The organism is Neobacillus sp. 114 (assembly GCF_030127045.1).
GTDB lineage: Bacteria > Bacillota > Bacilli > Bacillales > Cytobacillaceae > Neobacillus > Neobacillus rhizophilus.
Genome location: NZ_CP126144.1, coordinates 1,141,543 through 1,255,364 on the forward strand (window position 1 = coordinate 1,141,543; position 113,822 = coordinate 1,255,364).

Annotated in this window: 123 protein-coding genes, 1 pseudogene and 1 other annotated feature (2 of these 125 only partly in view); of the genes and pseudogenes, 79 read left to right on the forward strand and 45 right to left on the reverse strand. The window is 42.1% G+C overall.

Annotation, left to right across the window (positions count from 1 at the left end; all coding sequences use genetic code 11):
* The 3 genes from QNN06_RS05590 to QNN06_RS05600 form a co-directional block, all read left to right on the forward strand.
* On the forward strand, positions 1–538 hold the 3' portion of the coding sequence (locus QNN06_RS05590) for an alpha/beta fold hydrolase (RefSeq protein WP_213118412.1). 353 nt of this gene lie to the left of the window's left edge; the window shows 538 of its 891 coding nt (coding positions 354–891); its start codon lies beyond the left edge, outside the window; the stop codon is at positions 536–538.
* Between the two features lie 99 nt (positions 539–637).
* On the forward strand, positions 638–1,429 hold the full coding sequence (locus tag QNN06_RS05595; protein WP_213118411.1) for a 2-keto-4-pentenoate hydratase: 792 nt from the start codon (positions 638–640) through the stop codon (positions 1,427–1,429).
* A gap of 86 nt (positions 1,430–1,515) precedes the next feature.
* Positions 1,516–2,817, forward strand: a complete 1,302-nt coding sequence (locus tag QNN06_RS05600) for an MFS transporter (protein WP_284037200.1) — start codon at positions 1,516–1,518, stop codon at positions 2,815–2,817.
* Between the two features lie 73 nt (positions 2,818–2,890).
* Here QNN06_RS05600 and QNN06_RS05605 read toward each other — a convergent pair whose 3' ends face one another.
* Positions 2,891–3,421 (reverse strand): DinB family protein, encoded by a 531-nt coding sequence (locus tag QNN06_RS05605; RefSeq protein ID WP_284037201.1) that lies wholly within the window; start codon positions 3,419–3,421, stop codon positions 2,891–2,893.
* 63 nt (positions 3,422–3,484) lie between these two features.
* On the opposite strand from QNN06_RS05605, the gene QNN06_RS05610 reads away from it, so the two are divergent.
* Entirely contained in the window at positions 3,485–3,889 is a 405-nt protein-coding gene (locus QNN06_RS05610) for a ribosomal maturation YjgA family protein (protein WP_284037202.1), read from the forward strand.
* Positions 3,890–4,343: 454 nt separating this feature from the next.
* On the opposite strand, the gene QNN06_RS05615 is transcribed toward QNN06_RS05610, so the two are convergent.
* Positions 4,344–5,831 (reverse strand): carboxylesterase/lipase family protein, encoded by a 1,488-nt coding sequence (locus QNN06_RS05615; protein WP_284037203.1) that lies wholly within the window; start codon positions 5,829–5,831, stop codon positions 4,344–4,346.
* Positions 5,832–6,059: 228 nt separating this feature from the next.
* On the opposite strand from QNN06_RS05615, the gene QNN06_RS05620 reads away from it, so the two are divergent.
* A complete protein-coding gene (locus tag QNN06_RS05620; protein ID WP_213118404.1) occupies positions 6,060–6,560 on the forward strand; it encodes an RNA polymerase sigma factor in 501 nt (166 codons plus the stop codon).
* A complete protein-coding gene (locus QNN06_RS05625) occupies positions 6,557–7,327 on the forward strand; it encodes a hypothetical protein (RefSeq protein ID WP_213118403.1) in 771 nt (256 codons plus the stop codon). The genes QNN06_RS05620 and QNN06_RS05625 overlap by 4 nt, the downstream gene beginning before the upstream one ends.
* A gap of 69 nt (positions 7,328–7,396) precedes the next feature.
* Here QNN06_RS05625 and QNN06_RS05630 read toward each other — a convergent pair whose 3' ends face one another.
* The 5 genes from QNN06_RS05630 to QNN06_RS05650 form a co-directional block, all read right to left on the reverse strand.
* Complete coding sequence (locus tag QNN06_RS05630; RefSeq protein ID WP_249366694.1) at positions 7,397–7,996, reverse strand: M15 family metallopeptidase; 600 nt, start codon at positions 7,994–7,996, stop codon at positions 7,397–7,399.
* Positions 7,997–8,368: 372 nt separating this feature from the next.
* A complete protein-coding gene (gene lsrF, locus QNN06_RS05635; RefSeq protein ID WP_284037204.1) occupies positions 8,369–9,160 on the reverse strand; it encodes a 3-hydroxy-5-phosphonooxypentane-2,4-dione thiolase in 792 nt (263 codons plus the stop codon).
* Between the two features lie 8 nt (positions 9,161–9,168).
* A complete protein-coding gene (locus QNN06_RS05640) occupies positions 9,169–9,528 on the reverse strand; it encodes a cupin domain-containing protein (RefSeq protein ID WP_284037205.1) in 360 nt (119 codons plus the stop codon).
* Positions 9,529–9,552: 24 nt separating this feature from the next.
* Entirely contained in the window at positions 9,553–11,118 is a 1,566-nt protein-coding gene (gene lsrK, locus QNN06_RS05645; RefSeq protein WP_284037206.1) for an autoinducer-2 kinase, read from the reverse strand.
* A complete protein-coding gene (locus QNN06_RS05650; RefSeq protein WP_284037207.1) occupies positions 11,119–12,066 on the reverse strand; it encodes a sugar-binding transcriptional regulator in 948 nt (315 codons plus the stop codon). It abuts the gene before it with no gap.
* Positions 12,067–12,316: 250 nt separating this feature from the next.
* Between QNN06_RS05650 and QNN06_RS05655 the strand changes: the two genes are divergently transcribed.
* From QNN06_RS05655 to lsrB, 4 genes are read left to right on the forward strand one after another with little or no spacing between them, the layout of a single operon-like run.
* Positions 12,317–13,822, forward strand: coding sequence for a sugar ABC transporter ATP-binding protein (locus QNN06_RS05655; RefSeq protein ID WP_284037208.1), 1,506 nt, complete (start codon positions 12,317–12,319; stop codon positions 13,820–13,822).
* Positions 13,819–14,832 carry an ABC transporter permease subunit gene (locus tag QNN06_RS05660; RefSeq protein ID WP_284037209.1) on the forward strand — a complete coding sequence of 338 codons (1,014 nt, stop codon included), beginning with the start codon at positions 13,819–13,821 and terminating at the stop codon, positions 14,830–14,832. The genes QNN06_RS05655 and QNN06_RS05660 overlap by 4 nt, the downstream gene beginning before the upstream one ends.
* The gene (locus tag QNN06_RS05665) at positions 14,816–15,802 is read left to right on the forward strand and encodes an ABC transporter permease (protein WP_284037210.1); all 987 of its coding nucleotides are present in this window, start codon (positions 14,816–14,818) and stop codon (positions 15,800–15,802) included. The genes QNN06_RS05660 and QNN06_RS05665 overlap by 17 nt, the downstream gene beginning before the upstream one ends.
* A 15-nt stretch (positions 15,803–15,817) precedes the next feature.
* The gene (gene lsrB, locus QNN06_RS05670) at positions 15,818–16,891 is read left to right on the forward strand and encodes an autoinducer 2 ABC transporter substrate-binding protein LsrB (protein ID WP_217035031.1); all 1,074 of its coding nucleotides are present in this window, start codon (positions 15,818–15,820) and stop codon (positions 16,889–16,891) included.
* A 659-nt stretch (positions 16,892–17,550) separates the two neighbouring features.
* On the opposite strand, the gene QNN06_RS05675 is transcribed toward lsrB, so the two are convergent.
* From QNN06_RS05675 to QNN06_RS05685, 3 genes are all read right to left on the reverse strand, one after another.
* Positions 17,551–18,651, reverse strand: a complete 1,101-nt coding sequence (locus QNN06_RS05675; RefSeq protein WP_284037211.1) for a GerAB/ArcD/ProY family transporter — start codon at positions 18,649–18,651, stop codon at positions 17,551–17,553.
* 270 nt (positions 18,652–18,921) lie between these two features.
* On the reverse strand, positions 18,922–20,100 hold the full coding sequence (locus QNN06_RS05680) for a Ger(x)C family spore germination protein (RefSeq protein WP_284037212.1): 1,179 nt from the start codon (positions 20,098–20,100) through the stop codon (positions 18,922–18,924).
* Entirely contained in the window at positions 20,097–21,674 is a 1,578-nt protein-coding gene (locus QNN06_RS05685) for a spore germination protein (RefSeq protein WP_284037213.1), read from the reverse strand. The genes QNN06_RS05680 and QNN06_RS05685 overlap by 4 nt, the downstream gene beginning before the upstream one ends.
* Before the next feature lie 110 nt (positions 21,675–21,784).
* Here QNN06_RS05685 and guaD point away from each other — a divergent pair, with 110 nt between their 5' ends.
* Both guaD and QNN06_RS05695 read left to right on the forward strand, forming a co-directional pair.
* Positions 21,785–23,149 carry a guanine deaminase gene (guaD, locus tag QNN06_RS05690; protein WP_284037214.1) on the forward strand — a complete coding sequence of 455 codons (1,365 nt, stop codon included), beginning with the start codon at positions 21,785–21,787 and terminating at the stop codon, positions 23,147–23,149.
* Between the two features lie 133 nt (positions 23,150–23,282).
* The gene (locus QNN06_RS05695) at positions 23,283–24,119 is read left to right on the forward strand and encodes a pentapeptide repeat-containing protein (protein ID WP_284037215.1); all 837 of its coding nucleotides are present in this window, start codon (positions 23,283–23,285) and stop codon (positions 24,117–24,119) included.
* A 171-nt stretch (positions 24,120–24,290) separates the two neighbouring features.
* Here QNN06_RS05695 and QNN06_RS05700 read toward each other — a convergent pair whose 3' ends face one another.
* The gene (locus tag QNN06_RS05700) at positions 24,291–24,944 is read right to left on the reverse strand and encodes a carboxymuconolactone decarboxylase family protein (protein ID WP_284037216.1); all 654 of its coding nucleotides are present in this window, start codon (positions 24,942–24,944) and stop codon (positions 24,291–24,293) included.
* 182 nt (positions 24,945–25,126) lie between these two features.
* Between QNN06_RS05700 and QNN06_RS05705 the strand changes: the two genes are divergently transcribed.
* The 6 genes from QNN06_RS05705 (at position 25,127) to QNN06_RS05730 (ending at position 33,586) form a co-directional block, all read left to right on the forward strand.
* Entirely contained in the window at positions 25,127–25,774 is a 648-nt protein-coding gene (locus QNN06_RS05705; RefSeq protein ID WP_284037217.1) for a hypothetical protein, read from the forward strand.
* A gap of 22 nt (positions 25,775–25,796) precedes the next feature.
* The gene (locus QNN06_RS05710) at positions 25,797–26,108 is read left to right on the forward strand and encodes an ABC transporter permease (protein ID WP_284037218.1); all 312 of its coding nucleotides are present in this window, start codon (positions 25,797–25,799) and stop codon (positions 26,106–26,108) included.
* A gap of 176 nt (positions 26,109–26,284) precedes the next feature.
* Entirely contained in the window at positions 26,285–28,207 is a 1,923-nt protein-coding gene (locus tag QNN06_RS05715) for an FUSC family protein (RefSeq protein ID WP_284037219.1), read from the forward strand.
* 131 nt (positions 28,208–28,338) lie between these two features.
* Positions 28,339–29,238 (forward strand): DUF2971 domain-containing protein, encoded by a 900-nt coding sequence (locus QNN06_RS05720; protein ID WP_284037220.1) that lies wholly within the window; start codon positions 28,339–28,341, stop codon positions 29,236–29,238.
* A gap of 493 nt (positions 29,239–29,731) precedes the next feature.
* The gene (locus QNN06_RS05725; RefSeq protein ID WP_284037221.1) at positions 29,732–30,325 is read left to right on the forward strand and encodes a hypothetical protein; all 594 of its coding nucleotides are present in this window, start codon (positions 29,732–29,734) and stop codon (positions 30,323–30,325) included.
* Positions 30,326–30,436: 111 nt separating this feature from the next.
* Complete coding sequence (locus tag QNN06_RS05730; protein ID WP_284037222.1) at positions 30,437–33,586, forward strand: DEAD/DEAH box helicase; 3,150 nt, start codon at positions 30,437–30,439, stop codon at positions 33,584–33,586.
* 461 nt (positions 33,587–34,047) lie between these two features.
* Here the strand turns inward: QNN06_RS05730 and QNN06_RS05735 are convergent, their stop codons facing one another.
* The 8 genes from QNN06_RS05735 to QNN06_RS05770 all read right to left on the reverse strand — a co-directional run bounded on the left by QNN06_RS05735 (position 34,048) and on the right by QNN06_RS05770 (position 40,875).
* A complete protein-coding gene (locus QNN06_RS05735; RefSeq protein WP_213118380.1) occupies positions 34,048–35,142 on the reverse strand; it encodes a sulfate/molybdate ABC transporter ATP-binding protein in 1,095 nt (364 codons plus the stop codon).
* A 20-nt stretch (positions 35,143–35,162) separates the two neighbouring features.
* Positions 35,163–36,014, reverse strand: coding sequence for a sulfate ABC transporter permease subunit CysW (cysW, locus tag QNN06_RS05740; protein WP_284037223.1), 852 nt, complete (start codon positions 36,012–36,014; stop codon positions 35,163–35,165).
* A 15-nt stretch (positions 36,015–36,029) separates the two neighbouring features.
* A complete protein-coding gene (gene cysT / locus QNN06_RS05745) occupies positions 36,030–36,866 on the reverse strand; it encodes a sulfate ABC transporter permease subunit CysT (RefSeq protein WP_372447606.1) in 837 nt (278 codons plus the stop codon).
* Between the two features lie 17 nt (positions 36,867–36,883).
* Positions 36,884–37,939, reverse strand: a complete 1,056-nt coding sequence (locus QNN06_RS05750) for a sulfate ABC transporter substrate-binding protein (RefSeq protein ID WP_213118377.1) — start codon at positions 37,937–37,939, stop codon at positions 36,884–36,886.
* A gap of 125 nt (positions 37,940–38,064) precedes the next feature.
* On the reverse strand, positions 38,065–38,259 hold the full coding sequence (locus QNN06_RS05755; protein ID WP_213118376.1) for a YezD family protein: 195 nt from the start codon (positions 38,257–38,259) through the stop codon (positions 38,065–38,067).
* On the reverse strand, positions 38,237–38,692 hold the full coding sequence (locus QNN06_RS05760) for an RrF2 family transcriptional regulator (protein WP_213118375.1): 456 nt from the start codon (positions 38,690–38,692) through the stop codon (positions 38,237–38,239). The genes QNN06_RS05755 and QNN06_RS05760 overlap by 23 nt, the downstream gene beginning before the upstream one ends.
* 323 nt (positions 38,693–39,015) lie before the next feature.
* Positions 39,016–39,930 (reverse strand): phosphotransferase, encoded by a 915-nt coding sequence (locus QNN06_RS05765; RefSeq protein WP_213118374.1) that lies wholly within the window; start codon positions 39,928–39,930, stop codon positions 39,016–39,018.
* A gap of 42 nt (positions 39,931–39,972) precedes the next feature.
* Positions 39,973–40,875 (reverse strand): DMT family transporter, encoded by a 903-nt coding sequence (locus QNN06_RS05770; protein WP_217035073.1) that lies wholly within the window; start codon positions 40,873–40,875, stop codon positions 39,973–39,975.
* A gap of 253 nt (positions 40,876–41,128) precedes the next feature.
* On the opposite strand from QNN06_RS05770, the gene QNN06_RS05775 reads away from it, so the two are divergent.
* The 11 genes from QNN06_RS05775 to QNN06_RS05825 all read left to right on the forward strand — a co-directional run bounded on the left by QNN06_RS05775 (position 41,129) and on the right by QNN06_RS05825 (position 53,753).
* Positions 41,129–42,112, forward strand: a complete 984-nt coding sequence (locus QNN06_RS05775; RefSeq protein ID WP_213118372.1) for an ABC transporter ATP-binding protein — start codon at positions 41,129–41,131, stop codon at positions 42,110–42,112.
* A complete protein-coding gene (locus tag QNN06_RS05780; RefSeq protein WP_217035075.1) occupies positions 42,109–43,119 on the forward strand; it encodes an ABC transporter ATP-binding protein in 1,011 nt (336 codons plus the stop codon). Before QNN06_RS05775 ends, QNN06_RS05780 begins: the two co-directional genes overlap by 4 nt.
* Positions 43,116–43,928 (forward strand): IclR family transcriptional regulator, encoded by an 813-nt coding sequence (locus QNN06_RS05785; RefSeq protein WP_217035077.1) that lies wholly within the window; start codon positions 43,116–43,118, stop codon positions 43,926–43,928. Before QNN06_RS05780 ends, QNN06_RS05785 begins: the two co-directional genes overlap by 4 nt.
* A 12-nt stretch (positions 43,929–43,940) precedes the next feature.
* Positions 43,941–45,524, forward strand: coding sequence for an ABC transporter substrate-binding protein (locus tag QNN06_RS05790; RefSeq protein WP_213118369.1), 1,584 nt, complete (start codon positions 43,941–43,943; stop codon positions 45,522–45,524).
* A 151-nt stretch (positions 45,525–45,675) separates the two neighbouring features.
* Positions 45,676–46,611: a nickel ABC transporter permease gene (gene nikB, locus QNN06_RS05795; RefSeq protein WP_213118368.1), complete on the forward strand. Its 936-nt coding sequence runs from the start codon at positions 45,676–45,678 to the stop codon at positions 46,609–46,611.
* Positions 46,608–47,522, forward strand: a complete 915-nt coding sequence (locus QNN06_RS05800) for an ABC transporter permease (protein ID WP_213118367.1) — start codon at positions 46,608–46,610, stop codon at positions 47,520–47,522. The genes nikB and QNN06_RS05800 overlap by 4 nt, the downstream gene beginning before the upstream one ends.
* Before the next feature lie 9 nt (positions 47,523–47,531).
* Positions 47,532–50,516 (forward strand): M14 family metallopeptidase, encoded by a 2,985-nt coding sequence (locus tag QNN06_RS05805; protein WP_213118366.1) that lies wholly within the window; start codon positions 47,532–47,534, stop codon positions 50,514–50,516.
* Between the two features lie 218 nt (positions 50,517–50,734).
* On the forward strand, positions 50,735–51,346 hold the full coding sequence (gene pcp / locus QNN06_RS05810) for a pyroglutamyl-peptidase I (RefSeq protein ID WP_213118365.1): 612 nt from the start codon (positions 50,735–50,737) through the stop codon (positions 51,344–51,346).
* Positions 51,339–52,082 carry a 5-oxoprolinase subunit PxpB gene (gene pxpB / locus QNN06_RS05815; protein WP_213118364.1) on the forward strand — a complete coding sequence of 248 codons (744 nt, stop codon included), beginning with the start codon at positions 51,339–51,341 and terminating at the stop codon, positions 52,080–52,082. Before pcp ends, pxpB begins: the two co-directional genes overlap by 8 nt.
* A gap of 31 nt (positions 52,083–52,113) precedes the next feature.
* The gene (locus QNN06_RS05820) at positions 52,114–52,881 is read left to right on the forward strand and encodes a LamB/YcsF family protein (RefSeq protein ID WP_213118363.1); all 768 of its coding nucleotides are present in this window, start codon (positions 52,114–52,116) and stop codon (positions 52,879–52,881) included.
* The gene (locus QNN06_RS05825) at positions 52,878–53,753 is read left to right on the forward strand and encodes a 5-oxoprolinase subunit C family protein (RefSeq protein WP_284037224.1); all 876 of its coding nucleotides are present in this window, start codon (positions 52,878–52,880) and stop codon (positions 53,751–53,753) included. Before QNN06_RS05820 ends, QNN06_RS05825 begins: the two co-directional genes overlap by 4 nt.
* A gap of 77 nt (positions 53,754–53,830) precedes the next feature.
* On the opposite strand, the gene QNN06_RS05830 is transcribed toward QNN06_RS05825, so the two are convergent.
* Positions 53,831–54,844 carry a S66 family peptidase gene (locus QNN06_RS05830; RefSeq protein WP_213118361.1) on the reverse strand — a complete coding sequence of 338 codons (1,014 nt, stop codon included), beginning with the start codon at positions 54,842–54,844 and terminating at the stop codon, positions 53,831–53,833.
* Positions 54,845–55,085: 241 nt separating this feature from the next.
* Between QNN06_RS05830 and yiaA the strand changes: the two genes are divergently transcribed.
* A complete protein-coding gene (yiaA, locus tag QNN06_RS05835; RefSeq protein WP_213118360.1) occupies positions 55,086–55,556 on the forward strand; it encodes an inner membrane protein YiaA in 471 nt (156 codons plus the stop codon).
* 96 nt (positions 55,557–55,652) lie between these two features.
* Here yiaA and QNN06_RS05840 read toward each other — a convergent pair whose 3' ends face one another.
* Positions 55,653–56,288, reverse strand: a complete 636-nt coding sequence (locus QNN06_RS05840) for a pentapeptide repeat-containing protein (RefSeq protein ID WP_217035086.1) — start codon at positions 56,286–56,288, stop codon at positions 55,653–55,655.
* A 7-nt stretch (positions 56,289–56,295) separates the two neighbouring features.
* Positions 56,296–56,577: a YggT family protein gene (locus QNN06_RS05845; protein WP_249366693.1), complete on the reverse strand. Its 282-nt coding sequence runs from the start codon at positions 56,575–56,577 to the stop codon at positions 56,296–56,298.
* 224 nt (positions 56,578–56,801) lie between these two features.
* On the opposite strand from QNN06_RS05845, the gene QNN06_RS05850 reads away from it, so the two are divergent.
* The 6 genes from QNN06_RS05850 (at position 56,802) to QNN06_RS05875 (ending at position 61,939) form a co-directional block, all read left to right on the forward strand.
* The gene (locus QNN06_RS05850) at positions 56,802–58,049 is read left to right on the forward strand and encodes an esterase/lipase family protein (RefSeq protein ID WP_213118358.1); all 1,248 of its coding nucleotides are present in this window, start codon (positions 56,802–56,804) and stop codon (positions 58,047–58,049) included.
* Positions 58,050–58,077: 28 nt separating this feature from the next.
* Complete coding sequence (locus QNN06_RS05855; protein ID WP_217035088.1) at positions 58,078–58,689, forward strand: FMN-binding negative transcriptional regulator; 612 nt, start codon at positions 58,078–58,080, stop codon at positions 58,687–58,689.
* Positions 58,690–58,862: 173 nt separating this feature from the next.
* Positions 58,863–59,882, forward strand: coding sequence for a glutathione S-transferase family protein (locus tag QNN06_RS05860; protein ID WP_213118356.1), 1,020 nt, complete (start codon positions 58,863–58,865; stop codon positions 59,880–59,882).
* 14 nt (positions 59,883–59,896) lie between these two features.
* A complete protein-coding gene (locus QNN06_RS05865) occupies positions 59,897–60,397 on the forward strand; it encodes a GNAT family N-acetyltransferase (RefSeq protein ID WP_284037225.1) in 501 nt (166 codons plus the stop codon).
* Between the two features lie 38 nt (positions 60,398–60,435).
* Positions 60,436–61,041 (forward strand): class I SAM-dependent methyltransferase, encoded by a 606-nt coding sequence (locus QNN06_RS05870; RefSeq protein ID WP_213118354.1) that lies wholly within the window; start codon positions 60,436–60,438, stop codon positions 61,039–61,041.
* A 226-nt stretch (positions 61,042–61,267) separates the two neighbouring features.
* A complete protein-coding gene (locus QNN06_RS05875; RefSeq protein ID WP_284037226.1) occupies positions 61,268–61,939 on the forward strand; it encodes a hypothetical protein in 672 nt (223 codons plus the stop codon).
* A 104-nt stretch (positions 61,940–62,043) separates the two neighbouring features.
* Here QNN06_RS05875 and QNN06_RS05880 read toward each other — a convergent pair whose 3' ends face one another.
* Positions 62,044–62,184, reverse strand: coding sequence for a hypothetical protein (locus tag QNN06_RS05880; RefSeq protein WP_284037227.1), 141 nt, complete (start codon positions 62,182–62,184; stop codon positions 62,044–62,046).
* A 217-nt stretch (positions 62,185–62,401) separates the two neighbouring features.
* Here QNN06_RS05880 and QNN06_RS05885 point away from each other — a divergent pair, with 217 nt between their 5' ends.
* From QNN06_RS05885 to QNN06_RS05905, 5 genes are all read left to right on the forward strand, one after another.
* Positions 62,402–63,109, forward strand: coding sequence for an MOSC domain-containing protein (locus tag QNN06_RS05885; RefSeq protein WP_284037228.1), 708 nt, complete (start codon positions 62,402–62,404; stop codon positions 63,107–63,109).
* Between the two features lie 530 nt (positions 63,110–63,639).
* The gene (locus QNN06_RS05890; RefSeq protein ID WP_213118350.1) at positions 63,640–64,452 is read left to right on the forward strand and encodes a GNAT family N-acetyltransferase; all 813 of its coding nucleotides are present in this window, start codon (positions 63,640–63,642) and stop codon (positions 64,450–64,452) included.
* 31 nt (positions 64,453–64,483) lie between these two features.
* A complete protein-coding gene (locus QNN06_RS05895) occupies positions 64,484–65,152 on the forward strand; it encodes an alpha/beta family hydrolase (RefSeq protein WP_284037229.1) in 669 nt (222 codons plus the stop codon).
* Positions 65,153–65,184: 32 nt separating this feature from the next.
* The gene (locus tag QNN06_RS05900; RefSeq protein WP_217035117.1) at positions 65,185–65,562 is read left to right on the forward strand and encodes a YkvA family protein; all 378 of its coding nucleotides are present in this window, start codon (positions 65,185–65,187) and stop codon (positions 65,560–65,562) included.
* Positions 65,563–65,587: 25 nt separating this feature from the next.
* The gene (locus QNN06_RS05905) at positions 65,588–66,415 is read left to right on the forward strand and encodes a DUF4362 domain-containing protein (protein WP_284037230.1); all 828 of its coding nucleotides are present in this window, start codon (positions 65,588–65,590) and stop codon (positions 66,413–66,415) included.
* Positions 66,416–66,455: 40 nt separating this feature from the next.
* On the opposite strand, the gene QNN06_RS05910 is transcribed toward QNN06_RS05905, so the two are convergent.
* A complete protein-coding gene (locus tag QNN06_RS05910; RefSeq protein WP_284037231.1) occupies positions 66,456–67,205 on the reverse strand; it encodes a glucose 1-dehydrogenase in 750 nt (249 codons plus the stop codon).
* A gap of 256 nt (positions 67,206–67,461) precedes the next feature.
* Here QNN06_RS05910 and QNN06_RS05915 point away from each other — a divergent pair, with 256 nt between their 5' ends.
* From QNN06_RS05915 to solA, 6 genes are all read left to right on the forward strand, one after another.
* Positions 67,462–68,664, forward strand: a complete 1,203-nt coding sequence (locus QNN06_RS05915; protein ID WP_284037232.1) for an MFS transporter — start codon at positions 67,462–67,464, stop codon at positions 68,662–68,664.
* Between the two features lie 105 nt (positions 68,665–68,769).
* Entirely contained in the window at positions 68,770–69,399 is a 630-nt protein-coding gene (locus QNN06_RS05920; RefSeq protein ID WP_284037233.1) for an NUDIX hydrolase, read from the forward strand.
* A 16-nt stretch (positions 69,400–69,415) separates the two neighbouring features.
* Positions 69,416–69,769 (forward strand): VOC family protein, encoded by a 354-nt coding sequence (locus tag QNN06_RS05925; RefSeq protein ID WP_284037234.1) that lies wholly within the window; start codon positions 69,416–69,418, stop codon positions 69,767–69,769.
* Positions 69,770–69,838: 69 nt separating this feature from the next.
* Entirely contained in the window at positions 69,839–70,249 is a 411-nt protein-coding gene (locus QNN06_RS05930; protein WP_213118342.1) for a VOC family protein, read from the forward strand.
* A gap of 124 nt (positions 70,250–70,373) precedes the next feature.
* The gene (locus QNN06_RS05935; RefSeq protein ID WP_213118341.1) at positions 70,374–70,991 is read left to right on the forward strand and encodes a LysE/ArgO family amino acid transporter; all 618 of its coding nucleotides are present in this window, start codon (positions 70,374–70,376) and stop codon (positions 70,989–70,991) included.
* Between the two features lie 18 nt (positions 70,992–71,009).
* The gene (gene solA, locus QNN06_RS05940) at positions 71,010–72,146 is read left to right on the forward strand and encodes an N-methyl-L-tryptophan oxidase (protein WP_284037235.1); all 1,137 of its coding nucleotides are present in this window, start codon (positions 71,010–71,012) and stop codon (positions 72,144–72,146) included.
* Between the two features lie 45 nt (positions 72,147–72,191).
* Here solA and QNN06_RS05945 read toward each other — a convergent pair whose 3' ends face one another.
* Positions 72,192–72,824, reverse strand: a complete 633-nt coding sequence (locus QNN06_RS05945; RefSeq protein ID WP_213118339.1) for a LysE family translocator — start codon at positions 72,822–72,824, stop codon at positions 72,192–72,194.
* Positions 72,825–72,938: 114 nt separating this feature from the next.
* Between QNN06_RS05945 and QNN06_RS05950 the strand changes: the two genes are divergently transcribed.
* Positions 72,939–73,121: a hypothetical protein gene (locus QNN06_RS05950; RefSeq protein ID WP_213118338.1), complete on the forward strand. Its 183-nt coding sequence runs from the start codon at positions 72,939–72,941 to the stop codon at positions 73,119–73,121.
* Positions 73,122–73,128: 7 nt separating this feature from the next.
* On the opposite strand, the pseudogene QNN06_RS05955 reads toward QNN06_RS05950, so the two are convergent.
* Positions 73,129–73,525: pseudogene (locus QNN06_RS05955) on the reverse strand (secondary thiamine-phosphate synthase enzyme YjbQ).
* A gap of 304 nt (positions 73,526–73,829) precedes the next feature.
* Here QNN06_RS05955 and QNN06_RS05960 point away from each other — a divergent pair.
* The 3 genes from QNN06_RS05960 (at position 73,830) to QNN06_RS05970 (ending at position 75,142) form a co-directional block, all read left to right on the forward strand.
* Positions 73,830–74,123, forward strand: coding sequence for an antibiotic biosynthesis monooxygenase family protein (locus QNN06_RS05960; protein WP_284037236.1), 294 nt, complete (start codon positions 73,830–73,832; stop codon positions 74,121–74,123).
* Positions 74,124–74,202: 79 nt separating this feature from the next.
* Entirely contained in the window at positions 74,203–74,910 is a 708-nt protein-coding gene (locus tag QNN06_RS05965; protein ID WP_284037237.1) for a YjjG family noncanonical pyrimidine nucleotidase, read from the forward strand.
* A gap of 19 nt (positions 74,911–74,929) precedes the next feature.
* The gene (locus QNN06_RS05970) at positions 74,930–75,142 is read left to right on the forward strand and encodes a DNA-directed RNA polymerase subunit alpha C-terminal domain-containing protein (protein ID WP_284037238.1); all 213 of its coding nucleotides are present in this window, start codon (positions 74,930–74,932) and stop codon (positions 75,140–75,142) included.
* 8 nt (positions 75,143–75,150) lie between these two features.
* Here the strand turns inward: QNN06_RS05970 and QNN06_RS05975 are convergent, their stop codons facing one another.
* Positions 75,151–75,492 (reverse strand): YqzG/YhdC family protein, encoded by a 342-nt coding sequence (locus tag QNN06_RS05975; protein WP_254124658.1) that lies wholly within the window; start codon positions 75,490–75,492, stop codon positions 75,151–75,153.
* 106 nt (positions 75,493–75,598) lie between these two features.
* On the opposite strand from QNN06_RS05975, the gene QNN06_RS05980 reads away from it, so the two are divergent.
* Positions 75,599–76,084 (forward strand): GNAT family N-acetyltransferase, encoded by a 486-nt coding sequence (locus tag QNN06_RS05980; RefSeq protein ID WP_284037900.1) that lies wholly within the window; start codon positions 75,599–75,601, stop codon positions 76,082–76,084.
* Positions 76,085–76,108: 24 nt separating this feature from the next.
* Here QNN06_RS05980 and QNN06_RS05985 read toward each other — a convergent pair whose 3' ends face one another.
* On the reverse strand, positions 76,109–76,234 hold the full coding sequence (locus QNN06_RS05985) for a hypothetical protein (protein WP_261363804.1): 126 nt from the start codon (positions 76,232–76,234) through the stop codon (positions 76,109–76,111).
* 23 nt (positions 76,235–76,257) lie between these two features.
* Positions 76,258–76,491 (reverse strand): hypothetical protein, encoded by a 234-nt coding sequence (locus QNN06_RS05990; RefSeq protein WP_213146397.1) that lies wholly within the window; start codon positions 76,489–76,491, stop codon positions 76,258–76,260.
* Between the two features lie 127 nt (positions 76,492–76,618).
* Here QNN06_RS05990 and QNN06_RS05995 point away from each other — a divergent pair, with 127 nt between their 5' ends.
* Positions 76,619–77,104 (forward strand): hypothetical protein, encoded by a 486-nt coding sequence (locus tag QNN06_RS05995; RefSeq protein WP_284037239.1) that lies wholly within the window; start codon positions 76,619–76,621, stop codon positions 77,102–77,104.
* A 482-nt stretch (positions 77,105–77,586) separates the two neighbouring features.
* Here the strand turns inward: QNN06_RS05995 and QNN06_RS06000 are convergent, their stop codons facing one another.
* Genes QNN06_RS06000 through QNN06_RS06010 form a run of 3 tightly spaced genes read right to left on the reverse strand, consistent with a single transcriptional unit; the run spans position 77,587 to position 78,861 of the window.
* Complete coding sequence (locus QNN06_RS06000) at positions 77,587–78,285, reverse strand: Type 1 glutamine amidotransferase-like domain-containing protein (protein ID WP_284037240.1); 699 nt, start codon at positions 78,283–78,285, stop codon at positions 77,587–77,589.
* Positions 78,286–78,338: 53 nt separating this feature from the next.
* Positions 78,339–78,515 (reverse strand): amino acid transporter, encoded by a 177-nt coding sequence (locus tag QNN06_RS06005; protein ID WP_213146399.1) that lies wholly within the window; start codon positions 78,513–78,515, stop codon positions 78,339–78,341.
* Complete coding sequence (locus QNN06_RS06010) at positions 78,502–78,861, reverse strand: hypothetical protein (RefSeq protein WP_213118328.1); 360 nt, start codon at positions 78,859–78,861, stop codon at positions 78,502–78,504. The genes QNN06_RS06005 and QNN06_RS06010 overlap by 14 nt, the downstream gene beginning before the upstream one ends.
* Positions 78,862–78,964: 103 nt before the next feature.
* Here QNN06_RS06010 and QNN06_RS06015 point away from each other — a divergent pair, with 103 nt between their 5' ends.
* Complete coding sequence (locus tag QNN06_RS06015) at positions 78,965–79,429, forward strand: GNAT family N-acetyltransferase (protein ID WP_213118327.1); 465 nt, start codon at positions 78,965–78,967, stop codon at positions 79,427–79,429.
* A 249-nt stretch (positions 79,430–79,678) separates the two neighbouring features.
* A complete protein-coding gene (locus QNN06_RS06020; RefSeq protein WP_217035163.1) occupies positions 79,679–80,920 on the forward strand; it encodes an MFS transporter in 1,242 nt (413 codons plus the stop codon).
* Between the two features lie 82 nt (positions 80,921–81,002).
* Here QNN06_RS06020 and QNN06_RS06025 read toward each other — a convergent pair whose 3' ends face one another.
* Complete coding sequence (locus QNN06_RS06025; protein ID WP_217035165.1) at positions 81,003–81,467, reverse strand: cupin domain-containing protein; 465 nt, start codon at positions 81,465–81,467, stop codon at positions 81,003–81,005.
* 158 nt (positions 81,468–81,625) lie between these two features.
* Between QNN06_RS06025 and QNN06_RS06030 the strand changes: the two genes are divergently transcribed.
* The 4 genes from QNN06_RS06030 to QNN06_RS06045 all read left to right on the forward strand — a co-directional run bounded on the left by QNN06_RS06030 (position 81,626) and on the right by QNN06_RS06045 (position 84,087).
* Entirely contained in the window at positions 81,626–82,051 is a 426-nt protein-coding gene (locus QNN06_RS06030; RefSeq protein ID WP_349654933.1) for an HD domain-containing protein, read from the forward strand.
* Between the two features lie 502 nt (positions 82,052–82,553).
* Entirely contained in the window at positions 82,554–83,063 is a 510-nt protein-coding gene (locus QNN06_RS06035; protein ID WP_213118323.1) for a GNAT family N-acetyltransferase, read from the forward strand.
* A gap of 34 nt (positions 83,064–83,097) precedes the next feature.
* A complete protein-coding gene (locus QNN06_RS06040) occupies positions 83,098–83,508 on the forward strand; it encodes a GNAT family N-acetyltransferase (RefSeq protein WP_284037241.1) in 411 nt (136 codons plus the stop codon).
* A 39-nt stretch (positions 83,509–83,547) separates the two neighbouring features.
* Complete coding sequence (locus QNN06_RS06045; protein ID WP_284037242.1) at positions 83,548–84,087, forward strand: GNAT family N-acetyltransferase; 540 nt, start codon at positions 83,548–83,550, stop codon at positions 84,085–84,087.
* Between the two features lie 59 nt (positions 84,088–84,146).
* Here the strand turns inward: QNN06_RS06045 and QNN06_RS06050 are convergent, their stop codons facing one another.
* The gene (locus QNN06_RS06050) at positions 84,147–84,350 is read right to left on the reverse strand and encodes a hypothetical protein (RefSeq protein WP_284037243.1); all 204 of its coding nucleotides are present in this window, start codon (positions 84,348–84,350) and stop codon (positions 84,147–84,149) included.
* 183 nt (positions 84,351–84,533) lie between these two features.
* On the opposite strand from QNN06_RS06050, the gene QNN06_RS06055 reads away from it, so the two are divergent.
* The 3 genes from QNN06_RS06055 to QNN06_RS06065 are packed head-to-tail and all read left to right on the forward strand — an operon-like array spanning position 84,534 to position 86,138.
* Positions 84,534–84,986 (forward strand): DUF2269 family protein, encoded by a 453-nt coding sequence (locus tag QNN06_RS06055; RefSeq protein ID WP_213118319.1) that lies wholly within the window; start codon positions 84,534–84,536, stop codon positions 84,984–84,986.
* Between the two features lie 56 nt (positions 84,987–85,042).
* On the forward strand, positions 85,043–85,750 hold the full coding sequence (locus tag QNN06_RS06060; protein WP_213118318.1) for a polysaccharide deacetylase family protein: 708 nt from the start codon (positions 85,043–85,045) through the stop codon (positions 85,748–85,750).
* A 22-nt stretch (positions 85,751–85,772) separates the two neighbouring features.
* The gene (locus QNN06_RS06065) at positions 85,773–86,138 is read left to right on the forward strand and encodes a VOC family protein (protein WP_213118317.1); all 366 of its coding nucleotides are present in this window, start codon (positions 85,773–85,775) and stop codon (positions 86,136–86,138) included.
* A 44-nt stretch (positions 86,139–86,182) separates the two neighbouring features.
* Here QNN06_RS06065 and QNN06_RS06070 read toward each other — a convergent pair whose 3' ends face one another.
* On the reverse strand, positions 86,183–86,428 hold the full coding sequence (locus QNN06_RS06070; protein ID WP_213118316.1) for a hypothetical protein: 246 nt from the start codon (positions 86,426–86,428) through the stop codon (positions 86,183–86,185).
* Positions 86,429–86,641: 213 nt separating this feature from the next.
* On the opposite strand from QNN06_RS06070, the gene QNN06_RS06075 reads away from it, so the two are divergent.
* Entirely contained in the window at positions 86,642–87,436 is a 795-nt protein-coding gene (locus tag QNN06_RS06075) for an MBL fold metallo-hydrolase (RefSeq protein WP_284037244.1), read from the forward strand.
* 21 nt (positions 87,437–87,457) lie between these two features.
* Positions 87,458–88,210 carry an MBL fold metallo-hydrolase gene (locus tag QNN06_RS06080; protein ID WP_284037245.1) on the forward strand — a complete coding sequence of 251 codons (753 nt, stop codon included), beginning with the start codon at positions 87,458–87,460 and terminating at the stop codon, positions 88,208–88,210.
* A gap of 35 nt (positions 88,211–88,245) precedes the next feature.
* Here QNN06_RS06080 and QNN06_RS06085 read toward each other — a convergent pair whose 3' ends face one another.
* Entirely contained in the window at positions 88,246–88,584 is a 339-nt protein-coding gene (locus QNN06_RS06085; RefSeq protein WP_284037246.1) for a cupin domain-containing protein, read from the reverse strand.
* 133 nt (positions 88,585–88,717) lie between these two features.
* Here QNN06_RS06085 and QNN06_RS06090 point away from each other — a divergent pair, with 133 nt between their 5' ends.
* The 4 genes from QNN06_RS06090 (at position 88,718) to QNN06_RS06105 (ending at position 91,316) form a co-directional block, all read left to right on the forward strand.
* Complete coding sequence (locus QNN06_RS06090) at positions 88,718–89,572, forward strand: LysR family transcriptional regulator (RefSeq protein ID WP_284037247.1); 855 nt, start codon at positions 88,718–88,720, stop codon at positions 89,570–89,572.
* A 9-nt stretch (positions 89,573–89,581) separates the two neighbouring features.
* A complete protein-coding gene (locus QNN06_RS06095) occupies positions 89,582–90,208 on the forward strand; it encodes a pyridoxamine 5'-phosphate oxidase family protein (protein ID WP_284037901.1) in 627 nt (208 codons plus the stop codon).
* Between the two features lie 247 nt (positions 90,209–90,455).
* Positions 90,456–90,896 (forward strand): NUDIX domain-containing protein, encoded by a 441-nt coding sequence (locus tag QNN06_RS06100; RefSeq protein WP_284037248.1) that lies wholly within the window; start codon positions 90,456–90,458, stop codon positions 90,894–90,896.
* Between the two features lie 36 nt (positions 90,897–90,932).
* Positions 90,933–91,316: a MazG nucleotide pyrophosphohydrolase domain-containing protein gene (locus tag QNN06_RS06105; protein WP_217035202.1), complete on the forward strand. Its 384-nt coding sequence runs from the start codon at positions 90,933–90,935 to the stop codon at positions 91,314–91,316.
* Between the two features lie 39 nt (positions 91,317–91,355).
* Here QNN06_RS06105 and QNN06_RS06110 read toward each other — a convergent pair whose 3' ends face one another.
* Positions 91,356–91,757: a YbaN family protein gene (locus tag QNN06_RS06110; RefSeq protein ID WP_284037249.1), complete on the reverse strand. Its 402-nt coding sequence runs from the start codon at positions 91,755–91,757 to the stop codon at positions 91,356–91,358.
* 17 nt (positions 91,758–91,774) lie between these two features.
* On the reverse strand, positions 91,775–92,506 hold the full coding sequence (locus QNN06_RS06115; protein ID WP_254124662.1) for an alpha/beta hydrolase-fold protein: 732 nt from the start codon (positions 92,504–92,506) through the stop codon (positions 91,775–91,777).
* A 197-nt stretch (positions 92,507–92,703) separates the two neighbouring features.
* On the opposite strand from QNN06_RS06115, the gene QNN06_RS06120 reads away from it, so the two are divergent.
* From QNN06_RS06120 to QNN06_RS06135, 3 genes are all read left to right on the forward strand, one after another.
* Positions 92,704–93,678 (forward strand): alpha/beta hydrolase, encoded by a 975-nt coding sequence (locus QNN06_RS06120; protein ID WP_284037250.1) that lies wholly within the window; start codon positions 92,704–92,706, stop codon positions 93,676–93,678.
* Positions 93,679–94,058: 380 nt separating this feature from the next.
* Positions 94,059–95,306, forward strand: a complete 1,248-nt coding sequence (locus QNN06_RS06125) for a cation:dicarboxylate symporter family transporter (RefSeq protein ID WP_213118307.1) — start codon at positions 94,059–94,061, stop codon at positions 95,304–95,306.
* A gap of 810 nt (positions 95,307–96,116) precedes the next feature.
* Positions 96,117–96,527 carry a hypothetical protein gene (locus tag QNN06_RS06135; RefSeq protein WP_284037251.1) on the forward strand — a complete coding sequence of 137 codons (411 nt, stop codon included), beginning with the start codon at positions 96,117–96,119 and terminating at the stop codon, positions 96,525–96,527.
* 125 nt (positions 96,528–96,652) lie between these two features.
* On the opposite strand, the gene QNN06_RS06140 is transcribed toward QNN06_RS06135, so the two are convergent.
* A complete protein-coding gene (locus QNN06_RS06140) occupies positions 96,653–96,730 on the reverse strand; it encodes a YjcZ family sporulation protein (RefSeq protein ID WP_261363809.1) in 78 nt (25 codons plus the stop codon).
* 188 nt (positions 96,731–96,918) lie between these two features.
* Between QNN06_RS06140 and QNN06_RS06145 the strand changes: the two genes are divergently transcribed.
* Complete coding sequence (locus QNN06_RS06145; protein WP_284037252.1) at positions 96,919–97,983, forward strand: undecaprenyldiphospho-muramoylpentapeptide beta-N-acetylglucosaminyltransferase; 1,065 nt, start codon at positions 96,919–96,921, stop codon at positions 97,981–97,983.
* Positions 97,984–98,008: 25 nt separating this feature from the next.
* Here QNN06_RS06145 and metG read toward each other — a convergent pair whose 3' ends face one another.
* The 4 genes from metG to kynU form a co-directional block, all read right to left on the reverse strand.
* Positions 98,009–99,643 (reverse strand): methionine--tRNA ligase, encoded by a 1,635-nt coding sequence (metG, locus tag QNN06_RS06150; RefSeq protein ID WP_217035226.1) that lies wholly within the window; start codon positions 99,641–99,643, stop codon positions 98,009–98,011.
* 56 nt (positions 99,644–99,699) lie between these two features.
* Positions 99,700–99,972: a binding site (T-box leader), on the reverse strand.
* Between the two features lie 925 nt (positions 99,973–100,897).
* Entirely contained in the window at positions 100,898–101,524 is a 627-nt protein-coding gene (kynB, locus tag QNN06_RS06155; RefSeq protein WP_217035229.1) for an arylformamidase, read from the reverse strand.
* A gap of 38 nt (positions 101,525–101,562) precedes the next feature.
* Entirely contained in the window at positions 101,563–102,411 is an 849-nt protein-coding gene (kynA, locus tag QNN06_RS06160; protein WP_284037253.1) for a tryptophan 2,3-dioxygenase, read from the reverse strand.
* 45 nt (positions 102,412–102,456) lie between these two features.
* Complete coding sequence (gene kynU, locus QNN06_RS06165; protein ID WP_284037254.1) at positions 102,457–103,743, reverse strand: kynureninase; 1,287 nt, start codon at positions 103,741–103,743, stop codon at positions 102,457–102,459.
* A 400-nt stretch (positions 103,744–104,143) separates the two neighbouring features.
* Here kynU and bioB point away from each other — a divergent pair, with 400 nt between their 5' ends.
* Positions 104,144–105,157: a biotin synthase BioB gene (gene bioB / locus QNN06_RS06170; RefSeq protein ID WP_284037255.1), complete on the forward strand. Its 1,014-nt coding sequence runs from the start codon at positions 104,144–104,146 to the stop codon at positions 105,155–105,157.
* Between the two features lie 216 nt (positions 105,158–105,373).
* Here the strand turns inward: bioB and QNN06_RS06175 are convergent, their stop codons facing one another.
* Positions 105,374–105,886, reverse strand: coding sequence for a nucleotidyltransferase family protein (locus QNN06_RS06175; RefSeq protein ID WP_284037256.1), 513 nt, complete (start codon positions 105,884–105,886; stop codon positions 105,374–105,376).
* 284 nt (positions 105,887–106,170) lie between these two features.
* Here QNN06_RS06175 and QNN06_RS06180 point away from each other — a divergent pair, with 284 nt between their 5' ends.
* Together QNN06_RS06180 and QNN06_RS06185 are read left to right on the forward strand one after the other, a co-directional pair.
* Positions 106,171–106,833, forward strand: a complete 663-nt coding sequence (locus QNN06_RS06180; RefSeq protein WP_213118297.1) for an HAD family hydrolase — start codon at positions 106,171–106,173, stop codon at positions 106,831–106,833.
* A complete protein-coding gene (locus tag QNN06_RS06185) occupies positions 106,830–107,318 on the forward strand; it encodes a GNAT family N-acetyltransferase (protein ID WP_213118296.1) in 489 nt (162 codons plus the stop codon). Before QNN06_RS06180 ends, QNN06_RS06185 begins: the two co-directional genes overlap by 4 nt.
* Positions 107,319–107,397: 79 nt before the next feature.
* Here QNN06_RS06185 and QNN06_RS06190 read toward each other — a convergent pair whose 3' ends face one another.
* Positions 107,398–110,517 (reverse strand): efflux RND transporter permease subunit, encoded by a 3,120-nt coding sequence (locus QNN06_RS06190; protein WP_284037257.1) that lies wholly within the window; start codon positions 110,515–110,517, stop codon positions 107,398–107,400.
* Between the two features lie 238 nt (positions 110,518–110,755).
* Here QNN06_RS06190 and pssA point away from each other — a divergent pair, with 238 nt between their 5' ends.
* From pssA to QNN06_RS06210, 4 genes are all read left to right on the forward strand, one after another.
* Positions 110,756–111,247, forward strand: a complete 492-nt coding sequence (pssA, locus tag QNN06_RS06195) for a CDP-diacylglycerol--serine O-phosphatidyltransferase (RefSeq protein WP_213118294.1) — start codon at positions 110,756–110,758, stop codon at positions 111,245–111,247.
* Between the two features lie 198 nt (positions 111,248–111,445).
* Positions 111,446–112,723, forward strand: coding sequence for a DedA family protein (locus QNN06_RS06200; RefSeq protein ID WP_284037258.1), 1,278 nt, complete (start codon positions 111,446–111,448; stop codon positions 112,721–112,723).
* A 33-nt stretch (positions 112,724–112,756) separates the two neighbouring features.
* A complete protein-coding gene (locus tag QNN06_RS06205) occupies positions 112,757–113,458 on the forward strand; it encodes a response regulator transcription factor (RefSeq protein WP_213118292.1) in 702 nt (233 codons plus the stop codon).
* Positions 113,436–113,822: the 5' end (the start) of a sensor histidine kinase gene (locus QNN06_RS06210; RefSeq protein ID WP_284037259.1), read on the forward strand. Its footprint extends 972 nt past the window's final position; only the first 387 of its 1,359 coding nucleotides appear in the window; its start codon is at positions 113,436–113,438; its stop codon lies off the right edge, out of view. Before QNN06_RS06205 ends, QNN06_RS06210 begins: the two co-directional genes overlap by 23 nt.

Here is a 113,822-nt window from a genome sequence, read left to right on the forward strand (position 1 = left end):
GCATCCGGAATATGTGAAGGCGATGGTACTGAACACGCCAGGCAACGTCAACAACAAGCCTGAAGTCATGCAGCGGTTGAAGGATTCTACGTTAAAAGCAGTTCTAGAAGCAAACTATGAAAATGTGAAAACGAGACTTGAGTGGTTAATGTACGATAAAAGCCAAGTAACTGAGGAACTAATCGAGTCCCGGTACAAAATTTATACACAGCCTAGTTATCAAGAAGCGGTTCATCATATCGTCTGCCTGCAGGATATCGAGGTAAGGAAGCTATACAGCTGGGATCCGTCATGGTGCGGGAAAATCAATGTACCGACATTGCTGGCCTGGACAGATCACGACCCAACTTCAACTGTTGAGGAAGCTAAACCAATCCAGGATATGATTCCAAACAGTGAATTGGTTGTCATCAAAGATGCAGGACACTGGCCGCAATGGGAGAAACCTGAAGAGTTTAACGCTGTTTTAACAGACTTTTTATTAAAAAACAACAATGAAGCAGCCAAGCAGGAAGACTCGGCGGTAGCAGCAAAATAATCTGACAACATTTGAGAGCACTATTGAGTTGATTCATAGTTTCACAGGATTTTGAATCTAACAAATAGTGCTCTATTTTTTATAAAAGGGGTTTTTTCAATGAGCAATCAAGTCATTCATCGTGTTCAGTATGTATACGAGCAGTTAAAGCAGGCAGAAGAGTCCAAGAAATCCATTGCACCACTAACTGAATTGTATCCCGATTTGACGATTGATGAGGCCTATCAAGTCCAGTTGCAAATGATTGGCGAGAAGGTCCAAGCAGGGCAGAAAATCGTCGGAAAGAAGATTGGCTTAACCTCTGTTGCCATGCAGCAGCTTCTGGGTGTCGATCAGCCGGATTACGGCCATTTGCTGGATACAATGGAAGTAAGCAATCAAGGGACCATCACGTTAAATGATTTGTTCCAGCCAAAAGTGGAAGGTGAGATTGCTTTTATCCTGAACAAGGATTTAACAGGACCAAATGTTACGGTAGAGGATGTTCTGGCAGCGACAGCGTACATCGCTCCTGCTTTGGAGATTGTCGACAGCCGGATTACCGATTGGAAGATTACCTTGGCGGACACGGTTGCCGATAACGCGTCGAGCGGGTTGTTTGTGATTGGCGATGATCGCTATGCCTTATCGGATATTGACCTGCGGTCGATTGAAATGAATCTATTTAAAAATGGCGAGCTGGTCAATACAGGATATGGCTCGGACGTATTGGGCCATCCCGCCGAATGTGTCGCCTGGCTGGCCAATAAATTATCCGAGTACAATGTCGTTTTGAAAGCGGGAGAAGTCATTTTATCTGGTGCACTATCCGCAGCTGTTGTGGCCGAAAAAGGGGATCGGTTCACGGCTGGATTTTCGCATATCGGGAAAGTAGAAGTTTCATTTAAGTAAAAAGGGGAAAGGACCTTTCCATTTGAGGGGGTGGAAGGGTCCTTGTAAAGCACTTTAATATGGGAGAAATTTAAGGAGGTCCGTATATGGAGCAAAAGAAAAGTGGAGTTTCGAAAAAAACATGGGTTATTATTTTTCTATTATTTTTGTTAACGGTGATTAGTAATGCGGATAAGGCAATTATTGGGTTTGCCTCGGTTCCGATTATGAAGGAACTGGGACTGTCTCCAGAGCAGTGGGGGATTGTGGGCAGTGTGTTCTTCCTGCTATATTCACTTGCAGCTGTTTTGGGAGGCACCTTGGCAGATAAAATCGGTGCTAAAAAGGTCATTGCCGGTATGGTTGCCGTTTGGTCCATTGTTCAATTCTCCACCATCTTTGTCAGCAGTTTTACTTATTTGTTGGTAACAAGAATTATTTTGGGGGCTGGGGAAGGTCCATCCTATTCGCTGGCGATGACAGCGGCTTCAAAGTATTTGCCTAAGGAAAAATTGGGGATCGGTTTAACACTTGTTTCAGTCGGCGGCCCGCTTGGAGTCGCAATTTCAGCACCGGTTTTAATGCATCTTATCATGAACTTTGGCTGGCGTTCAGCATTTATTGCGACAGGGGCAGTCGGGTTTATTTGGATTATTGCGTGGTTATTTAGCGCAAAGGAGAAAGCGGTTACACAAGACGAGCCATTCCCAGCCAAAGGTAAAGCTGCTGCCGGTACCGCCCAGAACGAAACAAAATTCACCTCTGTGCTATTTTCGAAAAACTTTATCTTTGTTGCTCTATGCGGGTTTGCGACTTATTGGTCATTTACGATTGGACTAAACTGGCTTCCAAACTATCTGGAAAATGTCCGCCATCTAAGTAAAGAAACCTTAAGTATCGTGGTAGCTCTGCCGTGGATTATGATTACATTGTCGCAAATCACGTTTTCATCCATTTCGGACCGTATTTATCATAAGACGAACAGCATGGTAAAGGGCCGGATCTTTGTCCTTGGACCTGTTATGGCGGCAGGGGCTGTCTGCTACTTCCTAGGGACATTAGTCAGCTCAAATATTTTAGCGATTGCCTTATTATCACTAGGTTTAACGTTCGGATGTATCACGCTTGTAATGGGACCAGCTATTTTAGTTGATTTGGTTTCACCTAGACACCAAGGGAAAATTCAAGGATGGTTTATGGCTTTGACCTCACTGGGCGGCATTGCCGGTCCGTATGTAACAGGGTGGCTGATTGGACATTCAGCCAGTCAAGCAGCAGGTTTCCATCATGCATTCCAGGTATGCGGGTTGATTCTGCTTGTGTTCGGCGGTTTGGTGTGGCTGGCAGTTCGCCCGAAACATTATGAAAATCCATCAACATTAAATACTAATCCATCAAAGGTTGTATAAAATGGTTGTTTAATCGAATGAAGGGCACCTTTCGTTAGGGAAGGTGCCTTTTAAATCTTATTATATATATTTGTTATTTTTTTGAATTAAGTATTCCTAAATACTCCTGCCAAGGTCCAACGTCCACTCTATACCTCTCGGCCATTACCCGGACTATTTGAGAAATATGAGTCAAATCATGCACAACCCAGGTAGAGAGCAGCTCACGGACCCGCACCTCACCAAATGCAGGGTGGAAACCTGTTAATTCAAGCTGCCTTTCTGAGACAACAAGTGATTTTAGCTTAGTTATATTCAAAGATCTAATCTCTTGAAAATCCCTAAAAACATTCCTCAGCGATCTTTCAGAGTCATTTTTAAGATGCGAAAATCGGTCGAATTCCGGAAATGATTTATCCTTATTTCCCTTGAGAATAAACTCCAACCTCGGTATCCAATTGGTTTTCTCAGCCACAATGAGGTGCTCGATAACTTGCCTTGCATTCCAGGTTCCTTCGCCTTCATTGCATTGAAGCCAGCCATTGGATATCCCAGACAAAAAATACTCCAATGTTTTCGGCGTACGCTCCAAAACCTCAATTGCTTCCTCTATGTTAAAATTCATATAACGCCTCCATGGTAACAAAGTCTTGTTTCTAGTATTAATACTTATATAAAACACAAAAGAGTGATTCCATTGCATTCTAAAAAAAGAGTAATTTATTCAATAACGATTTTGGTGGTTATAATACTTGGCCTTGCCTCCAGAAAATACAGCCATTTCCTGCCGACATTTCTATCCGAAAACGCTGGGGATGCCTTGTGGGCCATGATGGTCTATTTCGGATTCCGCTTTTTGCTGATACGAAAAAACATTCTCACTGCTATTTTGCTCAGCTTAATCTTTAGCTTCGGGATTGAATTCAGCCAGTTATATCAGGCAGGCTGGATTAACCAGATTCGGGGGACAGTGCTTGGGGCGCTGGTATTGGGGCATGGTTTTCTGATGGTGGATTTGCTTCGTTACACAATAGGTATCATTATTGGAAGCTTTGTAGATAAGCTGGCGCTAAAATTAACACACATCAGGTAAACTAGTACCTTTTGTAACGTATAAATGGTCTCGTCGGCTTTTATTAGGCAAAATTTTTTTGGGGTAAAATAGATGACCTATTTTTACCGTGGCTCCAGTTTTCTTACGCTCACAGGTAAAATAGCCGTCCTATTTTTACCGGGAGCACTCTTTTCTTAGGCTCACGGGCAAAATAGCCGGCTTTATTTTTACCAGGAGTACTCTTTTCTTAGGCTCACGGGTAAAATAGCCATCCTATTTTTACCGAGAGCACTGTTTTCATGGGTTCAAGGGCAAAATAGCCGGCTTATTTTTACCGAGAGCACTCTTTTTTTACGCTCACGGGCAAAATAGACCACCTATTTTTACAGGGACCACACTTTTCCTACGCTCACGGGTAAAATACATGCACAAAAAGCAGTGCGTTTCTCAGATCCACACTGCTTTCATAAGATTCCATTTTTCCTATAGACTCTTACGGTTTCATCACCATTGCTGCTTGTTCCCAAATCATCCGTTCTGCCCGGTTAGGGTCATTGACGACAGCACTCTCCAGGTTGAAAATCATCGTTGGCCGGAAATTCAAATCATACTTTGGCCACGAAGGAAGGGCGTCGGTATTTGGGTTACCGTTACGTGCAAAATTAATCCAGGCCTGATGCATTTGATCCGCTACCTGCTGCCGCTCAGGAGAGGTGCCCGTGAAGTTTGTCGTATTCGGTTTATCCAATGTGTTCCAGACAAATGGAATCTCTAACGCATGTGTTGCCTTAAGGGCGCCGTCAAATACCGGTGTCTCCCAATCAAAGCGATACATCCAAACCGGCGCACCCTGATTACCCTGCAATTCTGCCAGTTTTTGCGCAGGGTATGTAAAAATATGAATGGTCAGCAGTTTATTGAATAGATCTTGGCTTAGTGGTTCAGGATTAAAGTTTGCAATAAGAGGCACAAGCGGTCCAAAGGTTTTTTCAAATATCGCCTTGACCTTTGCCTCATCTGCATCCTTCCACTCAGGGTCAAAGACACTGAAAATATTAAATTCATCCTTGTTGGTACCAATTAAAACCGGGATATCTTTTGCTGAACCTTCGGCTATCGCCAATTGTGGATGTTTTGGCAGGGATACGCCATCAATAACCGGTCCCAAGCTCATTGACGGGAGAACATCAGCAGCTTGAAGCAACTGTTCAACTGGCAATTCCTCCAATTTTGACAGATTGGATGCTTCTATTTGTAAAGCCGCTAGAATGGCGCCTGCCACCTTTGTTGCGGTTGCAGGAGGATGAACGTTTGCTGCCGCGCCGCTTTGCAGGATTGCTTTTTGGAAAAGACCTTGAGCTGAAGGGAATCCTAGCAATACACCAACACTCATGGCCCCTGCCGATTCTCCAAAAATAGTTACGTTATTCGGATCGCCGCCGAAAGCCGCAATATTCTCCTGCACCCAATGCAGTGCAGCTACCTGATCAAGGATACCGCAGTTCCCGGAAGTGGCATATTCCTCACCGCCAATTTCGCCAAGGTGAAGGAAACCAAATACCCCCAGCCGGTAATTAATTGTCACGACGACAACATCGCCTTTAGTAGCAAACGAAGCTCCATCATACCAATGGCCAGATCCAGATCCAGTAACATAAGCACCACCGTGAATCCAAACCATCACGGGACGTTTTTTATCATCTGCTCCCGGTGACCATACATTTAGGTATAGGCAATCCTCACTCACATTCGAGACGTCATTCCCGAAAAACTCCATTATTTCTTTTTGAGTTTGCGCTGCAACCGGTGAAAAGGAGGTTGCATCCCGAACACCTTCCCAAGAATCAGGCAGCTCTGGAGCGCGGAACCGAAGCGGACCGACTGGCGGCTTTGCAAAGGGAATCCCTTTCCACGAATAAACTCCATCAATCTGTTCTCCCTGTAATTTACCGTAAACGCTTTCAACGATTGTATTGGACATGAACGATCTCCTTTCAAACGATAATCATACTGTTAATTTTATTCGAGATGTAGGAGGGGTTTTCCTTTTATTTAGCTAATAAGAAAATATTTTTTCACTAACCCGGCGCGTAGGTTTTCGTGTTAACTTAATACAAAATAAATATTGTGAGAAGTGAAATAAATATTGCGCTAATTCGACTAATTTGCGGGATTAAAAAATCGGAGGAAAAATGGAGTTGACCAGCTGATGATTAGCAACACAATTTCGGAGTGGTTTTACTTGTATAACAAAGATATATACCATTTTTTAGTTTATTACATCGGGTCAAGTGATGTAGAAGATCTGGTGCAGGAAGTTTTTATCCGAGCCATTAAAGGCTTTGATACTTATCAGGGAAAATCAAGTCCTAAAACCTGGCTTTTTTCGATTGCGCGCCATGTGGGAATAGATGAAATTAGGAAAAGGAAACGTTCAAGGACGAAGCAAATGATTTGGTTCTCGGAGGAGCAAAAGGATAAGGAAACACCGGAGGAAATTCTCCAATTAAATGAAAATAATAGGTTGCTTTATCAAGCAATCCAATCTTTAAAAACAAATTATCGAGATGTCATTCTCTTGAGAGGGATTAAAGAACTTTCTGTATCTGAAACAGCAACCATATTGAATTGGAATGAAAATAAGGTTCGAATAACCTATCATCGTGCGTTAAAGACACTACAAAAAAGTATTGGAGGATACTCTCTATGAAAAATGATGAGAAATTTTATGATGTAGAGAGAAAAATTCACTCATTACCAGAACCCGATTATGATAAAAATTTTACAAAAGATACCCAAGATAAAATCCATGAAAACCTATTACAATTTGCAAGTTCATATGATAACAAGAAAAGGGGAGCTGCAATAATGAAAAAGATCTTAGTAGGTTTGGCTAGTGTTGCTGCCTTCATGTTATTCGCCGTTCTAGCTATTCCGTTAATTGAGGATAAACTATCAAGTTCTAATTCAAATAAGCAAGGGGAACAAACGAAAGAACCTGTGACAATAGATAAAAACAAAGAGGAAAATGATAATAAGAACCCAGCTGATCAAAAATCAACAGAAACTAATCTTTATGAAAATACAGAATATGGATTCACCTTTGCGTTACCGAAGGGTTGGGAGGGTTACCAGATTGTAACGGATACTTGGGAAGGTATTTCAACTGAACAAAATAAAATAATTGAGAGTGGCAAAATCCTTTTAATTAGACACCCAGGTTGGACGGAGGCGAACCCGAGACAGGATATCCCTATTATGATTTTTACGCTTGATCAATGGGCCTCACTTGAAAAAGGGGAATTTCATATTGGAGCTGCACCTATTGGTCCAACAAAGCTGGGAGAAAATAATAAATATGTTTTTGCGCTGCCAGCTAGATATAACTTTGCATTTCTAGAGGGATATGAAGAAGTAGAAAGCATATTACAAAACCATCCACTTCTAACGAAAAATCTATCCAATAATAATAAATGAGCACCAGTACTACTAAAATCTGTTTTCGTAAAAATTTGCCCAAAACAACCCGCAGGCGAATAGTGAAAATCACTGTTCGCCTGGATTGGGTCCCGCAACCAAGGAGGAATCTGGTCGTTCCCCATTCTGCAGGTCAGCAATCGTTAAGCCAAAATTCATTTCAAGGTGAGGATAATCCTTAAATTTGGCCCAATCTCCGCCCCATTCAAACCCCAGCTTTTTCGCCATTTGGACGACCTCGGTCCAATCGGACTTCGAGTTTCCATTCCGATCATATTCCCGATCCCACACCACGTCTCCCGAAGGCGTCTTCAGCGCAAAATCAATCGCCAGTCCGTAATTGTGATAAGATTCGCCTCCCTTTGCATGGGTTACAACGGCTCCCTCTGTGGTACGGCCTTGTTCATAAAGACTGTCTTGCTCCTCGGCACTGCGAAAACCGTCTGTAATAACAACGACAATCCCTTTTTTGGCAGCCTGCTGGATTAGCAGATTGGCCCGCTCCTTCACGACAGGATGAAGATCAGTCGGCATTGGACCATCCTTTGCTATCGCTGGTTTCGGAGTATCAGAATTCGTTTTATTATAAAAGATAACCACTATGGTAATCACGAGAACTAATAAAGGTAATACTCGTTTTATTCGTATTCTTTTTCTTTTTCGTTTCAAAGCTCGAAATTCCTTTCTTGTTTTTGAAAAATTATATCACTATAAAAGACGAAATGACGAGTCTAATAGTTTCATATAATCAGTAAATGGAAAAATAGGGTATTTTAACGCGATTTATTCCAAAATGTCGTGAGGACCGGAAATTAAGTAGTGAAATGCTGGAATTATGTAGTGAGAGGTTCAAATTATGTAGAGAGAATAGATTAAGTTTAAAGAGTTACCTATTTATTCCCAAAAAATGTCGTGAGGACAGGAAATTATGAAGTGAGATCCATGAATGATGTTGTGAGAGGCACAAACTATGTAGTGAAAATTGACCAAATAAAAAGGGAGGGCCAGATTTTGCCCTCCAAACCAATAAATGCAACAATTTTACCCCACCTTCACCCCAGTCAACTGCCCATATAACTCTAGCGCCTCACCAACCTTCAGTCCCTTATGCACAATCCCGTTAATCGCCTGAATCATCGCTTCCGGATACTCCGATTGCCAGATATTGCGTCCCATATCCACACCGGCCGCACCCTGATTCATCGCATTAAAGGTAAGCTCCAGCGCATCCTTAATGGTCTCCAATTTAGGTCCGCCGGCAATGACAATCGGCACCGGACAGGTTCCCGTGACTTTTTCAAATCCCTCACAATAGTAGGTTTTAACAATATCCGCTCCCATTTCGGCGGCAATCCGGGAAGCCAACCCCAAAAACCGCGCGTCCCGCTTCTCCAGTTCGTGGCCGACGGCGGTAATCGCCAACACCGGAATCCCATACTCGTGGGCCTCGGTAACGACATTCGCCAAATTCGCCACCGTTTGGGTTTCATATTTAGACCCGATAAACATCGAGACCCCAACACCAACCACATTATGACGAATTGCTTCCTTAATCGGCGTCACAATCGTCTCATTGGAAAGGTCGCTCAGCACACTCGGACCGCCAGATACCCGCAGCAGCATCGGTTTATTGACATCGGCAGGGATGCAGGAATCGAGTGTCCCCCTCGTCACAAATAACGAATCCGTATGCGGTAGCAGGCTGCTCACAGTTTCCCCCGGTTTTTCCAAGCCGTGAATAGGGCCGAGGAAATAGCCGTGGTCAATCGCCAGCATGACCGCTTTGCCACCCGGGAAAATCTGACTCATTCTATTTTTAAATCCCCAATTCATTTCAAAAATCACTCCTTTATCCTTGGATTTTCTACAATGACCGTATCCCTCTCCTGAATATGCGGTGATTTAATAAACACCGCTTTAAAATCAACCAAGGAAGTATTTTTAAGATAATGGGTTTCGAATGGCCGCACCTGCAGCATATCGCCCGGTTTTACGTGGACAGGTTCGCCGTCTATATAAATATCCATTTCCCCTTCAAGGATATAGAAGATTTCTTCGCAGGTGGTATGGTAGTGATTTTCATGGTCATCGCCCGGTTTTAACAACACCACGCCAATATCGACATTTGGTCCTTTTCGTAAGTACTTCGGCCCGTGGGTGCCATAACGGTATTCCAGATTTTCTTCGTTCACGTGAAACATTGCCGTTTCACCCCCTTTCAAAAATTAAACGCTCAACCCGGGTGCCATCCACATGTGGTTGGTTTTTCCCAAATCGGCTAATCGCAGCTGCTCGGCATAAACGGCCCGCCAATTTTCATAAAGTAATAGATACCGCCTATGGTTATCCATGTTAGGATAGTGGACCCGCTCCCACCCCACCAGCTCAGAAATAGCCGTTTCCAAGTCAGGATACAACCCAGCCCCCAACCCAGCCATAATAGCAGTTCCAAGGGCTGCAGCTTCTTTTTCGACAGGAATCCTAACAGGAATGCCAAGAACATCCGCCAGCGTTTGGCTCCAAAGCTTACCCTTAGAAGCGCCGCCGGCAAAGATAGCTTCAGACGGGTAATGGCCAGTGACTTCCTCGACAATCTTCAGATTGCCATAGGTCACGAGGCATGCGTTTTCCTGTATCGATTTAAACATTTCTTTTTTACCGGTTTTGTTGGGATCAATAGTGAGATTAAGGAAGGAGGGGGCTGCGTGCCGCCATGAAATATAATCCATGACGTCTGAGAAAATCGGAATAATGCCGTTAGAACCAACTGGAACGTCCTTAGCCTTTTCTTCTAAAATTTCATAGGCATCGCGTCCCGTTTGCGCGGCTTCCATTTTTTCCAGTTCACAAAAAGCATCGCGGAACCACCGCATGACAAGTCCGGGGAAGAAGGCAATTGTTTCAATTTGCCATAAATCCGGGACAGCGTGACAATTCACACGGATTCGGCAGTCAGGGTCAATCATCGCTTCTTTGATGTTGATTTCCTGCTGCCAGAAGCTGCCGCCGCAAATAAAGGTCTGGCCGTCACCAATGGCGCCAACGCCAACAGATGCAAGCTGGGCGTCACCACCGCCGCTAAAAACGGGCGTGCCTTTTGCTAGTCCAGTAGAATGAGCGATAGATTCGGGAATGGTTCCGAGTAGAATTCCTGCTTCGTTTACGGGAGGGAAGATGTTGTTTTTAAGCTGACAGGCTTCGGCAATGGCTGGTGTCCAAGTACGATTGTTTAAATCAAAAAGTCCGGTGGTACAGCCGTTAGAGGGGTCTACTTGAAGTTTGTTGGTGAGTTTAAAGAGTATCCAATCATTGATCATGGTTAGGTAGGCGATTTTTTCATAGATTTCCGGTTGGTTGTTTTTAATCCAGAGCAGACGGGGGAGGGCTCCAAGGGCAAATGTTTGTCCGGATAATTCATAGAATCGTTTCTCAAGCAAGGGGTCGCCGTTTTTAAGCTCTTTGGCTTCTGCCATGGCCCGGGCATCGACGTTGGCGCATGCCCAGATTTCTTTTCCATTTTCGTCGTAAAGGACAAATCCCTCACGCATGCTTGTGGCACTAATCGCTTTAATGCTGCTTGGAGGAACGCCGGACCGCTCCAACACTCCGGAGATGCAGGTTTGGATGATCTCCCAATTTCGGTTTACATCAAAATCCATCGAGCCCGGATAGCGCGGGTCTTCTAAATGCGTCCATTCGTATTGCGAGACGGCCACCTGCTTACCCGCTTTGTCAAAAAGAACAGCTCTCACACTGCCAGTGCCGGCATCAAAAACCAGGATATACTCCATTTAAAAAGCAGCCTCCTTTTTCAGTAGTGAAGCAGCAGTTACTTCATCGGTAATCAGGGTATCGATGTAACCTCCTTTCAACGAACCAAAGATGGCCTCCACTTTATGCGGACCGCCGGCCACGCCAATGACATTCTTTAATTTTTTCAATGTATGAAGATGGGTGCCGATTAACCGGTTGTGGTGCGGCAATTCCAGCAGCTCACCATTAGCATCAAAAAATTGGCCCAGAATATCGCCGACAGCATTTTGATTTTTAATATAAAGCAGCTCGTTAAGGGTCATCTTTTCTTCTTTGATGATCGTCGAATCGGAGGACAAACCGCCAATCCCGACGACGGCGTGATGGCACAAACTTGCCAAATCAAGTATATTTTCCACCGAAGGTTCTGATAACATATTTTTCGCCATTCTCTCCGAGGAGGCGAGAAACGGCGCCGGAATGACATAAATGCCGCCTTTGAATTTATCGAGGCCGCCTTCCATGGAGTAATCTCGCTTGTGAAAATAGTAGTTAACACCGCCAGTCAGAGTGACCATAGACACCTCGATGGTAGGATCGATTGACAAAGATTCGATGGTTCTCGATACTGCCTCACCCCATCCGAATCCTATCAAATCATTATTTGAAATACTGTTTTCCAGGTACTGTGCGGCTGCTTTTGACAGTGAACGACTAAGGTTTTGAGTAGGAGTAGGAATGATAAAGGCTTGCTGCAGCTTAAAGGCGGAGACTAGATCACGTTCAATTTCCAGACAGTGGACACCGTGACCTTGGATATGAAATTGCACGATATTTTCGGCACGGGCGCGCTCGAGCAAACGAACAACTTTGTTTCTTGATAATTGGAGCCGTTCTGCGATTTCGGTCTGGGTGAGATTATCCTTGTAATAAAACCAGGCGACCTTTACGAGGAGGTTTACAGTGAACGCATCATTGTTCGTCATGTTCCTCAACCTTTCAACAAAAAATCATTCACGTAACAAATGTTCACTCTGATACTGAGTATAGGGGGCTGAAAATGGAATGTCAATTAATTTCTAAAAATTTAGATAATTTCAAATTAGCGTATTGACTCTGGGTATTTTGTCATTTAATATTTGGGTTGTAAGCGTTTTAATGAGCTGATACAAAAGTTGCCGTCATAAAAAAATGTTAGATTACTAGTGTAATAACCGGACAAGGCGGGTGATTGGAATGGATGACCAGCTGCTTCATATCCGGCAAATATACAAGCAATTTGCAGGGAGCCCCGTATTAAAGGGTGTAGATTTGACCCTTTATAAGGGAGAAGTCTTTGCGATTGTTGGCGGAAACGGTGCTGGTAAATCAACCTTAATGAAAATCATAACGGGATTATATCGACCCGATCAGGGGCAAATGGTGGTGGAGGGCAGCGAAGTATTGTTTCACCAGCCATCCGATGCCCACAAACATGGAATCTATCTAGTCCCACAGGAACCACTAATCTTCCCCAATATGACGATTCGCGAAAACGTAACCATTGGTTTGCATGAGAATAAAGCCGAATGCGCGAGGCGGATTCAGCATTATCTCTCCGTCCTAGGCTGGAATTTGGATTTAAACCGCAGAGGCCTTAGCCTATCGATTGCGGAGCAGCAGCTGGTTGAACTGCTTAGAGGGTTAATCCGAAATGCCAAGATTCTGATTCTAGACGAACCAACCTCCACCCTAACCTTTAGTGAAATCAATTCTCTCTTTTCCACCATCAAAAAATTAACAAGCGAAGGCCTTGGCGTGTTTTATATTACCCACCGACTTACCGAGGTTTTTGAACTGGCTGATACCGTTGCTGTCCTGCGGGATGGAGTCATCTCGGCCAAAGGGCCAGTCCGCGATTTTACCTATGAGAAATTGCTGGAAGGTTTAATGCCGGAAAAAATAGAAGTTTTGGCTCCACAGCTGGAAAGAACGGAGGCGAAGCCTTCAGCCGGGCAGCATCGCGAACCAATTCTTTCCGTGAAAAATTTATCCGGCTACCGGTTTCAAAACATCAGCTTTGACCTATACCCCGGTGAAATTCTAGGAATTGCCGGCGTCGTCGGTGCAGGCAGAACTGAGCTCGCTACATCAATCTTTGGCCTTGAGCCATCAAATTCTGGAGAGATTTTTTTAGACCGGGAAAGTATTAAGAAGTATTCTTTGCGTGAACGCATTAACCGTGGCTTAGTTTATGTCCCTGAGGACCGCCACCAGCACGGGCTATTCTCTATTGCCTCCTTAAAAATGAACATCACATCCACCATCCTTCCCAAATTTCGCAGTTTATTCATCCCTTTTAAAAAAGAACAAGACATCGCCGCTCAAGCCATCAACAGTTTAAAGGTCGTCACAACAGGCCCCAGCCAATTCATCAGCAATCTATCTGGAGGCAATCAGCAAAAAATTGTTCTCTCAAAATATCTGGAAACCGGTCCGAAAGTTATCATCTTGGATGAACCGACACGAGGCATTGATGCCGGAGCTCGCGGAGATATTTACAAGATGATCGACGACTTGAAGCACACGGGTTTGGCTGTGATTCTCATCTCCTCCGATACCGAAGAAATCGTCCAACTCAGCGACCGGGTGCTTGTCATGCATGAAGGAAGGATGACGACGACGATTGCCAAAGAGGATTTAACCATCGATTCCATCACCACAGCCGCATTCGGGATCCAGAAGGAGTTGAAGACGCTATGAATCTCCTATCCAAAATAATGAAGCAGCGGGAAATCTCGATTGTGGTTCTGATTGTTGTGTTTATAGCAATTGTAGGGATGGTGAATAGCAAGTTTGTAACAGGGAAAAGTTTGCTTTTGTTAGTGGAGAGCGCGATTATTTTGCTTATCCTGGCGGTCGGTCAATCCTTCGTTCTGTTAACGAGAGAAATAGATGTTTCGGTCGGGTCGACGATGGGGCTATCAGCGGCGGTCTGCGGCCTGCTGTTGACCAGCGGGGTTTCGGGCTGGGTTTCGGCTCTTGCGGTGCTTGCCGTTGGCGTGCTGGCCGGCCTGTTTAATGGCCTCGGAGTTGCCTATTTACGGATTCCCGCTATCATTATGACATTAGGGACTTTAGGAATTTTACGAGGTTTCATGATTATTTTAACAGGCGGAAAGTGGATTGAGGACATTCCGAATTATTTTAAAAAGCTGTCTGGGACAGATTTTATCGGTTTGCCGCTGCCCGTCTGGGTTGGACTGGTGATTCTTATTGCAGCCTATTTGGTTTTGAGGCTGACCAAGTTTGGCCGATACTTCTATGCTGTCGGTGATAATGCCGATGGGGCAAGGCTGATTGGGATTCCTGTTTCCAAGGTTAGGGTTTTAGCCTTCGTACTTTCAGGTCTATCTGCTTCGGTTGCCGGGCTGATTTTTGTCATAAATATTGGCTTTGTACCGAACCAAACCGGCAGCGGAATGGAGTTGCAGGTCATCGCGGCGGCGGTATTAGGCGGTGTCAGCTTAAACGGCGGTCTCGGGACGGTGCTGGGGGCAGGGCTGGGGGCGATTTTTTTGACAGCCATCAATAGCTCGTTAATCTATTTAAAAATTCCCGCGTACTGGAATAACGCCATTTCCGGGTTTTTATTGCTCGTCATTGTCATCAGCGACTCTAGGTTCCAAAGCTTTTTAGCGAATAGCCAATTTAAAAAGAAGGAAACGGCTGAAGCGGAAGGAGGGGGTCAGGGCGATGAAGCTACTCTTTAGATGGGAGGGCGCACTTGTCATTTTTCTCATCCTTGAACTCATTTTCTTTGGATTGATGAACCCCGACTTTTTAAATTTGACAAACTTGATTTTTAGCATGAATGACTATGTCTACATTGGACTAGCCGCGATTCCGATGACCTACGTGATTATTACAGGGGGAATCGATGTTTCGGTGGGTTCCACGATTGGCCTGACTTCCATTATTATTGGAGTTCTTTGGATGAATGGGCTCAACGTTTGGCTGGCCGTGCTGATTGCGCTTTTGATTAGTGCCTGTGCAGGGGCGGTTAACGGGACGGTCGTAGCGACTACGAATGTCCAGCCATTAGTGGTGACGCTTGGGACGATGTTTCTTTTTTCCGGGATTGCTTTGGTCATTTCCGGCGGCAGCAGTGCTTCCGGATATGAAGGGATCAGCGGCTTTCCGGATGCGTTTGTACAATTGGCCAATGGTGAAACTTTCGGGCTGCCGAATCCAATTTTGTTTTTCCTTGGATTTATGATTTTCTTTGCGGTGATGTTAAATCTTACTAGGTTTGGCCGGCAGGTTTTTCTGGTGGGAATCAATCCTAAGTCAGCCCGTTACAGCGGGATTCGAGTGAAATCAATCATAATTTGGTCTTATATCATAGCCGGTTTGGGAGGTGGTGTGAGTGGGCTAATTCTGACATCCTACTTTAGTTCCGCCAGGTCAGACCTTGGAACGGAAGCTGTGCTGCCGGTCATTACGGCGGTTGTTTTGGGGGGAACGAGCATTACAGGGGGCAAAGGAACAGTGGTCGGTACAGGAATTGCCAGTATTGTAATTGGGATGATGCAGTATGGCTTACAGATGATGAGTATGACCAGCCAAGAAACAAGTGTGGTTATTGGATTTTTGTTAATCATTGCCGTGTTACTCCGTATAACCAATTGGGGGCTTTTAAAAAAGTTTCATACTAAAAAGGCTGCAGTGAAAGAGCCTTAAAAGGAGTGTAGCGTAATGAGAAAATCTGGTTATCTGAAACTGTTCACCATTATTTTATCGGCACTGCTGGTCCTGGCCGCTTGCAATAGCAGCGGGGAGAAGTCGTCCGGCGGGGACGGCGGCGGGAAAACCGATAAAAAGAATGTAAAACTGGCTTTTATCCCTAAATTGACCGGTGTCGGCTTCTTTACCTCCGGCGGTGAAGGGGCAAAGGAAATGGCTAAAAAACTTGGCGTGGAGCTGACCTATGACGGGCCAAGTGAAGCGTCTGTTGCCGGGCAAGTTAAGTACATTAACAATTTTGTTAACCAGGGTTACAAGGCACTAATGGTTTCTTCGACCTCTGTGGATGGCTTGAACCAGGCCTTGGACCGTGCGAAAAAACGCGGCGTCAAAATCCTGACTTGGGACTCCGACGTCAACCCAGAACATCGTTCCTTCTATATTAACCAAGGGACTCCGGACCAATTGGGCGGCATGCTAATTGACATGACGGCTGATCAGGTCGGCGACAAGGCGAAGGTTGCATTCTTTTACTCTAGCCCGACGGTAACAGACCAAAACCAATGGGTTGAAGCTGCCAAGGCAAAAATTAAAGCTGAGCACCCAGGCTGGGAGATTGTAACGACCCAATTCGGCGAAAACGATGCGCAGAAGTCCTTGACTGTCGGTCAAAACATCATTAATACGTATCCTGATATCGACGCTGTTATCTGTCCGGATGCTACTGCGCTGCCGGCCATGGCGCAAGCGGCTGAAAACCTTGGCGTAGCAGGCAAAATTGCGATTACCGGATTCTCGACACCAAACGTTATGCGGGACTTTGTGAAGCGCGGCACGGTTAAGCAATTTGGGCTGTGGGATGTCAAAAAGCAGGGTGCACTGGCTGCATATGTGGCCTACCTGATGACGGTTGAAGGCAAGGACTTAAAGGTTGGCGACGAGTTTGATGTGCCGAATATCGGCCACGTGAAGATTGAGCCGAATACCATTCAGGGCTATGATTATACCGATGATCGCAGTGGTATTATCTTATTGCCAGAGCGGGTGGTGTTTACGAAGGATAATATTGATAAATATGATTTTTAATTGTGAGTTTTTGATGGAAAACTGCCTTTCGAAAGGGGCAGTTTTCTTTTTGATGGACCTTTTCTAAAAAATTGTTGCTTTCCGAATGTAAAAATTGCTTCAAGTAAGAAGGAATAACTTATTGCCTCGCTATAAGCGCCTTTACACTCGAAAAAGTCAGCAGTTCGATCGCATACAGCCTTTCTATGCGCCCCAACGCTTGGAAAAATCAGCGGTTCGGTAGCATACAGCCTTTCTATGCGCCCCAACGCGCGAAAAAATGAGCGGTTCAGTCGCATATAGCCTTTCTATGCGCCCTAACACATGAAAAAATGAGCGTTTCGGTCGCATATAGCCTTTCTATGCGCCCCAACACGCGAAAAAATGAGCGTTTCGGTCGCATATAGCCTTTCTATGCGCCCCAACACATGAAAAAATGAGCGTTTCGGTCGCATACAGCTTTTCTATGTACCCCAACGCGCGAAAAAATGAGCGTTTCGGTCGCATATAGCTTTTCTATGTACCCCAACGCGCGAAAAAATGAGCGTTTCGGTCGCATATAGCCTTTCTATGTGCCCCAATGCGCGAAAAGATGAGCGAACCGGTCGCATATAGCCTTTCTATGAGCCCCAGCACTCGAAAAAATGAGCGTTTCGGTCGCATATAGATTCTGTAATAAATTAGCTCAAGCCCGATTTCACACTTTTCCTGCGTATCACCGCAACGCACAAAAGGAAAATGGGAATCAGCAGCTGAACCGTTAGGAAATAATAAGGGACGGTTGTACCCATCCCCCGAATCATGTCCTCAAACGACCGGACGGACCAGATTGAAAATAGAATAATTAAAAAACCAATTGGCAAAACAAATGGTTTATAACTAGGCAATGTCAGCCATTGGGAAGTACCAAGAACGAGCATATAAAAAAAGGCGGACAACTGAACGAAACCGCCAAGTACCCATATGGCGATTACTATCGATTCAACATGTTCAAAAAAAGAACCGATACTAATGAACCTGGCTGCCTCAAACACTGGAAATTGAAGATTGATGATAATTCCGCCGAATAAAAAAAGATTTCCAAGATTAATGAAAACCATCGTCAAGACACTGGCAATGACCGAAAACATTCCCCATTTCATGACCTTTTGTTGTTTCGTTAAAAACGGAAGCAGAAACGACATCAATGAAAATTGACTTAACCAGGCATGTGGTGCAAGAGAACCTTGGATAGACGGCATTACCCCATCTTGCATGATCGGTAAAATATTTTTTACATTCAAATCGGGAATTAGAAAGACATAAATCAGTATATAAAGGGCTAATACAATTGGCAAAAAAATTATCGCACATCGTCCAATCGTTTCAATGCCGCCATGAACAGCAATTGCGCAGGAAAGGGCAATGCTGGCTGTCACAAAAATCATCGGTGTTTTATGTAAAAAGGCACTTTCAATGAACTCACCGTATTCTCTAAAAGCGATTGCCGTATCGTGTAATAAAAAGAACAAGTAAATGAACGCAATGATCTTTCCAAAGGCCCGGCCAAGAATAAGATCACAATATTCAATGAGAGTTTTCCCTGGAAAAAGCTTTGAAAGCTTGACAATAATCAAGACGATAAGAAAGCCGCTCAGTGAACCCCAAATGGGTGACAGCCATAAATCACGTTTTGCATGCTGTGCGGTTACATATGGGATGTATAGAATGGCTGTTGCAACAACCATTGCATACATTATAAGGGCTAGTTCTAAGTGAGAAATTCTACCTTTTTCTATCATGTTTGTTCATTCCTTTTCTAAAAGGAGTCTATTTATTTACCAAAACGGTTTAAAGGGCTTATAAAGGAAATCAATGAATTGTCCAGGTCCTGGCATTTCTGGAAAGGAGACTAGTAAAACAGCTAGGACCCAGTTCACCACCATTAACGAAAAAAAAGCTATTTTTACCTTTCTTTCATTTTTTCTCAAATTAGGCCATTGTGACAAAAAGATAAGCACAAGTATAACTGTTCCCCCTAATATCGCTCCAGTCTTCATCGTTTTTCACCTCTATTGTTTTTCAGTTCCTAAACCGGTTCTTTTGATCGTTACCTTCGTGTCAAAAGTAACGGCTACCTGCGGGAAAATGTCATTCCACTTAGACTTCTTTTGTTTCCATTCTTGTGGATATTTTCTCTCAAATTCATCAGCAAACCCAAATATATCTGCATTTAACTTTTTCTGTACTTCCGAAAAAGCTAACCGTTCTCTTTGTTCAATTTCAAATTCAATCTTTTGCTGAGCTTCCTTTATGACCTTTGGATTGAATAAGTTCCGTTTTGTCGTATTTTGAATGACTTCCATGTCTGCACTTGTTTTAATGTGCATGCTCCATTTGCCATTTTTTAAAGAAGGGATCAATTCATTATGGCTTTGTAATAGTTTTAAGGAGATGTAGCCTTTTTCGTTTTTAAAAGAAATCGTAATCACACCTGATTTAATCTCATTCCTTGGCCAAAGAATCCCTCTTGTTTTTTTATCATCTAATCTTCCGACCATTTTTCCTTTCTTAAAAATAGCTGCCCCATTGATAATGGGAATGGCCTTTTTTGAATCCATCATTGATGGGTCAAGGTATTCCACCCAAGGGAGGACGGCGGCATCGGATTCACCTGATAGCATCTGCGACAAATCCTTCGCCGTTACTTTCACTCCTATATGTGTTTTGACGATTTTGCGAAGTTGTTTTGAGGTGTCATTTTCTAATTCAGGCATTGCCTTCAAAACAGTCTTTGACCTTCCTTTTGAAACAAACACATCAGCACGGATGCGAGGTTCGGAGTGTCGCATCCAAAAATCAATTTGGTCGATTATTCCTTCCTTTGCTAATTTTTCGCCAATAATGAGCACCTCGTTTTGCCCCCAAAAAATTTCTCTCGTAAGTTCTTCCTGGAGTCGTGCCATCGCATCCGCAATGGTTTCTCCCTCAGCTGATCTCACAAAAGACTGTCCGCTGCTGCCCCCGGCGGACATTTCAGATTGTTGTCCGCTTTGTGAAGGCTTTGGAATAAATATTTGAGCTGAGAGTTCGATATTGTTTTGTTTGCCTTTATCTATACCTGCTGCCAAAATGAGTGCTAAATCATTTACCTCAGCTCGGTCCCAGCATCCTGTTAGGAAAATGGAGGTTAAGCAAACAAGCAGGATTAAAGTAAAAGTTTTCTTTACAGATCGAATCAAACAACTCAACTTCCGTCGCCACCTTTGCTGGGACCAGGCTTTTGGGTACTGGACTCACGCCTTAAGTAACTAGTATCTTGTGAAAAAAAGTCGGGACGAGTATCCATGGCCCACCACGGAGCCCGAATAAGGACATCCTTCAAATTGTGTATCTTAAGCGGCGCCGTCGAATTGAAATAGGGCACACCAAATGATTTTAGGGTACACAAATGTGCGACAATAGCGGTAATTCCCAGCATAACGCCTAATAAGCCTAACACACCTGATAAAATCATGATCGGGAAGCGCAGGATTCGAATCGAGATGCCGGTCGCATATCTTGGCATTAAGAACGATGCGACTCCTGTAATGGCGACCACCATGACCATCGGTGAGGAGACCAGCCCCGCCGCAGTCGCGGCCTGTCCAATGACCAGGGCTCCGACGATACTAACAGCAGCTCCCACTTGTTTTGGCAATCTCACACCTGCTTCCCTCAGTGCCTCAAACGTGATTTCCATGATAAACGCTTCAACCAATGCCGGAAAAGGAATTTGTTCACGGCTTTCAGCGATCGTTAAGAGCAGTGAGGTTGGAAGCATTTCTTGATGAAATGTTAAAATTGCCACATACGCTGAGGGCGCAAGTAAAGCGATAAAAAAGAATAAATAGCGCAGCCAGCGGATAAATGTACTGATATAAAAATGATTATAGTAATCTTCGGGTGCCTGCAGGAGACTTGCAAACGTACAAGGAGCAATAAGCGTAATAGGGGTACCGTCAATCAATATGACTACACGCCCTTCCAAAAGGCTGGCTGAGGCTACATCCGGCCGTTCAGTTGTTAAAACTTGCGGAAATGGAGAAAATGGATAATCTTGAATCATTTCCTCGATATATCCACTTTCTAAAATCCCATCAATCTTTATTCGCTTTAATCTGCTGGTAACCTCATCAACTAAAAAGCTGTCTGCGACTCCTTCGATATAGGCAACGATGACTTGTGTTTCCGTGTAGCGGCCAATATCAATTTGTTTCATTTTTAATAACGGATGACGAATTTTTCTGCGTAAAAGTGAGGTATTTACTCTTAATGTTTCAATAAAACCTTCCCTAGGGCCACGAATGACTGATTCCGCGTCTGGCTCCTTAATACTGCGTTTTTCCCACTTCGGCAGCCCAATCGATATTCCCCTCGTTTGTTTATCAATCAGAATAATCGGGTTTCCAATTGAAATTTGTTTAAAAATATCAGTAATCGCGTAGATTTCTTTGACATCAGAAACCGATATTTCCTTTTTTGTGTTCTCAAATATTGCATCTAGATCATAGCTATTCATCTGAATAAGCGGCTTAAGTACATGTTGGTCGATCTCTTCAGTATTCGATAGACCATCTATGTAAAGAAGAAGAGCATTAATATTGCTGCTGATACTAAATTCTCGAAATACCACATCAGAGCAATCTTTATAGGCTGATTTTAGTATTTCGATATTTTTATTTAATTCCGGTTCAAGAGGAATTTCCGGTAACGTATCGAGCGATTCATTCAATTGTTTACTCGGAAAATCAAATTTCTTTTTCCCATTCCCTAAAAATTTCATCACCTTGTTCCCCTTGATACATATTTACATGTATTCTTTGCAATTTTTTGATGATTATGCTAGTTTCTAAACCAGTTGAATCTATGTAATAAATAAAAAGGTGGACTAACATGAAGAAATATTCGCAAATTTTCCAAGGGACCGCGTTCTCAAGCAAATCCCCAAAAGAAGTACAAATTCAAAAAGACCATCTGTTCTGCATTAACGCAGCCGGAGTAATAGAAAAAGTCGTCTCCCCAGACGACACCGACTATCAATCTTTGCTAATAGAATATCAAGACGAAGCAAATTTTCATCGTTTAGCAGAGGGACAGTACATCCTGCCAGGCTTCGTCGATTTGCACGTGCACGCGCCGCAGTGGGCTCAATCTGGAACGGCGCTAGATATCCCGCTCTATGATTGGTTAAATACATACACCTTCCCAATTGAGGCAAAGTTTTCGGATTTGGATTTTGCCAAAAAGGTATATCAAGACGTCGTCAGCACCTTGCTTGCAAACGGCACAACAACTGCGCTTTATTTTGCCACCGTACATAAAGAGGCGAGCATCCTGCTGGCAGAAATATGCGCTGAAAAAGGGCAGCGCGGTCTAGTCGGGAAAGTCGTAATGGATAACCCCGACCAAACACCAGAGTATTATCGGGACTCGGACACAAAAACCGCCTTAGCGGATACAGAGGAATTTATCCAAGCGGTAAAAGAAGTGGCAAAGCGGGCGAAACAAGGGGTTTACCCGGTGGTGACCCCGCGCTTTATTCCAAGCTGTACTGACGAAACTCTAAAAGGGTTAGGAGAATTGGCGGCTAAGTATGATGCGCATGTCCAGTCGCATTGCAGTGAAAGCGATTGGGCCCATGGTTATGTGCAGGAACGCTTCGGTAAAAACGATGCCTTTGCTTTAAATGATTTCGGCTTGTTGCGCGAAAAGTCTGTTATGGCGCATTGCAATTTTTTAAGTGACGACGATGCAGGTTTATTCGCAGAAACAGGGACGGCAATCGCTCATTGTCCTATTTCCAATGCTTACTTCGCCAACAGCGTTATTCCAATCGCCAGCTTTCAGGAAAAAGGGGTCGAAATTGGCTTAGGATCGGATATTTCCGGAGGTTTCTCGCCAAGTTTGTTCGACAATGTAAGACAAGCAGTGATGTCCTCAAGAATGCTCGAAGATGGAGTGAATCCGGCTCTTCCGGCTAAAGAACGAGGTGTCCCGAATTCCCGTATCACCATAGATGAAGCATTCTATTTGGCCACTGCCGGAGGAGGCGATAGCCTAAGCCTGCCAATCGGCCGCATCGAGGAAAACTTTGCTTGGGATGTCCAAATCATTGATACTACTATAGAGACGGCCCGGCTGCCAGTCTATGATGCAGAGGAGAAACTGCATGATATCTTCCAGAAAATCATGTATCTCGCCCGGCCGGAAAATATTCGCGAAGTTTGGATCCAAGGGGAAAAGGTCCACGAGCGGTAAAATACTAATTACCCTGCTAAAAGCTGGCAGGGTTTTGCTGTTTTAAATATTTTTTACTAATTGACAAAGGAATTTTCGAATAAATAATCGAATTGGAAATAGTATTTTTTTATTTTAAAAGGACGTGTAAGGATTGCCTAATCAGGATGTTATTTTCAAAAATTTAAAGGCCGACTGTGAAAATTGTTTTGCTTTGTGCTGTGTGGCGCTGCCTTATGCCAAGTCGGCCGATTTTGCGTTTGATAAAGATAGTGGAACTCCTTGCAAGAACCTGCAATCTGATTTCCGCTGCAAGATCCATCAAAATCTTAGAGATAAAGGGTTTCGCGGCTGTTCCGCCTATGAATGCTTTGGGGCCGGCCAAAAGGTTTCTCAAAATACATATGGAGGAAGAGATTGGCGGGAGAACTCCGAGTCTGCAAAGGAAATGTTTAACGTGTTTCCAATCATGCAGCAACTTCACGAAATGCTTTATTACTTAAATGAGGCAATGAGTTATGAAGAAACGAAAGCAATTCATCATGAACTCCTTGGAGCTTTTGAAGAAACAGAAAACCTGACTAATTTAACACCAAAGGAAATCTTGAATCTAGATGTTCCATCACACCGGGCAAGGGTTAATAAGTTGTTTTTGCGTACCAGTGAACTAGTCCGGGCAAAGATTTTACCTGGAAAAAATATAAACAAAATCCGCAAAGGCAGTGACCTGATTGGGGCAAAGCTAAGAGGTGCCGACCTGAGGGGAGCAAATTTAAGGGGTGCTTTGCTGATTGCGGCGGACCTCCGGGAAGCGGACCTGAGAACAGTCGACTTTATCGGCGCTGATTTAAGGGACGCAGACTTATGTGGGGCAAATCTTTCAGGGAGTATCTTTCTTACGCAGGCACAAGTGAACGCAGCAAAATGCGACCGTTACACGAAATTGCCGGCCGCATTAAAGACCCCTGAGCATTGGGCACATCGCAAATAAAATAATAGGAAAAAAACGGCTTAGCATTCTAGGCCGTTTTTTATGTCGGAGTTGCTTGGAATTAGCTTCCATAATATCGCTGACTGATGTCGCTTAGTACCCTTATGAGGTCATTATCTCTCAGGATATTCGTATAATTTCCTGTTTTTTGAAGGAAATAATATAACAACCTCAGTCTTGATAACTTTGAATCATATTAGCCATGTGTACATAGGAACCGCCAGCGCGTAATGCGGAAGCAACCATAATAGCTTCTGCAAGTTCCTCACTTGTTGCACCGAGTTGTTCGGCTTTTTTCGTATGTACGTCAATGCAATATGGACATTGACTGGCTATCCCAGAAGCAGTTGCGATTATTTCTTTAAATTTAGCGGAGAGTTTGCCTTCTTTAGTGGCGGCTGCACTAAACGCTGTATAGCCTCTGAATCCTACATGAGCAAATTTACCAAGCTTGCTTAAATTTTTCAAATTGGAACGGGCATAAAGAACGTCTGATGCATCTACATTTTTTGCATTATGTACATGTGTACTATGAGTGACCGCACCACCTGCTTCCACAGCCGCGGCAACAAATGCAGCTTCAACTAATTCTTCTAATGACGCCCCTGCGCTTTTTGCCTTCCTAGTATGAGCATCAATGCAATACGGACACTGTGTAATATGAGCAATAGCCACAGCAACGATTTCTTTCTCTTTAACAGTAAGAGCACCTTCTTTAAATACTTCAACATTAAAATCGTTAAAAGCTTTTAATTGTTCTGGTGCTAAATCCTTTAATTTAGTAAGATTTTGAGTGTTTTCTTTTGCATATAGGTTTGTTGACATTTTCAAAACTCCTTTTGAACTTTTTATGATTAGTTTAGCCTTAAAGGTTTATAGAATATCCAATTAAACCAACTAAACAAACCATAATGTTCTAAATTAAAAATAGGATTATCAAATTTTTCCAAAAATGTAAGAGTTGATGGTAAACTTAAGGTAAGAACTTATAGAAAAGAGTGGTCCCTTTGATCAAGGATAAAAAGTCCTTATCAATTTCTATTATTCTATATTTAGCCGTAATCATTTTGAACCTTCCTTTCCCGAATGCAAGCCCCCTTGGCGAGACCCTGGCAGCAAAGTTAAATATTCCTGTAAGGTCCGCAAATGGTTTGCATTATTTTGGCATTTCTCTATTTGTTTTATTTATCCTGAGCCTTTATTTTCTATCGAAATCATTGGAAAGATTTAAAACGAGATTCATAGTCATTGCTTTTTTGGCGGTAAGTTTTATCCCAACGTATTTGGCCAGTTCCATTCAGAAATACTTTGCAACGGGCATTTATGCGATTTCCTACAATCACAATGAAGCCAGGTGCCATTTTGAAATGGCGGACGAAAAAACATTGCACGGCGAATGTGTACTTCCATTTGAAAACTACAGCAGCAAGCCCGTCGGCTTTACCATTGAATTTTACGATACATATGAGGACGAATTCTTAACCCTGATGAACGTTAATGCTCCTTACACAGTAAGGCTTGGCGGCAAGGAAAGTAAGCGAGTGAAGATTGAGGCTGATATTGATGTCTCAAAAATGAAAAGTCATATTGATAGCGGAGACGCAAACGGTGTGAATATTGTCATCAAGTCGGGTGGGAAAAGCCGAAAACTATGAGGAGACTAACGGAGGTGTTTAAATGGATGCGGTAATTTGGCTGTTGATCTTGCTGCTGCTCACGCTATTCAACTGGGGAGCTATTTCTTTTCATAATAATAAAAAATTGCACTTTTTTTGGTCCGGGATTATTATCGGTATTCTTGGCCCTATCATTGCCTTTTTAATCGGGGCACTATTTGTGAAGATGGACCATAGTGCAGGCGGGACAGGTGAGGGCGGAGCCATTGGCGCAGCTTTTATTGGTTTAATGATCGTCGGCAACGGGATTCTTTATGTTTTCATTGGAATGTTTGTAAAAATAGTTTCGTTAATAAAAGGGAATTCAGCCTAATTAGGTCAATCCATTACTCGGTTACTGCGGAGCAATATAGGAAATAATAAAAAAGCCTAAATCATCCTGTGATTTAGGCTTTTCTATTCCGATAATATAAGCATTATATCCTCCTTGAAAAAATATTTGGTTTAAAATGTATTTTGTGACTTAAGTTTTAGAAAGAAGTGGTCGGTATGGAGAAATCACCATCTATATTAAAACAAGCTTTGACAGTCAATAGGAAGCCATTTCCGTGGCTAAAGGCCTTTACTGCAGGACTGGCCGCAGCACTGCCGATTTTGATTGGCTTGTTATTTGGCAACCTGGAATATGGATTAATTGCCGGATTGGGCGGATTTACATATCTATATGTGTTTAATGTTCCATACGCTCAAAGAGCGAAAAAGATTTTTTGGATTGTCATTACCCTCACTTCCCTTACCGCGTTAGGTACACTGGTGGCCCCTTATCCCATTATGGTAGCGATTTTTATGGGAATCATCGGAGCTGCCGCAATCTTTATTTTCGGAGCATTAAGGATTGCGGGGCCTGCTGCCATCTTCCTGGTCCTCGTTTTTTCAATGGTAACAGGAATGCCCCAAGCACCGGAGCTTGCTCCATTAAGAGCAGGCTTAGTCTTCCTGGGCGGGAGTCTATCGTGGATTTTGGCTATGCTTGGCTGGTTTTCTGATCCCCATGGACCTGAAACAGGAGTAGTTAAAAGGGGCCTGTTAGAGCTCGCAGCATTGCTTGATTCAGTAGGGACAGACCGATTCCACGAGTCGCGGCACCGTGTCATGTCAGCCTTAATGGATGCGGACGAAACATTGGCATCAGGGCAAACGCCTATCAGGCAAACGAACTATTTCAAACGTTTATATGTATTAAACAATTCGGCTCATAATATTTTTACTTATTTACTTGAAGATTTTCCAGAACACCGAGCACCACTACCGCCAGAAGCTGCGCAGTCTGTCCGAAAAATAGCAAACTCGTTAGGCAAAAAAAATAAAAGTGACTCTGCTTCCGAAGTCATTTTACAGCCTGAAGAGATGGATGCTTCGGTCGCTCATTTATTTAAATTGATTTATGATGCAGATGCAGTAATGAATGAACCCACTTCCAAAATCAATCAAGAGGTTGAATTCTCAAAGTTGCCACTTAAGACTGTTTTTGGCGGTGCCTTTGATAAAAACTCGATTATTTTTATTGCTGCTTTGAGGTTTGGGATCATCACAATCATTGCTGCTATCTTCGCGTTTGAGGTCGGATTTGCCCGTTCCTTTTGGGTCCCGTTGTCCTGCGTGGCCGTCATGTCAGGCTACTCCATTGTCGCCACGTTCCATCGTGCCATTCAAAGAGGAATAGGTACATTACTTGGGATTCTGATTGCCAGCTTGATTCTTTCGATTCATCCTGATGGATACATAATCGCTTTATTAGTTTTACTGTTTACGTTCATTACTGAGCTGTATATCGTGAAAAATTATGCGTTAGCGGCATTATTTTTCACCCCTAATGCGTTACTCATGGCAGAAAGCACAAGCCACGGGAGCTTTAGCTTTGCCTATTTTGCCTCCGCAAGAATGATGGATGTTTTAATCGGCAGTATCATTGGTTTAATAGGAGTATGGCTGGTCGGGAGGAGGTCCGCCTCAAGCCGCCTTCCTCACTTAATCAGCAAAACCATTCGCAGTCAGTCGCAATTTTTATTTGTACTTTTCTCTGACCAAGGAAAGGGGTTTAATGCTAGAAATAGCACAGAGTTAAAGAAAATGAGAACAAACATTTTGAATTTAAAAATCCTGTATAATACTGCTTCAGGCGAGATACCAGTCAATCGTAATGTATTGGATTATTACTGGCCGGTGGTCCATTCTATTGAACATCTAGGTTATCTGCTGGAGAATGCTGCTAAACTAAGCAGCCGTCCGATTCTGGCTGATGATGAACTTGCCCAGCTGCTCTTAGCGTGTGAAACGATGGCGATTGCGGCCCATTTGAAAAAAACACCGCCCCTAAAACCGACTCCTGGAATCGAATCATTCCTGAGTATCCAAAAAGAGCTCCGTTACTTACAAAAGGCGCTTCAAAATAATGAAGGAGTTCACTTTTAGGAGCGGTTTCAAAGTACCAAAAACTAAGCGTGGTTTCCAGCCGTGCTTAGTTTTTCAAAAAGTTTGCCCAAAAGGAAATGTTCTCTCCAATAATTAGCATAATAAAAGAAAAAACTGGAGGAGGAGCAGCCATGGGACAAGTCATTTTAGATTATTTCAGCCAGAAAATGGCGGAATATTTCAGAGAGCATATTTTTGACAATCTGGACAAGATCATGAAAGGCCCAATGCTGTACCATTATACGTCCATGGAAGCATTAAATAATATTCTTGACCGGGAAAAATGCTTTTGGATTACCCGAGTGGATTTTATGAATGATTACAAAGAGATTGCCTATGTGACTGAAGTTGTTCAAGCCATCATTGGCGAGGTTGAGGACAGCAAAGAAAAAGAGACCTTTATTCACTTATACAAGGAATTTGCCTCCACCGAGAGCTATTATAAGGACTTAAATATCTTCGCCTTTTCCTTAACCGAAAACCCCGATTCGCTGCCATTATGGAATAATTACGGGGCGGATGAGGGCTGTAATATCGGAATTGACGGCCCAAAATTTTTTGGACAATCGTTTAATTCACAAATTACCTTTGTCGGAAAAGTGGTTTATGATGAGAAAAAACAAAGGCAAATTGTGAAAGAAGTGATTAAAAGACTTCTTCAATTGGTGAGGGCGGCTAATCTATCAGAAGAGAGTTTTTCCAGAGCGCTCCTTTTCACCTTTGGGACACTTGGCTGTTTTATAAAGCATCCCGCTTTTTCCTCCGAAGAAGAATTCAGATTTATTTTCATCCCAAAATCTGACGAGCATATCCATTTTCGGGTATCGAGAGGTGCTTTTATTCCTTTTATTAAAGTACCAGTGGTGGACCACAATGCAAAAACAGGCGAGGACAAACTGCTGGTCCGCAAAATAACGATCGGGCCGCGGACAAAATTGGACATTGTGAAATCGGGATTGGAATTTTATTTGTCGGTTAAAAAGCTGGAAGGAATCGAACTGTGTACTTCTAGAACGCCATTAAGATTTTAACAAAAAAGCGGACAGCGACTGGGGCTGTTCACTTATTGTTTGTGTTCGAGTTAATTAAGGGATTTGCGATATAGAGGGAAGAGTGAGGTGCTATGGTGAATAGCTTGGATGCTAGAGCAAGGTACAAATTGGTATCAAAATAACAAGCCGAATCAAGAAATCAAGCATTCTATCAACTCCTTTAAAATCTGACCTTGTTAAATTCAGTATAGGCAAAATTTATTAATCCTGTTTTGAGGAATTGTAAATTTTTTGTCAATTTTACCGAGCGATAAATTCAGCTTTACAAAAATTGTAAGGAGTCTTATATTTTGAATAGTAAGATAATTAGCCTATTAGTAACGTCACGGTTGAAGGAGGTGGAGCAGGGTCTTCATACCGTCTATTATCAAAGGTACGTCGTCTAGTTCCCCTCATCCTTGTCCATATAATATCAGACAGATTTTCCGCTATTTCATTTTACTTTTAACCTTAAAAAAGGGAGTAGAATCAATTGAACAATACGAGTGTTCGTTTGTTAAACTTGACCGGTATATTAGCAGGTATTCTTCTTATCATTGCGCACCTATTAAATTATGGTTCGGGAGAATATGGAACGGTATTAGGAAATCTATTGGTTTTTGCAGCACACGCTCTTTTGGTATTTACCTTTTTGGGCATTTTCGCTTTTCAGGCAGAAAGAAATGGCTTTCTCGGTTTAGCCATGATTTTAGGAGTGGTAGGAAACATTATAGTCACTGCCGTTGTCTTTGTGGAAATTGCCCAAGCTTCGGCGGGGGATTTCAGTAAGGTATTCAACACACCTGCCACACAGCCAATCTATACTTTCGGTCCATTGTTATTCGTGTTAGGGATGATTTTGTTGGGAATTTCCATTATTCGCGGAAAGGTACTGCCTGCATACTCAGGCTATCTTCTATTGGCAGGCACCATTATTTTCGCCCTTGCTAGTGTGTTTGTTCATCACCAATCACTTATAGAGGTTATCGGATCTATTTTTACAGGAATAGGATTTATTGCAGTGGGAATTCATGCCCTAAAAAAAGTTCAAGATGCGTCTATAAAAACTAATCAAACGTTTGATTGAAAAATGTTTCTGGCAGTTTGCATATGTATGATATGGCACTTCCTTATGGTACAATCGTATTTATAAATTACGACCGGAATGCATCACACCCTCAAGGAAGGAACCATCAAAATGAACATAGAGCTAACTTATAAAATCATCTCAGATATGTGTGGCGCGGTCTCCTTCAAAAGAGGGGATTATTTTTATCGGACAAATAAAGTGACCTTCACCGAATATGGTCTGGATCGCTGCCAAGCAATGGTTGACGGGGATTTCCATGTGACCGTTGTGAGTGAAGCAGAAGGTGAGTTCCGCACTAGTTGCAGCTGCCCGAAGCTCGCTTCTTTTCAAAAGGATTGCCAGCATATTGCGGCTGTTTTATTGGCGATTTACGACCATCAGCAGCAAGGAACCACACCAAATCAGGAACTGACCACCGGCCTGCTGACCATTTTCGATCATAAGCCTGTCCCGTCCAGCGGCCACCAGAATTATTTTGAAAAAAGAACCGTGCTTGATGCCGGGTTTACCTGTAAACCAGTCGCGGCAGGCGAAGGCCGGCTTATACTCGGCATTGAGATGGACGTGGAAGAGAACAAGGTGCAGAAAATCAGAGAGTTTTTGGACAAGGTCAGCAATGGAAATCCATTTATTGTTTCGGAGTCCTTTACCTACGACCCAAGCCTTCATTGCTTTCAAAAAGAAACCGATGCCGTTATTCAGCAGCTGATTAACATGGTTCGAGATGAACAGGCATATGGAAAGGAAACTTTGGATCCGCCAATCCTGCCGATTTCGACATCCTTATGGGACCGGCTCCTGCCACTACTTATAAAGGCTCCCCGGGTCAAAATACAGTACGATGGCCAAACCTATGAAGAACTCCAGCTGTCAGAAGGTTCGCTGCCATTACAGTTTGCTTTTACGGAAAATCTACTGGTGGTTGAAGGATTCGATCAAATACTAATTCTGGAAACCTATAGCTCCGTTCTTTACGAGGGGAAAATAACACAATTGAAGAATCAGGATTTCCAGAGGTTATTGGAACTAAAGCGAATGCTCCATGGTTCCAGGACTAACAAAATCCCTATCCCGCACGAACAAATTCCGTTTTTTCTTGAAAAAGTTGCCCCGGGATTGAAAGAGCTGGGACAGGTGCAGATTGCCGGTTCCATCACAAAAACCTGGATGAAAACACCGTTGAAGGCCAAGCTCTACTTGGATCGGGTGAAAAACCGACTCCTTGCAGGAATCGAGTTTCACTATGAACATATGATGATCAATCCGCTTGAGGGAAGGGAACTTCCGGCAGGCTCGATGATTGTAAGGGATGTCGAGAAGGAAGCGGAAATCTTGCAAATCATGGAGGACAGCTCATTCGCCAAGACGGATGGCGGTTATTTTTTGCATAATGAGGATCTTGAGTACGAATTTCTAGTCCATGTCGTACCTCGGCTGCAAAAGCTCGCCCAAATTTATGCGACCACGGCTGTCCGCAGTCGAATTTTTCGAGAAAATGTTTTTCCGAAAATCAGGGTGAAGGTAAAGAAGGAGCGGACCAATTGGTTGGAATTCAAGTTTGAAATGGACGGTATTTCCGACAATCAGATTCGCGATGTCTTGGAGGCGCTAGAGGAAAAACGGAAGTATTATAGATTGCCGAATGGCTCTCTGCTATCCTTGCAAACAAGGGAATTCGAGGAGATTCAGCAGTTTCTTCATTCACCACTTATGAAAGCCGGTGACTTGAAAAATGGACTGGCCTTGCCTATCGAACAGTGTCTGCAGCTGCTGGATACGGTGGAGGTGAGCGACACCTTCAAGCTAGAGGAATCCTTCCGCCAGTTTATGGAACAGCTCCGAAACCCGGGCAGCTTGGACTTCGAGGTGCCGACTAGCTTGGCTTCCTTCCTTAAAGATTACCAAAAGCACGGCTTTAAATGGATGAAAACACTCGCTCACTTTGGCTTTGGGGGGATCTTGGCCGATGATATGGGACTGGGAAAGACGATTCAAAGCATAGCGTTTATTGTGTCGGTGCTACCGGAAATTCGCGGACAAAAGCAGCCAGTCCTCGTTGTCTGTCCATCCTCTCTAACCTATAACTGGCTTAGTGAGTTTAGGAAATTTACCGGGACATCCCAGCTTAGGGCGGTGGTCATTGATGGTTCGAAGGAGGAGCGAAACAAGCAGCTTCAGGATCTTTCCGATGTCGATGTCATTGTCACTTCCTACCCTTTGCTCCGTAAGGACATCCTTTGGTTTGAAAAACAAACCTTTCATACCGTGTTTTTTGACGAGGCCCAGGCCTTTAAAAATCCGTTGACGCAAACAGCGCGGGCGGTAAAAAAGCTGCAGGCCCAACATCGTTTTGCGCTGACAGGCACACCAGTTGAGAACTCATCGGAAGAGCTGTGGTCGATTTTTCATGTCGTCTTTCCGGAGCTTTTCCTTGGGCTAAAGGAATTCAGCCAGCTGACCCGAAAACAAATCGCTTGCAGAATCCGGCCATTCTTGCTGCGCAGGATGAAGGAGGATGTCTTATCCGAACTGCCTGGAAAAATCGAATCGCTTGAATCAGTTGAACTGCTGCCCGAACAAAAGAGGTTGTACGCAGCTTATTTGGCCAAGCTTCGGCATGATACATTAAAGCATCTGGACAAAGACACGATTCGAAAAAATCGTATCAAGATTTTAGCAGGGTTGACACGCCTGCGGCAGATTTGCTGTCATCCGGGCTTGTTCGTAGACGGCTATCAAGGCGGGTCGGCAAAATTTGAACAGCTCATGGAAATATTAGAGGAATCACGGCTTTCTGGGAGACGGGTGTTAATTTTTTCACAGTTTACGAAAATGCTGGCGTTGATTGGACGGCGGTTAACGGCAAAAGGACAGCCATACTTTTACCTTGATGGGCAGACTCCATCTGAAGAGCGGGTGGAAATTTGCGAACGGTTTAATCACGGTGAACGCGACCTTTTCCTAATTTCCTTGAAAGCAGGGGGAACCGGCCTTAATCTGATGGGGGCAGATACCGTTATTTTATATGACACTTGGTGGAATCCTGCTGTTGAGGAACAAGCCGCGGACCGTGCCCACCGGATGGGCCAGCAAAATGAGGTTCAGGTTATCAAGCTTGTTTCTCGTGGCACCATCGAGGAAAAGATTAATGAACTGCAAGACAAAAAGAGGCTTTTAATTGAGGAAATTATTGATTCGGATGAGAAGGAGATGGGGACTCTTACGGAAGATGATATTCGGGAGATATTGATGATTTAATAACCTTTATGGGCGCCCGGACAGCTGAAAAATCAAGAGTTTCGGTCACCAATAGAGGCTATTGGTACCCGGTCAGTGTAAAAATCAAGAGTTTCGGTCACCAATAGAGGCTATTGGCGCCCGGACAGTGTAAAAATCAAGAGTTTCGGTCACCAATAGAGGCTATTGGCGCCCGGACAGTGTAAAAGTCAAGAGTTTCGGTCACCAATAGAGGCTATTGACGCCCGGACAGTGTAAAAATCAAGAGTTTCGGTCACCAATAGAGGCATTTGACGCCCGGACAGTGTAAAAATCAAGAGTTTCGGTCACCAATAGAGGCTATTGGCGCCCGGACAGTGTAAAAATCAAGAGTTTCAGTCACCAATAGAGGCTATTGGCGCTCGAACGGCGGAAAAATCAAGAGCTCCGGTCACCAATGGGAATTATTGGCGACCGGTCTCCATATAAATTTGAATTAGAACCTAGGTAAACGCCGAAAAAGCCCCAACAGTTACTTTCTCCCTTTCCTTGGAATGCTCAGAATCCGTTATTGCCTCAAACACGACGATATTTGTAAAATCAGCATAAAGAATATCACCTTTATGAAACGGACCAAGTTCCCGAAAATTGCCACTCGTCAATTCAGCTTCGAAATAATCTTCCGTATCAAGTCGTTTCAGAACAACCCGAACAGTAGATCCAACCGCATTGACATGTGAGGCTTCCGCTGGTATGCCAACCCCATTGGAAAACCTGCTCAGCCCAATCTCATGGGGGCGGATATATCCGACTGCTTCAACCGCCGAATCCCTCGCAATTGCAACATCATTATACAAAGCAGCCCCACGGAATTCGTTCACCCGACCCAAAAAGCTATAAACAAAAGCATTTGCAGGTCTTTCATAAACTTCCGCAGGTGAACCAATTTGTTCAATTTTTCCATGATTCATCACCACTACAGTATCTGCCATTTCAAGTGCTTCTTCCTGATCATGCGTCACAAAAACAGTCGTAATATTAAGCTTTCGATGGATTTCCCGTAACCAATGGCGCAGCTCCTGCCGAACCTTTGCATCCAACGCTCCGAATGGTTCGTCGAGAAGAAGCACCTCAGGTTCCACGGCAAGCGCCCGTGCTAGCGCAATCCTTTGCCTCTGCCCACCTGAAAGCTGGGAAGGATACCGGTCGGCAAGGTGCTCAAGCTGTACCAGCCTTAATAACTCCAGTACTTTATCCTTGATTTCACTCCTGGAAGGACGTAATTTGCGCGGCCTTACCTTCAATCCAAAGGCCACATTTTCAAAAATTGTCATATGTTTAAACAAAGCATAATGCTGAAATACAAAACCAACTTTGCGTTCTTTCACGTTTTTGAAAGAGAAATCAACACCGTTGAAAATGATCGAACCTGTATCGAGTCCCTCCAGTCCTGCAATCAGTCTAAGAAGGGTGGTCTTCCCAGAACCAGATGGACCAAGTAATGCCACAAAATCCCCGGTTGGTATTTCTAGATTGATATCTTTAACCGCCGGGTAAGCACCAAATTTTTTCGTAACGCCAGTGATTGTAATCCCCATTTCGAAAATCTCCCTCTCCACTATTTCTTTGTTTTCCATTCCAAAAAACTTTTAAAAACTAACGTAAGCAGGGCAAGCAGTGCCAGCAGGGAAGCGACGGCAAAGGAGGCGGTAAAGTTGTATTCGTTATACAAAATTTCAACATGAAGAGGGAGGGTATTGGTAAGCCCTCTGATGTGACCGGACACAACCGAAACGGCGCCAAACTCACCCATCGCCCGGGCATTACAAAGAATGACTCCATAAAGCAATCCCCATTTAATATTCGGTAGAGTCACTCGAAAAAACATTTGCCAGCCGCTTGCACCGAGCGTAATCGCTGCCTGCTCCTCCTCCGTGCCCTGTTCCTGCATAATTGGGATTAACTCGCGAACTACAAACGGAAAGGTGACAAAAGTAGTGGCAAGAACAATCCCCGGTACACTGAATATGATTTTTAAATTATTCGCTTCCATAAAGGGCCCTAACACCCCATTTGAACCATACAACAACACAAACACGAGACCTGCAATGACAGGGGAAACAGCAAAAGGAATATCAATCAGGGTAATCAGGATATTCTTCCCCTTAAAATTAAATTTCGCGATTCCCCAAGCGGCAATGACGCCGAAGATGGTATTCAAGGGAACGGCAATAGCCGCGGTAATGAGCGTAAGCTTAATCGCCGAAAGAGCATCAGGCTCCGTGATGGCCGCAAAGTATAACTCGATTCCTTTTTTCAAAGCCTCAGTAAAAACCGCGATGAGGGGGATGAGGATAAAAATTCCTAAGAATCCCAGGGCCGTTCCAATCAGCAGCCATTTTTTTATCGGAGCCAGGGCAAAACGGCTGGCTCCTGGACTTTTTAGATGGACATGTTCTCTAGCAATCATATTTTTCAAACTCCTCTAGGTCACTTGATGTTTCCTTGCCGTTCTCCATTGCCAAAAATTAATCAAGAATAATAGAAGGAAAGAGATGACGAGCATGACGGCGGCAATGGCGGCGGCACCCCCGTAGTTGTATTGCTCCAATTTTGTAATGATGAGCAGGGGAACAATTTCCGTTTTCATCGGCATGTTGCCGGAAATGAACACAACCGAACCATATTCCCCCAAGGCCCTTGCAAAGGCGAGGCCAAAGCCAGTTAGCACGGCGGGGAAAATGGCTGGAAAAATAATTTTGAAAAAAATCTGGGCCGAATTGGCACCAAGTGTAGCGGCTGCTTCTTCGTACTGTTGATCCAACTCCTGCAAGACAGGCTGGACAGACCGGACCACAAAGGGGAGCCCGATAAACGTCAACGCAATCATGATGCCATACTGTGTATAGGCAATCTTCACTCCGGCAGCTTCGAAATATTGACCAATCCACCCATTCGGAGCATAGATGGCGGTAAGTGCGATACCGGCCACTGCAGTGGGCAGGGCAAACGGCAGGTCGACAAGCGCATCAACGAATCGCTTCCCGACGAAGTCATATCTTACTAATACCCAGGCAATAAGCGTTCCAAATAGAACATTAACCATTGCAGCAACGAAGGAGGTATAGAAGGTCAGTTTATAGGAAGCTACGACTCTCTCATCCGTTATAGTCTCCCAAAATTCGGCCAAGCTTATGGTAGTTGCTTTTAAAAATAAAACCGCAATCGGGATTAGGACAATCAGACTGAGATAAATGACCGTATACCCCATTGAAAGTCCGAACCCCGGGAGTACCCGGCGGCGTTTGGATTGTTTAACCACGTGAAAGCCTCCATTCATTACGGTTTATAGATTTGGTCGAAGATGCCCCCATCATCAAAGTGTGTCTTTTGCGCTTTCTTCCAGCCGCCAAAAACTTCATCTATCGTAAATAGTTTGATATCAGGGAATTGGCTGGCATATTTTTCAGCTACGTCTTTATTGCGCGGGCGGTAAAAATTCTTCGCGGCAATTTCCTGTCCTTCAACTGTATATAAATAGTCAAGATAAGCTTTTGCCACTTCTTCGGTCCCATGCTTTTTCGCTACTGTATCGACAACGGAAACAGGAGGTTCAGCCAAAATGCTGACAGATGGATTGACTACTTCAAATTTGTCTTCGCCAAATTCCTTAAGTGCAAGATAAGCCTCGTTTTCCCATGCAATCAATACATCGCCGATTCCTCTTTCCACGAAGGTAGTCGTCGAGCCGCGGGCTCCGGAGTCCAATACCGGTACATTTTTAAAGAGCTTTGCTACAAAATCTTTTGCTTTTTGTTCATCTCCGTTATTCTGCTCGAGTGCATAGCCCCAAGCCGCCAAGTAATTCCAACGTGCACCGCCGGAGGTTTTTGGATTCGGAGTAATGACGGATACATCTTTTTTTACCAAGTCATCCCAGTCCTTGATTCCTTTTGGATTCCCTTTCCGCACCAGGAAGACAATCGTTGATGTGTACGGTGAACTGTTGTCAGCCAGCCGCTCCTGCCAGTTCTCCGCAAGCTTGCCTGCTCCTGCAATTGCATCTATATCATAAGCAAGGGCCAGCGTCACGACATCGGCCTCCAAACCGTCTATGACAGAGCGGGACTGCTTGCCGGAACCGCCATGAGATTGGTTAATCGTCACTTTTTGACCGGTTTTCTTCTCCCAATAGGCAGCAAAGCTTTTGTTATATTCCTCGTAAAGTTCACGGGTTGGATCATAGGATACATTTAATAATTCAATCGGTTTCTTGTTCGTTTCCTTTGCAGCAGGTTCTTTTTTTGCCGATTCAGTAGAAGTTTGGCTCGAGCAACCGGCCGCCCCTACAAGAAACATAAGTGAAATTAACGTTATTAAGATTTTTTTGAGCATTTTTAACTCCCCTTTTTTTTGTATTGTCGGGGCTTTTTTTCAACAAAAAAAGCCCATTAGTATTTGCATGTACATCGTCATGTACATCTAACTAAAGGGCCTTCGGCGGTCCGATCGGCAGCTATTCATCTTTCGTTTTTCCTGTTGTTCGCTACTTGGGTGGTCTTTTTCTGAAGTGGCAGCCGGTGTCTTTCTAACCGGTCGATTTGCGTGATTTGTGAATCGTGAACGGTGATTTGAACGGTTCCAAATTCTAATCCTTCTAACAAACTTTCGAGTTTTTCCAGCACTTGCTGATTAAGGTGTATTTTTGATGACAACTAAATCCTCTCCTTTTAATAGACTTATTTTGTTTTCTAACAAATCTTCAAGTGTCGTCCGGTCAAGGACATAGGCAATCGTATCTCTGACTAAGGACCATAGCGGCTTTAACTGACAGCCCTCCTCTAATGGACATGGTTCATACTTCGTAATGGATGCACATGCCATTGGAGATAGAGGCCCCTCTAATTCTCGGATGATTTCTCCGATATTGATTTCCTGGGGCTCTTTTAGCAGCATATAGCCGCCTTTTGCCCCTCGTTTACTAGTTACATAGCCTAGTTTTTTTAATTGAAGCAGGATTTGTTCAAGGTAATTAGTGGTTACCAGGGTCTTGTCGGCAATTTCCTGGATGCCGAGGACATTGCCTTGATGACCTCCAAGCAGGAGCAAGGCCCTTAAGGCATATTCACCTTTACTGGATACCTTCATGTAATTCCTCTCCTTAATGTTGAGTATTTCAGTCAACATTCACTGCTAAAAATAAATCCCTAAATGGATTGCTGGGACAGGAATGTTACGAACCGGTATTAGCTTTTAATAAATATATGCAATGAGGAAGCGGAGGACACTTATCCAATTCCTCTAAAGTCAGCCCATTTTAAGATGCTGAAAATAAATTCCGATAATAACTATAGGATTACTTATTTAAAAATATTAATATGCTTTATTTAATAAATCAAGAACTTTTTGAATTTTCCCTGGATAAAAAAAAACGCCTAGAGAATTTATCACTCTAAGCGTTAAAGTTATGATTAATTGTCAAGTGCCAAACCCAATGCAGTCCGGCCTTCGTTAACTAACCGTTCATCCTTCTGACTATCCCCATACAAAAGCAGCATGATTAGCGAGTAGACCGCCCTAAAGCGAGCGATCATTTTTATTTCAGGCGTAACATTACCATATAACTGAAAAAAGTAATCTCTGCCTTCTGCCGGAATAAAACTGTACACAATCGATAAATCAATCGCCGGGCTTCCAATATGGGCATCTCCCCAGTCAATCACCGCTGACACTCTGCCGCTGTCATCGACCAGCATATTTCGAATATGAAAATCACCATGTACTAATGTTTTACTATCATCCTCAAAAGGTTTCCAAACCGTCGAAAGAAATAAATGAAGACGCTCCTGTTCTTGTTCTCCAATTAAACCTAGTTCCTTTGCTTTTTCGATGTTCGCTTCCAGCATAGGCTTCCTTTTAAAAATATCAGTCCGACCAAGCTCATCATAAGGAACGCCGAGCTTTTCCGCTTCGTTTATCGGAAAAGCGTGCAGTGTTTTTAAAAATTTAGCTAATGGTTCTACTGACAGCATCCGCTGTTCAGGAGTTAAGCAGGACAGGGGCTTTCCGCTTAACAGTTTGTACCCGGCAAAAGGCCACGGATAACCTTCTTCTTGATTGCCTTGAAAAATCGGATCCGGTACTGGGATTGGCAGTAAAGGGGCCGCGACCGGAAGCAGCCGGTTCTCAACTCTAAGTAAATTTACTGCTATTTCACGCCTAGGAAATCGAAACACAAATTGCTCATTGACGAGAAAGACGGAATTGTCAAATCCTTCACCAAATACCTGTATACTTACAGGTTTTAACTGCGGAAACTGTTTTTCAATCATCATAACCGCTTTTTCATTCGAGATAACCCTCTCAGGAGACCATGGCGAACTCATTCGTTAAACCTCCAATTCCAATTTAGAAAAAACAAACTCCTATTACGGAGAAGTAGTAGGAGTCTGCCCGTTTTTCTCGATTTTTAATTCTAGTTTTTCGCTTAAAAATGTCGAGCCCAATACGAGGGCGCCGCCAATCATTTGGACCCATGTCATACTTTCGCCTAAGAAAACCGCCGCGATTATAACCGCGGAAATCGGGTCAATATAGCTAAGAACCGCAATCGTTTGCCCTTTAAGTTTTTGGATAGAGGTGAAATATAAGAAATAGGCCAACCCGGTATGAACGATACCCAGTATTAATATATAAATGATAGAATTTGAGTTTAATCCCGCGAAACTAAGCTGCCCCTTCCATAACACGTAAGGAAGCAGGACCAGCGCTCCCGCCATTAATTGAACTAACGTCATTTCAAAACCAGATAGATTTTTAATAAATTTGTTCATTAAAATCACGCTGGCATATAGAGAGGCAGCCAAAAGGCCATAGAAAATCCCTAAAGCATGATTGTGTGAGCCGTTTGTCGAGCCAGCGCCATTTTGCACGATTAGAAATAAGCCAACCATGGCCATCACAATACAGCCGACTTTCATACCCGTCAGTTTTTCCTTCAGAATCCAAGGGGCTAAAATCATCACAAAGATTGGTGCAAAGTAATAGCTGATTGTGGCATTGGATATTGTTGTATACCGATAAGACTCAAATAAAAAAATCCAGTTAAGACCAATTGCCCCGCCTGATAAAAGGAGCAGTACCGCGTTTTCTTTGAGCGCCTTCATAGACGGTTTGTGCTTGACTAGAAAACTAGCTAAAAGCAGGAATAGACTGCCAATCACCCCGCGTAAAAAAGCAATCTCACTTGAACTCAAATCAATCTTCTTAACAAACACCCCGATGCTGCCAAAGATGAGCATCGTCATGATTAATCTTAATTTCACATTCATGTAAAACCCTCCCAGATATTTTAATCCAACCACAAACTAGCTAATTTCTCAACATCTATTTGAATGGAAGACCCCCATGTAAATAGAATGGGGAAAGGTCAAAATCCGACAATTATTACCAATCTATTGATAATTTCGACATTTTTGAATAATTTTTTATCAATTACTATTGAAAATATTCCGATTATTTTATATTATAAAAATCATAAAATGAAATTGCATTTCACAAAATGAAACCGTTAGGAGTGTCATAATGGTTCAAAAAGTGTTAGAGATTGATAAGTTAAAAGTCGGTATTAATGATGATGGGAATAAAATTGCGATTGTGAACGGAATTAGCTTCTCACTGCAAAAAGGTGAAACTCTTGGAATCGTAGGAGAATCCGGGTGCGGGAAGAGTATGACGTCGCTATCGTTAATGGGGCTTCTGCCGCCAGGAGTCGAGTGGCTCGATGGCGATATCAAAACGGAAAGCCTTCATTTTAAGGATTTCAAGAAGAAGGATTGGCGGAAAATCAGAGGGAAAAGAATCGCGATGATTTTTCAGGAGCCGATGAGTTCCCTGAATCCGGTTTACACAATTGGCAAGCAAATCATGGAGATGATTTTAAGCCATGAGAACATTTCGAAGAAACAGGCGAGAGAACGTGCGCTAGAAATGCTGAAGCTTGTCGGAATTCCGAGACCGGAGCAGGTGCTTGATGAATATCCTTACCAGCTATCCGGCGGGATGCGGCAGAGGGTCATGATAGCCATCGCTTTATCGTGTAATCCTGAAATCCTGATTGCCGATGAACCAACAACGGCTTTGGATGTAACGATTCAAGCGCAAATCCTTGAGTTAATGAAAAAGCTGCAGGAACAATTAAATATGTCGATTGTGCTAATCACACACGATCTCGGTGTTGTGGCTGAAATGTGCGACCGCGTCATCGTCATGTATGCGGGAGAAATCGTGGAAGAAGCACAGGTGGTTGAACTGTTTGATCGTCCAAGGCATCCTTACACGAAGGGCTTATTATCCTCCCTGCCGGATGTGAATGAAGAAAAGGAATATCTATCTTCGATTCCGGGTGTGGTACCGGCACCAGGGAAAATGCCGGCCGGCTGCCGCTTTGCCGCACGCTGCAGTTTTGCCCACGAACGCTGCAAGAACACACCGCCATTATTCGAGGTGAACGGTTCAAAAGTAAAATGCTGGCTCTATGAAAATGGTGATTCGGAGGCGGTACTGTGACACAAAATCCAATTTTACAAGTTCAAGACTTAAAGAAGTACTTCCCCATAAAGGGCGGGGTTTTCGGCAAGAAGACCCTAAAGCAAGTCAAAGCCGTAGACGGTGTTTCGTTCGATGTATTTGAAGGGGAAACCTTTGGAATCGTCGGTGAGTCAGGCTGCGGGAAGAGTACGACCGGACGGACGATTCTTAGATTACTAGAACCGACGGAAGGGAAGATTCTTTTTCAGGGAAGAGATATTGCCGAGCTTTCAAAAAACGACATGCGAAAGCTGAGAAAAGATATTCAGATTATCTTTCAGGATCCGTTTGCTTCGTTGAACCCAAGAATGAAAATCAAAGAGACGATTGAGGAACCTCTGATTAATTTCGGGGTGACCGACAGAAATGAACGAGAAAAACGAGTATTGGAAGTGGCTGAACAAGTAGGCCTAACGAAGGCACAGCTTTCCAGATTCCCGCATGAATTTTCCGGAGGGCAGCGTCAGCGGATCGGGATTGCCCGGGCACTGATTTCAAAGCCAAAGCTGATTATTGCTGATGAGCCGGTTTCGGCCCTTGACGTGTCCATTCAGTCACAGGTTCTTAACCTAATGAGAGATTTACAGAAAGAGTTTGGACTAACGTATATTTTTATCTCCCATGACTTAAGCGTCGTGAAGCATTTTTGTGACCGAATTGGTGTTATGTATCTCGGGAAAATGGTGGAGGTCGCGGATAAAAACAGCTTGTATGATACTCCGCTTCATCCATATGCGGAAGCCCTTCTTTCGGCATTACCAAGTTCCCATCCGCTTCAGAAGAAGCAACGGATTATTCTTCAGGGGGATGTCCCAAGTCCTTCCAATCCACCAAGCGGCTGTACCTTTCATCCGCGCTGCTTTAAGTGCTTAGATGTTTGTAAAACTGAACAACCAAGCTTGCAGCCGGTTCATGAGGACCATCTCGTTTCCTGCCATTTATATCAAGGCGCCAAGGAACAGATTGCCACAGGTGAATCGCGATGAGTAAAACAGTTAAAAAAGCTTTGCAGCTTCTTGATATTTTTACGGAACAGAAACCTTACTGGAAGCTGGATGAGATTTCTACCTTTACAGGTGTCCCTAAACCAACCTGTTTGCGTCTGCTAAGAACTTTTGTAGAACTCGGTTATTTAAAAAAGATGACCTTCCAGCAGGAAGGGCTCGTGATTGACGGAGAAAGCTACGGGTTGGGATTAAAATTTCTTGAAATGGGAGAACGGGTAGCAGGAAGGTTCGATATCCGTCCGATTGCTTATCCTTATATGAAAAAGCTTCAAGAGCAGTTCAATGAGGCTATCCAATTGATTACCCGTGAGCAGGACGAAGGTGTGTATATTGAAAAGGTAGAAAGTACTCTGCCAGTTCGGCTGTACACAAAAGTGGGAAGGCACGCTCCGTTATATGCGGGAGCATGCCCGCGTGCTATTCTCGCCTATTTGCCTGAAGGAAAAATACAAGAGATTTTGGACAAGCCTATGACGAAGTATGCTAGCCAGACGCCACTAACGAAAGAGGATGTTCTTCTCTTAATCAAGCAAATAAGGGAAAGCGGCTATTCGTACAGCGACTCGGAACTAGAAGAAGGAACCGCGTCGATTGGCGTACCAATTTTTAATAGCAGCGGAGCTGTCCAGTACGCACTAAGCGTTGCCAGTTTTTCGACCAGCTTGCCAAGGGCTAAGGCGGATCATTTTGTTGGACCGCTTTGGGAGGCAGCTGCTGAAATTTCCAAAAAATTAGGCTATAACCATCCATATCCATATGGAAAACCCATAGCAATGAAACAAACATAAGGGGGAAAAAGAATGAAGAAAAAATTGTCAATACTGTTTGCGCTGTTACTAAGCTTCACACTTGTTTTATCCGCTTGCTCTTCAGGCAAGAGCGAAAAATCAAGTGCAGGCTCTTCTGAAAAAGGGAAAGAGGAGAATCCTGTCAAAGACCGCGGGAATGAAATTGTTATTGGTGTTACCGCAGAACCTCAAAACTGGGATCCAATTGATACGTTCTTGCTTGATTGGAGCACAGTCGCTACTTCTGTATTTGAAGGTTTGGTAGACCGTACATTAGATTTAAAATTGCAACCGGGTCTAGCTGAAAGCTGGGAATACCTGGACGATAACACACTCCAATTTAAATTGCGTAAAGGTGTTCAATTCCATGACGGCGAGCCGTTTAATGCAGACGCTGTTAAATTTACGTTTGATCGTTTATTAGGGCCAGAAGGTCAAAAAGGTCCTCAGTATGCCAACTACAATTCGATTGATCATGTAGAAATTGTTGACGAATATACCGTTAATCTTAAATTGAAATCTAAGGATCCTGTTCTTTTAACAAAACTTGCGGGCTATGGTGCGGTTATTGTACCACCTAAATACGTTCAGGAAAAAGGCGATGAGTTCTTCAACAACAACCCTGTTGGTACAGGACCATTCAAAATGACAGGCTATAAGCGCGACCAAGAAATCGTGTTGGAAAAGAACCCGAATTATTGGAAAAAAGGATTACCGAAGTTAGATAAAGTTACCTTTAAAGTCATTCCGGAATCTTCTACAAGATTAGCAGAACTTCAAACTGGAAAAATCGATATCATGAAACGTGTCGAAGTGGCCCAGTCGAAAACTGTTAAAGAATCAAGTTTCCTTGAATTGAAAGATGTAGGTACACCAACTGTTTATTCCATGCGTTTTGATACAGCCAAAAAACCGTTTGACAACAAGCAGGTCAGACAGGCTATAAACTACGCTGTGGATAAAGATGCCATTATTAAGGACATCCTATCTGGCTATGGAAAATCAATCAGCACATACCAAAGTGAGCTATCATTTGGTAACAACCCAGATCTGAAGCCATATAAATATGATCCGGAAAAAGCTAAAAAATTGTTAAAAGAAGCAGGAGTGAAAGAAGGGACACAAATTGATCTGTTCATTCCTGGTAACGATGCAACATTTAAAGAAATTGCTCAGGCTGTTTCCTTCTATTTAGAAGAAGTTGGCTTAAAGTTAAATATCAATAGCGTAGATAGCACAACATTAATTTCCGATTTGATTCCAAACGGCAAGGCTGGTCATATGTACCGCCAAGGCTGGGGCGGATGGACGCTTGACTTTGATAACACTGCGTACCTAATGTACAGCGAAGGCCAGAAATGGAATCCTTCCTTTAAAGATGCAAAAGTAGCAGAATTGTTGGCTGCCGAACGTTCGACTGTTGACCAAAAAGAACGTGAAAAAATCTTTAAAGAATTGACAGAAGTATTATATGATTTGGCTCCAGAGCTTAATCTGTACCAAGCAGTAGATTTATATGCCGTTAATAAGCGAGTTCAAAACTTCCAACCGCCACACGAGGACCGTATGCGCTTGGAAGAAGTATCAGTTAAGTAAAAAAATACTGCCCGCTTAACACTCCGGCCTCCTTATGGGATGCTAAACGCGATGTGTTTAATGGTTGGATACAAATTCTGATTGGCTTAAAAAAGAGATAGTATGGTCCTCATGCTATCTCTTTCTTTATCAAAGAGGACGGAGGAATAACATGATAGCTTACGTGATTCGAAGATTACTTCATACGGTTTTAGTTGTATTTGCGATATCATTATTAATCTTCTTTTCTATCCGCCTGACGGGGGACCCGGTGACGGTAATGTTTTCCGCAGGTGAACCAACGAAAGAAGCAATAGAAGAAGTAAGAAGAAATCTCGGGCTCGACCAGCCGCTTTATGTGCAATATTTAATCTTTTTAAAAGGACTTGTAACATTTGACTTTGGCGAATCTTTCCGCAGCCATATGCCGGTCATGGATTTAATTATGGAAAGAGCGGGTGCCACATTAGCGCTTGCCATCGGCGGAACAATCGTTTCCATCTTAATCGCCTTTCCGGTCGGAATTATTTCAGCCGTGAAGCGCGGTTCCATTGTCGATTTCTTCGGGCGTATTTTTTCCTTGATTGGTATTTCTTTTCCTAACTTCTGGCTAGGAATCATGCTGATTTTGATATTTGCCGTTAATTTGAAGTGGCTGCCTTCCTCAGGCTTTGAAGGACCGCAGCATCTGATTTTGCCTTCGATTACATTGGGGATGATTTTGTCCGGTATATTGGCAAGACTCGTCCGCTCTTCCATGCTCGAGGTCATGAATCAGCAATATGTGTCAACAGCAAAGTCAAAGGGAATTAGCGATTGGGCGGTTATCATCAAGCACGCTTTCCGTAATGCCTTGCTGCCGACCATCACATTCCTTGGTCTGCAATTTGGCTCCTTACTCGGCGGAACGGTCATCGTGGAAACGATTTTCTCATGGCCTGGGATCGGCCGTTTGATCATCGATGCCATTAACCAGCGTGACTATCCCGTTATTCAAGGCGGCGTTATTTTCCTAGCTGTCATCATGGTGGTAGTGAATTTAATTGTCGACTTAAGTTATTCATTGATTGATCCAAGAATTAAGACCGGAGGGAGTGGACGAGCATGACAACCTTACAACAGCAGGTTCAGGAGGAGGTTGCCATTCTTCCGAAAAAAAGAACCTTTCTTCAAAGCTTTTGGCGTTTTGTGAAAAAGAATCCGGCCGGCTTCATCGGAATTTTACTAGTCCTTTTAAGTGTAAGCTGTGCTCTTTTTTCCCAATGGATTGCGCCACTAGATCCGGGTAAAGCAAGTTTATCCTCACGACTTTCACCGCCGTCCTGGGCAGATGATACTGGCAAATCCGTGTTTCTCCTCGGGGCTGACCAGGTGGGCCGGGATTTATTAAGCAGAATTATTTATGGTGCGAAGATTTCATTAATGGTCGGCTTTTTCGGCGTATTGATTTCGATGATTATTGGAACCATCCTTGGCCTGATTTCTGGTTACTTTGGAAAATGGATGGATGATTTAATCATGAGGGTAGCCGATATTCAGTTAGCCTTTCCGTTTATCCTGTTTGCGATTGTCATCATGAGTGTCCTCGGAACGGGGATTTGGAAAATTATCCTTATTCTAGGATTAACGTATTGGGTCGGTTTTGCCCGTCTCATCAGAGGACAGGTTATTTCGCTGAAGGAGCAGGAATATATTCAGGCAGCAAAAGCGATTGGCGGCACTCAGTTCAGGATTATTCGTAAGCATATTTTGCCGAATGTCATGTCATCCATTCTCGTTCTGGGAACGATGTATATTGCGGAGTTTATTTTACTAGAAGCTTCCTTAACTTTCTTAGGATTAGGCGTTGACCCGACGGTACCATCATGGGGAGGCATGCTGGCTGATAGCCGTAACTATGTCACAACAGCCTGGTGGACAGCAACCTTCCCAGGGATCGCGATTATGTTGACTGTTTTAGGATTCAATTTACTTGGGGACTGGCTACGTGACAAATTTGACCCGAATATGAAAATGTAGGTGATGATCTTGAATAATATCCTGGCGATTTGGACGAAGGAAGGACTTCTTCGGGATAAAAATGGCGATGGTGTGGTGGACGGAGTTTCTGTTTTTATCGATTTGCCGGAGGGGCTTGCACCGGCTGGCTTAATCGATTTCAGTGCCCGTCTGGGATATGAAACTACTTCTCTATCATTTTCGTTTTTTGAACCAAGTGATGAGGCTGTGAATATCCGTTTTGCTGGTTCAAGTTCAAAAACAGAAGCACGATGGGAAAACGGAGAAATTACTATTTCTTATAAAAATGAATCGGAATTGTCATTGTTCCTTCAGTTTTTGGCAGCGATGAAGCCGGAAGCCGGGATGGAAAGTCCGGTTGTTGAATTAAGAGACGGCCACTTATATGCAGGTACCGACTTGGTTGCGGTGAACTGGGGCTGGGAAGAGGTGAGCCAAACCGGGGCTGAATCAGAACCTAAAGTTTATTCTGATATCCACAGCCTAAGCCATATTTGGAGTTTTTCCGGGTTTGGCAAAAATCAGGAAGCCTCTCCTTCGAAGTTACTAAACTTAAATATATCAGTTGAGAAACCATTAGTGACAACAAGTGTATTACGTGAAATTTGTTATTTTGCAGCTAGAGCTGCCATGTATTCTACGAGTATTGTTTTTCCGATTACGGGGAATAAGGCTGCCAGGTTTCAGTTTGATATAAAAGAGGGATCTGATTCAGCGGTGCTTGAGCTTTTAGATTCAAACCAACTCCGCTTAACTGGGAAGAAGGAAGCACTGCCTGCCGCTCTGAATGAATTGGCGAAAGCTAAGCATTGGAGTGAAGGAGGAGCATTTGGCTATTGGGAACAGGAACATCTATTATCCCAGAAAAAAGAAGCTCCGCTTTTGTTTGAATCGGTATGGTCAGGCGACCGGGAAGTGGATTTGGCATTTAAGGTATTAGAAGAATCCAAGAATCTTGAGGCAGCGAATGTTGAGATTTTCTTATCGGAACCATTAGATGTCAGAAACCGTCTGATGGCTGAGTGGATAGCAATTTTTCCAGCTATTCACTCCCTATCCATTCGCTCTGCCTTTAAGCCTGGTTTTCATTGGATTATGGAAGAGGTTCTGCCTTCCTTGCAAACTGCAGGGGAGACGATTGCAAGAATGGATATTTATGTGCGGGAGGAACAAGGGGAGATGGGGCTCGAGCTTCCGATTCGCTGGATTCAGGAGCTGTATCCTGTGGACCGTTGCCTGGAAGAGAGGCTGGGTCTGAAGGCAGATTGTGTCCAATTCAAGCTGGTGAAGGACCTTGTCCATACATATGAGGTCCATATATGGAATGAGAAAGAGGAAAAGCAGCTTGCAGGCTGTCTGGATGTCCCTGTATCCAAGTTGCCTTACCTGGATCATCAGCGTTACGTTTATCCTGTTTCAAGTGCCGTTCGCATTAATGGGGATGGAGGACGTAAAGAAGAACATCTCATTCAAACGGACCGAGAACGCTTTTACTGTTATTATGTCGAAGAAGTGCTGCCGAAGCTTAGGAAAGAAGTTTCAAAGTACAATCCCGGCCAGGGCCGCAACCGTCCATTATTCGACCGGATTGAAATCGATGTCTGGATGAGTGAAGAGGAACAGAAGCTTGGGGTGGACGAGGAACGTATTTCTTCACTGGAAGCTCTCCACGAAGATCTTTATTTTAATACGCTCGATTACTTTGCCTATATGGGAGAAGAACTGGAAGGCAAGTCGTTTGATGCACCTGGGGGCGTTCATCCATTTATGCACGTAAGAGTCGGCGAAAAGCCGGAAGCTCAGATTCGCGTGTACAAATGGGAAGATAAGCCGCTGGAAAACCTGGTGACAAAAGCGATTTCCTTTACGGATGATGGCAGGTTCTCAGAAGCCGTTATGTCAAATGGGGAAGTGGACGTAACCCTTGAAATTAAGAACTTTGACAGACCTACCCAGCATATACATCCTGATGTCCAGCAGTGGCTGAACACGCCCTCACCATATCGTATTGTCTATCCGGACTACTCCTATCTAGGGAAGGCGATTCCGGTGATCGAGTGTTTCTTGGATGCTGGTGAAGAGTTCTATTCTCCTTTGAAAATGTCTCTTTTTAAAAAGACTGTGTTCATAGAAGCAGGACATCATTCGAATGAGGTATCCAGTACACCTGCGATCTTTCAGTTTATGAATCGTGCCGGGGCTGAATATGAAAACTGGCTGAAGGAAGTCAACGTGGTGATCCTTCCATTGGCAAACCCAGATGGATATGAATTGCTGACCAAGCTGACTGAAGAGCATCCGGAATGGAAGCATCATGCGGCCAGGTACAACGCGGTAGGGTTGGAATATTCCTTGGTTCGCTTCCATGAAACAGTTTTTGGAGAAGCCAATATTTATCCGGAAGTGCTGAAGAGATGGGCTCCTGATGTCATCATTGATGATCACGGCATCCCTTCACATGAGTGGGTGCAGCCATTTGCAGGTTATAACAGTCCGCCGCGTTTCCCGGTTTCTTACTTTTTGCCAAGTGCGAAAATCTACGGCATCGCTCGGTTATCGAACGGAGAGTATCGTACTCTGCATGAAGATAATGTAGATAAAATTGTTGGTCAGGTCAGCATCCGGATTCGTGGGACGCGGATTGAGGAAGAGAATGGTTATTGGCAGGGGCGTTTTATAAAGTACGGAAACCAGTGGCTTCCAAATGTTTTTCCAATTGAAGAGGCGCCGGGGATTCATTTTTACCGCTCCGCTTCGGTGGCACCGTCTTATAGAACAATTGGAATCTCGAGGTACCCAGAGTGGATTGCGGCCGAGATCATTTCTGAAGCAGCCGATGAAGTTGTATACGGTGAAGTGCTTCAAAGCTGCGTCGAAGCGCACATAGTCTTTGATTTAGCGATTTTGGAGGCTCTTCAAAAAGCTGCAATCGAGGTCAAGCGTGACGACCAAGACGGTTTCACTTTGGAACGGAACAGGCCGATTCGATTGTAAAGTAAATGTCACTGCAATTGTATTTGCAAGAAACTAATCATTTAACGATTCGCTGATATGTTTGGAAATTCGCTGATATATTGAAAAATCCGCTGATATCTTTTGGAGATTCGCGGATAAATTAAAGCAATCCGCTGATATCTTGGGGAAATTCGCTGATATAGCCGGATATCTTTTACAAAAACACTTTTAATAAAACCAGGGGGAGGGTTTTTCCAATGAAAACACTTTTACTAACAGGCTTTGAGCCGTTTCTATCCTTTACGATTAATCCAACAATGCGAATTGTGGAAGAACTGAACGGCCAGGAAATTGGCGGCTACAAGATCCAGGGTGAAATCTTATCGGTAGATTTTAAGAAAGCAGGGAAACAGCTGTTGGAACACCTAGAAACAATCAAGCCGGACGCTGTGATTTCCTTAGGCTTAGCGGGCGGCCGCTTTAAAATGACACCGGAACGAATCGCTATCAATGTCAATGACGGAGAACCAGACAATAGCGGCAACACACCTGTTGATGAAGCGATTCAGCCTGAAGGTGCGGACGGGTATATGTCAACCCTGCCGATTCGGGCCATGGTTAACCAATTGAAGGAAGCTGGTCTGCCGGCTGAAATCTCTAACACGGCAGGAACGTATTTATGCAATCATGTCATGTATCAAAGTCTGCATTATGCAAAAACACATAACAAGAAAATGCCTTCCGGTTTTATTCATATTCCTGCTTCCCATGAGCTAGCGATTCAACACGGAAAAATCCCAAGCTGGTCGCATGAGGATTTAAAACGGGGGATCTACACTTGCATTCAAGTGTTAGCAGAACATGAGTAGCACAAAAGTTATTTTTCCAAAAGTAAACATCACGGGGGAACGCAGCATTCGCTTTGCCTTCAGCAATCAGGTCGGGAAAGAAATCTTTAACCAGGTGCAAAGCTTCTGTCACATGTTGGAAAAAGAATCTTTTTTAATTGAAGAAGTGGTCCCAAGCTACCACACGGTAACAGTTTACTTGAAGAAGGATTTGGAAAAAATAGAACCCTTCATTCAATCGGTACTGGCAAAATGGGAACAGCAATCAAAAGGGGAACCTGATTGGAACTCCAGAAAACTGCAAATTCCTGTTTGTTATCATGAAGAGTTTGCTCTGGACATGGAAAGAGTGATGGAGCATACCGGATTGCGGAACAGTGAGATTATCACGCTTCACTCCCAAACCGTGTATACCACCTATATGATAGGGTTTTTACCGGGATTTCCGTATTTAGGAGAGCTAAATCCAAAATTAGCGACACCTAGGCTTCCGAACCCGCGGGCAAAAGTTCCAAAGGGGACGGTTGGCATTGGTGGCAGCCAGACGGGGATTTATCCAATTGAATGTCCTGGCGGATGGAATATTATCGGAAAAACACCGCTTGAAATTTATCGGCCTGACCGGGAGGAACCGTTTTTTATCCGTACGGGGGACACCCTTCGGTTTGTTGCCATCTCGCAAGCTGAATTTAGTGCCATCCAAACGCAATTAGTAAAGCATCCTGAATCTATTTGTGAGTTTATCAAAGAGAATTAGTAAAAGGGGATTTTTAGAAGGGAGGGGCTTTATGATGAGAATCGATATAAATGCCGATGTGGGAGAAAGCTTCGGCGCCTACACCATTGGGGATGATCAGAATCTTTTTCAACATATTACATCTGCAAATATCGCCTGCGGCTTTCATGCAGGAGATTTTAACGTAATGAATGATACGGTTAGAAAAGCGAAGGAAAACGGCGTGGCGATTGGCGCCCACCCCGGGTATCCGGACCTTCAAGGATTTGGCCGGAGAAACCTGCAGATGACACCGCGGGAAATTTATAATTGCTTAGTCTATCAAATTGGGGCACTAAAAATGTTTGCACAGGTTCAGGGGTTGGCTATTCAGCATGTAAAGCCTCATGGGGCCTTATACAATACGGCGGCTGAGAATCCGGCAGTGGCAAAAGCCATCGCTGAAGCTGTGTATGATACGGTTCCGGATGCTTATTTATTTGGGCTGTGCAATAGTGAACTTGTGAAGGCTGGAAAAGAAGCAGGCTTGAAAACAGCTTCCGAAGCGTTTGCCGATCGGCAATATACGGATGACGGACGGCTCTGTTCAAGGCTTTTGCCAAATGCTGTTTTGAAAAACCATGATGAGATTTTGCAACAGGTGAAAGAGATTATTTTCCATAAGCGGGTGAAGGGTATTTCAGGAGGCTGGATTCCTTTGCAGGCAGACACGATTTGTTTTCATGGGGATGGAGCAAATGTGGTTGAACATACCGCTCTGATTCGCAAAGCTTTAGAACAGGAAAATGTTCTTGTCCAATCGATCGGAGCACTTGCATGATTCCTTTATTGAAGGTTCGAAAGGCAGGAGTTTATGGCTCCATTCAGGATAAAGGAAGGTTCGGCTTTCAGCGGTTTGGCGTTCCTGTATCTGGACCTATGGACGCCTATGCTTACGAGATAGGAAATTACATTTTGGGGAATCCTGCCGGCAGTCCGGCGCTGGAAGTGTTTTTAGGCGGGCAAGAATTTGAGGTTTTGTCAGATCACCGAATCGTCATCACAGGAGCGGATCTAGGCCCCAAGGTGGACGGAAAAGCTGTTCCGCTCTGGAAAACCTTTTCGATACATCAAGGACAGACATTAAAGTTTACTAGCCCAAATAAAGGAAGTATCGCGTATGTGTTTCCTGAAGGTGGATTTCATTCAGAAGAACTGCTTGGCAGCGCATCGGTATATCCAAAAGGGCTTCTGGGGAGTTCCCTTAAGAAGGATGGAGTCCTTTACGCAAATAAAGAGAAATGGGCTGGGTTCCATCGAGGATTGATTCCAAGTGAAATCCCAGATTATTTAAACGAGGTTGAGGTTAGTGTCTGGCCTAGTCCACATATAGAGATGTTTGTACCAGAAAGCTTAGAGGAATTTTTCCAAACTCCGTATACGATGAGGAGCGGGGACCGGATGGGATACCTTCTAAAAGGTCCTGAGCTAAGGTTTAAAAACGGAGGAGATATCCTCTCGGAAGCCACTCAATTTGGGACCATCCAAGTTCCTAACAGCGGTCAGCCCCTCATCCTAATGGCCGACGCCCAAACGATCGGCGGCTATGCCACAATCGGAAAAATTGCTAAAGAGGATATAGGGAAAATCGCCCAGCTTCGACCGGGCGGAAAAATCCGTTTTAAAATTAGAGGTCAGGTCCTATCGCTTTAACAGGAAAGTGAAGCGGGAGCCTGACCCTTTACTTTTATGGGGGTACTGAAGCGAACAGGGACCGGCCCTTTGACGCATTATTTAAATATTTGTAGGACTGTCCCCTTGCCATCCGTAACTTCTACCTCCGCAAAAGCCCCGTTGATAAAAGTAACCTGCGGCGGAACATGGCCGCAGTCGATATCATATACAATCGGTATTTGCAGCTCGTCAGCAAGGTCCTGGTAAACATCCTCAATTGTATAGTTCTCTACCGGCATATTCGCCGGACTCCGACCGAACAGCAGACCGGAACAATTGTCAAACCAGCCAGCGAGCTTCATTTGCACTAATGACCTCCGTAAATCAGTCGTACCTAATTCGCAATTCTCTAAGTACCAAATGATCGGTTCTCCAGAGATGTGCTGTCTTCTAAAGCTTTGAATGTCATCATATGGTGTACCGATAAGATGTCTGATGATGTCCACACACCCGCCGAGCAGGCGCCCACTAATTTTAACAGTACTACTAGAAGTGGTTTTCCACCGGGTCTCCTCGGTTAAATGAAATACACAAGGGGATGGGTTATCGTGCTGCCATTCCTTTTGATAAAGGGGAGAGGAGTGCTGAAGGACAGACCCGCCGCTTGCTGTCGATAAGACGGTCTCCCACATTGCAGTGGTTTCGTCCCAATATTCTCCCCTTAAATCAATAAGGTTCGTCCCGTGAGCCGTTGCGATCCCTGTTTTTAAGGTAATAGCCAGCAGCAACGCGCTGGTATCCGAGTATCCCATCACCCATTTGGTTTTCATATTTTCAAAGTCTATATATTCGAGAATTTCAACTAACAATTCTCCGCCCCATGGGGGAATCATGATGTCAATTTCAGAATCAGCCATCATCGAGTTGAATTCGGCTGCCCGTTTAACAGCAGGGGCTGATTTGGCTTTTTTCTGCGTCCAAACGGTGTCTCCACATACAGTTCGATAGCCCTTCTGTTCCAGTCGGCTGCAGGCAAGCTTGATTAAGCCATGCAATCCAGCAGGTATGCCCGACGATGGTGCTGTCACTCCAATCGCGGCACCTTTTTTCAAAAAAGGATAGGTAATCATGAAAATCCCCCTCGGCTAATTTTGATAATTTTACCAAATTACATATATCTTATAAACTATTATCTTCAAAAAACTTTTCAAACGTTAAATTAAATTTATAAATTATTAAAACGATAGACCTGTCAGCAGAAATCAAAGGAAAATAATAAGTACTACCATTAATGGAAAATGTTTACTTAGCACCCTGTTTCTTCATATAATAAAGATGTTGGATAATAGGGTGAGATGGAGGCGAAACATTATGTCTAACGATAATGAGGTTTTATTAGATAAAGGAAATCAAAATGATCCAAAAATAAAAATGGAAAGGAAAGAGGGAGAGCCGACTTCAGCTTTCAAAGGGGCTTCTTGGGCAGCGCTATTAGTAGGTGTTATCGCTTATCTTATCGGCTTATATAACGCAGCGATGCAACTCAACGAAAAGGGATATTACTTTGCCGTTTTAATATTCGGACTCTATTCAGCGGTATCTTTACAAAAAGCAGTAAGAGATAAAGATGAGGGAATACCAGTTACTAATATTTATTATGGCATTAGTTGGTTTGCACTTATTGTATCTATTTCATTAATGGCCATTGGTTTATACAATGCGGGAAGTATTGATTTAAGCGAAAAGGGATTTTATGGTATGGCATTTGTTCTTAGTTTATTTGCCGCTATAACGGTTCAAAAGAATATTAGAGATACACAGAGGGTTAGAGAAAGAGATTGATTTCGGCAGCATCGCAGAATGGAAAGAAACGAACAAGCATAGGTAACTAAAAAGGAGTTCTGAAACCAAACTTGGTTCAGAACTCCTTTTTTTAAATTAATCTTTAATAATTAACCCCATCAGAGTAGAAAATTGCAAAGCCTGATGCGTTGAAACTTTGCATCCTTTTAAATCTTCAATAGCGACGGTCAGTGTATTAAAATTCGAGGAACTGATATCTACGCCTTTTAGGGATGTGTGGTCAAAGCTGGCTCCATCAATATTACAAAATTGAAATTCGGTACTTTTGAATTTACAGTCATAAAAATCGGTACTCTTTAATGAACTATCTTGAAAAAGTACTTTTTCAAACTTAGAACTGGCCAATGCCGTTAAGTTTAAGATGGAATTAATAATCTGGACGTTTCCAAATCGGGAGTCTTCAAAATTTACCCCTAATAATTTGCAATCCTTAAAGATGACCCTGTGAATCGAAGATTTGCTTAAATTGGCATTCGATAAATCGCAGTTTTCAAAGATTACATCCGTTAGGTCCATTTTTTGAAAATCAGTATTGGTGAACCGGCAATTCTTCAACACCACATTGTAAAGCCGGACACGAACAGCGGCTTCATTTTCAAAAACGGAGTCGCTAATCACGCACATTTCTAATTCCGGATCTTCTTCATAAAAAATTTCGTGGAAATTCCTGTCACGTAACTCGTCAGGAATTTTAGGCGCGTCTATTTTCATATGTTTTTTAGACCCCAATAAAATTAATAGATGAGCGCAGTCCCTCAAGTGCAAACCCGCCGATGTATCGATACACAAATAAGGCGATGATTGGCGAGAAATCGATTGGACCTAAAGGAGGAATGAATTTCCTAAAGACACTTAAATAAGGTTCAACCAGCTTATAAATCCACTCGCCCACTTTTGTTGCTTGAAAACGCGGGAACCAAGAACCAAAAATCGATATTAAAATTAACCAATAATATGCCTCAAAAGCATACTGTCCAATTAGCATAATATAAGAACCCAATTTTATATCTCCTGCCTATCATAATATTTAGAATGGTACAAACATGTATTACGTATTAGTCTATATAAAGTTTCACCAAAAGGGAAGAAAATTGACCATTAAAAAAGCAGAAAAGACTTGGTGCATGTATCTGAACACTTCTAATAAATTGAAGCTGTTTCGAACAGTTGATATAATGAAGAAAACTATTGTGAAAATTCAGTAAACAAGGAGATGTCCTTCTAATGTCGGGAAGTTTAAAAATGTTTCCAAGCCTATGTCCGTTAACGAGCTTATTTTTCATGCAGCTGTCAGGTAAGACCAAAACGAAACCTTCACAAAAATTGAATGATTTCCCGATTATCCTTGTCCATGGATTAACCGGCTGGGGCAGGGATGAAATGGGAGGTATTAAATATTGGGGTGGAGTCCGCGACCTCGAAGAGTACTTAAATGAAAAAGGACATAAAACCTATACAGCTACAGTGGGACCTGTTTCAAGCAACTGGGACCGGGCCGTTGAGCTTTATGCGTACATCAAAGGCGGAAAGGTAGACTATGGGGCGGCCCATGCTAAAGAGCACGGGCATGAACGGTTTGGCAGAACCTACCCTGGGATATACAGCCAATGGGATGCCACCAAGAAAATTCACCTTGTCGGGCATAGTATGGGTGGACAAACCATCAGAACCTTGGTTGAACTGCTGGAAAATGGAAGTGCTGCTGAAAGAGAATACTTCGAGCAGCATCCTGAAGATGGATTATCCGATTTGTTTAAAGGCGGAAAAAGCTGGGTCCATAGTGTAACAACCCTTGCGACTCCCCACAATGGCTCAACGGTTGCGGACGAAGAAGAAATGACACCATGGTTGAATCAGATGGTCTTTTACGCTGGGAGTTTATCAGGAGCAAGTGATGAAAACATCGTCTATGATTATAAACTTGACCAATGGGGACTAAAGCGGGAAGAGGGAGAGTCCTACCTGGAATATGTCGACAGCGTATTCAATAGTGCCATTTGGACAAGCAAGGACAGCAGTCTAAATGATTTAACTACTTATGGAGCGGCTAAGCTAAATCATTGGGTGAAGACGCATCAGAATGTTTACTATTTTTCTTATACTGGGGATGCCACCTATAAAGGCGTTCTGACCGGCCGTGCGTATCCGATGTTTAACATGAATCCATTAATGAAAGGTTCCAGCATGTTTATGGGAGCTTATTCGAGAAAAAGCCCCGAGCCTGTGATTGATTCTGCCTGGTGGCCGAATGACGGGATTGTAAATGTAGTCTCTTCGAAATACCCGCTCGGTCATGCTCATAAGGGGTATGATGGCTACGTTGAAAAAGGAGTATGGAATCACTTTGCTGTGCAGCCAGGCTGGGATCATTTTGATTTTATCGGGATCGGATCTGAAGATAATCTTGCCTTAAAAGATATCTACAGTTTTTATAAAGGAATTGCGGACAACCTGCAAGGGCTGCCTGAATAAAATTTTTTCAGAATAAGGGGTATTAAAAATGTATATTCCAAACCATTTCAAAATAGATAATGAAGAAATCCTCTATGAATTTATGGAGAAAAACAGCTTTGCCACATTGGTTTCGCAGCATAATGGGGAACCATATGCCACTCACCTTCCATTAACCTTTCATAAAAAGGAAGGTATTTTATATGGCCATTTTGCTCATCCAAACGGGCAGTGGAAAGATATTGAAAATCAAAAGGTTCTAGCCATTTTTCAAGGCCCGCACTGTTACATCTCCCCTTCATGGTATGAAACCAATAAGGCTGTGCCAACCTGGAATTATATTGCCGTTCATGTATATGGCCAATTGGAGATTGTTGAAAATCCTCAGGAATTATACGACTCGCTAGTAGAAATGGTAAGTACATATGAAAAGCCCGATAGTTCCTATCAGTTAAAGGATGTTGATCCTGGTTTCATTGAAGGAATGGCGAAAGGTATTGTAGGTTTTCGGATCAATATTACTAAAATTGAGGGAAAAGCAAAACTTAGTCAAAACCACCCAGTTGAACGTCAAGAATTGGTTATCAATCAGCTAGAAAGCTCATCCGACCAAAATGATAGACTTATAGCTGACCTGATGAGAAATAACCTTAAAAAATAACTTTTAAAGCTGACTTAAAAGGACAAGTGGAATATTGTAGAAAAAAGGGGAAAACACATTGAAGATTGTTATTGCAACCGATTCGTTTAAAGGATCACTTACTGCAAATAAATAGAGAATTTCCATAGTATTAATAGGATTTATTTTAAAAAAACTTTTAAGAGGTGTTTTTAATGCAGCAAAGTGAACAACAAAATAACAACTTAAAAGCTCCAAAAGCCTTTGCCGAAATTACAACAGACGGGTCATTTAAACGCCAGACCAATAGATTTACTACTCCATTTGGAAGCAAGGAAGGCGAACTTCCGGTGGAGGCAGGAAGATATCGACTCCTATGGTCGGCTGTTTGTCCCTGGGCACATCGCTCCGTAATCGTTCGTAGAATTCTAGGATTAGAAAAGGTCATCAGCCTGGGCACCGCCAGTCCAATGCGTCCCAAACTCCCCCATGTCGATTGGGAGTTTTCCTTAGACGAGAATGGCGTCGACCCTGTTCTGGGCATTCGCTATATGAGCGAAATTTATAAAAAGTCCGATTCCGATTATTCAGGTCGTCCGACAGTGCCGGCATTGGTGGATATAAAGGAACAAAAGGTCGTCAACAACGATTATTTTAAACTAACAAACTATCTTGAAACAGTTTGGGCGCCGTTTCATAAGGAAAATGCTCCGGATTTGTATCCTGAACGATTACGGGATGAGATTGATGACTTAAACGACGTCATCTTCCACGATGTGAACAATGGGGTCTATAAATGCGGCTTTGCCCAGTCGCAGGAAGCCTACGAAAAGGCCTATGACACGCTGTTCGCCAGATTGGATGAATTGGAGGATCGGCTTTCAACCAATCGCTTTTTATTCGGCGATTATATTACGGATTCGGATGTCCGACTTTATGCGACACTCATCAGATTTGATGCAGCGTATTACTCCGCCTTCAAAGCCAATCGAAACCGGATTGTTGATTTTCCGAATCTTTGGGGCTATTTGCGTGACCTATACCAGACGCCTGGCTTTGGTGATACAACGGATTTCCATGCCATCAAAGTGCATTATCATTTATCGAATCATATCGCCAGCGATGATCAGAAGAGCTTTCATATTTTACCAAAGGGCCCGGATTTATCTGGCCTTACTAGCGAACATCACCGAGAGCGATTAAGCAATCGAGCGGAGAAATTTTTGAAAAAGTAGGAGTTGAGCAAGCTGTGTTGATACGAGATGCGAATTTGGAGGAATTACCGTTTATTCGTGAGCAGCGAGTCAGTGCGTACGAAGAGCATGCCCTAAAAATTCCCGCTGGGCATTGGGAAGCATTGAAAAAAGCTATTTCTTCGGAGGCGGACTTACAGCAGGGAGTGGAACGGATTGTAGCTGAAATAAATGGAGAAATCGTCGGTAGTGTGATCTTGTTTCCGGCAAAGTCGGATGCCTATGAGGGAGAAGTAGAGGAACTGGACTATCCGGAAATCCGCATGCTTGCCGTCGCACCGGCAGCGAGGGGAAAAGGTGTCGCTGCCTCCTTGGTCGCGGAATGCATCCAAAGGGCAAAGGTGCAGGGGTACTCTTCGATAGGTCTTCATACCGGCCAATTTATGGAGAGTGCGATGCGATTGTACGAACGCCTCGGCTTTGAACGGCTGCCCCAATTTGATTTTGAACCAGCCAAAGATGGCATAATCGTAAGGGCCTACCGGATGAGTTTTTAAAAAAAAGACCCCTAAATAGGTAAAAGGCGGTGAATTCAGTGGAGAAGCAGAAGCTAATAAAGATTTTTAATAAGCAGGCAGGAAAATATGACAAAAGACGAGAAGACCTGAGCCAAAAACGATGGCGGCAAAAACTTTTAAGCCATGCAGAGGGCGAAGTCCTGGAACTGGCGGTTGGAGCTGGAGCAAATTTCCCCTACTATACTCCCGGTGTTAAAGTGACTGCCACGGATTTTAGCAGCGCAATGCTTGAGAAAGCAAAGCAGGCGGCAAAAAACTATGGCATTCAGGCTGATTTTGTCAGCGGGGATATTGAAAAGATGGAATTTCCGAATGATTCCTTTGATACCATTGTTTCGACATTATCCTTTTGCAGTTACAACAACCCCTTAGCGGTACTGGAAAAAATCAATCACTGGTGCAAACCGAGCGGAAAGATCCTGCTGATGGAGCATGGCATCAGTACAAACTTTGCAGTCTCTATTCTCCAAAAAACACTGAACCCGCTTTTATACCGATTTTATGGATGCCATCACACACGGAACATCTTAGAAATAATCAGGGAGTCCGGAATGACTGTTGAAAAATCAGAAAGCTACTGGGTAAACATGGTTCATCTGATTTGGGCAAAGCCGAAAAAATAAAATGGAAAATTAGTGATAAAAGGTATTGGTCATAGCATAAACCCAATACCTTTTTTCTTTGCCAATAGGCAAACCTGGGAAGTGCTTTTTTTGCAACTCTTGAAAACCCTTGCAGGAAAAAAGGCATAAATCGAGAAGTCTATTACTAGAAAAGTATATTCGGAAAGCAACATTGAAATATGAATACATGATAGAAAATTTATGGGGGAAGGGGAGTCTAAAACGAATGTTATCATTTGAGGAAAAAAAGGAGATTTTCCGCACTTTCAAATTGGAGGAGAAGGAAATCAGCAACGGCCGGGTGAACTTTAACTATCCCGAGAGCAAGCAAAGAGGGCTGGTTTTGGCAAGGGAATTGCAGCAAAGCGGCAATGGCTATGTGCTGGGCAAGTACATGTCTGAAGAAGTCATTAGGAAAAACAACTACACGGTTGACCCGCGCGGCTGGATTTCGGTAAGAGATTTTACCAAGGCTGAGTTAATAACTGTCATTGTTGAGGCCCTGAAGTCCATGTCCGGGCTGGCCATCGAAGTAGATGCGTTTTTACAGGCACAGGGTCCATTGAAAACTGTTAGGACGACGCCGAGGAAAAAAGTAGTCAGTATTAAGGCAGTCAAGGATGCAAAACGGAAACCTGTTGAAAGCAAAATACAAGCTCCGGAAAAAGAAACATCTCCAAAAGTAGAGGAAGTCAAGAAAGAACCCTTTGAAGCTTCTAAACCGGCGGCTCCCGTGAAAGACGGTGATTTTTCAAAGGAATTGGAAAGCTATCCCCTTTCCTGTTTGTTTTTCTGGACGGGGCTGACAATGTCGTTAATGGAAACTGGCTTCCTGATGTGGAGGAATGCGGTACGGAGTTATGGGGAAGTAAGGCGCGGAATAACAAGGAAAGAATAGGATTTAGTTAGCCTGGTTAATATACCGGGCTATTTTTATTCCAACTTAAAGTTCAGAGTTTCCTGGACGGCCCATCTAATACGCCCATGAAAAAACATACCTGGTTAATTCCAGATTTTTATTATGACCCGGACACCCCATCTGATAAGCAGGTATATAGGTTCTATAAGCTCAAAGCCCAAATCAATGAATTCCCAGCGCTCCCCCTTCTTTTTCTTCTTTTTCTCTTTCATCTTAAATTCCATTTAAATATCCCCCCTGTAGATTTTATTACGTCTATACCTTATGAAGGTTTCAAAATAAATAGTCCTTATTCGGATTTTTGTTAATATTGGCAAATTGCTGTGATAGAATTTGAATATCGTAAACACAAAAGTTTAAAAAAATAAATTCATACCACGAGAGCATATAAATAAAAAGGATGTTTATCAGATGATGATTTCGGAATTAGGAGGGGTCAGGATGGAGTTTCTATTAAATAAAATTTTTGTCGGTCAGCCGAAAACAGTTGGGGAAAAAGACGCTGCCAATTTAATGGACCGGGAGTGGACGAGTGCGATTTTTAAAGAACTCGTTGAAGGTTCGGTCTGGGCTGGTAAAACAGGTATGACTGGAGACGGTGTATTTGATACTGAACACCACGGCGGCCCGGAGAAAGCAGTGTTTGCCTATGCTTCGGAACATTATTTGGATTGGCAGAAGGAATTGGGTAACAGTCGTATTGGTGCAGGGGCTATGGGTGAGAACTTTCTTATGGAAAATGTAACAGAGGATCTGATTTCAATTGGCGATGTTTATCAAATTGGCGGGGCGATTGTTCAGGTGTCCCAGCCCCGCCAGCCATGCTGGAAGCCGGCCCGCCGTTTTAAAATCAAAACCCTCGCGCTGCTTATCCAAAATACTGGACGGACAGGCTGGTATTTTCGGGTGTTAAAAGAGGGTTTCGTTGAAGCCGGGCAGAGCTTTACTCTTTTGGAGCACCCTTATCCGCAGTGGACTATTCAGAAATGCAATGAGATTATCCATGCAAGGAAGCCGAATTTTGAAGAAATGCGTGAACTTGCTCACTGTGAACTGTTAGCGCCTGGTCTGAGAACCACTTTAGGGGAAAGAATTAAGAAAAGGGAAATACCGGATATTACAAAAAGGGTCTACGGACCGAATGAGTGATACATTTGGAAAACGAGTCTACTTACACGAAAAAGAGAAAAAATGCAGTTCATGGTCACGAAGAGGGAGTCTACGTGCCCGAAAAAAAGAAAAAACTGTATTCATGGTCACGAAGAGGGAGTCTACGTGACCGAAAAGGAGAAAAAATGCAATTCATGGTCATGTAGAACGAGTCTACGTGCCCGAAAAGGAGAAAAAACTGTATTCAAGGTCACGAAGAGGGAGTCTACGTGACCGAAAAAAAGAAAAAATGCAGTTCATGGTCACGTAGAACGAGTCTACGTGATCGAAAAGGAGAAAAAATGCTGTTCAAGGTCACGAAGAGGGAGTCTACGTGACCGAAAAAAAGAAAAAATGCAGTTCATGGTCACGTAGAACGAGTCTACGTGCCCGAAAAAAAGAAAAAGTGCAGTTCATGGTCACGTAGAACGAGTCTACGTGATCGAAAAGGAGAAAAAATGCAGTTCATGGTCACGTAGAACGAGTCTAGAATAGACCTATATACAAATATGTATTTAGGAGGCTAAGAGATGTTTTCCAAGCTTGTTCCCAATGATCCGGCAATCGCCGCAGGAAGTCCATTTACCATAGATGAAGTCCAATACAATCTAATCCATCGAATCAGTGAAGACCGTAACTCCCTATGTCTCAAAACACCAGACGAAAAAGTGATTTTTGCCCAGACACCCGGGCATAAGGGCTGGCTATGGATTTCGAACGATATCCTAGCCACAGAACAAACATCCTTAATACATGAACTTATAAATCACCTCACACGAGTATCCTTGCCAGGAATTACTGGGGATCCCCAGACGGCACAGATGTTTGCTGGAATTTTTTCAAAAATAAATAACCTTCGATACGAAACTGAAATGACCATGGAAGCCTACCATTGCCCAACACTCATAAAGCCTCAAGGGGTAAAAGGTGAAATTCTTAAAGCAACGGATGAGCATGTTGACGTTGTAGCAGACTATCTCGCGGGCTTTATGAGGGATGCATTTGGGACACAGGTAGAACCATCATCCCAGCAGACGAGGGCGGCGACGATGATTGCTGCTGGCGGGTTGTATCTTTGGATCGTCAACGGACACCCAGTAGCGCAGGCAAACATTTCCCATCGTTCCCCAAGACATGCCAGAATCAACGCCGTGTTTACCCCTACCCAACACAGAAAACACGGCTATGCTAGTGCACTGGTTGCAGAACTTTGTAAAATAATAGAGTCAGAGAATCGAATTCCGATGCTCTATGCAGATGTTAAGAATCCTGACTCCAATAAGGTGTATCAAAATATCGGATTCCAAAAATGCGGGCTGATTGAGGAAATCAAGTTTTTCTAGTAGATAAAACAACTATTGAGGTGAAATAATAATGTATGAGCTAGTAGAAGGGCAAGTGGTAAGAGCTGAATTTTCCGCGGTCCCCTACACATGGATTCGCAGCAAAGAACCAACAAAAAGCATCTGTATCATGCTGCCGGGGCTTGGTTACACCACACAGCGGCCGCTATTCCATTATTCAACTGGAATTTGTTTAAATCAAAACATAGATGTTCTTCACATAAACTACCAGTTTGCAAATAATGAACATTTTAAAAAACTTCCTAAGCCAGAGCAAGAGCAATGGATGTATGACGATGTAAACGCAGTTGTGGATGAAGTATTAAAGGAACGTTCCTACGATCAATGTTTTCTGTTAAGCAAATCGATTGGCACGATTCCAATGGCGATAGAGTGGACACAAAGGAATTTCATCCGCAATGCTATGGGCATTTGGTTAACACCGCTTATCAAAATGGATAATGTTTATCAGGCTCTTTTAAACACCGAACTTCCTTCACTTTGTGTAATCGGAGATCAGGACCATCATTATAACGAGGAACGGATTTCAGTCATTACAACTAATCATCTGGTAGATACAGTTGTAATACCAAATACTGAACACAGCATAGAAGTAAAAGGGGATGTTCTAGCCACGATAGATGCCTTAAAGATAGCTGTGAAACAGATTCATGAATTTGTGAAAAAACATAAGGATTAGAAGAAAAGTCACTCTCAAACTGGAGAAATAACATGTTTAATCAAATAAAAACTTGGGCAAAAGGTTTGAAAAAAAATATATACGTCCTGTATTTGGCATATAAAGACCCAAGAGTACCTTGGTATGCCAAAGTATTTACGGTTTGTGTAGTCGCGTATGCCTTCAGTCCAATCGACCTCATTCCCGACTTTATCCCTATCCTTGGCTACCTTGACGATATCATCCTTGTCCCATTAGGAATCATGCTAGCATTAAAAATGATCCCGAAGGATATTATTGCAGAATGTGAAATGAAAGCGCAGGAAATGATGAGCAAAGGAAAGCCTAAGAACTGGATTGCGGGTTCTATTATTTTGGTTATCTGGTTCTTGATCCTTATTTGGATATTGAAAATGATTTATTTTCGATAACAGTTCCTAAAAAGGCGTGAATAATGTGTTAAACAGAACCGTTCTGTTCCTATTGATTTGTTTATTACTGTCAGGCTGCCAATCCACCAGTGCTCCACCAACTAAAGTAAAACCCGGAAAAAATGATGTGGTTGAGACACACGGCGGCTTGGAAAATTTTCGAAGACTGGACCAGTTTGTGAAACATGTCCAGAATAACAAGAAAGATAAAGTTCGGCTTATCCGTTACACCATTGAAGGGGATCCGATTTTTCATGATCTAGCCTATGATGGCTCTAATTTAAAGTTTACCTTGGATACAACCGAGGATAAGTTTGGTCAGGGAGAAGTCACCACAACTACTTGTGAAAGTATCCAGAAACAAGAATCCGAGACAGAAACGAAATACATGTTAACGGGGTGCCCGCAGCAGGATATGAACGAGCTGTTAGTTATTTCCCATGACGTCGATAAAGAGGACTTTTTTGCCTTTGAGTTAAAATACGGGGTGGGACTGAAAAATGCCATCAATACAAAAGATCAAAAGCTTATTAAGGATTTGCAAAATGGGGAGACAGTACAGGTAAGCGACTTTCAATTTACCAAACAAGAAATAAATCAAATTTATAAACTAATGATTTTATCCAACTATCTTAATGAAAAAAAACTATTTGCTGAATGTAACAAGAAAACTTACGAAAGCTACGAATTGAAGGTTTGGATTAACAGTGCGGAACGCCAATATAACTGGTCTGAATGTGATAAAAGCAAGGATGGCGAAGTAATGACCAGGCTTGTTCAGGATATTGTTGCTATCTTAAAAAACAACCACACCTACCAGTCGCTTCCAGAAGTGAAAGGCAGTTTCGAATAAAATGAGAGCGGTCCCTACAGGGGAAACCGCCCTCTTTCCGTTATTCCTCATAAATCATTTTTCGTGTCATTCCGCCGTCAACGACGAGGTTGATCCCGGTCACAAAATCATTTTCTTTGGCGGTTAAATAAAGGCAGGCCCGGGCAATGTCATCCGGCATTCCGACTCGCTTTGAAAAATGCTGTTCATGATCAACCTTGCTCAACGCTGAATAATCTCCTGTTTCAATCCAGCCTGGGGAAATGGCGTTGACTGTGATCCTATATTCACTAAGGGATGCTGCAAGCGCATGCGTTATGGCGAGGATTCCTCCTTTTGTGGCAGCATAGCCTTCTGAATTCGGCTCGGACATGATGGCTCTTGTGGAGGCCATATTCACAATTGAACCGCCTTCCTTGTTCTGCCGCATATATTTAGCTGCTTCCCGCGAGCCCAAGAACACGCTTCTTAAGTTCGTGTTGATGACATCTTCCCATTCTTCGACCGATACATCAAAAGGGGACTTGAATAATCCTTTTCCGGCGTTATTGATTAATATATCAATTTGGCCGTAGGTTTGATGGGCAGTTTCCATTAACCGGACAATGTCTGATTCCAGTCTCACGTCAGTTTTTACAAAAAGAGCTTCGCCGCCTTGCTCATTTATCTCTCTGGCTGTTTGAGAACCTGCTTTCTCATCCATATCTGCCAAAACGATATTGGCGCCTTTTTCGGCATAAAGCAGCGCGATACCTTTCCCAATTCCGTTACCTGCTCCCGTAACAATCACTGTTTTATTAGAAAAATCCATGAAATTCACACCCTTATTTTTAAAAATCCACGAACATCAGTGGCTATGGTATTCTAAAGTTATAAATTAAATTAAATTAAATTAAATATACCATTTCAAATAAAAGATGAAAAAATTGGATGCAATAAGATTAAGTCTGGCTCCCCCGAAGGCTTTATCAAGATGCATTCTTACAAGGAGCAAAGCAAAATGTCCTATACTCCAATTTAAACTCACCCACACTTCGAGAATTAAATCAAAAAGTGGGGGAGAATTTTTGAAAAATAATCGGAATTTTTTATATCTGATGCTGGGGCAGTCGCTTGCCAATATTGGCGATGTCTTGTACATCGTGGCTGTCATCAGCGTTATTTATGATGCGACCAACTCTGCCGCAGCATCAGCCTTCGTTCCGTTTACCATTACTTCTTCGATGTTTATTTCAGGAACTTTTACACCAATCTTCATTGAACGGTTTCCATTAAAACAATTATTGACATGGTCACAAGCGGCTAAAACTGTTTTAATGTTCGGATTAGGTGCGATGTTAACGCTGGAACAAAACCTGTATTTGATTTTTATCGTCATAGCCGTTATTGCTCTGTTTGACGGCTGCGCCAACCCGGTCAGGCAGGCTTTGGTTCCGTATTACGTAGCTGAGGAGCGGCTGTTAAAGGCGAATGGCATCGCCGAAACGATTACGCAATCTATTCAAATAGGAACGTGGTTTTTTGGCAGCTTGCTGTTGATGGTATTTACTCCAATCCAGCTTATCTGGCTGGTTGCCGCACTGTTTGTCATTTCCAGCCTCCTTTTGTGCCTTTTGGAAAAAGTGGAACACCGATCGAAAAAACAGGGAAACACCTGGTCACAGTTGACCAAAGGCTGGCAAACCATTAAGGTGACACCTGTTTTAAAAATCCTCGTAAAAATGGAATTTTTAGAAACGATTGCAGGTTCGGTTTGGATTGCCGCGATATTGCTAGTTTATGTTAAACAGGTATTACATGCGGGAGAGCAATGGTGGGGCTTCATCAACAGTGCATATTTCATCGGCCTGGTTGTAGGAAGTCTATTATGTGTGCGGTTTTCCACGTTCGTTGATGGCAATCGCAATAGATTCATTGTTTTCGGAGTCTTTTCAACTTGCCTATTAACCATGCTTTTCGGTTTAACAAGTTTACCGCTGATAGCCTTGGTTTTATCTGGATTGATTGGTTTCTTCGGCCAGTTAAAAAATATTCCCCAGCAGACGGTGCTCCAGACTAGCGTCCCAAAAGAACAATTGGCCACGGTTTACGCGGCTATTGGCACCATTTCTACGGGAGTCTTTGGGGTCTCCTCATTAATAATGGGGTTGGTTTCAGATTACTTTGGAGTGCAAAGTGTCTTCCTTCTTTCGGGTGCCCTGCTTTTAGGTGTGGGAATGCTGGCCTATAGAAATAAACAGTTATTCATGAAGAAAGAGATAAATGTTTAAAGTAAAAAGAGGAATTGCTGAGGTGCAATTCCTCTTTTGATTAAACTTGCTAATGGGATTTCATGGTAAAATAAATTGACAAAGTCGTTTAATAGGAGAAGATTGATGGAAAGTGAACATTTAAAAATTTTTGATGATGACAGAAATCAAATAGGTATTGCAACCAGGGAAGAAGTACATAAAGCCGGTTATTGGCATGAAGTTTTTCATTGTTGGTTTGTTCTTAAGGAAGAGGATATCGACTATATTTATCTGCAGCTCCGCAGTGAAGCGAAAATGGACTATCCTGGTCTATTTGATATTACCGCCGCGGGACATTTGCTGGCAGATGAATCGGTTATGGATGGCGTCAGAGAGGTAAGCGAAGAGCTGGGCATCGATGTTTCTTTTGATGAACTGGAGCTGTTGGTTGTAATCGATTACTGCGTGACCAAAGGAAATTTCATAGATAAAGAAATTGCAAACATATTTTTATATAAAATGTCGGGCGGATTTGAAGATTTCAAACTTCAAGAGGACGAGGTTTCTGGAATCATAAAAGTTAAGTTTGATGACTTTGCTGACTTTTGGCTGGGGGGAAAGGAAACCATCCATATTGAAGGTTTTAAAATGGACGATGAGGGCAATAAAATTCATATTGAACAAATGGCAGGAAAGGATCAATTTGTCATGCATCAACTTTCATATTATGAAACAGTTATTGAAAGGATTGCTGAAAAAATTAAATCAAATTAGGATGAGAGGTTTCGCGATGGGGAAGGTTATTGGTTTTGAATTAAATAGCCAGGAGCCGGAAAAAGCGGCAAAATTTTATTCAGAAGTTTTTGGATGGAAGATTTCCGAACCACACTGGGATTATTGGCCGGTTACCACGGATAAAGGAAGCGGGGAGCCCGGAATGAATGGCGGAATTAGCAAAGGACCGAGTGATTATCCGCATGGAACACGTATTCAAATTGAGGTTGTTTCTATTGAAGAAGCCATTGCAAAAGCAAAACAAGGTGGAGCAATGATAGTCCGGGACAAAATGGAATTTGATGAGTTTTTTCTAGCATACTTAGTTGATCCAACCGGAATTGGATTTGGGCTTATTCAAAAGAAGTAGGGAAACGTAATGTATTATTCTTGAAATTAAAGTGAATCATGAATATACCCAATGAAGAGGAGAATGCACATGCCAAATTACCTGTGGGTCAACCTCCCAGTAAAAGACATGAATAGAGCAGTTGAGTTTTATAAAGGTCTTGGATTTCCCGTCGACACACAACCCAATAGCAATCAAGCCAAAGTCATCGTTGGGGATAATCAGGTCAACGTCATGCTCTTTCAAGATTCTATTTTTAAAAATTTCACCAGGTCGACAATAACCGATACAAAGCAGTCTGCCGAAGTTTTGTTTTCCATTGGTGCAGAGAGCAGAGAAGAAGTCGATGACATGGCAAAAAAGGCAGTTGCGTCAGGAGGTACAGTCTTTGCTGAGCCTGGGGAGAACCAGGGCTGGCTGTATGGCTGCGGAATCGCGGATCCGGATGGTCATCGCTGGAATGCGTTGTATATGGATATGAGCAAAATGCCGAAAGCTTAAATTCCATTTTAGGGCGTCACTACAGTAGGTAGGGACGTCTATTTTCATTAGGTGAGAAGGAAACAGGGCTCCCTATACAGAATACTAATAGTTTAATATTTTTACAAAATGAGGGGGAACATCAATGCTAGCAGCACTACTTCATGGAATTGTATTAGCCTTTGGGTTAATTCTTCCTCTTGGTGCCCAAAACGTATTTGTCTTTAATCAGGGGGCGTCACAGCCAAAGTTTAGAGGGACTATTCCAGTCATTATTACAGCATCACTTTGTGATACACTGCTAATTTTATTAGCCGTATTAGGGGTTTCAGTCATTGTATTAACAGTGCCAGTATTGCAAACCGTTCTATTTTCTATTGGAATATTATTCTTAATTTATATGGGCTGGTCCATTTGGAAAAGTGATCCATCAGACCTATCCCGCAAGGAAGCCTCTATGCCGCCCAAAAAACAAATCATGTTCGCGATGTCGGTTTCACTGTTGAATCCTCACGCTATCCTTGACACAATTGGCGTGATTGGAACGAGTTCACTAAGCTATTCCGGTACAGAAAAAGCGGCATTCACGGCTGCCTGTATCATCGTATCATGGATTTGGTTCTCCGGGCTTGCTGTAGCCGGTAGAATAGTAGGGAATGTCGACTCTCAAGGCAAATTCCTAAAAATGATAAATAAACTATCCGCTCTCATTATCTGGGGAGTAGCCATTTACATAGCCATTCAGCTTTTTCAAAAATTTTAGGTTGGCGGTGGAAAAATTATGGAACAGAAAATTTATGATGTCATTGTCATTGGAGCAGGTTCAATGGGAATGGCAGCGGGCTATTTTTTAGCAAAGAGCGGAAAAAGTACGCTGTTATTAGATTCCTTCAACCCGACGCATAACAAGGGCAGCCATCACGGAGATACGAGAATTATACGATATGCGTATGGGGAAGGTGCGGAATACGTTCCGTTTGCCCTTAAAGCCCAAGAATTATGGAATGATTTAGAGAAAGCAACGGGAAAACAATTGTTTCTTCAAACCGGGGTTCTCAATGTTGGTCCAGAACAATCGGACTTTATCCAAAATATCATTTCTAGTTCAGAGACTTACTCTTTGCCGCTGGATGTTTTATATTCAAGAGAGGTAAACAGCCGTTGGCCAGGAATCTCATTATCTAACGAATACATAGGCTGCTTTGAACCAACATCAGGTGTCCTGAAATGTGAGGAGTGCATCGAGGCTTACCGAGTACTCGCCATTAAGCATGGGGCTGAAATTTTAACAAATAGTAGAGTTAAAGAAATCAATATTCATGATAACCGAGTAACAATCAAGACAGATGATCAGACGTTTCAGTCCGAGTCCTTAATTGTTTCGGCGGGAGCATGGTCAAAAGAGCTCCTTTCACAGTTGGATTTGAATCTTCCTCTCGAGCCGGTCAGAAAAACTTTTGCCTGGTTTGATGCCGCTGAAAAATTGTTTAACCATAAAGATTTTCCAGCCTTTGCATTTGAGACAATTCAAGGACTATATTACGGATTTCCGAGTATCGATGGATCAGGTTTGAAAGTGGGCCGGCATGATGGCGGGGAAAAAATAAACCCAGATAATCAAATCCCCGGATTTGGAGAGCTGCCTGAAGATGAAGCTGATTTGATACAATTTTTGAATGCGTTTATGCCGCATAGCCAGCAATTGAAGTACGGTAAAACATGTATCTATACGCTGACACCTGATGAAAACTTTATTATTGATTTGCACCCAAAATATTCAAATATAGCCATCGCATCAGGTTTTTCTGGCCATGGCTTTAAATTTAGCAGTGCGGTTGGAAAGAATTTAGCCGAATTAATTATATCAGGGAAGACAGAACAGGATATTTCTCTCTTTTCCATCAATCGATTTAACTAGAAGACAAAGCCCCTTAGAATCTAATCCAAGGGGTTAAACATGAGTCTAATGATGCGCTTTTTCAAGAGCGAGCTTTATCCCAAACCCAATCAGCACTGTACCTGTAAGTCCTTCAAAAACTCTCTGGGTCCGTGGCTTTTTCATAAAGGCGCTTATCTGATTCAACAAATAAATGTAGAACAAAAACCAAATAGCCGTTAATACAGTATACGTAATTCCCATGATGAGAAAGGGAATAAAGGTCTTGGTTCCGGAATGAACGAATTGAGGCAAGAACGTTAGGAAAAATACCGCCACCTTCGGATTGAGTAGGTTGGTAAGGAAGCCTTGTTTAAAGCAGGATTTGCTTTCAAACTTGCTCTCAACCGGGATTTCGGCAGCGGCAGCTGCTTCCTTGTTCTTTAGGGCCCATAATGTTTTGGCGCCCAGATACACAAGGTACACTGCACCGACGTATTTGAAGATAGAGAACAATAAAGCCGATTTTACAATAATGGCGGAAAGTCCAACTACGGCAGCTGTTGTGTGGATGAAAAGAGCACAGCAAGTACCGAAAACTGTTTTATAACCACCTGCCCGGCCAACTGTTAAGGTGTTTTTAGTGGCAATCGCTGTATCCGGTCCAGGCAAAATAATGAGCAAAACACACATAATCACGAACAAATAAAAGTTCTCCATGTATTATCCCCCTTGCTGAAAAACTGTTAAAATAAATTTACCATAAATTTTCTGAATAGTGGGATATTCTTAATAAATGATGCTTATACATTTCGAACTTAAGGAGTTTGTCAGATGATAATAAAAAGAAATAAATTTATTATTTCCGCAGGAATTGTTTTATCGTTTTTTGCAGTGGCTGTTGTTTCCAATTATTACTCTCTTGATAATACAAAAAGAACTTGTGTTGAAAACAATAAGACACCTGAAGTCGAACAAGGATTATTAGGTATTAATTGGACTGTATCTTGTGAATAGCGACAATCTATAATGCCTTTACATAAAACGTCCGCGTCCTAGGCCCATCAAACTCGCAAAAATAGATGCCCTGCCATGTGCCAAGAAGCAGCCGGCCATCAGAAACAATAACATGCTGTGAGGCACCAACTGTACTTGCTTTCATATGTGCAGCAGTATTGCCTTCCATGTGGCGATCCAGTTTTATGGTTCCAAGGATACACCTCATCAAAGCGACGCATCATATCCAGTTTTACGTCCGGGTCAGCATTTTCATTAATGGTGATTCCAGCCGTTGTATGAGGGCAATAAATAATTACCGCTCCATCAACAAGCCCTTGTTCAATTACAAAATCCTGCACCTGTTTGGTGACTTCAATCATTTCATCCCGTTTGCCGGTTTTCAAAGTGAATTTTTTGAGCATGCTCCTCTTCCTTTCAAAAAATAAAAGCCCAACAAAGATTGAGCTGTTAATTTTTCATATCCTTATGATAATAATCAATCAGTTTAACGGATTTTGCAATTAAGTGAGGATTGTTGTTATTTGCAAAAGCAATAAAATCAGTATTAACAGCAAGAACGATTGTATCAACTGCCTTTATTTCTGTTTTTCCATTTAAGGTGATTCCGTCAAATGGCAGATAAATCCTAACAATATGAGTATATTCGGAGAGAACAGGTTTTCTCTAAAGTAACCAACTTATGTTAAAGAAAAGGAGAAAAATATTATGATTTTAGAAGCCGCTATGCTCCAAGTAAAACCAGGAATGGAACAGGAATTTGAGGGTGCATTCCGTAAAGCATCCACGATTATTTCATCAATGAAAGGCTATCTCTCCCACGAACTGCAGCGCTGTCTGGAAGTGGAGGGGAAATACTTGCTGCTGGTACAATGGGAAACATTAGAAGACCATACAGTTGGCTTTAGAGAGTCACTGGAATACCAAGATTGGAAAAAGCTGCTGCATCATTTCTATGATCCATTCCCAACGGTGGAGCATTTCAAAAAAGTGGAACTTTAAACGGTCGTCTTTATCAACTGTCCATTGTGAAAAATGATAAAATAGAGAAAACTAGCTTAATAGATTAATGGAGGCAGCGATGAGATACGATACGATTTTTTTTGATATAGATGACACCTTGTTTGATTTTGGGAAAACAGAACAGAATGCACTTCATAAGGTATTTTCAGACTTCGGTCTGCCGTCAGGAGTGCAGGATTATCGTCCGCGCTATAAAGAGATAAGCAAAGTTTTGTGGGGAGATTTAGAACAAGGACGTACAACATTAGCCGAATTGGGCGTGGAGAGGTTTAGACGCTTGTTTGTGGAATATAACCTCGAGATCGATGCAGAGCGCTTTAATCGCATTTATCTAGAGTATTTGGGAGAAGGAAGTCATCTTGTTCCTGGTGCATTTGAAGTGTGCAGCAATTTGACTGGATGTAAGCTTGCTGTCATCACAAACGGATTTGGCCAGGTTCAGAAATCCAGAATTGCAGGCTCGCCACTCTCTCATGCATTTGAGGAGATCATAATTTCTGAAGAAGCAGGATACCAAAAGCCTCACAAAGGAATCTTTGATTATGCTTTTTCCAAACTTCAAATAACAGACAAAGAGCGGGTTTTAATGGTGGGCGATTCCCTGACTTCAGATATCCAGGGCGGAATTAATTACGGGATTCATACTTGCTGGTTTAATCCCAATTTTAAAGATAACAATATTGGTATCAAGCCGACTTATGAAATTTGTGAACTGACGGACCTTTTTAAAATTGTTGAGCACAAACAAGCAATGCTGATTAAATAAGCCATCGGGGTGAGAGGAAATGGGAAAGAATTTGGACATTGAAAAAAGTGACCTGCCGGAGAAATTGGCCAAGCCTGCACTTAGGGCGCTAACAGGAGCGGGTATTTTCCGGCTGGACCAATTATCAAAGTTAAGCGAGGAAGAGCTTCTGAAATTGCATGGCATGGGTCCCAAAGCATTAGGCCAGATACGAGAAGCGTTAGCTGTGAAGGGAATTTCATTCCGCAGCTGATTTTGCGATTATCTTGTGGATTCTTTGAACGTCACTTTTTGAATCTTTTCCGTTTTGTTTTCAAATTGAATATCGATAAATACACCAAATTCTCTTTGTCCTTCTTTTAACCACAGCTTGAATTTTTCTACTGAGGAATTGGCGCCAGTCGTTCTTCCAATGTGGAGATAATCGACAATTTGGGCATTCGGATACTTTTTATGTGTTCTTTCCATTGCAACCCTTCCCCATTTAGCATAGGGTGGAATGGGTTTCTGCTGCGCATTCGTATAATGTGTTAAAACCGTTGGAAGGCTGCTGACAGACACAAGAGCTGTTGCGGTTAGGAAGCTGACTAGTATCTTTCTCAACTTAATTCCCCCTTTGTTTACGATTATTAGGATGGCGATTTTGAAACGGAATTATGTTAACAAATCTGTGGAAGTAAAAGGATGTTATTGAATGGTTATAAGATAGATAGAAGTTAACGAAGCGGAAAACCTTGCGAGTCTTATCCAACAGGTCGAAGCTGAATCTGCGTTTATGCTGATGGAAGCGGGCGAAAGAAGAACGACGGCCGAACAGCATCGCAAAAGAATTGAATCGATGAAGACGAGCGAAAACTCAACAATATTAGTTGCAGAGAATAGCGGGACATTGGTCGGTTATATGTTTGTAATCGGCGGGACAGCAAGAAGAACCAAACACTCTGTCTATCTTGTTGTCGGTATTTTAAAGGATTATCGTGGGCAAGGTATCGGGACTAAACTGTTTGAAAGACTTAATCAGTGGGCGGTTAGACATAAGATTCACCGTTTGGAATTAACGGTTGTCACCCGTAACGAAGTCGGAATAGCCCTATATAAAAAAATGGGCTTCGAGATTGAAGGAACAAAGAAACGTTCCCTGCTAATTGCAGGTGAATACGTTGATGAATACTACATGGCCAAACTGCTGCAGTGAACGGAAGAAAGGGGAAGACGCCGTTTATAGGCGGTCGTCCTCCCATGCACGGCTGTAATCCTTTATATTATCATTTGTTTTTAGTGTTTTAACTTCCTGGCTTTGAGTATTCCCCTGTGCAGGCTGGCGTTTTTTATTTTGTTTTTTCAAATCGATTGCCTCCCGATAAGAGTCTATTCAAAGAATCCTAAAGCATACTTTACAGCTTCATGAATATCGCTTGTTTCGTATGCCACCATATCCTCATGGGAAATTTTCATTCTTACGCTTTCCAGATCATATCCACTGTCCAAATCCATCTCTAAAAGAACCTCATATCCTTCGGGCCCAACACTCGTCTCAATAATATTAAATGTCCGAATGGCTGACCCTGTTTCGTAATCCTTTGAGTCCAAACTATCTGCCATAAAAAACACCCCGTTTTTTGCATACTTGGCTACAAATTTAGATTTCCAATCGCACTCTGTCTGTATTCATTTCAATTTTTGGAGTAAATACCTATATAAATTGGGAAGATAGCAATAGGAGGGAGTCATGATTAAAAAATTCTTTGTCCTGCTTTTGGTATTTCAGGCAACATGTTTTCCTGTTACGGCCAATTCGGCTTGTTATGATTTGCTTAACAAAAAAGTGCAGGAGGACATTCAAACCAGTTATCCATTTTTAAAGAATCTAATGAAAAAGGATAATGCCTGGAATTATGATTATGAAGACCTAATTAAGATGGGGCTGCCAATTGGCAAAAAAGACTCCCATTTGGATTCCTTGATTTCCTTATTTAGCGGAACGAACATTGGTGAAAAAAGGTTAATCATAACAAGCGGAAAATATAGTGAAAAATGGGGGAACTCATTTACTGGGTACATTTTTTATAAAGAGATTAATGGGTTAAATGTCCTTATAAAAATAAAGCGTGGTCCTGAAAAGTGGGAAGTGGTTGAAAAAAGTAAAGTTCGTGGACGATACATAACATTGAGGGAAATTAATAAAAATTGCGGGCAAAGGGAAATTGGTAATTGAAGAGGTCATAACGCCCGAACCGTCTGGAATATAAGTGGGCGGGTCGTTATGAAAGGCTTATAACACCCGATCCGTAGTAAGAGTCAGTGTCCCGGTCGTTATGAAAGGCTTATAACGCCCGATCCGTAGTAAGAGCCAGTGTCCCGGTCGTTATGAAAGGCTTATAACGCCCGATCCGTAGTAAGAGTCAGTGTCCCGGTCGTTATGAAGGGGCTTATAACACCCGAACTGTAGAGAGAGTCGGTGGTCCGGTCGTTATGAAAGGTCTCATAACACCCGACCCATAGAAAAAAACAGTGCCCGGGTCGTTATGAAAGGCTTATAACGCCCGAACCGAAGAAAGAGTCGGTGCCTGGGTAGTTATGAAAGGCTTATAACACCCAAACCGAAGAAAGAAACAGCGCCTGGGTAGTTATGAAAGGCTTATAACACCGAAGACATCCAAAATCCGCACCCCTAGCGTTATAACAGACCAATAACAGCTAAATATCCCCCAAATACTCCGTCCTAAGCTCCGTCTCAATTACCTTATTATCAAAAGAGAGGGAGTAGGCCTTTGCATTCGGCCTGGAACTAACAATTTTATGAACATCCTGATCAATGAAATGAATCGCCACCCCATCATCTGCGGCAATCCCGCCTCCAAGTGCTCCCGTACCAACAAGCCGATGGTAAGCCGGTCGTCTGTCCTCTTCGCCATCATAATGCGGACAATTGCTGCCTTTCAAAAATCCCAAGGCTTTAATTGGTTCAAGGCCGCCGCCAAAGGAATCAGTGACACCTTCTTCAAACCAGCAAATCGAACCAGCACTGATTCCTGCCAAAACGATGCTTTGATTCCAAGCCATTTTCAAAATTTTATCCAAGCCCCATTCTTTCCAAAGCACCAATAAGTTTTTGGTGTTGCCACCGCCGACATAAATGATGTCTTTTTCTAAAACAAAGCTTTCCAAATCTCTAGTCGGAGGTCTGAACAATGATAGATGCGAAGGTTCACAAGGCATTTTTTCAAAAAAATGATAAAAATTGCTGACGTAACTATCAGCATCCCCGCTGGCAGTTGGGATAAAACAGATCTTTGGGTTAGGATTCTTGGATTGCTGCAGAATATATGTATCCAATAGTGGGTTCTCCGGTTCCATCGAAAAACCGCCGCCGCCCAGCGCGATAATTTGCTTCATTCGATTCAGTCCTTTCCAAAATTATTGATATCCTTTTGCTTTTTTTAAAAAAACTATAGCAATATATTTAAAATAATCAACAACATAATCCCTAAAGCAAAAAAACTAATAAAAAAGTATCCGAAATATCTTAACGGCTTTGGCAGTTTCTTTAAACTTCCGTTTGCGGCATTGCCTTCGATTTTATCATAATGATCAATGACATCATTAAATGGTTTATTTTTCGTCATTCAGACTCACCTCGTTATGAGAATGTTTTCTTTTTCTAAACATGATAATAGCAGCTGCCATTAATAAAACCGGGGATATAACTAGCCATTTAAACACTCCAGGTGTTGCCGCCAAATATAAAGTTAACGGGAAGGACCAGATTGCGCAAATCAATAATAAGATAGGTTTAAAAGAGCGGCTTGCGTAAAGACCTATAATCATTGGAAGAAAATACGAAAGTGAAAAGGATGCAAGAACATCTTCAGGCGGAGGACCTCCAACGTAAGGATTATTAAATAAAAAGTATATGCAGAAAAGAAGTCCGCCTAAAGAGCCAAGCACCCCCAAAAGTCTTGCTATATTCAAGGCCATCCCCCCTCATTTCTTTATATTCGAATATTAGACCCAAATAACCTTCTTTTTCCAAATTTTTGATAAAATAAAGAAAACATAAGCAGGGGTTATTTTTATGAAAAAGGTTGTTTTAAAGCCCGTTGAATGGGATCAAAGATTGTCTTTTTTTGATTTGCTTCTTTTAGCAGATGAAAGCGAAGAAATCGTTAACAAATATATACTTGAAGGTGAAATGTACTCCATCAAATATGAAGGGGCCACTGCTGGCGTTATGTTATTCACCTTCCATCCGGACCACGTTGTGGAAATTAAGAACATGGCTATATCAGAAAAGTATCAGGGAATGGGAATTGGCAAAATGGCCATAAAGAAGTCCTTTGAAGTTTATCGGTCTAGAGGATTCAACAAAATGATTGTCGGCACCGCCAATTCCAGCATTGCCAACCTCGCCTTTTATCAAAAAGCCGGTTTTCGAATGTCGGAAATTAAAAAGGATTTTTTCAAAAAATACCCTGATCCAATATATGAAAATGGCATTAGGGCTTTGGATATGGTGTTGTTCGAGAAAAATTTACCATAAACTAACATAATTTTGCTTGAAACTTAAAAACAAATCCAGTAAAATGAAAATTACTCAAATTCGGAAGGGTGAACATTAAGCCAATGAATAACTAATCCTATTTTTAGAAATAATTCGTAATAACGAACATAATTCTGGATAGGATTGGTATGGGCTTTTTTATAAAAAGGTTTAAATGGTACTTGGTGTACTATGACTTTTTGCGCCTGAAAAACCTCCTATCCATTGATCGGATAAGGAGGTTTTTTTATGGAAACAACAAAATCAGACATGACCCTTGGAGCATTGTTTCGAAATCGGGTGATTCAAACAATCCTGCTTTCAACTTTTTTCCTGCAAATCGGGATTTGGGTCCGAAATTACTCGATTTTACTATTCGTAGTAGAAAAAACAAATGAAAATGCAGTAGCCGTGTCGCTCATTTCGGTGGCGGAATTTGCCCCAATCTTTCTATTTTCCTTTATTGGCGGAACATTTGCCGACCGCTGGCGGCCAAAAAGGACGATGATATGGTGTGATTTCCTTAGTGCTATATCGATCTTTGTTGTGCTGTTGGCACTTGTTTTTGGAAGCTGGAAAGCTATTTTCTTTGCGACTCTCGTATCCTCTATTCTTTCCCAGTTTTCACAGCCGTCGGGGATGAAGTTGTTCAAGTTGCATGTGAGGGAAGAACTCATCCAAATGGGGATGTCTATCTACCAAACCTTGTTTGCGTTGTTCATGATTCTCGGTCCTGTTATTGGGACGTTTGTGTATCAACGCTACGGAATTGATGCCGCGATTGCTATCATGGGTGTTGCCTTTTTACTGTCGGCGGGAATTCTATTTTTACTTCCAGCCGATTATGAGGTGGAGGAGAAGGCTGAAAAAACAACCATCACGCAGGAAATGAAAGCAGGATTCAGTTACGTTTTGAACAGTCGTCCATTGACGATGCTTGGCGGATGTTTCGCGGCGGCCGGGTTGGCGCTGGGACTGACGCAACCGCTGGCAGTATTTCTTGTTACAGAAAAGCTCGGCCTGCCAAAAGAGCAGCTGCAGTGGCTGATGGCAGCATTTGGAGCAGGGATGATTTTAGGTGGCGGCCTTACTGTAGGATTGGCCAAAAAGACCCCGCCGCAAATTCTGCTAGCACTAGGAATGGCCATAAATGCAATTGTTTTTATGATGCTGGGATTATCCGAGGTGTTCTGGCTGACTTTAACGGTTCAATTTATCGCTGGTTTATTTATGCCATGTATCCATATTGGAATCAATACGATGATTTTGAAAAATACAGAGGCAGACTTTATCGGCAGGGTAAACGGGATTTTGAATCCGATGTTTATGGGAACGATGGTCATTACCATGACGGCAAGCGGCTGGCTCAAGGAAAAGTTTTCGCTTGTGGCGATGTATGAAACGACTGCGCTGTTATTTATCATCGGGGTGTTATTCCTAGTTCCGCTTTTCAAAGGGGCGGCTGTATTGAAAAAAAGTGAAGAGGTTTAATTAAAATAAGGCTCAGTTCATGTTGAACTGGGCCTATTATTATCAATCTTTAACAAAAACTCTATAACAAATGTTAATCAACCTATATCTTTATTCCATATTTCAAAGCAGTAGAAACCAGCTTTTGAACATCTTGCGGGCTGGGAGGACCATCTGGTGGTGGCGGCAATTGATTGGGAACAGGTACACTTAGTTCCTTCATGAATTGCTCAAATCCAGAGGGATATACAGATAATAATACTCTAGCCGTTTCCGTGTTCACTTTGAAGGTATGTGAAACTCCTCTTGGAGCATAAACATACGTTCCAGGCGTGGCTTTGATCATTGTATCGCCTACGTAGTAGGTAATTTCCCCTTCAAGAATGAAAAAAGTTTCGTCTTCTCTCGTATGAATATGTGGAGGAGGTTCAAAACCTCTTCGTTCCTCTGTCAAAATAGTAGCGTATCGACCTTTTGTATCATCCCCATTTACTAAAAAAGAAACTATATTTCCCAAAAACATGAAAGTGTTATCCTTAGAAGATTGACGAATAAATGGCTTATCCAAAATCTCGCCCCCAATCTTTTACCACATAATAATATGCAATTCGACCCACGAATTATGTCTGTTGTACATTCTTGTTATTATGACTGGTTAAAAATATATTTTTTATGCTCGAGGATAAAAATGGTAAAATAATCATACTAAGATTTTGGAGGAATTCAATGATGGATGTAATTGAAAAAGCACTTCAAATTGCCAGTAAAGCGCATCAACGCCAGTATCGGAAAGGAACGGACATCCCGTATATCGCACATCCGGTTGCTGTAGGAATGCTATTGATGAAGGCCGGTTATCGCGATGAAGTCGTAGCAGCGGGAATTCTACATGATACTGATGAAGATACCGATTACAAACTAAAAGACATCAAACATGACTTTGGTGAAGAGATAGCTGAAATCGTGGCGGGATGTTCCGAACCAGATAAGTCGCTTTCTTGGGAGGATCGGAAGGAGCACACAATCGAATTTTTGAAAAACGCCTCCAGCGATATCCGTGCAGTTGCCTGTGCCGATAAACTTCACAATATCCGGTCGATTATTAAAGATTATGAGCGGGATGGCGATGAGGTCTGGCAAAGGTTTAAATGAGGCAAGGAGCAGCAGGAGTGGTATTATACCAATTTGGTCGAGAGCCTCAGACACCAGGGGTCGTTTAGTTTGGTAGAGGAACTTGAGAAAGAGGTAATCAGGTTGTTTAAGCGTTAGAATTTTTGACGCTCCAAATTTTTAGTCTTCGGGCATTACTTTAATAGAGAATGAAGGACATTTTGAAATGAGGACAGCATGAATTTGGTCTTCATCAAGCCAATGAAGGACATTTTAAACGATGAGCCGCATGGATTTGGTCTTCATCGAGTCTATGAAGGACATTTTGAACCGAGGACAGCATGAATTTGGTCTTCATCAAGCCAATGAAGGACATTTTGAACCAAGGACCCCATGGATTTGGTCTTCATCAAGCTTATGAAGGACATTTTGAACCGATACCCACCCGATTATGTCCTTCATCAAAAAACGGGGGGCACATATAATCCGTCCAATAGACAAACCACCCCAGTATAACCCAAAAATTTTAACAAGGGAGATAAGTATGGAAATAAGACTATTAAACTCAAATGATGCCGCCAGCTATTGGCAGCTAAGGCTAGAAGCCTTGCAGCAAAATCCGGAGGCATTTTTAACAAGCTACGAAGATTCCATCAAACGAGAAAACCCAGTGGAACAGACCGCGCAAAATCTATCAGCAGAAGGAACCTATACATTCGGGGCCTTCCATAATCAAGACCTCATTGGTGTCGTCACCTTAATGCACGAGAAACCAAGCAAAATCCGCCACAGAGCCAACATTTTTGCAATGTTCGTGACGTCTAATAAACGTGTTTCCGGAGTCGGGACTGCCTTACTTACAGCCGCCATTGAAAAAGCAAAAACAATCCAAACTATTGAGAAAATCAATCTAACCGTCACAGCAAGCAATGAAAAAGCCAAGAAGCTTTATACCAAACTAGGTTTTAAATCATTTGGTTATGAAGAAAAGGCATTAATAGTGAATGGTGAATATTTCGATGAGGAGTATATGGTTTTACACCTAAAACCGTAAATAAGAAAATTAGAAAAAAGTAGGTTATTGAAAAATGAATACTAGTTTTAAAATAAACCATGCCTCGCCTTCCCCAATAGAATACATTGAGTTGAGAGTGGAGGGAGGCCTTAGCAGGAAGTCGCTTGAGGCTGCAACAATCGGCCTAAACAACACTTTGTTTTCTGTTTGTATTTATGATCAAAGCACCTTAATAGGATTAGGCAGGGTAGTCGGCGACGGAGGTACTGTTTTTCATATCGTGGACATTGTTGTCAAACCTAGCTACCAAGGTCAAGGACTCGGAAAAGTAATCATGAAGGAAATAATGAATTATCTAGAAAAGAACACTTATCCGGGCTCGTATGTAAGTCTAATTGCGGATGATCCGGCTAATAGACTCTATGAAAAGTTTGGATTTCAATATACCTATCCAAAATCTCATGGAATGTATAAGATGTACTAGATATAGTTTATCGAGTCATATTAAAAGGGGGAGGCCCGAATGCTCAAAAGCAAAAACATCTACATAAGACCCTTTACTGAAGACGATGCAGCATCCCTTCTAAAATTGCAAAAAGAAAACCGACATTTTTTCGAAAAGTTCTCCTATGAGCGCACCGATAATTTTTACACATTAGAGGCCCAGCAAAACAGAATCAAAAAGTATGCAAAGGATTGGCAAGCTGATCAGGCGTATACCTTCGGAATTTTTACAAATGATGACGCTTTAATCGGCACAATCAATCTCTTCCAAGTTCTCCGCGGTTCTCTCCAAAGCGCCTTCATTGGTTACTTTTTGGATCAAAAGCACAACGGGAAAGGCTATACTACTGAGGCTGCAAAGATCATCGTTGATTATGCGTTTAACGAGTTAAACCTGCACCGCATCGAAGCCGGCGTGATGCCGCATAATATTGGCTCTATCCGTGTGTTAGAAAAAGCGGGCTTCCATAAGGAAGGAATCGCTATTAAAAATGTCAAAATCAACGGAAAATGGGAAGAGCATCAGGTGCTGGCGATCATAAATCCCAAAGATGAATAGATGAAAAACCGGCTAGCCTCGATAATTGGCTATGCCGGTTTTAGCAGCTCCCGCTGTCACTAAATCCAAAAAAACTTCCTAAAATCATCGAAAAGATCATGATGTTTCTCTTTTTCTTCTTCCTTGATGATAGTCACCTTATTAGCACGGATAATGACTTGGTCGGCATCAATCACAAACTTTCTCCTGTTATGACGATGTCGGCTCGTTAAGCCTTCTATTTCAATTTCTACTTTTTCATCATCTCTCGATCCACTATACAAGCAGAACTCCCCCTTTCCACCTTGATTTATTAAAATATGCTATTATCAAAAAAAGGCTTGGACAAACATTCTTATTTTTAAAACTGTATCAGTTCAAATCTACAAAAATATGTAACAAACCTCCTTATATTAATAATCTTGTTTATGATAAAATTGTCCTGTAGAGAATGGAGGTAGCTGACGTTGACTTTCTACAAAGCTCTAGTTTTCATACACATTTTTTCTGCCATAATCGGAATGGGACCGGGGTTTATTTTAACAACGGTAGTTAAATCAGGGAAAACAATGACCGAATTGCGCCATTCCTATGCCATTCGAAACAAGCTGCATATCTATGTCATGATTGGCGGTGTGTTACTACTCGTGACAGGATTGGGACTTGGTTTGTTTAATACTGCACTGTTCCGTCAAGGATGGTATCTCATAAGTCTCATTCTCTTTTTGGCTGCCCTGGCAATCGGCCCGCTTGTCTTGTCGCCAAGGTCAAGACCGATTAAAGAGATGTTGAAGTCTCATAAAGGCGACGATATACCGGAGGAGTACTGGAAGTTATCTAAAGAACTCTTCTTCTGTGAAAACTTGGAAAACTTTATTTTTATCATTATCATTACTCTTATGATACTTAAACCTTTTTAGGAAAAATAAAAGTGCAAAGCCCTGCGGTTTTGCGCTTTGTTATGTAGGAGTGTTTTATGAAAAAGAAATTAGCCTATACAGGCACTGGAGTTCTGCTTGTTTTTCTACTGCTATTTGGCACCTACAAATTAATGAATTCACGAACGTACCAGTTATTTGGGGACCTAACGTATAAGGTAGATACAAATCAGAAGCTCGTGGCGTTGACGTTTGACGATGGCCCTTCGGAAAATATTCCGGAGCTTTTGCCGTTATTGGATAAATACAATGCAAAGGCAACCTTTTTTCTTATCGGCAATGAAATTAAGAAAAATCCGGAGGTAGCGAAGGAGCTGGCGGAGGCCGGCCACCAGCTTGGCAACCATACATATTCCCATGAGCGAATGATTTTTAAATCACCGTCTTATATTAAAAAGGAAATTGAATCCACCGATCAGTTAATACATGAAGCGGGCTACCAAGGTGAAATCGATGTCCGCCCGCCAAATGGAAAAAAGCTGGTCGGTCTGCCCTATTACCTGAGCAAACATGATAGAGACACGATTACCTGGAACCTAGAGCCGGACAGTTATTACACCACCGCTTCAGACAAAGTGGAGTATGTCAGGAAAAACATAGAGCCTGGGTCCATCATATTGCTGCACCCTTGGTACAGCGGATCCGCTGAAGAGCTAAAGGCGGTGGAGGGAATCTTACAATCCTTAACTGACAAAGGCTATAAATTTGTAACCGTTAATGAGCTGCAAGAATCAGCAGGTAAGTAATCTATTTAGGGAGGAATTCGTTTTGAAAAGTGCAAATCCATATGTTTTTGTTGATAATTGCCTGAACGTAATGGAGTATTATCAAGGTTTGTTTGGTGGAGACATTAAAAACATCCAACAAACGGAAGATGGCAAGTGTCTGCATGCTGAGCTTCATTTAGGTGATAGCATCATCCACTTCTCTGATACCTTTAGTAAAGTACATGTAGGAGATAACGTGAGAATTACGTTGGAGTGTGAGAGTGAAGAGGAAATTAGAAGAGTATATGACTCCCTTAGCAACGAAGGAAGAGTTACCTTTGCTTTACAAGAAACGTTCTGGGGTGCGTTGCATGCCAATCTGGTTGACCGATTTGGAATTGGCTGGCTGCTGAACTATCAGAAATAAGGACGCGTGAAAATGCTTTACTTCTAAATGAGGTAAAGCATTTTTTAATGCTTTTTATAACCCCAATAAATAACAAGAGCAACTGGAAGGATAAGAGGAATGACAATAAAAAATGAAAAGGTCCAAATGGTACCAAGTAAGAAAACCGCATCACTACAGCCGTCGGATCCGCATTCCGTAGCGCGAAATCCTTTTTCAGAGATGGACGCAAAATAACCAAGCAGCCGTATTCCGAACAGGAAAAACCAAAAGATGATAATGGTTATTAATGGTAAGATAATCTTGTTCAAATGACCACCTCCCTTGGAATGCCTCTCGTATCATTCTGTTCTAAAGATAAAAGAAAGATTCACCGTGCCATCTAAAGAAAAAGCCCTATTTAGTCCGTTCTATACAATTAAACCCAATAATGAAAAGTTATAACCCTATAACAGATTTGTATTTTCTTCCAGATAATGCAACGGTGTAACATAAAGATAATATAGATTTAGGGGGTTACTTTTATGGAGTTAAAAAAACTGTCATGGGCAACGGTGGTAATGGAATCAAATGGAACTTCAATCCTTTTTGATCCGCTAGGGGCGCCAATTAAGGGACAGGACCGGCCGCTCGCTGCTAAATTAGGCGAACCATTAGAGCCTTTAGTTTCACTATGGACCATCAAAAGGCCCGATGCTATTTTGGTTACCCATTTCCATCCGGATCATTTTGATTATCAATCGGTCTTGGATAGCTTTGGTGATGATGTTCAACTTTATCTTCCAAAGGAATCTGAGAGTTATGCTGCTAAATGTGGATTTAAAAACGTAATCGGAGTCAGTCCAAATGAGGATTTTATCGTAAATCATGTAAAGGTTTCGGCCTTTTATTCAGTCGATGGCTTTGGCTCTCCACAGGTTTCATGGATTGTTAATGATGGCGCCCATACGATTGTCCACTGCGGGGATACACTGTGGCATGGGTTTTGGTGGCGGATGGAGCAGCAATATGGGCCAATCCAGGCTGCCTGCCTTCCGGTAAACAGCCCCATCCTCCATGTTGCCGGTTTGAAAGCACAAAGCAGTTTGCCAGCCTGTTTGACGCCTGAGGAGGCAGTTGAAGCTGCGAAAATATTAAGTGTTGAATATCTGGTTCCGATTCATTATGGAACGTTTAATAATCCTCCATTTTATATCGAAGCAGAAAATGTGGTGGAAAGGTTAATACAACGAGGCAATGAACTAGGTGTTAATATAAAAATTTTACGTCCAAATGAACTCCTTTTTCTTGGAGACACGATAAAACAATCTGCCAAATAAAAACAAACAGGAGTGATACCTTTGAAAATTCAATTAATCAGACATGCGACGGTTAAAATCAACATGAATGAATATCATTTCTTAGTGGACCCGATGTTCAGTTCTAAAGGAGAAATGGACCCGGTAGCGAATGCCGCCAATACTTGCAAAAATCCCTTAGTAGAATTACCGTTTCCTATCGAAAACATCCTTGAAGGCATTGATGCTGTCATACTGACTCATTCCCATCGCGACCACTTTGATGATGCCGCAATCAAAACCATTCCGAAGGATTTAAAGATTTTTTGCCAGCCCGAAGATGAAGAAAAGCTGCGTGGGATTGGTTTTTCCAACGTTACAAAAATTAAGGAAGAAGAGAACGGGAATGGGATCCGTTTTACTAGAACGGGAGGGAAGCACGGAACTGGTGAATTAGGCAATCAGATGGGAACTGTGTCCGGGTTTATTATGGAGTCTGCGGGAGAGCCTTCCCTGTATATTGCCGGAGACACCATTTGGTGCGATGAAGTTCAGGAGGCCTTGAAGGAACACTCGCCTGAAATCATCATTTTAAATGGCGGGGAGGCGCAGTTTTTAACAGGTGATCCGATTACTATGGGAATCAAGGATATTGAAAGAGTAAGTGAAGAGGCCCCTTCCTCCAAAATTATTGTGGTTCACATGGAGTCGTGGAACCATTGCCTGTTGAGCAGGGAAGAATTGAGGGGATATATTGCAAAAAATGGCTTAACTAATGTAACGGTCCCGTCTAACGGAGAGATTTTTGAGTTTTAAAGGTAAAGTCACGAGTAACTCACTCGTGACTTTTTTTACAATGAAATTCTGTCTCCCCGGCTATTGGGCTGGGAAGTGACTAGAAATTCAATGTCATTGTCTGTCTCGTTGAAAATTTGATGAGAAACCATTGGCGGCACCTCGTACCCTTCCATTTGTTCGAGAATCACTCGTTTTCCATCAACCTCAAGGGTGGCGGTTCCGGACAAAATGAAAAAGAATTGCCGAGCCTGAACATGGTAATGTCTTTCCTCGGCAGTGTGGGGAAGCATGCGTTCATGGATGATACTCAAATTTGCATCCTTCACTAAATGCCAGCCGTCGCATTGTTGTCCCCAAATGTAGTGTTCCGCATTAGATTTGCTTCGTTTCATTATTTCTACCTCCATTCACCATTAATTGTACATACATTATACTACCTTTCATTAGACAGATAGTTTGTTAATTTCCGATGTTTATCTAAAATGGTAAAATGTTCAAAAGGGCTTTAAAAAGGATGAGCGCTATATGAATATTGATTACTTTCGAAGTTTTGTAGAAACGGTCAATCAAAAAAGTCTTTCCAAGGCAAGTGAGCGTCTTAATATATCGCAGCCGGCATTAAGCAAGCAAATTCGTAAATTAGAAGATTTCTTTGATGCGCCATTATTAGTGCGGTCCACATCAGGAGTCGTTCTTACCGAGGCAGGGGAGTTAGTCTACAAAAGGCTGCCGCAAATTCTTGGTGATCTATCAATTCTTCAAAATGATCTTAACAGTTTGAAGGAAATAAGAAGTTATAGAGTTGGGACCTTGCCAAGTTTAGCAGGCAATTATATCCCGTCCCGAATCTTAAAATTGAAGGAGAAAGGGATCCATGTGGAGGTTGTTATAAAGAACGCCTCTCAAGAAGTATTTGAACTCCTAAAAAATGGGGAAATCGATGCCGCCATCATTGAAGAAATGCCGGTCAATAAAACTTATTGGCAAAAGGAAATTTTTGAAGAGCCTTTATATGCCATCCTCCGCACTTCTCATAAACTTTCTGGAAATCAGTCTGTTCAAATTGAAGAGATTAGTGACGAGGAATTTGTATTGTATCCTTCGTTCTGTACGATTAGGGAAAGTGTCAGCAGGATGTTCCGTGAACAGGAGAAAGAGCTTAAGATTATTAGAGAGATAGATTTTGGTGATTTTTTAATCGGATACGTTGCGGCCGGGTCTGGGATTACCGTGGTACCAGAAATGAGTATCAAGAATCTGGGGAACTCATTTGTAAAAGCCATACCTTTAAACCATTCCTCAGCCAAACGGACAATTTCGCTGATTGCAAATTCGAATACAACTGGAAAAGCATTATATCCATTTTTTAAAAAACGTTAGGGGGATGGGATTTTGTTTAAAGATATTATTGAAACTGAGGCAGAACTGCGGGAATTACTGGGTTCACCAAGTGAACTGGCTTCCAAAAAGGTCATTCACCATTTAGATCATCATTGCGTGGAATTTCTTTCAAAAACGCCGTTTTTGGTGATGTCTACTGCTGACGGGCAGGGGTTTTGTGATGTTTCCCCACGTGGAGACCGGCCCGGGTTTGTCCATGTCTTAAATGAAAAACAGTTCGTCATACCGGAGCGGCCAGGTAACAAAAGGGTAGATTCTTTGCGAAATATATTATCCAATCCCAGAGTTGGACTGCAGTTTTTCATACCGGGGTTGGGAGAGACACTAAGGGTAAATGGGAAAGCTTGTATAGTCAGAGATGAGGAGCTGCTTGAGAAGATGGCGGTTGGAGGGCGGAAGCCGCTTTTAGGGATTGGAGTGGACTTGGAAGAGTGTTTTATTCACTGCGCAAAAGCCTTAAAACGCTCAGGTTTATGGGATACAGAGTCCTGGTTTGAAAAAGAACTGCTGCCATCTGCAGCTAAGATCCTTTTTGCACACGCAAAGCTCCCCAATTCCAGTGTCGATACCATTCAAAAAAGTCTTGAGGAGAGCTATACTAAGAGGATGTATTGATTAAATTAGGGATACGACCTGAGGACAAGACTGCTGTGCAAAAGAGGAGAACTGTCCGAAGAGAGAGGTCCTACGGACAAAACAGCTAGGACAAAAGAATAATGTCCGCAGACAGTGGTCCTACGGACAATACCGCTAACAAAAAGAAGAAAAATGTCCGTAGGGAAGCTCCTAAGGAAGAGCCGCTGGCTACTGATAAGATTTAAATCAACATACATTCATTTATGTAAAAGGAAGTTATCAAAAAATGAAGCATTACGTAGTCGGTTTTGCATTTAACCACACAATGGAGTATGTTCTGATGCTAAAAAGAAACAAACCGCCTTACCAATATCTTTATAATGGTGTAGGTGGAAAAATCGAACTTGGCGAGGATCCGCACCATGCCATGTTTCGGGAACTCCAGGAGGAAACGGGTTTAAGAAAGTCTGATATTCAAACATCTAGTCATTTAACCACGCTGGAATTTAAGGCAGGAGTAAAACTATCCGTTTACTATTTCCAATTGAACCGGAACATTGAACCCTCCCCCACAGTTAAAACAATGGATGAAGGCACATTGGAATGGCTGCATATAGAAGATGACCATTTGCTGGACGCCTCCAACCCCAAAATGGCGGGAGACGGAAATGTTGCCTATTTTATTCAATTTGCTCAAAAATTACATAAAGGAGTTGCCTCTTATTAAAGACAGCAGAAAAAACCTAATCGGAGGAAGACAGCCATGAAAGAAATCCAGGAATTCGCCAAACAATTCCATAAAGAAATGAACTGGGAAATCAGCAATGAAAGCTTTGAGGAAGCCAGGGCTTCTCTTTTAAATAACTACATGCTGCTGACAACAGAAGTGGCGGAGGTCGCGGAGGAACTGAGAAAAGCCTTTAACATGACAAGGACTCTAGTCAATGAAGGCATGGAGGAAGGGAAGGCCTTCGAAATGTCTAAGGATTTTATAAAAGAAGACATCGGCAAAGAATTGGCTGACTGCCTAGCCTACATGCTCAAATTTTATAATTATTTCGGCCTCGACCTTGAGGAAACCTTTTACGCAAAAATGGAGGAAGTCAAGAACCGGCGTAACAAGGATGTCGTGCCAGCAAAAAAATAAAAGACAGGAAGCGCATTCCTGTCTTTCTTCGTTTAGGCCTTAATCTGACCGAACGGTTTTTATTTTAAAAATAAAATAATAATACTTATAAATGACAATTAACAGCAGCACGCTTTTCACGATATAGCTAGGATGAAGGAAAAAAGGAATCGTAATCATCGCATCCGCAAACAACAAAATCGACAGCTTCTGCTTTAGGGTCATCGACCGTTCCCGGACGAAGCTTTCCAAATGGCGTTTATAGAGGTGTGTCCCCTTAAACCAGCGCTCAAACCGTGCTGAACCTTTCATGAAGCAAAAGGATGCCAAGAGCAACAAAGGTGTTGTTGGCACCACGGGTAAAACAATCCCTATAATCCCCAAGCCAAGCGAAATAAAGCCAATCACTATGAAAATAAACTTAATAATACGGTTTTGACTAATCATTGTCCTCGAACTCAAATCTAGTTTTTCCTTCATTATACCCTATCAGAAAATAGGTAAGCTAGAATCTCCGGCATTCTCTCCCGGAAGAAACGATAATGGTGTTCGGCATCTTCCACACTTACAAAGCGTGTATCGCCAATCTGGCTGCTTAAAAGGTCATAGACCTGTCTGGCAAAGCCGAAAAACATCTTGCTTGCCTGGGGATCATCCGTAACTTCTTTCGTACCAATATCCATGTAAAACTTCTCAATTCCAGATAAATCACTGTGTTTAATAAATTCCTCCAAGGTTTCTTGGTTCCGATAAAAGCCTGGCGAAAGTACGGCGATTTTTCTGAATATCTGCGGATAACAACAGGCTGCATAAGTGGAAATGATCGCTCCTAACGAAATCCCAGCCATCGCTGATTCATGCTCAAGTGTCCGGTATTTACGGTCGATGAAAGGCTTCAATTCGTGGACAATAAAATCCAAATAGTCCTCGCCCTTCCCGCCTGAAGGACTGGCATAGCCTAATATTTCCTCACTTAACTTTCCTTGTTTCCACGGGCAGTATTCGTCTATCCGACCCTCGCCCTCAGTATTCAAATCAATCCCAACCACGATAATTTCAAGACCAGATTCCTCTAAAAACTTTTTCAAACCTAATGAAGTTCCGTTAATAGCACCTTCATCCTCAAACACATTCTGCCCGTCGTGCATATAGAGAACGGGATACCGTTTCAGTCCGTTCTGATAGGATTCTGGCAAAAAAACACGAATCATTCTATCCTGCTGAAATGATGTCATATAAAGGGTGAATTTTTCCAACACAATGAACCACTTCCAATCATGCAATCTCCTAAACTTAAATTTATCATAAACACCAATTTTTGCCTAAATTTTTTATATAAAAAGAAGTTAACAGGATTTATAATATGGTTTGATGTGGAAAAAATTCCAGACTATTGGAGTGGTGCGAAATGCTCGCGAGGAAAACGAAAAAGATACAGAGCCAAACGGAATCCATTGCATCCTTGGAAGAGGTGATGATTGGCGGCAGAAAGCAATGGGTCCTATTCAGAGGGGAAAATGTTGACCAGCCTATTATGCTGTTTTTGCACGGCGGACCGGGCACAGCGCAAATTGGATTCGCTCCCAAATTTCAAAAGGACCTTGAAAAGGAGTTCTTAATCGTCAATTGGGACCAAAGAGGGGCAGGATTATCTTACTCTCCCGATGTCAGAAAAGAGGAACTGACCGTTGATATCATTTTAAGCGACACTATTCAATTAATCGAATATCTCCTCAAACGTTTCAAAAAGGAAAAGCTGATCCTCGTAGGACATTCATGGGGAACGGTCCTTGGTATATTGGCTGTTCAGAAGTGTCCGCAATATATCTCTAGCTATATCGGCATTGGCCAGGTGGCCGATATGCGTGCGGGGGAAAAGCTATCATATGAATATACATTGAACAAGGCCCGTGAACTAAAAAATGTGAAAGCTCTTAAGGAACTAGAAGGGCTTGTTTATAATCCTGCTGACATGGACTACTTAAATGTCCAAAGGAAATGGCTGACAAAGTTTGGGGGCTCCTATATCGGGGTCAATGAATTTAATTTGATTTATTCCAACATGCTGTTTGCCAAGGAATATACACTGAAGGACTGGTTTTCTTATATAAAAGCGGGAAGATTTTGTTTGGAGACCATGTGGGAAGAGCTTTTGGCGGTAGATTTCATAACGAATGCGGCGAAGTTGGAGGTGCCGGTTTACATTTTTGCCGGCAGGCAGGATTATCAAACACCATCGCAGCTGGCCAAGCAATATTTTGATGTACTGCAATGCCCGCAGAAAGAATTCGTTTGGTTTGAAAACTCGGCCCATCTGCTGAACTTTGAAGAGCCTGAAAAATTTTTTCAGGAATGTATAAAAATTAAACAAAGGCTGTCATAAATAAACTGAACTCTGGCAACAGAGTTCTTTTTTGGCTAATAGTAAAGTGTAAATTTTCACAAATTTATACTTTACTAACGCATAAATTCAACTACGCCTCTGTCTTCGTCCTATCGGACTCGCCAATCGGCGAGTTTTCATTTATGTTATAGTTCAATTTACATAGTTAATTGATATTGTGAAATAGTTATATTTTCAAAATAGTCCAAATGGTTTAGATAAAAATGGTATCACTTTGCCATTGATTTAAATACAATTTAAAAATAAAATTATATTAGGCGAAGGAATTGTGATTATCTTCATTTGTTTTTTGAAAGTAAAGAGGTAAAATGAAAAATTCCTCTATGCAGTTTTAATTTCAACAAGGAGAGGTGCATGTTATGAAAAGAATTAGCTTGGCTTGGCAAATCTTCATTGGTTTAGTGCTTGGTATTATTGTTGGTGCCATTTTCTATGGAAACCCGCATATTGCTGATTACTTACAGCCAATTGGAAACGTTTTTATTCGGTTAATTAAAATGATTGTTGTACCAATTGTGGTTTCGAGTATCATAGTAGGGGTTGCCGGTACCGGTGATATGAAATCTTTAGGGAAACTCGGCGGCAAAACGCTGCTATATTTTGAAATCATTACGACAATTGCCATTGTTGTTGGTCTTTTGGCCGGTAACATCTTCCATCCAGGGACTGGCGTTGACCGTTCTCACTTAACTAAAACTGACATTAACACGTATGTGGAAACTGCCAAAACAACAGAAACCCATTCAATGGTTGATACTTTTGTCAATATTGTTCCGACCAATATCATGCAGTCATTAGCGAACGGTGATATGTTAGCGATCATCTTCTTCTCCGTCATGTTCGGATTGGGCGTTGCCGCTATTGGGGAAAAAGGAACCCCGATAATCAATTTCTTCAAGGGAACAGCTGATGCTATGTTCTATGTGACCAATCAAATTATGAAGGTTGCTCCAATTGGTGTATTTGCCTTAATTGGTGTAACAGTTTCAAAATTTGGGTTATCTTCGCTAATTCCTTTAGGGAAATTGGTCATCGTTGTGTACGGTGCCATGGCGTTCTTTATTTTAGTGGTCTTAGGATTAACAGCTAAAATAGTCGGTTTTAATATCTTTAAGCTATTGAAATATTTGAAAGACGAACTATTATTAGGTTATTCTACAGCAAGCTCGGAAACAGTTCTTCCAAAAATTATGGAAAAAATGGAGAAACTCGGCTGTCCAAAGGCGATTACCTCCTTCGTTATACCAACGGGCTATTCCTTTAATCTGGATGGTTCTACCTTGTACCAAGCTATTGCGGCGTTGTTTATTGCACAAATGTACGGAATCCATATGAGCATCGGCCACCAAATTACGTTGGTGCTGGTATTGATGATTACCTCTAAAGGGATTGCCGGGGTTCCAGGTGTATCATTCGTTGTTCTTCTTGCCACTTTGGGAACCGTAGGTATCCCAGTAGAAGGTCTTGCCTTCATCGCCGGGATTGACCGTATTCTAGACATGGCACGGACTTGCGTCAATATCGTCGGCAACTCTTTGGCTGCCATCGTAATCTCAAGATGGGAAGGCCATAAGGTTGATGACGAGGTAAAAGAATTAGTGGCATAGTGGTAATAATAAATCAAGGTGTCTGATACTTTTATGGTGTCAGGCGCCTTTTTATTATGGCGAACTTTGAAAAAATAGGTCCTTGTTTAATTAGATTAGTCTGAAAAAATTACCAAGAATAAAGGTAAAACTACATTTGTGAAGGTTTGTAAAATATTGTTAATATTTTGACGAAAAAACGCCTGGAAGAAGTTCCAGGCGTTTTTTTTGCAATCTCTGAAAATGTAAAATAGTAGTAAATGCGCCAATACCTTTTCAAATGGTTACACATATTTTAGTAATATAGGACAACCACTTGAGGGAGGTGCAATTTTTTGCATAACGGAGGACAAAGAAATCCATTTGGCTTTTGTATATTCCCTGGTTACCGCTGGTGAGGTCCAGGCTGCAGCGGGCCGGGTGCCCCCATTAATGATGTTGATGAATGTTGTCAGTGGCATGACAATTGCCTAAAACGTGGAATTGACCCATGTCACTGTGATTTTGGATTCATGGATTGCCTGCGCCACAAACGAAATCGACATACAGATAAAGGAAGAAAAGCGGCGCTAATGTATGATTTTATGAAGATGAAGACTGCATTTACCTGTCGCGAACGGTATGAATCTCGGGATTGAAAATATGTTCATGAAGTATTTTCGCCAGTAAGCCTCTCAAATAATCGACAAAAAAATATAAATGATGGGTATAATTTTTCGTCTGAAATCTGCGCCATTATGCATGTTACTGCCGTATTTATCCAATCATAAACCGATTCTCGATTACCGAAAATAATAGCGGTCGCTTGAATATTGCAAAGGGGGAAACGGTATGAAATGGCATAAGCGGATTCTTTCGATGATTCAGGAGCGTCAGGATAAAAAGGTGGCCTTGGCAGTGGACACTTCAAGTAATGATGCCCCAACGATTCTCATCAATAACATAGTCAAACTGTTTGAAACAGTCAAACCTGATACGATTTTGGTTCAAGCAGATTTTAAAATAAGGAGCATTTCTCCGGTGAAGAGCGACACGATTAAATGGTATTCTCACGGGAAATCCTCCTATACATTAGTTCTAGAGTGGGCGAAGCAAGAACAAATCGATACGCTGTTTTATATTACCGATGTCACCGGCTTTTTTTCCGAAGACATAGAAAAGCTCGATTATGAAATGTTTTGGCTTGTACCGGGCGTATTCCTTCCAAGAGTGCCGTTTGGCAAAGCAATTAAAGTGGCCTAAAATCGTTAAAAAGACCAAATCCCAGGTTTGGTCTTGTTCGTCCTTATTCTAATAAAATAAAAAAAAGCGTGGTGGCTGCCACGCTTCAAAACGGTTGGATGTTTAGGAGGGTTGTCCAAACAGAATTAGTATCCCATGAAGCTTGTTCCTACAATAATCAAAAGGATGAACAGAACGACAATCAATACGAAACTGTTGCCCATGCCGTACATAACCTCACCTCCTTTTCAGGTACTACAATGTATTCAAAGGGTTTATTTTTTGAACTGGACAAGTATGGAATTATACCGAAATATCTTTATCTGTTGAAAAAATAAAATTCTAAAAGATGGTATTGCCTTCAACAATTTCATATAATTATTCTATTATGCAAAGATTGTAGGAGGCAGAAATGTCGAAAAAGACGATTGTTTTTACAGGCGGGGGTACCGCAGGCCATGTTACACCAAATCTCGCCATCATCAGTGAGATAAGAAATGACTGGGATATAAAATATATTGGCTCCAAAAAGGGCATTGAAAAGGAATTAATTGAAAAAATCGGAGTCCCGTATTATGGAATAAGCAGCGGGAAGCTGAGAAGGTATATTGATTTTGAAAATGTTAAGGATATCTTCCGAGTGTTGAAGGGCTGCCTAGAGGCAAGAAGGGTTTTGAAAAAATTAAAGCCCGATTTGGTGTTTTCGAAAGGTGGATTTGTGTCTGTTCCGGTCATAATTGCAGCCAGTTCTTTAAAAATCCCGATCTTTATCCATGAAAGTGATATGACTCCGGGTCTGGCGAATAAGATTTCCCAACGGTTTGCGAACAAAATCTTTACATCCTTTGAAGAGACGGAAAAATACTTTCCGAAAGGTAAAGTGAAGGCCATTGGCTCACCAATAAGGAAGGAAATTTTAGAGGGCTCGGCGGACAAAGGGAAACGCTCCCTAGGATTCCATGGCGGCCGGCCGATTCTGACCATTATGGGTGGAAGCCTGGGGGCAAGAAAGATCAATGAGGCAGTAAGAGGCTCGCTAAAAGAGCTGACGGTAAAGTACCAAATTGCTCATTTGTGTGGGAAAAATAATCTTGATCCCAGCCTTGAAGGCGTTCCAGGGTACAAGCAATTTGAATATGTACATGAAGAGCTCTCGGATATTTTAGCAGCAACAGACCTGGTGATTACAAGGGGAGGCTCCAATGCCATTTTTGAATTTTTGGCATTAAATATCCCGATGTTAATTATTCCACTCGGTCTGCAGCAAAGCAGGGGCGACCAGATTTTAAATGCAAAAGCCTTTGCGCAAAAAGGATTCTCCTTCACCCTTGAAGAAGAACAATTAACTAGTGAATCGCTTTTGAAACATCTGGAAGAGCTTGACCAAAAAAGTGCGGAGATCCGCCAGAATATGAAGCGTTCACAGCAAGGGGAAGCCCTGCAGACGCTGGTTACGGAAATCAATAAATATAGATAAAAAAAGCTAGCGAAGGCTAGCTTTTTTAATTGGATTGGGTATTTAATTTTTCTAATTCATCTTGAATTGCCTTCACGTCAATTCGTTCAAATAATGGCTTCACTCCAGTAATTTTGTCCGGGACAGAATCGGTAGATTCCCATGTAAACTCGGAACGAGCAAACATCTGATTGACCTCTTTGCTGGAGAACGGCAAAAACGGTGCTAATAATTGCGCTAAATTCAATATGACGATCGTACAATTGAAAATGGTTTGGTCGCATTCGCTTTTATTTTCAGCAATTTGTTTCCATGGCTTTTGTTCGTCAAAATATTTATTCGTTAATCGGACGAGAATGAAAACCTCTTCTAATGCCTGTTTGAAATGCCCGCCTTCAATACTCTTACCAACCGTCTGATAGGCCTTTTTTATTTTGGCGTGAATATCAGGTTTAATAGAACCAATTGGTATATGGCCTCCGTAATATTTTTCAATAAACTTCAACGTCCTATTGACCAGGTTCCCATACCCGCCAAGCAACTCGGAGTTGTGGCTATAAATAAATTCCCTCCAAGAAAAATCAGTATCCCGATTCTCAGGGGCGTTTATTGTTAAAAAATAACGAAGCGAATCGGGATGGTATTTTTCCAATATGTCCGGCACCCAAACAGCCCAATTGCGGCTGGTCGAAATCTTTTTCTTTTCAAGCGTTAAATATTCATTCGAAACAATATGGTCAGGAAGCTTTTTGTTTTGAATGCCTAGTAAAATCGCTGGCCAAATGATGCTATGAAAAGGAATATTATCTTTTCCGTGCACATAATAAGAAATGGCGTCCTCACTCCAAAATTTTGAATCGTTTTTTCCGGAATCCAAGGCCCATTTTTTGCTGGCGGAATAATACCCCGAGACTGCCTCAATCCAAACATAGATTTTTTTCTCTTCATATCCTTTTACGGGTACGCTGATTCCCACAGGTAAATCTCTGGATACAGCTCGGTCTTGCAGTCCTTCGTTGATATATCTTTCTGTTAATTGGATAGCATTCTGCCGCCAGGCAGCATTCTTTTTAGCTCTGGAAACCAAGTTTGTGAGCGGTTCTTTGAATTTTGTTAATGAAAAATAGAAGTGCTCCGTTTGCCTGATGGCCGGAGTATTCCCGCATAGCTTGCACTTTTTCTCTAATAGGTCGATTGGGTCCAGCATGGTGGAGCAATAATCACATTGGTCGCCGCGTGATGGCTGACCGCAATTGGGACAAATCCCCTCGACGTATCGGTCAGGAAGAAACTGCTCGCAGGATTCACAATACGTTTGCTCGATTTCTTTTTTATAAATATAGCCATTGTTGATGAGATCCAAGAAAATTTGCTGAACCGTTTTATGGTGGTGCTCTGAATCTGTTCTCGTGTAGCAATCGTATGAAAATCCTAGCCTTTTAAAATTGTCGTCGAACTCGTTATGGTAGCGGTCGGCAATTTCCTTTGGGGAAACACCTTCCTGTTTGGCGCGGATAGCAATCGGTGTCCCGTTGCAGTCACTTCCAGAAACGTACAATACATTTTCTCCTCGTTGCCGATAGTAACGGGCCAAAATATCGCCCGGCAAAAGGCTTGCGATATGACCGAGATGCAGCGATCCATTCGCATACGGCCATGCTCCTCCAATAAATACATTCATTTCAATTACCTCCTTTTTTGAAAAACAAAAAACCCCGCCCTTATCCATAGAAAATAGATAAGGACGGGGTTATATTAATATCCCGTGGTACCACCTTAATTTACTAACTGCTCACGCAATCAGTCTCTGCAAGTACGGAACGTTGATGTTCGATACTGTGGTTTTGATAACGAGTACCAACTCTCGCCGCAGCCTACTAGTTACAGGGAGTAACGTTCAGGACGGAGCTCAGAGGCCATTGTTCAAATGAGTCACTTTGCTTCTTTTCAGCTCCCGAAGCTCTCTGGTGAAAGTATCGTCATTTTACTTTTCCTCATCATCGCTTATGATGAATATATTGGATTTATTATAAAGGGTAAATTTTTCAAAATCAATGAATATTTGAAAATGGGCTTTAAGTATTGAACGGGAAAAACAAAGCCTGCTATTTTGCCCGAAACGTGAAATTTTTGAGTGGAACGGTAAAAATAAGGCCTCTATTTTGCCCGAAGCATGAAAATTTTGAGTGGAACGGTAAAAATAAGGCCGCTATTTTGCCCGAAACATGAAAATTTTGAGTAGAACGGTAAAAATAAGGCCGCTATTTTGCCCGAAACATGAAAATTTTGAGTGGAACGGTAAAAATAAGGCATCTATTTTGCCCGAAGCATGAAATTTTGAGTGGAACGGTAAAAATAAGGCATCTATTTTGCCCGAAACATGAAAATTTTGAGTAGAACGGTAAAAATATAAGGCCGCTATTTTGCCCGAAACATGAAAATTTTGAGTGGAACGGTAAAAATAAGGCATCTATTTTGCGCGAAGCATGAAAATTTTGAGTGGAACGGTAAAAATAAGGCCGCTATTTTGCCCGAAACATGAAAATTTTGAGTAGAACGGTAAAAATAAGGCCGCTATTTTGCCCGAAACATGAAAATTTTGAGTGGAACGGTAAAAATAAGGCCGCTATTTTGCCCGAAACATGAAAATTTTGAGTAGAACGGTAAAAATATAGCCTGCTATTTTGCCCAAAACCTGAAAATGGATGATGGAACAGGAAAATAAAGCCCGGTATTTTGCCCGAACCTTGAAAATAGAGGCTAGAACGGGAAGAATAAGCCCGCTATTTTGCCCGAACCTTGAAAATGGAGGATGGAACGGTAAAAATAAACCTTCTATTTTTACCTTTTAACAAAAATAAGACTGTTACGGGTAAAAATACCGCAACCCTGCTCACATAAAAGAAAAGACCCTGCCAAACGGCAGGGATTCTTCTTATCTTAATTTCCGAATCACAGCCCGCACCGGACTTCCATCTGCCTCCACCAATGGCAGCGGCAGAGCAGCCAACTCATAATCCCCTGGCTCTACCTCATCCAAGACCAATCCCTCTAAAATATGAATCCCGCAGCGAGTAAGCTCATGGTGAGCGGAAAGCTCTTTACTATCAATAGCGTCCACGGATGGTAAATCGAGTCCAAGCAGTCGTACACCCCTCTCAGAAAGATACGCCGCCAACTCCGGCTCTACCGGGGGAATCAAACTAGGAAACGCACGACGGTCTGACCAAGCATCAGTCCGAATTAAAAGTCGCTCAACGCCTCCCAAATCCACACCATTAAGCTCCTTAACTCCTATTTTTGCCACATTCGGCAAATGAACAACCCGCGCCGGGCCAATATACAAATTAATATCCAAATCAATAACCCTTTTTCCATCATTATCAAAATGGAATGGAGCATCAATGTGGGTACCGGTGTGAGCACTCATCGTGATTTCGCCGACATTGCAGGAGCCGCTTTCCTCCATGCTCCAGCTTACCTTATATGAGAAAGGGGTATCCCCCGGCCAAACGACAATATTGTTATCCAGCCGCTGCGAAATATCTATCCATTTATTCATTCAAATACCGCCTCCAACACATTTATAGCCTAAGTGTATTACAGCTTTGTCCTTAGGCTCAAGAGCTCCGGGAAGAATTGATGGTCAATGACCTTTTTTAAATATGGGACACCGGAGGATCCGCCAGTTCCTTTTTTATGGCCAATAATTCTCTCCACGGTCGTCAAGTGATGAAACCTCCAGAGCTGCTGCTGATTGCCGATGTCGACCAGTTTTTCAGCCAGTTCGTAGAGGTCCCAGTATTTATCAGTATTGCGGTATACATCCAGCCACGCCTCCTCGACACTGTTATTTGGCTCATAACACACCGACCAATCTCGTTTCAGCACAACTCCATCAACAGGTAATCCATTAGCTGCAAGGGCGGAGATGGCTGCATCATAAATGCTAGGCTCGCCAAGAGCATCGCACATCTTTTTATATAGATCAGCCTGATGCCGATAAACAGCCAATTTCCCTGGGTTTTTCTGACCTAACGCAAACTCAATCAACCTATTTTGATACGATTGGAACCCAGAAGAACGTCCAAGTTTATGGCGAAATTGCATGTAATCAGCAGGCGTCAAGGTCGTGAGAACATTCCACGACTGGATTAACTGCTGCTGAATCTTGGAAACACGAGACAACATCTTAAACGAGGGCTCCAAATCGTTTCGGAGAATACATTGGATGGCTGCGTTCACTTCGTGCAGAATTAGCTTCATCCATAGCTCGCTCGTCTGGTGGATGATGATAAACAGCATTTCATCGTGGTGGTCGGATAACAGCCGCTGGCTCGATAGGATGTTATCGAGCTGAAGATAATCCCCGTAGGACATTTCTTTTTGAAAGTCAGTCTTAATTTCCTTATCTAAACCAAAGTTTTGGTCTTGCGCATCGCTTTCCATACATTTAGGCTCCTTTATTAAATTTTTTTTAAAAAAGACCAAATACTACGCGACGATATCCCGCTCATTGGCAAACTTCTCATACTGCTTCTCCGACATAATCACCTTCAGAACTTGAACAACCTTCCAAACTTCTTCAAAGGTGTTGTAAAGAGCAACCGGAGCCAGCCGGATGATATTAGGAGCTCGGAAATCTGGAACGACCCCATTTTCTTTTAATGCTTTGCAAATGCGGGCCGCCTCATCATGCTCAAGACTGACATGTCCACCGCGGCGAGAATCCTCTTGAGGATTTCCAACCACGAAATCCAAATCAGTCAACTCATGTTCAATTAATTTCATCAAATAGCGGGTAAATTGAAGGGATTTTAATCGAATATTCTCAATCCCGGCTTCAGCGAAAATCTCCAGGGAGCCAATAAGAGGGGCGAGGCTCAAAACATGTGGTGTGCCAATTTGATAAGCGGCCGCTGTTTCCGCCGGTGTAAAGGTATGCTCCAAATCAAATTGCTTCTCTTTGTTCGAGCCAAACCATCCAGCTAAACCAGGGGATACCCCAAAATGTTTCCGATTCACATACAAACCACCGACTGCCCCAGGCCCGCCGTTTAAATATTTGTAATTGCACCAATAGGCAAAATCAACATCCCATTCGCTGAAGGAATGAGGGATGGCGCCAATCGAATGGCAGGCATCAAAACCTATTAAAATATTCCTCTTATGTGCTTCCGCCGTTAACCGTTTCATATCCAGTACTTGCCCGCTCCGGTACAATACTGTCGGAAGGATGACCAAGGCAACGTCATCGGTCATCGCTTCGATAATATCGTCCTCTTCTATGAATCTACCATCGCGGCTCCTCACGCATATAAGGTGGGCATCCGGATCATGACCATGAAGCTGTAGCTGGCTTTTTAATGCATAAATATCACTAGGAAAGTTTAATTCATCGGCTAATATTTTCGTCCGGGATCCTGTTGGTTTATAAAAAGTAGCAATGAGCTGATGGAGATTAGTAGTTGTGGAACTGCAGGCAATTATCTCGTCCCGAGCTGCTCCAATAAGGGGTGCCGTCATTTCTCCCAATTTTTCTGATAGGAAAAACCATGGCTGCTTTCCTTTTGTCCAGCCATCGATTCCAAATTCCTTCCAAGCTTCGATAGTATCGAGAAGGGTCCGTTCCGCCCGTTTGGAAAGCAAACCTAGAGAGTTTCCGTCCATATAAATGGAATCCGGCTTGATGAAAAACTCATCACGAAATCCCGAAAGAGCATCTTCATTGTCCAATTTTCTGGCAAAATCCAGCGTTGGCACAAAATCTTCTACGTTCATCGGTCTCCTCCTTTTCTTATAAAATATATATTCCAACTGCAACGTAACAATGTATAGGAAATGGGTGTCAGGCACCGCTCGTGGACACTTGTGAAAAGGAGGCAAAAAAATAGATTGGTGACAGCACCAATCAAGATTATGGGAAGTTTTAAGAAATGAGTTCGACGAACTTATTTCTTAATTAAGTTACCTTTATAATAGGGAAAAGTTATGTAGAAGTTAGGGGGAAGATGTGTGGAATTTGTGAAGATTATACTTTTTAAAAGCCAACTGCTAACTCGCAAATAGCATCCCTAAAAACTTTGGTACAAAATGGTTTAATTTACAGTTTACTTGTTTTATAATTTTATATGTTAACCTGTTTGTAATTTTAGTTAACAAATAAAATTGAGGTGATAATGTGAGTTGGTCAAAACTAGCAAATGAAGTGCTCGAAGGATACGTTCTAACAAAAGAACAAGCCAAGGAAATTTTGCACTCTAAAGACGACGATATCTTGTCTCTAGTCAATGCCGCCTATGAAATCCGCAGACATTATTATGGTAAGAAGGTAAAGTTAAATTTAATCATTAACGCCAAAAGCGGTCTATGTCCAGAGGATTGCGGATATTGTGCGCAGTCCATTAAAGCAAAAACGGAAATCGATCGGTATACCCTCATCAGCAAGCAGACCATTGTGGAGGGCGCCAAGGAAGCAAAGAAAAACAAAATCGGTACATACTGTATCGTCATGAGCGGACGGAAACCGACCAATAACGAAGTTGATACCGTCATTTCTGCAGTTCAAGAGATTAAGAGCGAGGTCGAGCAAATCAAGATTTGCGCTTGTATGGGATTGGTCAGTGAGGAGCAAGCTTACAAATTGAAGGCAGCAGGAGTAGACCGCTTCAATCACAATATCAATACAAGTGCCAATCACCATGCTAATATCACCACCACACATGATTATGACGACCGTATCGAAACGATTGAAAATGTGAAGAAAGCAGGGATTTCCCCTTGCTCTGGCGTCATTTGTGGAATGGGAGAGACTGATGATGATATTGTTGAGATGGCATTTGCGCTAAGGGAACTGGATGCCGACTCCATCCCGGTCAATTTCCTTCACCCAATCAAAGGAACGAAGCTAGAGGATTTAAACGACCTTACACCGATGCGATGTCTCAAAATCTTAGCGCTATTCCGTTTCATCAATCCGACAAAAGAAATCCGCATCTCAGGCGGCCGTGAATTTAACTTGCGTTCCCTGCAGAATCTAGGGCTGTTCATCGCCAACTCCATATTCGTCGGTGATTACCTGACAACTGCCGGCCAAGGGGCAAGTGAAGACTATCAACTCATTAAAGACCTAGGCTTCGAAATTGAAGAGAACCCATTTGAAACAGAAAGCCAGACATTTGCGGAAACCTATTAAAGAAAGCCCCCTCACTGCTCGCTGAATGGTGGGGGGATAATTTTTAAATGGCAAAAAAATAGATTGGTGTAAGCACCAATCAAAATTATGGGAAGTTTTAAGAAATGAGTTCAATAAACTTATTTCCTAATTAAGTTACTTTTATATTATTAGATTCTTGTGTAGAACTTATAGAGAACTTACGTGGAAGTTATGAAGATTTTTGTTATCCGAAAATTAGGTTGATATCTTTAATTGATTCCATGTTTCTTCCCATTTCTTTGTTTTAACCCGATTAAAATAAACTTTATTAAGCTCCATATTTGCCAAAAATAATGGAGTCGGTTTAACTTCCATATGAATCAAATCCTCGATTCCCCATGGGGCAGCAATTACTAAGTTGTCTTTTTCATCGAGTTTCACTCCAACCGCTGTTGCTGTTTCGGGAAATTTCGAAATACCATCCACAGCCGAAGAGTAGGGAGCAAGTTTGTTAATAACATGCATTCTGGCCTGATTTTTTATCGACCATGGAATGTCAGGCCTCAGGATTTTTAGTTTTTCTTCACGCTTCTTTTCATCATACTCATCTATATTTTCCGGATTAAAATAAATTACATCGATATCCTGAAGAGGGGTCCTGGTGGTAAATCCATGCAATACATCCCATATTTTTGAGCGGACAAACCCTGCGCATATCCACCAATCAGGCAGATTCATGGTTTTTGCTATTTTTAAAATTTCCATCATCCAGATATCTTCTCTGATAACTTGAATAATATCTTCCTGATTTTTAATAATTTTTAACACTCCTTAGCTATTTTTAAATAATGTAGTCCATATGAAGTACGGCTTAAATAAAATCTAACATATTTTTCCTATAGGGTCCCGTAATTCTTTGAAAATCTATAACACCTGGACAGCATAAAAAACCGATGCCCCGATCGTTATGAATTTTCACCCCAGCAAAACATTCCGACCCGGTAAAACCTTTTCCAAAAACTTTCGTCTAAATTAAAAGAGGTGATACATAATTGAAGGCAATCATATTTGATTTTGATGGATTAATTGTGGATACGGAAACCATCTGGTTCGAGGCTTATAAGGAAGTCCTAGAAAAAGGCTATGGAATAAACCTTACGCTGCAGCAGTTTTCCAAAGTCATAGGAACGGACGACACCGAACTATTTGCTTATATCCAAGAAAACCTGTCGACACCAATAAATTCCGAAGTCATTGAAAACTCTGTCAAACAAATAGTTTTAGAAAAAATGAAGGAGCCTGCCGCACGGGAAGGCGTGGAGGAGTACCTTAAAGAAGCAAAAGAATTAGGATTGAAAATTGGCTTGGCCACCAGCTCAAGCCGTGAGTGGGTGGAAGGTTTTTTAAAAAAGCTCCATATTTTCAAGTACTTTAATGTCATAAAAACACGGGACGATGTTTCTAAAGTGAAACCGAACCCAGAATTATATATTCAAGCTGTCAAAGCACTAGGCATCAAACCATCCGAAGCGGTTGCCTTTGAAGATTCTTTGAATGGTCTCAGAGCGGCAAGAGAAGCAGGAATTCATTGCGTAGTAGTGCCAAACCAAGTTACATCGCATTTAGAGTTTCATGGCCATAGCCACAGGCTGTCTTCAATGGAAGAGATAAACTTGAAGCAATTATTGCAAAAAATTAAGGGGGGAAACGAATGAACGGATATAATATTAGGCTCGGTACCACCAAAGATGAACAATTTTTATGGGAAATGCTATATCAAGCTATCTATATACCAGAAGGTCAGCCGCGGCCAACCAGGGATATTTTGAACGAACCGCATATTGAAAAATCTCTAATTGACTGGGGCAGAAACGGGGACACGGCCATTATTGCGGAGGATCATGATCATCAACCTATCGGGGCGGTTTGGGTTCGATTGTTCGATGAATCCAATAAAACCTACGGCTTTGTCGATAGTCAAACCCCTCTATTGGGTATGGCGCTTATGCCGGAATATCGGGGAAAGGGGATAGGGACTGTTTTGCTTGGCGAAATACTAAGAACCACAAAAGAATTCGGATATAAAGGGATTTCTTTAAGCGTCGACCCAACTAATCCTGCCCTGCAGTTATACAAAAGATTTGGCTTTAAAAAGATAGGTGTTGATGGAACATCTTGGGATATGCTGGTGACATTCTAATGTAAAAAAGAAAAGGTGATGGCACAAAATGTGTCAATCACCTTTTTTATCATTACTCCAAGCCATTTCTATAAGCTTTTTAGCTGATACTTTTTGCATTCATCGATATATTTTTTGAAGCCTTTTTATGCAGCCATTCATAAATAATCGGAATGATAATAAAGCTGTTGATGGTCGAAGTGACCATACCGCCAATCACGACAATGCCGAGTGTCTGCGATATAACGGTATCGGCATTATGAGAAAATGCCAATGGCAATAATGTAAGTACAGTTGCTGCTGCTGTCATCAAGATTGGTCTAATCCTTGAAAGGCTGCCATTCAATACCGCTTCCTCAACAGGCATGCCCTCTTTTCGATTTCTTTCGATTTTGTCAATTAACACAATACCATTGGTTACCACTATACCTGTAAGCATGAGAATTCCAATCAATGCTGCTAGATTCCATTCACCATGGAATAAAATTAACGCGATAACCACGCCGCTTAATGCCAGCGGAATGCTTAATAGCACTGATAATGGAGCTCTCCAGCCTTTGAAAATGGATGAAGTAATCAGTAATACTAAAAGGATAGAAAATGCTACTGCAACAGACATATCAAAAATCATGTCTTTTACTTGCTCAGAGATTCCTCCCAATGAGTACGTTACATCGCTAGGAAGTTTCATGCTGCTTAGAGCTTTCTCTGCTTGGCTTGACACTTTACCAATATCATTGGATGTAATCTGTGCTGTCACCAGAGAGAATGGCTGACCATCCCGTTCGCTAATAGTTGATGGGGACTGGTCTTTCGAGATTTTAGCGATTTGGTCAAATCGGACCACTTCACCATTATTCCCGCTAAACGTTTCAGCAGCAAGAGATGCTAAAACATCATCAGCAGAAGCCTCTAATGTAATATTTGAGTTGTCACCTGAAGCAATTTGATCTAAAAATTGGTCCACAGGAAGGGCCTTATGATCCACCATAATTGTAGCATCCTTCGATGCAGACATATAACGATTTACAACGGTCAAAATGTCCGCCACTTTAACCCCCTTATCCTGAATTGCCTTTTGGTCAAACGTCACCTTGTACTTAGGAGCACCGTTTGTTAAATCAACTTTTCCATCGACACTCAAGTCTGCAATTTTCGATAGGTTTGTTCGTGCTTCCTGCGCTACCTGATCCAATGTCGCTTGGTCGGAACCAGTGAACAAAATACGCATTTGTGAATCATCACCAGAAATGTTCTGGCTTGTTACTGTATAAGTTACATCTTTCGCTAAGGTCGGAAGCTGTTTTTGCAGCTCTTTAATGACGGAATCTGCATCCTTGTCGTTCTTCAAAACAACTGAAAGGTTAGCAACATTCGGATAGGTGATAAAGCCGCCGCCTTGGTCAAACACGTCGTCACTTTGAGGTGTCATGGTTGAACCAAAATTGGCAGAATAGGCATCCACCTTTGGATTTTCTTTTAATGTTTTTTCAATTTTTTGCACTTCAGAATCTACCTGGATTAAGGTGCTTCCTTTAGGTAATTCTGCTTTTATGGCAATTTGTCCGATTTTTCCACTAGGCAATAGACTTACCGGAAGGAACGCAGAATAGATGCCGGCACCTAAAAAGACTAAGATCGAAACAATAATCATCGCTTTTTTGTGCTTGAATGCAGATTGTAAAATTGGTTTCATTTTCGAATCGAGTTTGACCGTTTGTTTTTCTCCGTTTCCGCCTTTCCATCCCATAAACGCAAGAGCAGGAATGACAAGCATGGCAACAAAGAATGAAATGACGAGTGCAATCACGACAGACCAAGCGAATCCGCTGTATGATGCACTAATGACGCCGCCAACAAAGGCGATTGGTATATAGACTGCAATAGTCGTTAAGGTAGAGCCTAAAATCGCTGGAATCATTTCAACAACAGATGAAGCAAGAATGGAAAGCAACGGTTTATCTTTCGATTCTTCCCGTTTCCGATACATGTTGTCTAAGATAACAATCGAATCATCGACAATACGTCCCATCGCTACGATCAAACCGGAAACCGTTAGGATGTTTAACGTGATACCCATTGACTTTAAAAAAGCCGTTGTCGCTAATAAGGAAATTGGTAGTGAAATAGCTATTAATAAAGTTGATCTTACATTTCGGAAAAAGAAGAACACACAGATCATCGAGAATAAACAGCCAAGCAAACCTTCTCGAATTAAACCGAAAAGAGAACTGTTTAATTCTTTTTCCCTATCAAGTAAAACTTGGAATGAAACATCTTTTGGATTTACTGTATCCAAGTGAAGATGAGAAACACGGTCTTTAACTTGTTCAGCAACATCAGTAATATTGGCCGATGGTGTTTTAATCACATTTAAAGTAACACTTGGCGCTCCATTTGTTCTTGAGACAGTCTTTACGTCATTTAAGGAATGTGTAATGGTACCGAATGCCGATACAGGAATGACTTTTCCTTCCTTATTCTTAATTGTTGCGTTTTCCATTTGCTGCTCGGTTAATGGTAAACCATCAAAGGAAACTGGAATTGATAATTGGTTGTTTACAATATTCCCTTGCGGCATCGATGGAACAGCCATAGCAAACGATTTATTCACATCATCTAATGTTAATCCATTTTTCACAAGGTCTTTCATGCGGACAGTTAATACATATCCATCTTTTGCTCCCCCGATTGCGGATACATCCGCTACTCCAGGAACGGATTTTAATTGTTTGATTATTTCCTGTGTTGCAGTGGAACGAAGTGTTTGTTCATCCAATTTTGAACTTGTTACACTGTAAGTCAAAATTGGAAATGAGCTTGTTGTTAATCGAGTCACGGAAGGAGTGCTTGTAAGCGTTGACGGAAGGTCGGCATTGGCCAAGGCTTTATTTACTTGGTCCTCGGCTAGCTTCATATCTGTATTCATCGGAAAATACAAACTCATAAATATGCCGCCGTCATATGAAGTGGTTTCGACATTGGACAAACCATCCACGGTTTTGACGGCACTTGCAAGGTTATCAGTAACCTGTTGTTTCACCTGAGCCGCTTGATAACCAGGTACTCTCATACTAACTGAAAGGGTGGTGTTATTAATCCCAGGTAAATAATCTCTTTGCATCTGGTAAGCAGAAATACCTCCCCAGGACAAGATTATGGCAACACACACAATCATAAGAATGGCTCTTTGCATGGTTGCCTCTACTAACTTTTTCATTGTTTTTCCTCCCATTACTCCATATATGATATAACCCAAAACATGATCGTTTCTGCTGTGAATTCATGAATGGACTTACAATAAAATTGGGCACTTCAAAGTATATAAAACGAACCTGTTTGTTCACTTAATAAAAGATTAATATTTCATTAAGATGGAAAAATCATTTTAAGAATAACGGAAGAATATATAGAAAAAGCTAAATAAATGGGGGATTTAAAAGTCAGGGGGGACAACCTTGTTCAAACATTTAATAAAAGCGATTCCTAATTTATTTACACTAGGAAATTTATTGTGCGGTGTTCTTTCTATAACCTTGAATATGAGTGGCTTTATCGAAGCTGCCGCCATTTTTATCTTTTTTTCAGCTGTTTTTGATCTTCTTGACGGAAGGATTGCGAGGAAATTAAAAGTGAACAGTGAATTGGGCGTAGAACTGGACTCCTTGGCCGATATTGTGAGTTTTGGGGTTGCCCCTGCTCTTTTATTCCATTCAATTGCTGCACCATCTATATTAACTTCTTTGGCATTTATCCTTTTTCCGATGATGGGGGCATTAAGATTAGCCAGGTTTAGCGTCAAGCCAACGATCGGCTATTTTAAAGGACTGCCCATTCCAGCGGCCGGCCTGCCACTGGCTGGTATGGGATTCTTCTCATATAGCAATGCATGGATTACGTTAATCCTAGCCCTCTTAATGGTAAGTCCAATTAGAGTTAAAAAAATTTAATTAAATTTTCCTTTTTAAAAAAGCTAGGAACCTTCATATTCATAGCTTTTTTATTTTATCCATTCGCCTTTTTGTTTTCTTAATAAAGGATTAAGAATTCATTAATATAGTAAATATATGGATTTATCGTGCTACATTGTTTTTAGAACGATAGTTGATCCTTTTGTTTTTCTTTTTATAAATTTTGGAGGCATGTATATGTCACATTTAATTACTTTATTTGAACAGCATAGTTATCTGATACTATTTATGGGGATTTTTCTAGAATTAATGGCTCTGCCTATTTCAGGCGAATTTTTAATGAGCTATGCTGGCTATTTTGTCTATCAGGGAAAAATGAATTATATTTTAGCACTTCTGACAGTTTTTTTATCGGGTGGCGCAGGAATAACCGCAACGTACTGGATTGGAAAAGCGGGAGGATATAAACTTATAGAAAAATACGGGAAATATATTCATCTTGGACCTGAGCGGTATAAAAAAACAGCTGCTTGGTTTGAACGGTATGGTAGTAAATTGTTGATTTTTGCCTATTTTATACCTGGAATTAGGCATTTCACTGGTTATATATCCGGGATTTCAAAAATGCCGTTTAAAAAATTCATCATTCCTGCTTACTTAGGGTCTTTTTTATGGGGTCTTTGCTTTATTACTTTAGGAAAGGTCTTGGGGCCCCGCTGGGAGGTTTTTCATCACGCGGCAAGTAAATACTTCGTTATCTTTATCATTGTTTTGGCTGTATTGTTAGCAGGCTATTTGGTATATCGTTATTATAAAAATCAAATTAAGGACTTTCTTATTCATTTCATACAGGGGTTATTGAGTTATCTAAAAACCGTTAGAAAGACGGAAATCTTTCTTATTTTCCTCACTTTCGTTTTAATAGGTATGGTGACCTTGATGCTGGGAATGGCTCAAGACTATTTATATGGTGAGTTTAGTCAGTTCAATGAAATTACTGAATATATGGTTGAATCTGCAATTTATAGGAACTGGATGAAAGCTTTTCTTGTTTTCCAATTTCCATATGCCTTCGGTGCTATTATCGGAATTACCATCATCCGCATTTGGAGAAAAGGAAAGAACAGGGTACTTGAGTTTCTATTACTTTTTGTTCCTATTTTAGGGGCAAGGTTGTTTCATGAATCAGTCCTTCAGCTTTTTTCCTTTCTTGAATCAATCGGGTTTGTAGGGAAAATTCATTCAAGTAATTTTCCTGATTTACTGAGTACTTTAACAATTATCATTTATGGGACTTGCTTATTTTTGCTCGTCCGTCATTCGAAAAATAATTTTATACATCTCTTTGGTTCTCTATTTGGTGTAATCTTATTAATAGAAATTGCGATAGCAAATATAGCTTCAACGGAAGTACTTCCAAGCGACATTGCTGGAGGATATGTATATGGTGGAGTCTGGATCTTTTTTAACTTCTTGATGTTTGAAATGTTCCGGCTTGTATTGGAAAAAAATTAAGTTAATAAAAGTCTTTGGAAGGGCGAAGGTTTCGTGAAAACACATATTTTAGTCATTGAGGATGAGACGCAAATTGCTCGTGTCTTAAAGATGGAGCTTGAGTATGAAGGGTATCAGGTAACAGTTGAACACACTGGGAAGGCAGGATTAGAAACGGCCTTACAAACAGAAACTGATTTAATTTTATTGGATGTCATGCTGCCAGAGCTAAGCGGAATGGAAGTATTAAGGAGATTTAGAAGGGAAAACACAGTCACCCCTGTCATTCTTTTGACAGCACGGAATTCAACTTTTGACAAAGTATCAGGGCTAGATCATGGTGCTAATGATTATGTCACAAAGCCTTTTGAAATTGAAGAACTCCTAGCCCGTATTCGCGCGTGTCTGCGGAATCGCCCGAATGGGGAAAAATCTCAATTGATTGTAGAGGATCTTATTATCAATAAGGAATCAAGAGAAGTGAAAAGGGACGGAAAACCCATTTCATTAACACCGAAGGAATATGATTTCTTGGTCTATTTAGTCATGAATAAAAATAAGGTCGTCACACGTGAGAACATCATCCTTAATGTATGGGGCTATGAATACGAGGGAGAGACCAACGTAATCGATGTTTTTATCAGACATCTGCGAAAAAAGGTTGACGAGGGCTTTTCTGTCCCGTTAATTACAACAGTCAGAGGGATTGGTTTTACGATAAAGGAGAAAACGGATGAAGATCACGACAAAAATTAACCTTTTAACAACTGCCTGGATGCTTTGCATTTTAATACTCGTTAATGTTGTCGTCTTCTTCTTATTTATGAAAACAACCATCAATATGGAAGAGGATATGCTTTTTCAAAAAGCTGCAGATATCGAAAAACAGATTGATAACAGCCAATCCCCTCGTGGTATTGAGGACAAATTAAAAGGATTTTTATCAGAATACTCCTATATCCGAATCATCGGTCCCGGGAACAAAATCATCTACGAAGTTTCGAATGATAAGGTATTATCCACAAAGATTAAAGGGAGATATGCAGAAAATCAACAGTCCCAAACTTATTTAATTTCTGGGAAAAATGGAGAAGAGCAAGTATTGGTTGTGCATTTTCCA

What these genes read in the sequence shown, in the direction of transcription:
- QNN06_RS06140 (WP_261363809.1), bottom strand. Translation starts at nt 96,730, where the DNA reads ATGGGCAACAGTTTCGTATTGATTGTCGTTCTGTTCATCCTTTTGATT.
- pcp (WP_213118365.1), top strand. Translation starts at nt 50,735, where the DNA reads ATGAAAACACTTTTACTAACAGGCTTTGAGCCGTTTCTATCCTTTACG.
- QNN06_RS05880 (WP_284037227.1), bottom strand. Translation starts at nt 62,184, where the DNA reads ATGGAATTTAAGATGAAAGAGAAAAAGAAGAAAAAGAAGGGGGAGCGC.
- QNN06_RS05935 (WP_213118341.1), top strand. Translation starts at nt 70,374, where the DNA reads ATGCTAGCAGCACTACTTCATGGAATTGTATTAGCCTTTGGGTTAATT.
- QNN06_RS06005 (WP_213146399.1), bottom strand. Translation starts at nt 78,515, where the DNA reads ATGACGAAAAATAAACCATTTAATGATGTCATTGATCATTATGATAAA.
- QNN06_RS05820 (WP_213118363.1), top strand. Translation starts at nt 52,114, where the DNA reads ATGATGAGAATCGATATAAATGCCGATGTGGGAGAAAGCTTCGGCGCC.
- QNN06_RS05765 (WP_213118374.1), bottom strand. Translation starts at nt 39,930, where the DNA reads ATGAGTTCGCCATGGTCTCCTGAGAGGGTTATCTCGAATGAAAAAGCG.
- yiaA (WP_213118360.1), top strand. Translation starts at nt 55,086, where the DNA reads ATGTCTAACGATAATGAGGTTTTATTAGATAAAGGAAATCAAAATGAT.
- QNN06_RS05790 (WP_213118369.1), top strand. Translation starts at nt 43,941, where the DNA reads ATGAAGAAAAAATTGTCAATACTGTTTGCGCTGTTACTAAGCTTCACA.
- QNN06_RS06135 (WP_284037251.1), top strand. Translation starts at nt 96,117, where the DNA reads ATGAAATGGCATAAGCGGATTCTTTCGATGATTCAGGAGCGTCAGGAT.
- QNN06_RS05655 (WP_284037208.1), top strand. Translation starts at nt 12,317, where the DNA reads ATGGATGACCAGCTGCTTCATATCCGGCAAATATACAAGCAATTTGCA.
- QNN06_RS05650 (WP_284037207.1), bottom strand. Translation starts at nt 12,066, where the DNA reads ATGACGAACAATGATGCGTTCACTGTAAACCTCCTCGTAAAGGTCGCC.
- QNN06_RS05720 (WP_284037220.1), top strand. Translation starts at nt 28,339, where the DNA reads ATGGGACAAGTCATTTTAGATTATTTCAGCCAGAAAATGGCGGAATAT.
- QNN06_RS05925 (WP_284037234.1), top strand. Translation starts at nt 69,416, where the DNA reads ATGGGGAAGGTTATTGGTTTTGAATTAAATAGCCAGGAGCCGGAAAAA.
- QNN06_RS05945 (WP_213118339.1), bottom strand. Translation starts at nt 72,824, where the DNA reads ATGGAGAACTTTTATTTGTTCGTGATTATGTGTGTTTTGCTCATTATT.
- kynA (WP_284037253.1), bottom strand. Translation starts at nt 102,411, where the DNA reads ATGGAAAGCGATGCGCAAGACCAAAACTTTGGTTTAGATAAGGAAATT.
- QNN06_RS05800 (WP_213118367.1), top strand. Translation starts at nt 46,608, where the DNA reads ATGACAACCTTACAACAGCAGGTTCAGGAGGAGGTTGCCATTCTTCCG.
- QNN06_RS05885 (WP_284037228.1), top strand. Translation starts at nt 62,402, where the DNA reads ATGGAGTTTCTATTAAATAAAATTTTTGTCGGTCAGCCGAAAACAGTT.
- kynB (WP_217035229.1), bottom strand. Translation starts at nt 101,524, where the DNA reads ATGAATAAATGGATAGATATTTCGCAGCGGCTGGATAACAATATTGTC.
- QNN06_RS05660 (WP_284037209.1), top strand. Translation starts at nt 13,819, where the DNA reads ATGAATCTCCTATCCAAAATAATGAAGCAGCGGGAAATCTCGATTGTG.
- QNN06_RS06190 (WP_284037257.1), bottom strand. Translation starts at nt 110,517, where the DNA reads ATGAAAAAGTTAGTAGAGGCAACCATGCAAAGAGCCATTCTTATGATT.
- QNN06_RS05930 (WP_213118342.1), top strand. Translation starts at nt 69,839, where the DNA reads ATGCCAAATTACCTGTGGGTCAACCTCCCAGTAAAAGACATGAATAGA.
- QNN06_RS05960 (WP_284037236.1), top strand. Translation starts at nt 73,830, where the DNA reads ATGATTTTAGAAGCCGCTATGCTCCAAGTAAAACCAGGAATGGAACAG.
- QNN06_RS06185 (WP_213118296.1), top strand. Translation starts at nt 106,830, where the DNA reads ATGAACGGATATAATATTAGGCTCGGTACCACCAAAGATGAACAATTT.
- QNN06_RS06015 (WP_213118327.1), top strand. Translation starts at nt 78,965, where the DNA reads ATGAAAAAGGTTGTTTTAAAGCCCGTTGAATGGGATCAAAGATTGTCT.
- QNN06_RS05595 (WP_213118411.1), top strand. Translation starts at nt 638, where the DNA reads ATGAGCAATCAAGTCATTCATCGTGTTCAGTATGTATACGAGCAGTTA.
- guaD (WP_284037214.1), top strand. Translation starts at nt 21,785, where the DNA reads ATGAAGAAATATTCGCAAATTTTCCAAGGGACCGCGTTCTCAAGCAAA.
- QNN06_RS05855 (WP_217035088.1), top strand. Translation starts at nt 58,078, where the DNA reads ATGTATATTCCAAACCATTTCAAAATAGATAATGAAGAAATCCTCTAT.
- QNN06_RS05950 (WP_213118338.1), top strand. Translation starts at nt 72,939, where the DNA reads ATGATAATAAAAAGAAATAAATTTATTATTTCCGCAGGAATTGTTTTA.
- QNN06_RS05625 (WP_213118403.1), top strand. Translation starts at nt 6,557, where the DNA reads ATGAAAAATGATGAGAAATTTTATGATGTAGAGAGAAAAATTCACTCA.
- QNN06_RS06120 (WP_284037250.1), top strand. Translation starts at nt 92,704, where the DNA reads ATGCTCGCGAGGAAAACGAAAAAGATACAGAGCCAAACGGAATCCATT.
- QNN06_RS05775 (WP_213118372.1), top strand. Translation starts at nt 41,129, where the DNA reads ATGGTTCAAAAAGTGTTAGAGATTGATAAGTTAAAAGTCGGTATTAAT.
- lsrF (WP_284037204.1), bottom strand. Translation starts at nt 9,160, where the DNA reads ATGAATTGGGGATTTAAAAATAGAATGAGTCAGATTTTCCCGGGTGGC.
- QNN06_RS06090 (WP_284037247.1), top strand. Translation starts at nt 88,718, where the DNA reads ATGAATATTGATTACTTTCGAAGTTTTGTAGAAACGGTCAATCAAAAA.
- QNN06_RS05735 (WP_213118380.1), bottom strand. Translation starts at nt 35,142, where the DNA reads ATGGGGATTACAATCACTGGCGTTACGAAAAAATTTGGTGCTTACCCG.
- QNN06_RS05895 (WP_284037229.1), top strand. Translation starts at nt 64,484, where the DNA reads ATGTATGAGCTAGTAGAAGGGCAAGTGGTAAGAGCTGAATTTTCCGCG.
- QNN06_RS06145 (WP_284037252.1), top strand. Translation starts at nt 96,919, where the DNA reads ATGTCGAAAAAGACGATTGTTTTTACAGGCGGGGGTACCGCAGGCCAT.
- QNN06_RS05760 (WP_213118375.1), bottom strand. Translation starts at nt 38,692, where the DNA reads ATGAAGGTATCCAGTAAAGGTGAATATGCCTTAAGGGCCTTGCTCCTG.
- QNN06_RS05910 (WP_284037231.1), bottom strand. Translation starts at nt 67,205, where the DNA reads ATGGATTTTTCTAATAAAACAGTGATTGTTACGGGAGCAGGTAACGGA.
- QNN06_RS05890 (WP_213118350.1), top strand. Translation starts at nt 63,640, where the DNA reads ATGTTTTCCAAGCTTGTTCCCAATGATCCGGCAATCGCCGCAGGAAGT.
- QNN06_RS06075 (WP_284037244.1), top strand. Translation starts at nt 86,642, where the DNA reads ATGGAGTTAAAAAAACTGTCATGGGCAACGGTGGTAATGGAATCAAAT.
- QNN06_RS05730 (WP_284037222.1), top strand. Translation starts at nt 30,437, where the DNA reads ATGAACATAGAGCTAACTTATAAAATCATCTCAGATATGTGTGGCGCG.
- QNN06_RS05785 (WP_217035077.1), top strand. Translation starts at nt 43,116, where the DNA reads ATGAGTAAAACAGTTAAAAAAGCTTTGCAGCTTCTTGATATTTTTACG.
- QNN06_RS06105 (WP_217035202.1), top strand. Translation starts at nt 90,933, where the DNA reads ATGAAAGAAATCCAGGAATTCGCCAAACAATTCCATAAAGAAATGAAC.
- QNN06_RS06030 (WP_349654933.1), top strand. Translation starts at nt 81,626, where the DNA reads ATGATGGATGTAATTGAAAAAGCACTTCAAATTGCCAGTAAAGCGCAT.
- QNN06_RS05970 (WP_284037238.1), top strand. Translation starts at nt 74,930, where the DNA reads ATGGGAAAGAATTTGGACATTGAAAAAAGTGACCTGCCGGAGAAATTG.
- lsrK (WP_284037206.1), bottom strand. Translation starts at nt 11,118, where the DNA reads ATGGAGTATATCCTGGTTTTTGATGCCGGCACTGGCAGTGTGAGAGCT.
- kynU (WP_284037254.1), bottom strand. Translation starts at nt 103,743, where the DNA reads ATGAACGTAGAAGATTTTGTGCCAACGCTGGATTTTGCCAGAAAATTG.
- QNN06_RS05990 (WP_213146397.1), bottom strand. Translation starts at nt 76,491, where the DNA reads ATGGCAGATAGTTTGGACTCAAAGGATTACGAAACAGGGTCAGCCATT.
- QNN06_RS05665 (WP_284037210.1), top strand. Translation starts at nt 14,816, where the DNA reads ATGAAGCTACTCTTTAGATGGGAGGGCGCACTTGTCATTTTTCTCATC.
- QNN06_RS05600 (WP_284037200.1), top strand. Translation starts at nt 1,516, where the DNA reads ATGGAGCAAAAGAAAAGTGGAGTTTCGAAAAAAACATGGGTTATTATT.
- nikB (WP_213118368.1), top strand. Translation starts at nt 45,676, where the DNA reads ATGATAGCTTACGTGATTCGAAGATTACTTCATACGGTTTTAGTTGTA.
- QNN06_RS05830 (WP_213118361.1), bottom strand. Translation starts at nt 54,844, where the DNA reads ATGATTACCTATCCTTTTTTGAAAAAAGGTGCCGCGATTGGAGTGACA.
- QNN06_RS06200 (WP_284037258.1), top strand. Translation starts at nt 111,446, where the DNA reads ATGTCACATTTAATTACTTTATTTGAACAGCATAGTTATCTGATACTA.
- QNN06_RS06000 (WP_284037240.1), bottom strand. Translation starts at nt 78,285, where the DNA reads ATGAAGCAAATTATCGCGCTGGGCGGCGGCGGTTTTTCGATGGAACCG.
- QNN06_RS05715 (WP_284037219.1), top strand. Translation starts at nt 26,285, where the DNA reads ATGGAGAAATCACCATCTATATTAAAACAAGCTTTGACAGTCAATAGG.
- QNN06_RS05825 (WP_284037224.1), top strand. Translation starts at nt 52,878, where the DNA reads ATGATTCCTTTATTGAAGGTTCGAAAGGCAGGAGTTTATGGCTCCATT.
- QNN06_RS06100 (WP_284037248.1), top strand. Translation starts at nt 90,456, where the DNA reads ATGAAGCATTACGTAGTCGGTTTTGCATTTAACCACACAATGGAGTAT.
- QNN06_RS06125 (WP_213118307.1), top strand. Translation starts at nt 94,059, where the DNA reads ATGAAAAGAATTAGCTTGGCTTGGCAAATCTTCATTGGTTTAGTGCTT.
- QNN06_RS06020 (WP_217035163.1), top strand. Translation starts at nt 79,679, where the DNA reads ATGGAAACAACAAAATCAGACATGACCCTTGGAGCATTGTTTCGAAAT.
- QNN06_RS05605 (WP_284037201.1), bottom strand. Translation starts at nt 3,421, where the DNA reads ATGAATTTTAACATAGAGGAAGCAATTGAGGTTTTGGAGCGTACGCCG.
- pxpB (WP_213118364.1), top strand. Translation starts at nt 51,339, where the DNA reads ATGAGTAGCACAAAAGTTATTTTTCCAAAAGTAAACATCACGGGGGAA.
- QNN06_RS05675 (WP_284037211.1), bottom strand. Translation starts at nt 18,651, where the DNA reads ATGATAGAAAAAGGTAGAATTTCTCACTTAGAACTAGCCCTTATAATG.
- QNN06_RS06045 (WP_284037242.1), top strand. Translation starts at nt 83,548, where the DNA reads ATGCTCAAAAGCAAAAACATCTACATAAGACCCTTTACTGAAGACGAT.
- QNN06_RS06175 (WP_284037256.1), bottom strand. Translation starts at nt 105,886, where the DNA reads ATGATGGAAATTTTAAAAATAGCAAAAACCATGAATCTGCCTGATTGG.
- QNN06_RS05700 (WP_284037216.1), bottom strand. Translation starts at nt 24,944, where the DNA reads ATGTCAACAAACCTATATGCAAAAGAAAACACTCAAAATCTTACTAAA.
- QNN06_RS06115 (WP_254124662.1), bottom strand. Translation starts at nt 92,506, where the DNA reads ATGATTCGTGTTTTTTTGCCAGAATCCTATCAGAACGGACTGAAACGG.
- QNN06_RS05615 (WP_284037203.1), bottom strand. Translation starts at nt 5,831, where the DNA reads ATGTCCAATACAATCGTTGAAAGCGTTTACGGTAAATTACAGGGAGAA.
- QNN06_RS05965 (WP_284037237.1), top strand. Translation starts at nt 74,203, where the DNA reads ATGAGATACGATACGATTTTTTTTGATATAGATGACACCTTGTTTGAT.
- QNN06_RS05840 (WP_217035086.1), bottom strand. Translation starts at nt 56,288, where the DNA reads ATGAAAATAGACGCGCCTAAAATTCCTGACGAGTTACGTGACAGGAAT.
- cysW (WP_284037223.1), bottom strand. Translation starts at nt 36,014, where the DNA reads ATGATTGCTAGAGAACATGTCCATCTAAAAAGTCCAGGAGCCAGCCGT.
- QNN06_RS05750 (WP_213118377.1), bottom strand. Translation starts at nt 37,939, where the DNA reads ATGCTCAAAAAAATCTTAATAACGTTAATTTCACTTATGTTTCTTGTA.
- QNN06_RS06035 (WP_213118323.1), top strand. Translation starts at nt 82,554, where the DNA reads ATGGAAATAAGACTATTAAACTCAAATGATGCCGCCAGCTATTGGCAG.
- QNN06_RS06085 (WP_284037246.1), bottom strand. Translation starts at nt 88,584, where the DNA reads ATGAAACGAAGCAAATCTAATGCGGAACACTACATTTGGGGACAACAA.
- QNN06_RS06060 (WP_213118318.1), top strand. Translation starts at nt 85,043, where the DNA reads ATGAAAAAGAAATTAGCCTATACAGGCACTGGAGTTCTGCTTGTTTTT.
- QNN06_RS05860 (WP_213118356.1), top strand. Translation starts at nt 58,863, where the DNA reads ATGCAGCAAAGTGAACAACAAAATAACAACTTAAAAGCTCCAAAAGCC.
- QNN06_RS05900 (WP_217035117.1), top strand. Translation starts at nt 65,185, where the DNA reads ATGTTTAATCAAATAAAAACTTGGGCAAAAGGTTTGAAAAAAAATATA.
- QNN06_RS05920 (WP_284037233.1), top strand. Translation starts at nt 68,770, where the DNA reads ATGGAAAGTGAACATTTAAAAATTTTTGATGATGACAGAAATCAAATA.
- QNN06_RS05995 (WP_284037239.1), top strand. Translation starts at nt 76,619, where the DNA reads ATGATTAAAAAATTCTTTGTCCTGCTTTTGGTATTTCAGGCAACATGT.
- lsrB (WP_217035031.1), top strand. Translation starts at nt 15,818, where the DNA reads ATGAGAAAATCTGGTTATCTGAAACTGTTCACCATTATTTTATCGGCA.
- QNN06_RS05850 (WP_213118358.1), top strand. Translation starts at nt 56,802, where the DNA reads ATGTCGGGAAGTTTAAAAATGTTTCCAAGCCTATGTCCGTTAACGAGC.
- QNN06_RS05640 (WP_284037205.1), bottom strand. Translation starts at nt 9,528, where the DNA reads ATGTTTCACGTGAACGAAGAAAATCTGGAATACCGTTATGGCACCCAC.
- metG (WP_217035226.1), bottom strand. Translation starts at nt 99,643, where the DNA reads ATGAATGTATTTATTGGAGGAGCATGGCCGTATGCGAATGGATCGCTG.
- QNN06_RS05710 (WP_284037218.1), top strand. Translation starts at nt 25,797, where the DNA reads ATGGATGCGGTAATTTGGCTGTTGATCTTGCTGCTGCTCACGCTATTC.
- solA (WP_284037235.1), top strand. Translation starts at nt 71,010, where the DNA reads ATGGAACAGAAAATTTATGATGTCATTGTCATTGGAGCAGGTTCAATG.
- QNN06_RS05875 (WP_284037226.1), top strand. Translation starts at nt 61,268, where the DNA reads ATGTTATCATTTGAGGAAAAAAAGGAGATTTTCCGCACTTTCAAATTG.
- QNN06_RS06040 (WP_284037241.1), top strand. Translation starts at nt 83,098, where the DNA reads ATGAATACTAGTTTTAAAATAAACCATGCCTCGCCTTCCCCAATAGAA.
- QNN06_RS05620 (WP_213118404.1), top strand. Translation starts at nt 6,060, where the DNA reads ATGATTAGCAACACAATTTCGGAGTGGTTTTACTTGTATAACAAAGAT.
- QNN06_RS05770 (WP_217035073.1), bottom strand. Translation starts at nt 40,875, where the DNA reads ATGAATGTGAAATTAAGATTAATCATGACGATGCTCATCTTTGGCAGC.
- QNN06_RS05685 (WP_284037213.1), bottom strand. Translation starts at nt 21,674, where the DNA reads ATGAAATTTTTAGGGAATGGGAAAAAGAAATTTGATTTTCCGAGTAAA.